Origin of the sequence: Pedobacter namyangjuensis (assembly GCF_003313325.1) — a bacterium.
GTDB lineage: Bacteria > Bacteroidota > Bacteroidia > Sphingobacteriales > Sphingobacteriaceae > Pedobacter > Pedobacter namyangjuensis.
Map to the genome: position 1 here is coordinate 288357 of NZ_QMHQ01000004.1, position 115343 is coordinate 403699.

General features: G+C 37.2%; 86 protein-coding genes (2 of these 86 cut by a window edge). 29 read left to right on the plus strand and 57 right to left on the minus strand.

What is annotated here, in order from left to right; all coding sequences use genetic code 11:
• The 3 genes from DUT69_RS17015 to DUT69_RS17025 form a co-directional block, all read left to right on the plus strand.
• On the plus strand, nt 1-1424 hold the 3' portion of the coding sequence (locus tag DUT69_RS17015; RefSeq protein WP_113654456.1) for a sigma 54-interacting transcriptional regulator. Its footprint begins 61 nt before the window's first position; only the last 1424 of its 1485 coding nucleotides appear in the window; the start codon falls outside the window, past its left edge; its stop codon occupies nt 1422-1424.
• Between the two features lie 54 nt (nt 1425-1478).
• The gene (locus tag DUT69_RS17020; protein ID WP_113654457.1) at nt 1479-2747 is read left to right on the plus strand and encodes a metallophosphoesterase; all 1269 of its coding nucleotides are present in this window, start codon (nt 1479-1481) and stop codon (nt 2745-2747) included.
• A 74-nt stretch (nt 2748-2821) separates the two neighbouring features.
• Complete coding sequence (locus DUT69_RS17025; protein ID WP_113654458.1) at nt 2822-3718, plus strand: UbiA prenyltransferase family protein; 897 nt, start codon at nt 2822-2824, stop codon at nt 3716-3718.
• 280 nt (nt 3719-3998) lie between these two features.
• Here DUT69_RS17025 and DUT69_RS17030 read toward each other — a convergent pair whose 3' ends face one another.
• From DUT69_RS17030 to DUT69_RS17045, 4 genes are all read right to left on the minus strand, one after another.
• Nucleotides 3999-6491 carry a glycoside hydrolase family 31 protein gene (locus DUT69_RS17030; RefSeq protein WP_113654459.1) on the minus strand — a complete coding sequence of 831 codons (2493 nt, stop codon included), beginning with the start codon at nt 6489-6491 and terminating at the stop codon, nt 3999-4001.
• A 56-nt stretch (nt 6492-6547) separates the two neighbouring features.
• Entirely contained in the window at nt 6548-7237 is a 690-nt protein-coding gene (locus tag DUT69_RS17035; RefSeq protein ID WP_113654460.1) for a response regulator transcription factor, read from the minus strand.
• An 80-nt stretch (nt 7238-7317) separates the two neighbouring features.
• Complete coding sequence (locus DUT69_RS17040) at nt 7318-8988, minus strand: sensor histidine kinase (protein ID WP_113654461.1); 1671 nt, start codon at nt 8986-8988, stop codon at nt 7318-7320.
• Between the two features lie 15 nt (nt 8989-9003).
• Nucleotides 9004-10890: a S9 family peptidase gene (locus tag DUT69_RS17045; RefSeq protein WP_113654462.1), complete on the minus strand. Its 1887-nt coding sequence runs from the start codon at nt 10888-10890 to the stop codon at nt 9004-9006.
• Between the two features lie 234 nt (nt 10891-11124).
• Between DUT69_RS17045 and DUT69_RS17050 the strand changes: the two genes are divergently transcribed.
• Both DUT69_RS17050 and DUT69_RS17055 read left to right on the plus strand, forming a co-directional pair.
• Complete coding sequence (locus tag DUT69_RS17050) at nt 11125-12933, plus strand: tetratricopeptide repeat protein (protein WP_113654463.1); 1809 nt, start codon at nt 11125-11127, stop codon at nt 12931-12933.
• A 15-nt stretch (nt 12934-12948) separates the two neighbouring features.
• Nucleotides 12949-13251 (plus strand): DUF4286 family protein, encoded by a 303-nt coding sequence (locus DUT69_RS17055; RefSeq protein WP_113654464.1) that lies wholly within the window; start codon nt 12949-12951, stop codon nt 13249-13251.
• A 243-nt stretch (nt 13252-13494) separates the two neighbouring features.
• Here the strand turns inward: DUT69_RS17055 and DUT69_RS17060 are convergent, their stop codons facing one another.
• The 26 genes from DUT69_RS17060 to DUT69_RS17185 form a co-directional block, all read right to left on the minus strand.
• Nucleotides 13495-14337, minus strand: coding sequence for an OmpA/MotB family protein (locus DUT69_RS17060; RefSeq protein ID WP_113654465.1), 843 nt, complete (start codon nt 14335-14337; stop codon nt 13495-13497).
• A 54-nt stretch (nt 14338-14391) separates the two neighbouring features.
• The gene (locus DUT69_RS17065) at nt 14392-15054 is read right to left on the minus strand and encodes a DUF2461 domain-containing protein (RefSeq protein WP_113654466.1); all 663 of its coding nucleotides are present in this window, start codon (nt 15052-15054) and stop codon (nt 14392-14394) included.
• Between the two features lie 18 nt (nt 15055-15072).
• Nucleotides 15073-15477, minus strand: coding sequence for a DUF983 domain-containing protein (locus DUT69_RS17070; protein ID WP_113654467.1), 405 nt, complete (start codon nt 15475-15477; stop codon nt 15073-15075).
• Between the two features lie 17 nt (nt 15478-15494).
• Nucleotides 15495-15758, minus strand: coding sequence for a hypothetical protein (locus DUT69_RS17075; protein ID WP_113654468.1), 264 nt, complete (start codon nt 15756-15758; stop codon nt 15495-15497).
• A gap of 105 nt (nt 15759-15863) precedes the next feature.
• On the minus strand, nt 15864-17213 hold the full coding sequence (locus DUT69_RS17080; RefSeq protein ID WP_113654469.1) for a DUF4302 domain-containing protein: 1350 nt from the start codon (nt 17211-17213) through the stop codon (nt 15864-15866).
• 18 nt (nt 17214-17231) lie between these two features.
• Nucleotides 17232-18662: a substrate import-associated zinc metallohydrolase lipoprotein gene (locus DUT69_RS17085; RefSeq protein WP_113654470.1), complete on the minus strand. Its 1431-nt coding sequence runs from the start codon at nt 18660-18662 to the stop codon at nt 17232-17234.
• A gap of 6 nt (nt 18663-18668) precedes the next feature.
• On the minus strand, nt 18669-20138 hold the full coding sequence (locus tag DUT69_RS17090) for a RagB/SusD family nutrient uptake outer membrane protein (protein WP_113654471.1): 1470 nt from the start codon (nt 20136-20138) through the stop codon (nt 18669-18671).
• A 10-nt stretch (nt 20139-20148) separates the two neighbouring features.
• Entirely contained in the window at nt 20149-23793 is a 3645-nt protein-coding gene (locus tag DUT69_RS17095; protein ID WP_113654472.1) for a SusC/RagA family TonB-linked outer membrane protein, read from the minus strand.
• A 56-nt stretch (nt 23794-23849) separates the two neighbouring features.
• A complete protein-coding gene (locus DUT69_RS17100) occupies nt 23850-24779 on the minus strand; it encodes a FecR family protein (RefSeq protein ID WP_162796349.1) in 930 nt (309 codons plus the stop codon).
• Between the two features lie 112 nt (nt 24780-24891).
• Nucleotides 24892-25488 carry an RNA polymerase sigma-70 factor gene (locus tag DUT69_RS17105; protein WP_113654474.1) on the minus strand — a complete coding sequence of 199 codons (597 nt, stop codon included), beginning with the start codon at nt 25486-25488 and terminating at the stop codon, nt 24892-24894.
• Nucleotides 25489-25560: 72 nt separating this feature from the next.
• Nucleotides 25561-26106 (minus strand): DUF420 domain-containing protein, encoded by a 546-nt coding sequence (locus tag DUT69_RS17110; protein ID WP_113654475.1) that lies wholly within the window; start codon nt 26104-26106, stop codon nt 25561-25563.
• 59 nt (nt 26107-26165) lie between these two features.
• Nucleotides 26166-26873, minus strand: a complete 708-nt coding sequence (locus DUT69_RS17115; RefSeq protein WP_113654476.1) for an SCO family protein — start codon at nt 26871-26873, stop codon at nt 26166-26168.
• Nucleotides 26873-27226, minus strand: a complete 354-nt coding sequence (locus tag DUT69_RS17120) for a cytochrome C oxidase subunit IV family protein (RefSeq protein WP_113654477.1) — start codon at nt 27224-27226, stop codon at nt 26873-26875. Before DUT69_RS17120 ends, DUT69_RS17115 begins: the two co-directional genes overlap by 1 nt.
• A 25-nt stretch (nt 27227-27251) precedes the next feature.
• The gene (locus DUT69_RS17125; protein WP_113654478.1) at nt 27252-27986 is read right to left on the minus strand and encodes a cytochrome c oxidase subunit 3; all 735 of its coding nucleotides are present in this window, start codon (nt 27984-27986) and stop codon (nt 27252-27254) included.
• A gap of 31 nt (nt 27987-28017) precedes the next feature.
• Nucleotides 28018-28608, minus strand: coding sequence for a cytochrome c oxidase subunit 3 (locus tag DUT69_RS17130; RefSeq protein WP_113654479.1), 591 nt, complete (start codon nt 28606-28608; stop codon nt 28018-28020).
• 10 nt (nt 28609-28618) lie between these two features.
• Nucleotides 28619-29524 (minus strand): heme o synthase, encoded by a 906-nt coding sequence (cyoE, locus tag DUT69_RS17135; RefSeq protein ID WP_113654480.1) that lies wholly within the window; start codon nt 29522-29524, stop codon nt 28619-28621.
• Nucleotides 29525-29534: 10 nt separating this feature from the next.
• A complete protein-coding gene (locus tag DUT69_RS17140; RefSeq protein WP_113654481.1) occupies nt 29535-30596 on the minus strand; it encodes a COX15/CtaA family protein in 1062 nt (353 codons plus the stop codon).
• Between the two features lie 94 nt (nt 30597-30690).
• A complete protein-coding gene (locus tag DUT69_RS17145; RefSeq protein ID WP_205314297.1) occupies nt 30691-32580 on the minus strand; it encodes a cytochrome c oxidase subunit I in 1890 nt (629 codons plus the stop codon).
• 21 nt (nt 32581-32601) lie between these two features.
• The gene (locus DUT69_RS17150) at nt 32602-33837 is read right to left on the minus strand and encodes a cytochrome c oxidase subunit II (RefSeq protein WP_113654483.1); all 1236 of its coding nucleotides are present in this window, start codon (nt 33835-33837) and stop codon (nt 32602-32604) included.
• Nucleotides 33838-33893: 56 nt separating this feature from the next.
• Nucleotides 33894-35117, minus strand: coding sequence for a quinol:cytochrome C oxidoreductase (locus tag DUT69_RS17155; protein WP_113654484.1), 1224 nt, complete (start codon nt 35115-35117; stop codon nt 33894-33896).
• A gap of 14 nt (nt 35118-35131) precedes the next feature.
• Nucleotides 35132-35740: a c-type cytochrome gene (locus DUT69_RS17160; protein WP_113654485.1), complete on the minus strand. Its 609-nt coding sequence runs from the start codon at nt 35738-35740 to the stop codon at nt 35132-35134.
• Nucleotides 35712-36248 carry a DUF3341 domain-containing protein gene (locus tag DUT69_RS17165; protein ID WP_113654486.1) on the minus strand — a complete coding sequence of 179 codons (537 nt, stop codon included), beginning with the start codon at nt 36246-36248 and terminating at the stop codon, nt 35712-35714. Before DUT69_RS17165 ends, DUT69_RS17160 begins: the two co-directional genes overlap by 29 nt.
• Before the next feature lie 2 nt (nt 36249-36250).
• Nucleotides 36251-37723 carry an NrfD/PsrC family molybdoenzyme membrane anchor subunit gene (gene nrfD / locus DUT69_RS17170; RefSeq protein WP_113654487.1) on the minus strand — a complete coding sequence of 491 codons (1473 nt, stop codon included), beginning with the start codon at nt 37721-37723 and terminating at the stop codon, nt 36251-36253.
• Nucleotides 37724-37746: 23 nt separating this feature from the next.
• A complete protein-coding gene (locus DUT69_RS17175) occupies nt 37747-40854 on the minus strand; it encodes a TAT-variant-translocated molybdopterin oxidoreductase (protein ID WP_113654488.1) in 3108 nt (1035 codons plus the stop codon).
• A gap of 49 nt (nt 40855-40903) precedes the next feature.
• Nucleotides 40904-42190, minus strand: a complete 1287-nt coding sequence (locus tag DUT69_RS17180) for a c-type cytochrome (protein ID WP_113654489.1) — start codon at nt 42188-42190, stop codon at nt 40904-40906.
• Between the two features lie 250 nt (nt 42191-42440).
• A complete protein-coding gene (locus tag DUT69_RS17185; RefSeq protein WP_113654490.1) occupies nt 42441-43421 on the minus strand; it encodes a deoxyhypusine synthase family protein in 981 nt (326 codons plus the stop codon).
• A 457-nt stretch (nt 43422-43878) separates the two neighbouring features.
• Here DUT69_RS17185 and DUT69_RS17190 point away from each other — a divergent pair, with 457 nt between their 5' ends.
• Both DUT69_RS17190 and DUT69_RS17195 read left to right on the plus strand, forming a co-directional pair.
• Nucleotides 43879-45012: a BamA/TamA family outer membrane protein gene (locus tag DUT69_RS17190; RefSeq protein WP_113654491.1), complete on the plus strand. Its 1134-nt coding sequence runs from the start codon at nt 43879-43881 to the stop codon at nt 45010-45012.
• Nucleotides 45013-45221: 209 nt separating this feature from the next.
• Nucleotides 45222-47396 carry a penicillin acylase family protein gene (locus DUT69_RS17195; protein WP_113654492.1) on the plus strand — a complete coding sequence of 725 codons (2175 nt, stop codon included), beginning with the start codon at nt 45222-45224 and terminating at the stop codon, nt 47394-47396.
• A gap of 142 nt (nt 47397-47538) precedes the next feature.
• Here the strand turns inward: DUT69_RS17195 and DUT69_RS17200 are convergent, their stop codons facing one another.
• The 3 genes from DUT69_RS17200 to DUT69_RS17210 all read right to left on the minus strand — a co-directional run bounded on the left by DUT69_RS17200 (nt 47539) and on the right by DUT69_RS17210 (nt 51614).
• The gene (locus tag DUT69_RS17200) at nt 47539-50103 is read right to left on the minus strand and encodes a M56 family metallopeptidase (RefSeq protein ID WP_113654493.1); all 2565 of its coding nucleotides are present in this window, start codon (nt 50101-50103) and stop codon (nt 47539-47541) included.
• Nucleotide 50104: 1 nt separating this feature from the next.
• A complete protein-coding gene (locus tag DUT69_RS17205) occupies nt 50105-50467 on the minus strand; it encodes a BlaI/MecI/CopY family transcriptional regulator (RefSeq protein WP_113654494.1) in 363 nt (120 codons plus the stop codon).
• Nucleotides 50468-50792: 325 nt separating this feature from the next.
• On the minus strand, nt 50793-51614 hold the full coding sequence (locus DUT69_RS17210; protein ID WP_240186750.1) for an O-methyltransferase: 822 nt from the start codon (nt 51612-51614) through the stop codon (nt 50793-50795).
• A gap of 4 nt (nt 51615-51618) precedes the next feature.
• Between DUT69_RS17210 and DUT69_RS17215 the strand changes: the two genes are divergently transcribed.
• Nucleotides 51619-52476 carry a transglutaminase-like domain-containing protein gene (locus DUT69_RS17215; RefSeq protein ID WP_113654495.1) on the plus strand — a complete coding sequence of 286 codons (858 nt, stop codon included), beginning with the start codon at nt 51619-51621 and terminating at the stop codon, nt 52474-52476.
• Between the two features lie 190 nt (nt 52477-52666).
• On the opposite strand, the gene DUT69_RS17220 is transcribed toward DUT69_RS17215, so the two are convergent.
• The 5 genes from DUT69_RS17220 to DUT69_RS17240 form a co-directional block, all read right to left on the minus strand.
• A complete protein-coding gene (locus DUT69_RS17220; protein ID WP_113654496.1) occupies nt 52667-53575 on the minus strand; it encodes an alpha/beta hydrolase in 909 nt (302 codons plus the stop codon).
• Nucleotides 53576-53615: 40 nt separating this feature from the next.
• Nucleotides 53616-54690, minus strand: a protein-coding gene (prfB, locus tag DUT69_RS17225; protein ID WP_113654497.1) for a peptide chain release factor 2 whose coding sequence is annotated in 2 segments (ribosomal slippage) — nt 53616-54629 and nt 54631-54690 — 1074 coding nt in all. Because the reading frame shifts where the segments join, the coding sequence is not laid out codon by codon here.
• 82 nt (nt 54691-54772) lie between these two features.
• Nucleotides 54773-55375, minus strand: coding sequence for a DUF5034 domain-containing protein (locus DUT69_RS17230; RefSeq protein ID WP_113654498.1), 603 nt, complete (start codon nt 55373-55375; stop codon nt 54773-54775).
• A 23-nt stretch (nt 55376-55398) separates the two neighbouring features.
• Nucleotides 55399-56703: an amidohydrolase gene (locus tag DUT69_RS17235; protein WP_113654499.1), complete on the minus strand. Its 1305-nt coding sequence runs from the start codon at nt 56701-56703 to the stop codon at nt 55399-55401.
• A gap of 89 nt (nt 56704-56792) precedes the next feature.
• A complete protein-coding gene (locus DUT69_RS17240) occupies nt 56793-57308 on the minus strand; it encodes a hypothetical protein (RefSeq protein WP_113654500.1) in 516 nt (171 codons plus the stop codon).
• 57 nt (nt 57309-57365) lie between these two features.
• Here DUT69_RS17240 and pgi point away from each other — a divergent pair, with 57 nt between their 5' ends.
• From pgi to DUT69_RS17255, 3 genes are all read left to right on the plus strand, one after another.
• Complete coding sequence (gene pgi, locus DUT69_RS17245) at nt 57366-59012, plus strand: glucose-6-phosphate isomerase (RefSeq protein WP_113654501.1); 1647 nt, start codon at nt 57366-57368, stop codon at nt 59010-59012.
• A 94-nt stretch (nt 59013-59106) separates the two neighbouring features.
• On the plus strand, nt 59107-59772 hold the full coding sequence (locus DUT69_RS17250) for a hypothetical protein (protein ID WP_113654502.1): 666 nt from the start codon (nt 59107-59109) through the stop codon (nt 59770-59772).
• A 101-nt stretch (nt 59773-59873) separates the two neighbouring features.
• Nucleotides 59874-60416 (plus strand): DUF4251 domain-containing protein, encoded by a 543-nt coding sequence (locus DUT69_RS17255; protein WP_113654503.1) that lies wholly within the window; start codon nt 59874-59876, stop codon nt 60414-60416.
• Nucleotides 60417-60418: 2 nt separating this feature from the next.
• Here DUT69_RS17255 and DUT69_RS17260 read toward each other — a convergent pair whose 3' ends face one another.
• The 10 genes from DUT69_RS17260 to DUT69_RS17305 form a co-directional block, all read right to left on the minus strand.
• Nucleotides 60419-61492 (minus strand): glutaminyl-peptide cyclotransferase, encoded by a 1074-nt coding sequence (locus DUT69_RS17260; RefSeq protein ID WP_113654504.1) that lies wholly within the window; start codon nt 61490-61492, stop codon nt 60419-60421.
• Entirely contained in the window at nt 61485-61850 is a 366-nt protein-coding gene (locus DUT69_RS17265) for a YraN family protein (protein WP_113654505.1), read from the minus strand. Before DUT69_RS17265 ends, DUT69_RS17260 begins: the two co-directional genes overlap by 8 nt.
• 52 nt (nt 61851-61902) lie before the next feature.
• Nucleotides 61903-63861, minus strand: coding sequence for a DNA primase (dnaG, locus tag DUT69_RS17270; RefSeq protein ID WP_113654506.1), 1959 nt, complete (start codon nt 63859-63861; stop codon nt 61903-61905).
• 75 nt (nt 63862-63936) lie between these two features.
• On the minus strand, nt 63937-64608 hold the full coding sequence (locus DUT69_RS17275; RefSeq protein WP_113654507.1) for an SGNH/GDSL hydrolase family protein: 672 nt from the start codon (nt 64606-64608) through the stop codon (nt 63937-63939).
• A 2-nt stretch (nt 64609-64610) separates the two neighbouring features.
• The gene (locus DUT69_RS17280; protein ID WP_113654508.1) at nt 64611-66182 is read right to left on the minus strand and encodes a serine hydrolase; all 1572 of its coding nucleotides are present in this window, start codon (nt 66180-66182) and stop codon (nt 64611-64613) included.
• A 79-nt stretch (nt 66183-66261) separates the two neighbouring features.
• Nucleotides 66262-67206: a hypothetical protein gene (locus DUT69_RS17285; RefSeq protein WP_113654509.1), complete on the minus strand. Its 945-nt coding sequence runs from the start codon at nt 67204-67206 to the stop codon at nt 66262-66264.
• Nucleotides 67207-67278: 72 nt separating this feature from the next.
• A complete protein-coding gene (locus DUT69_RS17290; protein WP_113654510.1) occupies nt 67279-68463 on the minus strand; it encodes a M20 metallopeptidase family protein in 1185 nt (394 codons plus the stop codon).
• A 69-nt stretch (nt 68464-68532) separates the two neighbouring features.
• Entirely contained in the window at nt 68533-68967 is a 435-nt protein-coding gene (locus DUT69_RS17295) for an SPOR domain-containing protein (protein ID WP_240186751.1), read from the minus strand.
• A 105-nt stretch (nt 68968-69072) separates the two neighbouring features.
• Nucleotides 69073-72375 carry a preprotein translocase subunit SecA gene (secA, locus tag DUT69_RS17300; RefSeq protein ID WP_113654512.1) on the minus strand — a complete coding sequence of 1101 codons (3303 nt, stop codon included), beginning with the start codon at nt 72373-72375 and terminating at the stop codon, nt 69073-69075.
• A 218-nt stretch (nt 72376-72593) separates the two neighbouring features.
• Complete coding sequence (locus DUT69_RS17305) at nt 72594-72932, minus strand: hypothetical protein (RefSeq protein WP_113654513.1); 339 nt, start codon at nt 72930-72932, stop codon at nt 72594-72596.
• Between the two features lie 161 nt (nt 72933-73093).
• Between DUT69_RS17305 and purD the strand changes: the two genes are divergently transcribed.
• The gene (gene purD / locus DUT69_RS17310) at nt 73094-74365 is read left to right on the plus strand and encodes a phosphoribosylamine--glycine ligase (protein WP_113654514.1); all 1272 of its coding nucleotides are present in this window, start codon (nt 73094-73096) and stop codon (nt 74363-74365) included.
• A 72-nt stretch (nt 74366-74437) separates the two neighbouring features.
• On the opposite strand, the gene DUT69_RS17315 is transcribed toward purD, so the two are convergent.
• A complete protein-coding gene (locus DUT69_RS17315) occupies nt 74438-75646 on the minus strand; it encodes an ROK family protein (protein WP_205314298.1) in 1209 nt (402 codons plus the stop codon).
• 335 nt (nt 75647-75981) lie between these two features.
• Here DUT69_RS17315 and DUT69_RS17320 point away from each other — a divergent pair, with 335 nt between their 5' ends.
• On the plus strand, nt 75982-79182 hold the full coding sequence (locus DUT69_RS17320; protein WP_113654516.1) for a SusC/RagA family TonB-linked outer membrane protein: 3201 nt from the start codon (nt 75982-75984) through the stop codon (nt 79180-79182).
• A gap of 10 nt (nt 79183-79192) precedes the next feature.
• Nucleotides 79193-81043 (plus strand): RagB/SusD family nutrient uptake outer membrane protein, encoded by a 1851-nt coding sequence (locus DUT69_RS17325; RefSeq protein WP_113654517.1) that lies wholly within the window; start codon nt 79193-79195, stop codon nt 81041-81043.
• A gap of 142 nt (nt 81044-81185) precedes the next feature.
• On the opposite strand, the gene DUT69_RS17330 is transcribed toward DUT69_RS17325, so the two are convergent.
• Entirely contained in the window at nt 81186-82367 is a 1182-nt protein-coding gene (locus tag DUT69_RS17330; protein ID WP_113654518.1) for a formimidoylglutamase, read from the minus strand.
• Nucleotides 82368-82440: 73 nt separating this feature from the next.
• Here DUT69_RS17330 and DUT69_RS17335 point away from each other — a divergent pair, with 73 nt between their 5' ends.
• The 4 genes from DUT69_RS17335 (at nt 82441) to DUT69_RS17350 (ending at nt 87016) form a co-directional block, all read left to right on the plus strand.
• A complete protein-coding gene (locus DUT69_RS17335; protein WP_113654519.1) occupies nt 82441-83409 on the plus strand; it encodes an NAD-dependent epimerase/dehydratase family protein in 969 nt (322 codons plus the stop codon).
• Nucleotides 83410-84708, plus strand: a complete 1299-nt coding sequence (locus DUT69_RS17340) for an HAD-IB family phosphatase (RefSeq protein WP_113654520.1) — start codon at nt 83410-83412, stop codon at nt 84706-84708.
• Between the two features lie 222 nt (nt 84709-84930).
• The gene (locus DUT69_RS17345) at nt 84931-85890 is read left to right on the plus strand and encodes a tryptophan 2,3-dioxygenase family protein (RefSeq protein WP_113654521.1); all 960 of its coding nucleotides are present in this window, start codon (nt 84931-84933) and stop codon (nt 85888-85890) included.
• A 61-nt stretch (nt 85891-85951) separates the two neighbouring features.
• On the plus strand, nt 85952-87016 hold the full coding sequence (locus tag DUT69_RS17350) for a branched-chain amino acid aminotransferase (protein WP_113654588.1): 1065 nt from the start codon (nt 85952-85954) through the stop codon (nt 87014-87016).
• A gap of 178 nt (nt 87017-87194) precedes the next feature.
• On the opposite strand, the gene DUT69_RS17355 is transcribed toward DUT69_RS17350, so the two are convergent.
• Together DUT69_RS17355 and DUT69_RS17360 are read right to left on the minus strand one after the other, a co-directional pair.
• Nucleotides 87195-88997, minus strand: a complete 1803-nt coding sequence (locus DUT69_RS17355) for a hypothetical protein (protein WP_113654522.1) — start codon at nt 88995-88997, stop codon at nt 87195-87197.
• 96 nt (nt 88998-89093) lie between these two features.
• The gene (locus DUT69_RS17360; RefSeq protein WP_113654523.1) at nt 89094-90857 is read right to left on the minus strand and encodes a hypothetical protein; all 1764 of its coding nucleotides are present in this window, start codon (nt 90855-90857) and stop codon (nt 89094-89096) included.
• Nucleotides 90858-90995: 138 nt separating this feature from the next.
• Here DUT69_RS17360 and DUT69_RS17365 point away from each other — a divergent pair, with 138 nt between their 5' ends.
• The 5 genes from DUT69_RS17365 to secG all read left to right on the plus strand — a co-directional run bounded on the left by DUT69_RS17365 (nt 90996) and on the right by secG (nt 95998).
• On the plus strand, nt 90996-92528 hold the full coding sequence (locus DUT69_RS17365; RefSeq protein WP_113654524.1) for a MiaB/RimO family radical SAM methylthiotransferase: 1533 nt from the start codon (nt 90996-90998) through the stop codon (nt 92526-92528).
• A gap of 93 nt (nt 92529-92621) precedes the next feature.
• Nucleotides 92622-93854 carry a sigma-54 interaction domain-containing protein gene (locus DUT69_RS17370; RefSeq protein ID WP_113654525.1) on the plus strand — a complete coding sequence of 411 codons (1233 nt, stop codon included), beginning with the start codon at nt 92622-92624 and terminating at the stop codon, nt 93852-93854.
• Between the two features lie 83 nt (nt 93855-93937).
• Nucleotides 93938-94450, plus strand: a complete 513-nt coding sequence (locus DUT69_RS17375) for an LptE family protein (protein WP_113654526.1) — start codon at nt 93938-93940, stop codon at nt 94448-94450.
• A 32-nt stretch (nt 94451-94482) separates the two neighbouring features.
• Nucleotides 94483-95631, plus strand: a complete 1149-nt coding sequence (locus DUT69_RS17380; RefSeq protein WP_113654527.1) for a hypothetical protein — start codon at nt 94483-94485, stop codon at nt 95629-95631.
• 13 nt (nt 95632-95644) lie between these two features.
• On the plus strand, nt 95645-95998 hold the full coding sequence (secG, locus tag DUT69_RS17385; RefSeq protein WP_113654528.1) for a preprotein translocase subunit SecG: 354 nt from the start codon (nt 95645-95647) through the stop codon (nt 95996-95998).
• Nucleotides 95999-96535: 537 nt separating this feature from the next.
• Here secG and DUT69_RS17390 read toward each other — a convergent pair.
• The gene (locus DUT69_RS17390) at nt 96536-98794 is read right to left on the minus strand and encodes a GH92 family glycosyl hydrolase (protein ID WP_113654529.1); all 2259 of its coding nucleotides are present in this window, start codon (nt 98792-98794) and stop codon (nt 96536-96538) included.
• 519 nt (nt 98795-99313) lie between these two features.
• Between DUT69_RS17390 and groES the strand changes: the two genes are divergently transcribed.
• From groES to DUT69_RS17415, 5 genes are all read left to right on the plus strand, one after another.
• Nucleotides 99314-99607, plus strand: coding sequence for a co-chaperone GroES (gene groES / locus DUT69_RS17395; RefSeq protein ID WP_113654530.1), 294 nt, complete (start codon nt 99314-99316; stop codon nt 99605-99607).
• A gap of 114 nt (nt 99608-99721) precedes the next feature.
• Nucleotides 99722-101359, plus strand: a complete 1638-nt coding sequence (gene groL, locus DUT69_RS17400; protein ID WP_113654531.1) for a chaperonin GroEL — start codon at nt 99722-99724, stop codon at nt 101357-101359.
• 197 nt (nt 101360-101556) lie between these two features.
• Nucleotides 101557-107487: a PKD domain-containing protein gene (locus DUT69_RS17405; protein ID WP_113654532.1), complete on the plus strand. Its 5931-nt coding sequence runs from the start codon at nt 101557-101559 to the stop codon at nt 107485-107487.
• A complete protein-coding gene (locus DUT69_RS17410) occupies nt 107484-108506 on the plus strand; it encodes a PorP/SprF family type IX secretion system membrane protein (RefSeq protein WP_113654533.1) in 1023 nt (340 codons plus the stop codon). Before DUT69_RS17405 ends, DUT69_RS17410 begins: the two co-directional genes overlap by 4 nt.
• Before the next feature lie 319 nt (nt 108507-108825).
• Nucleotides 108826-109482 (plus strand): MgtC/SapB family protein, encoded by a 657-nt coding sequence (locus tag DUT69_RS17415; protein ID WP_113654534.1) that lies wholly within the window; start codon nt 108826-108828, stop codon nt 109480-109482.
• On the opposite strand, the gene DUT69_RS17420 is transcribed toward DUT69_RS17415, so the two are convergent.
• Nucleotides 109483-110877 (minus strand): alpha-L-fucosidase, encoded by a 1395-nt coding sequence (locus DUT69_RS17420; protein WP_113654535.1) that lies wholly within the window; start codon nt 110875-110877, stop codon nt 109483-109485.
• Entirely contained in the window at nt 110874-111794 is a 921-nt protein-coding gene (locus DUT69_RS17425; RefSeq protein WP_162796350.1) for an energy transducer TonB, read from the minus strand. Before DUT69_RS17425 ends, DUT69_RS17420 begins: the two co-directional genes overlap by 4 nt.
• A gap of 197 nt (nt 111795-111991) precedes the next feature.
• Between DUT69_RS17425 and DUT69_RS17430 the strand changes: the two genes are divergently transcribed.
• Entirely contained in the window at nt 111992-113419 is a 1428-nt protein-coding gene (locus tag DUT69_RS17430; RefSeq protein WP_113654537.1) for an L-serine ammonia-lyase, read from the plus strand.
• Nucleotides 113420-113468: 49 nt separating this feature from the next.
• Here DUT69_RS17430 and DUT69_RS17435 read toward each other — a convergent pair whose 3' ends face one another.
• Nucleotides 113469-114383, minus strand: coding sequence for an AEC family transporter (locus DUT69_RS17435; protein WP_113654538.1), 915 nt, complete (start codon nt 114381-114383; stop codon nt 113469-113471).
• Between the two features lie 24 nt (nt 114384-114407).
• Nucleotides 114408-115343, minus strand: the 3' portion of a protein-coding gene (locus tag DUT69_RS17440; protein WP_113654539.1) for a DUF58 domain-containing protein. The gene runs 411 nt beyond the window's last position; only the last 936 of its 1347 coding nucleotides appear in the window; its start codon lies off the right edge, out of view; it ends in the stop codon at nt 114408-114410.

The window sequence follows — 115343 nt, forward strand, 5'->3', positions numbered from 1 at the left end:
AAGAACTTAGAAAAAACCTCATTAGCCAACTACAAAATAAAGAAGCTGGTTTTGAAGGTATTTTAGGTTACGATGAAACGGTAATTCCCGAACTCCAAAACGCTATACTTTCTCGCCATAATATTTTATTGTTGGGCTTACGCGGGCAAGCAAAAACAAAAATTGCCCGTTTGTTGGTTAACCTGCTAGATGAATACATTCCCTACGTTTCGGGAAGTGAGATTTTTGACGATCCGTTGAACCCAATTTCTTGGTACGCTAAAAATGAAATTGCAACGCATGGCGATGATACACCTATTTCTTGGCAACACCGCAGCGAGCGCTATACCGAGAAACTAGCTACTCCAGATGTTACTGTAGCCGACTTAATTGGAGATGTTGACCCAATTAAGGCCGCAACCTTAAAGTTAACCTACAATGATGAACGTGTTATACACTTCGGATTGATACCAAGGGCGCACCGTAGCATTTTTGTAATTAACGAATTGCCAGATTTACAAGCTCGTATCCAAGTTGCTTTGTTTAACATGTTGCAAGAAAAAGATATTCAAATACGTGGTTTTAAATTACGTTTGCCTTTGGATGTTCAATTTGTATTTACCGCCAACCCAGAAGATTACACCAATCGTGGTAGCATTGTAACACCGTTAAAAGATAGGATTGAAAGCCAAATTTTAACGCATTATCCTAAAACCATTGAAATCTCTAGAAAAATCACTTTCCAGGAGGCCAAACTAACGTCAGAACAACGCAGAGATATTGAAGCTGACGGCTTGGTAAAGGATTTAGTAGAGCAAATTGCTTTCGAAGCCCGTAAAAGCGAATTTATTGATCAAAAATCTGGTGTTTCTGCACGTTTAACTATTTCTGCATACGAGAATTTAATTAGTAACGCAGAGCGAAGAATGCTCATCAACAATGAAAAAAATACTTTTGTTCGTTTAGCAGATTTAAGTGGAATAATTCCGGCAGTAACCGGTAAAATAGAATTGGTTTACGAAGGTGAATTGGAAGGCCCGGCCAAAGTTGCACATACGCTGATAGGCAAAGCGGTTAAACATTTATTTGCAAGATATTTCCCAGATCCAGAGCGAGCTAAGAAAAGTAAAACGGCAAATCCGTATACCAAAATAACCGAATGGTTTACCGAAGGAAATACGATAGCAATTGCAGATGACCAAGATTTAACCAAATACACCAAAGAGCTTATGGCAGTTGACGGCCTACATGAGCTAGTTAAAAAATTCCATCCTAAATTAAGCGAAAACCAAACCTTGTTACTAATGGAGTTTGTTTTACATGGCTTGGCTGAATATTCTCAAGTAAGCAAAAACTACATAAACGGTGGTTTTGGCTTTGCCGATATGTTTGATAGCTTATTTAATGTAGATTTAGATGAAGAAGATGAGGACGATTTCCGCTAACATTGCAAACAATTTAAAACTTAGCTAATTTTCCAATTTCGGCCTATAAAATATATGAGACCCAATTTTCTACTTTTCCTTTGCGTTTTTGTTTTACTAATAGATTTTTATTGTTACAAAGCCATAATCGGCACTTTTAAAAAATGGTCGCCTAAAACCAAAAAGGTTTTTACCATTACCTGGTGGACAGTAAATGTGCTACTGATAGGTGGAGTTTTCGCAGCCATTTACCTAAACCTATTTCTATCGGCCAGGGCTGTAATTCTAGTTGCCTTTTTCTTGCTGTCGGTTGCCAAGTTTATGATGATACCATTCTTGTTAATAGATGATATTAGAAGAGGTCTTATTAAACTTTTCAAAACCGTTAAGAAGTCTAGTCCGGTAGTAAATAAAGAGGAAGAAGTTACAGAAGAAGCTCAGGTCGGCGAACCAATTTCTCGGTCTGCTTTTTTAGTTAAAGCAGGTTTAGTTGCGGCAGCAGTGCCGTTAAGCTCTTTGAGTTGGGGCATTATTTCTGGTGCCTACGATTATCAAATTAAACGTCGAACGTTGGTTTTGCCAAACCTTCCATCTGCTTTCGATGGTATTAAGTTGGCACAGATATCAGATATCCATTCGGGTAGTTTCTATAACAAAGTTGCGGTAAAAGGTGGCGTAGAAATGTTAATGGCCGAAAAGCCAGATTTCGTATTCTTTACTGGCGATTTAGTGAACAATCTCACTAGCGAGGTAAAAGATTATCAAGATATTTTCTCAAAGGTAACTGCACCGCTTGGGGTGTATTCGGTATTGGGCAACCATGATTACGGCGACTACCATTTTGGCAGAGAAAGCTCTCCTGCAAAAGTAAAAAACCTGCAAGATATGGTTAAAACCCACCAACTTATGGGATGGGATTTGCTGATGAACCAAAACAGACGCTTAAAGGTTGATGGGCAGGAAATTGGTATCTTAGGTATAGAAAACTGGGGCATGGGTCGTTTCCCTAAATATGGCAAAATGGAATTAGCTACCGCAAACACAGACGACCTTCCGGTTAAATTATTGCTTTCTCACGATCCCTCGCATTGGCGAAACGAAGTATTGCAAAAATACCCTCAAATAGATGCCATGTTTGCCGGCCACACCCACGGAATGCAGTTTGGCGTAAGGCTAAAAGAATTTCAGTGGAGCCCAGTGCAATACATTTACAAAGAATGGGCAGGCCTTTACGCAGAAAAACAGCAACAACTTTATGTAAACGTGGGCTACGGATTTTTGGGTTATCCCGGACGTGTTGGAATCTTACCGGAAATAACGATATTTGAGTTGAAGCGAGCGTAGTAAATACTGAATTATGGGATGAGCAAATTATTCAATCAGCCTATAATTCAAAACTCAATCATTACTTTTATTGTATGATTAAAAAGGCAGTACTTGCAATTGTAGATTTTTTACTTTTTAGCAATTTATTTATTGCAAGTTGCGCCGTTGCTCAAGGTTTAGTAACCTATTATTTGCTTCGTGTGCCGGCTGATAAATATGTATTAGCCTTTTTATTCTGCTCTACGCTTCTTATTTACAACCTTAGCATGTTGTTATCCAAGCCTAAAGAGCCCCAAAAATCACCTTTTAAACGTGTACGCTGGATTTTCTCACACCACAGGCTAACCATATCAATTACACTAATTGCCGCACTTTGTATCATTCCTTTGTCGCTTTGGTACTTGAGCATACAGTCTAAATTATTAATGGGTTTTGTAGGTGCTTTAGCGTTAGCTTACAATTTTCCATTTTTAAACTTTAACGATAAAAAAATAGGCCTTCGTAATTTGCCCGGCATTAAGCTTTTTTTAATTGGTTTTGTATGGTCGGTTAGTTGTGTGCTTTTACCAATTGTACAGATAGAAAGCACTTTTGGCATCATGATTTCATTAAGCGAAACACTCCTTTTGGTGGCGAAACGTTTTCTATTTATTTGTGCCATTACCATCCCTTTTGATATTAGGGATTTATATCAAGACAAGCTCTACGAACTAAAAACAATTCCGGTTATTTTAGGAGAGAAAAAAGCATGGATTTTCTGTCAAGCTTTACTTGTTGTTTACGTAATCATGTTGGTTTTGTTTACTAAAGAAATCAATCCGCAGGTAATTGGTTTGGTGCTTACCGTTGCACTTACCGGCTGGCTAATCTTTAAATCCAACATCAAAAAAAACGAGTACTTCTACTTCCTCTTTTTAGACGGAACCATGCTATTGCAATGGCTAATTGTTTACCTAACGCTTTTCATCGGCAGAGCGCCATTGTTTTAAGTCTATCGCATTATTTTTTTAAAAAGCTTTTTCCCTACAACTATTTAGGCTAGTCGGGCTGTACGCTGTATCTTTATTTTCTGGGTTTATCTTCGTTTAAAATAAGGTCGAAAAAGAAAATAAAGGATGCCGCTTCCATCCCGTTTAATTTGGCAAAACCTATTAAAAACACTAAAATATAACGCAAAAGTAACCGCATTCAATACCAGCTTTTACAACTTTCAAGCAATCAACTTAAAAAATTGTCTGGCTATCTTCCACTCAAGAAATTTCCAAACTATTATTGCAGCATCAAATTATTCAGCTTTATCGAAACTGGCTCTCCATCCCACTTGATATGGATTTTTAAAACCTTAGTTTTTGCATCGTAAAAATAAAAATTAGAGGAAGTTAACAACACCTGATCAGATATCGCCTTGCGTAATACCAATTTGCCATTTAACATGTTTGCAGGCACAGTTTTTACCCTCGGAATTTCGATAAAAACATCCCTCAATTTGGGTGCACCGTCAAAAGTTCCTTTTTTTGTTAGTGTTATTGTATGATTATTCGCAATATTACTTGCTTTGAAACTTAGCAGTTCAAACGCTCCATTTTTGTCGGCATCAGCAGTTTTTCCATCATCCAGATACATGGTAAAAGCACTGTTTTTCACCTCCTGATCTGCGTAATAAGTTAAAATTAAGGTAGTAGCATTATAGCCATCGGTATTAGGCATAGAATTGGCAGTAGGTATCAAGCTTCCACCTTTGGCAAAAACGGGTATAGAAGTAATTGGCGCCATAACTGTCGCTGAACCACTAAACTTTTTATGGTCTCTTATGTCAATCCAATTACCTGTCGGGAAAACCACTTTTCTGGATGTATCTCCACGTTTTGTTATAGGCGCCACTAACATGCCGGCGCCCCACAAGTATTCGTCGTCCACGTTTTTAAGCAATTTATTTGAGGTGTCGAAATAACCAACCGGCAAAACGAGTGGCCGACCAATTTGTGTATTAAGCCAACTCAAAGAATAATTGTAGGGCAGGTATTTATAGCGTAAGTTTAAATATTCCCTAACGATAGTTTTGGTGCTATCATCCCAAAAAACAGGTTCCGGATACGGAATTTTATCTTCAGCTTCCTTTTTAATACTGTTGCCTACCGCATTAGGATCTGAGGATGCCAGTTTTACATCTGCATGTGCTCTAATAATTGGCAAAAAACTCGCCATTTGCATCCAGCGTATATATAGTTCTGGTTCTTTATCTCCACCAGTAAAACCGCCAGCATCTGGGTGCATGTAACCAATGCCACTCATTCCCATTCCGGTAATGATTGGCATCTGAATTTTCAAGGCTTCCCATGTTCTAGATACATCACCACTCCAAGTAAAAGTACCATAACGTTGCATTCCGGCACCGCCAGAACGCGTTAGGTTAAAAACCCTTTCTTTAGGAAAATCTTTTCTATAATTGTCAAAAATAAGTTTGTTCCAGGTTAAGGGGTAAATATTATGTATTTCGCGTTCGCTACCTAATACAAATTGCATGCTGTCATTGTGCATTTCAGGCTCGCCCAAATCTGTCCAAAAACCAGCTACGCCTTCGTTAATCCGTGCTTTGTAGTTACTCCATAAGTATTGTTGTGTTTCTGGCTTAAACACATCCAACAGAGAAGCCGGACCGGCCCAAAACTTTTGCAAAACATATGGATATTGATTAATGCCTCCTGCAAAAAGTTTTGCTTTAGCAGAACTATTGTAATTGGTAGATTTTAGGGTAGCAAAAGTTTGCGTAATCGGAATGGTTTTAATACCCATTTTTCTTAAATCTGCCATCATCTTCGGCGCATCTGGAAACGTTTTTTTATGCCAATCCAAATTTCCGATTCCAGAAATATCTTCTCCATACCAATACAAATCCAGTATCATTGCATCTATCGGAAAACCTTCTGCTTTTGTTTTTTGTGCTACATCCATCATTTCTTGCTGACTTCTGTAGCCAAATCTCGACTGCATAAAACCTAAAATCCAACGCGGTGGTAAAGGTTGTTTACCCGTTAAATTGGTGTAATTATTTAAAATTTCATCGTAACTATTACCAGAAACCACAAAGTAAGATGCTACGCCAACATTTGTTTCGTAACTAACAACATCGCTTTTAGTCTTTCCTAAATCAAAATTTCCTGAACCATAATTATCGAAATAAATGCCATATTTTTTATCCGTAACAAAAAATGGAACCGAGATATTTAAGTTTTTTTCGCCAGCTGTATAACCGTAATGCGCTTGGTGGTAGTTTTCCAGCACTTCCCCTTTTCGGTTTGAAGCTAAGGCATGAGACCCTAAACCATAAATGCTTTGCGTACTGTCTATCTTAAAATGGAGATATTTTTTTCCATCGCTTTGCGTGGCATAACTGTGATTTTTAAGCAAAGGTGTTTTACCGTTTAGATAAAAGCTTAGCAACAAATTTTCCTTGTCGATTTTAAGCGCTAACGATGTTGAACTTAACCAAATTGATTTTTCATCTTCCTTTAAGGTAGTTTTTACACTGTCGGGCGAAGCCACTAAAGTATAAGGTGTATCATATTTAACTTCTTTGCCAAAGTAGGCAACACGAAAAACTTGCTTGGTATAGGGTGTGATTTCGATAATACCATGTGTACCGAATATCTGTAGGTTTTTACCGTTATACTCATGCTTTTGGTACTTACCAATTGTGGTTTGCTGCGCAAAAATTGGCGCTAGAAACGCAAAAAAAAGCACACAAAAAATCCTGAATTTCATAAGGTTAAATTTTGCGAAAACTACAAAATTCAATTCAGAAATTCAGGATTAAAATATTAGCCCGCGTTAAAGCGGTAACCTACGCCACGCACCGTTTGCAACAACTGCGGGTTATCTGGGTTTAATTCTATTTTTTTACGCAAACGAACAATGTGCATATCCAAGGTGCGTGTATTTACATCAGAGTTGTAGCCCCAAACCACCAACATTAATTCATCGCGGTTAATAACTTTGTTTGGATTACGCAAAAAGTAAAGTAATATTCTGTTCTCCAAAATAGTTAATTCTATTTTTTTGCCTTCTCTGTACAAGGTATGGATATTTGGATGATGCTCCATATTTCCAAAACGATGAATTTCAGAACGATCGCTATTTAAAAGGAATTTAGATTTGCTATCTAGCATCGCTACCAAAACATCCATGTTAAATGGTTTGGTTACATAATCTGAAGCGCCAAAATTATACGCATCGATTTTGTCGACATCCTGTGCCTTTGCAGTCATCATAATTACCAAACCCTCATAGCCAGCTTTACGAACTTCTTCGCAAACTTCAGCACCTTCCTTACCAGGCAACATCCAATCTAAAAGTACAATATCTGGTTTTTCGTTGGTAATGGTAGAGACCGCAGTTGCACCATCGCTATTTTCAATTACCTCATAACCTTCTGCTTGCAAACGATGAACAACCAAAAAGCGTAGATTTTCGTCGTCTTCTACTATAAGTATTTTTATTCCTTTAGACATATTTATTTGTTTTAAGGCTGTAAAATTTAAAAATTGAAAAGTTGAAAAACCTTACAACGTTAAACATTACAACATTTCAATTAATTATTATAAGGTAGTACTATTTTAAATTCCGTGCCTTTGTCCACCACACTTTTAACGCTAATTTCTCCGTTCATAAAGTTAACAAGTTCCTTACAGAAAGCCAAACCTAAGCCCACACTTCCGTTCTGGTTATACCTATTTTGTATGCGGTAAAACTTTTTAAAGATATTATTAATTTCTGACGATGGGATGCCGATGCCTTCGTCTCTAAATCTTAATACAACGCGGTCTTTAATCATTCTTGCGGTAATATGCAGTTTCTTGTTATTAACCGCCGAATATTTATAGGCGTTTTCCGCCAAATTATCGAACAAGCTGCCTAACAACACCGGATCTGTAATAAATGTTTTAAAGCCCGAAACTTCATAACTAACTTCAAAATCGGGATATTTCAACGCGTAGGCATCTAAACTGCTTTCAATAAAATCTTCTATCGTAACCGAATCCTTATTTAGCGTAATGGCTTTATTTTCTATCTGCGTAAATGCCAAAAGTTTGTTCATTAAGCCATTTAGCTTATCAGCCTCTTCATCTAATATTTTACCATAAAGTTTCTGCTCTTTCTCACTTAAACTCGTGGCGCTTTTAATGTTGTTGCCTGCTATTTTTATTACACTGACGGGGGTTTTAAACTCGTGGGTTAAGTTGGTAACAAAATCGTACTGAAGTTTAAACATTTTATGGTTGATGTTTAAGTTTCTATAGATTAAAAAAGCTACTAATACCAAAACGCCGTAAAAAAGTAAAAGCAAGGCTGCAATTGGCCAAAAGAAGCTGAAAATTTCTTTTTTAACGAAGTCTCTCGAAGACGTAAAATATAATTTATAATCTGAAAATGGACCGCCTAAGGTTATTTCTCCGGTAATGTACTCAGAAGTTGTATCAATCGGATCGTAAGTGATAGGCTCAATTCTTATGTTCTGATACAGTAATGGTCGCGTATTTTTTATTCTGATTTTATTTGGGTCCAACTCAAACGAAAGCATATCCTGCTGATAAACAGGTTCGGTTTCCAACTTTGTCGAAATCATACGCTTGTAAACCTTCAGAATTTCAAAACTCGGGATATTGAAATAATCAATTCTATTATGGCGGATATCTGTAAAGTTGCTAAACAGATCTTCTTGGGTAGGCACTTTGGTCGTATCCAGCTTTTGAATAAAATTTATCAGTTTTAAGGTAACTGGATTAAAATCCTCTAGGCCTGCTCCTTTTACAGCCTCATTTTGCCCAAACAACCTAACTGAATCTTTATGTACCGATTTACCGAATTGGTAAACGTTTTTCATACCGATGGCAAAATCGCCAAGGTTAATTCCATGATCCTCGTAGCGCTCGTTTTTAACCTCTGTATCGTAAAACGTAACACGAGACACGAAAGGGTATTGCATTAAGATGGTATCTGTAAACTTACTGGCGGATGCAGAATCCAAATAACCATTGTAAAAAGAAATTTCTGGCAATTTGTTCAAGAAAAAATCATTGTAGGGCTTAATGCTTTCCTCTAAAACGTTGGCTTTGGCCGATACGAAATCGTTCTCTATGTTTTTTTTACTGAAATTAAAAGCCAAAAAAAGCGATAGTATAAACACCACCGATATTAGACCGATAAAGGTGACGATTAACGAGAAATTTTTACGGTAGCCACTATCTTTTTGCGAAACCATTTTTGCTTTGCGAAACTATTTCTTTTTCAAATTTACGGCTAGAAACTCTTCTAACGCAGCATATACTTTTTGCCTACTTTCTTCACGATTGAAAGAACTATCGTCTTTTTCTAAATACGTAACCTGAACATTTCGTTTTTTAAGCTCTTTAACAAATCGAATTGCATCGCCAGAGTTACCTCTCGGATCTTTGATATTTTGTGTAATAAAGATAGGAATATTAACCTTATCTGCATGAAATACCGGTGAAACCTGACTTACATAGTCGACATCTGTATCTGGATTACCGAAAATTTCATAATACATTTTTAAACTAGATTTAAAAAACGGTGGTATAGATTTTAAGTAGGTTAATAGATTTAACACCCCTCCGTTAGATGCGGCACACTTGTATAACTTCGGATTTTTAATAGCGGCGCTCATCGCAATGTAACCACCAAAGCCGCTTCCGTAAATGGCAACTTTATTTGGATTAGCAATTTTCTCTGCTATTAGCCAATTCACACCGTCATCAACATCATCTTGTATTTTATTGCCCCATTGCTTAAAACCTGCTGCGTAAAAATTCTTTCCATAACCGGTAGAGCCACGATAGTTAACCTGTAACACCGCATAACCTCTGTTGGCGAAAAACTGTACCTCGGCATTATAACCCCAAGTATTTCTCTGCCCTGGCCCATTGTGTGGCACAACTATAACCGGTAAATTTTTACCTTCAACATTTAGAGGCAGGGTTAAATAGCCATTTATTTTCAACCCATCTCTAGAAGTATAGCTGATTGGTTTCATCGCACACATTTGCGCTTCGTTAATGGCCGAATTAATATCGCTTAGTTTTCTAATTTTGCCCGTACTGGCTACATAAAGATAATAAGACCCTGGATTTCTATCGGTAAACGTTCTAACTACAAATACATCTTCTTTCTTATCTCTGTCTGTAATTCTGGTTTCGGTATTTGGCAATAATTTATCTAGTTTTTGATTAAGTAATTTACTTTCCTCATCTAAATAATGTTTTTCCTTTTTCCAGGTTTCACAAACAACGTAAGCCATTTTCCCTTTTTGCCTTGAGTATTGCGCATCAACTACATTTAAAGTATCATTAGCAAAGAGCACACCTTTTTCTTTGCCGGTATTGCAATCTAATTCTACTAATGCACTTTTGTCTCTGTTGGCATCTGTAATTACATAAAGACTGTTTTGTTTGGTTTCAGAAAATGCTATTGGATATAAAGTTGTCTTAAAGTTGTTGGTTAAAATTGGTCTAAAAGCTTGGTTTTCAGTATTACGATACATTAGCGTTTCGTTTACGCCATCACTTGAAATTGCCATTCTTAAATGCCCTTTGCTATCCGTCATCCAGCTGGTATAATTACCAGGGTTTTTAGCCGCCATTTGCATTTTGCCATCTCTAACGTTTAATCGATAAACATCAGAAACTGTCGAATCTCGTTGATTTGATAGTACTAGAATGTACTTATTTTCAATTAACTGATCTTCTAACACCCTAATCCTGGCCTTAGTATTACTACTTAATTGCCTCTCATCTTTACCGTTTTTGTTAATGATAAAAAGATCTGATTGAAATCTATCTCCAGGTTTTTCTTTGTGATAAATAATTTCATTATCGCTTACCCATGAATAGAACGTAATATTTTTCTCTTTTAATTGCGTTAGCTGTAAAATACTTCCGCTGGCAATATCTTCTACAAAAAGGTTCTGCTTCTGACCCTGAAGTTTTAAATAAGCTAAACTTTTGCCATCTGGGGATACACGATAAGTTGCTTTATCTTGTGATTTGAAAAAATCATTAACCGGAATAACCGCTACCTTTCCTTCTTGCTTGCATGCAAAAAGAAAAGCCATCAGTATCAATAAAACAAAATCCTTAGCAACCTTCATATTTCAATTATCGTACAAAAATACACAACCCCATTGGGCAAAAGCAATCAACATTAACATTGTTACTTTTAAAAAAACAACCGGGGAACTCAATGTAGCAACATTGCTGGTAATCAGAATAATTTTGTCGGTAACAATTAGAATACGCTTATTTATTTTACGTTATTTTAAATCAGCAACACTTATTTGCCGTTAGAATTTTTAAATTTAAAGCGCTGGCAAATATCATCATCAATGAAAAAATTAATTGTGCTTTTATTTTTATGCTTTACGAGCATCGCTTTGCGGGCGCAAACCAACATTGACGAGGCGCTAGCTTACCAATATTACCAGCAGGCAGATTACGAAAAGGCTTCAGTTTTATTAGAAAAACTTTTTAATCAAACTAAAAACGACAATTATTTTGAGCTCTATTTTAATTCGTTGATTAAAATAAAAAAATATACAGAAGCAGAGGCAAATCTAAAAAAGCTCGTTAAACAGTATCCTCAAAAAACCAATTACGCGGTAGCACTGGGCAGGGTTTATCAAGAAAATGGTCGCGTAGCGGATGCAAACAAAGTTTTTCAGGACGCAATTAACAACACCACTAAAGACGAATTTAAGTTTAGAGAGTTGGCTAACAGCTTTTACCGGTTTGAAGCTTATGACATGGCTATTTCTGCATTTTTGCAGGGTCGAAAATTGTTTGGCGACGAGCAAATGTTTGTTTACGAGTTGCTAAGCATTTATCGCTACAAAAAAGACAAGGTAAATTTAGTAACTGAATATATTAACGTATTAGAGAGTACGCCACAATTACTTCCGCAAGCTCAATCGGTGTTGGCTTCTGTTTTTGAAGATAACAGCGACTATCAAATACTGCAATCAGCTTTGCTAAAAAAACTGCAGAAGAACCCCGATCAAGAGATTTTTAACGAGTTGTTGATTTGGCAATTTATACAAAAGCAAGAATATGAAATGGCTTTAAGGCAACTTATTGCGCAGGATAAAAGAACCAAAGGTAATGGCGCACTTCTATACAACACAGCAAACTTGTTTACAGCTAATAAGGCTTTTACCACTGCAATAAAAGCATACGAATATTTGTTAACCAAAGGTGAGGCAAGTGAATTTTATTTGCCCGCAAAGCTGGAGTTAATTAATGCAAAATACGAACTTGTGATTGACGGTAAATTTGAAAAATCTGCCATCCAGGCTTTAGCTAATGAATATGAGGAGCTATTAAATAAATATGGCAAAGTGGGGCAAACACTTTTTGCACTGAAAAAGCTGGCGCATTTACAGGCTTATTACCTTAACGACTTAAAAAAAGCGGAAGCAACACTGGAAACGGCAATATCAGTGGAGAAAATTTCGCCTATGGACATTGGCATTTTAAAAATGGATTTAGGCGATATTTATGTACTTACCAAACAACCTTGGGAGGCAATTTTAACTTACGAACAGGTTGCCAAACAATTTGAGAGCCAACCAGTAGGTAGCGAAGCTAGATATAGAACTGCTCGCCTTTCTTTTTATCAGGGCAATTTTCAGTATGCAAAATCTCAAGCGGATGTTTTAAAAGCCTCTACTTCTCAGTTAATTGCTAACGACGCCTTAAACTTAAGTCTGCTAATTTCAGACAATTTGCAAAGCAAAAACGACAGTTTAGCGCTAATAATGTACGCCGATGCAGAAATGCTGCAGTTTATGAATTTAAACGACCAAGCATTAAAGAAGTTGGATAGCATTGCATTAGCTTTTCCGAGTAATAGTTTAGCGGATGACGTATTAATGGCAAAATCTAAAATTTTTATCAAAGGCAATGATTTTTCTGGTGCAAGTGTTTTATTGAAAGAGCTTATAAATAATCATAATACAAGTATTTGGATAGATGATGCGCTTTTTACTTTAGCGGACTTGTACGAGAAAAAATTAGGGGATTTGGATGAGGCCAAAAAGCTCTATCAACAGTTGATGAACGACTACCCTGGCAGTATGTTTAACGCAGAAGCGAGAAAACGTTTTAGAAATATTCGTGGCGATAATTTAGGCACTTAACCTTATCTTTGTGGCATGTTATTATACAATGTAACCCTAATTTTAGAAGACTCTATAGCAAACGAGTGGCTAACTTGGATGCAAAAAGTACATATTCCGGCTGTTATGGCTACGGAAAAATTTGTTTCTTATCGTTTATTAAAAGTATTAGACTCGCCAAACGAAGGTGTTACCTATTGCGCACAATATGTAGCCGAAACGCAAAGCGATTATGAAGATTACAAAACTAATTTCGCCCCCGCGTTGCAACAGGAGTTGCAAACCAAATTCGACAATAAGTTTGTTGCTTTTAGAACCTTGATGGAGTTTTTGGGGTAAGGTCTTCTCTTATAATTTCTCGTCATGCTCAGCCAATCCTATCGTGTTGGCAAGTCTCTGTCGAATCAATAATAGGTAAGTTATTGCCAGCTTTACTGTCAATCGTAATGAGCCCTTAATATCAGCCTAGTATTAACTCTATCGCATCAAAGATACCGCTTTCGCGGGAATGGCGAAAATCGGACAAAATTCAAACAAAAAAGGCGGAAACTAATGCTCCGCCTTTTAAATATTTACTCGAGATTACTGTTTAATCAAATCGTACAATTCATCCAATTTTGGCGAAAGTACAATTTCAATCCTACGGTTTTTACTACGACTTTCGGCACTGGTATTTGGTCCTAAAGGCTGAAATTCTCCTTTTCCGGTGGCTGTCATTCTAACACTTTCTACTTTTTGCTCTTCGGTTAGGAATCGCACAACAGAAGTAGATCTTAATACACTTAAATCCCAGTTATCTTTAATCTGACCAAGATTATTTATTTTTTGCGAGTCGGTATGACCTTCAACAGCGATGTTAATATCACGTTGTTGTTTCAAAACTTCGGCTAACGATGTAAGTGCTTGTTTACCTTTTTCATCAATAATAATACTACCTGATGGGAATAATAATTTATCCGTTAGGGAAACATAAACTTTACCGTTTTTAATCTCTACCGTTAAGCCGTTTTTAGTAAAGCCTAGCAAAGCTTCTTGAAGTTTAGCTTTTAATTGGTTTGTAGCCTCGTCGCGTTTACGCAAAACTTCTTCAACTTCCTTTAAACGTTGTTCGCGTTTTTTTAAATCTGCGCTTAGCTTGTTAATTTCTGTAGAGCTGTTGCTACGCAGTTTGCTGTAATTAGCATCCATTGTTTCATACTTCGCCCTTAAATCAGCTAATTCTCCGTTTAAGTTTGCGGTATCAGCTTTTAAGCGAGCTAAACGGGTTTCTAAACTTTCGTTGTTAGATTGCGATGCAGACCAGCCAGAATTTAAAGAATCTTGTTTGGCCAATAATGCTTTGTATTTTTTAGGAGATAGAATTACGCATGCACTAAATGAGCATACCATTAAAGAGAGTGTAAATGCTAGAAAGATTTTTTTCATTAATGTGTGTTTTAGTTTATTGGTAAACGTACAATTTGCGTTGATATTTTAACATTAGGCATCAACTGCTTTTCTCAAAAATAAAACAAAGGGTTGGATATCACGGAAAGCAGTTATCAACTTATCCACGATATCAGCTTTTAAAAAAGCTTTATCTGGAATATTATAAACTGCAATAAAACTTTTAAGTTTCAGGTATTCTAATTGTGGATGATCAATCTCGTAACCTTTTGGCGCCTTTTTTAAAGAGTCGTCCGTACTTAACTTAAATGTGTCTGTAAATTTCTTATCGTTAACAACTTCTAAAAATTCGCTGGCGTTATAATCAATCTCTTCCCTAATCATTTTAAGAACCGGTGCCTCTGGCTGCCAAAAGCCCACGCCAAAAAAACATGCCCCAGGTTGCAAATGCAAATAATAACTTGGTGTTTTTGGCCCGTAGCCCTTAACATCAAAAGCAATTCCGTAATTAAGTTTATATGGATCTTTATTTTTGCTAAACCTAACATCTCTGTAAATTCTCATCAAGGCCTTTTTTGGCTCGGTGTCTGCGGCATATTGTGGGTCTATTGAAGCAAATTCTTTAATCAGCTTTGCTATAAAAGGAAATAGATCTTCCTTAGCCTCTTCATACAAGTGCTTATTTGTTGCAAACCATTCGCGGTTATTGTTGGTTGCAATTAAATTCAAAAAATCGAAGGTTTCTTTTTTTAACATAGTTCAATCATCTAGATTTTACTTAACAGCGGTATCGTAAGCTGGTTTATATTTTATTTTAGGCGAAAGCAGATGTAATAATATTATACGGGAATAACGATAATTAAACGGCGATAAAATTAGAGAACCTAAAATAATTACGCTAACGTATAACCAAATATCGTCAAAGTCTATCTTAGCACCAGAAAGATAATAAGTAGCAAAACCCATCCCTATCATCTCGGCCATATTCATTGCGTAACTAACGTACATAGCTGCGTAAAAATAGCCTGGTTCAATTTCAAACCTTAAACCACAATTTGCACAATTTTTATTCGTTTTTTGGATATTAAAGCCGAAGACACTTCCCGTAAAAATATCACCACGCCTACATTGCGGACATTTTCCATTTACAATAGCGTACAATTTAGACGTTCGCTGCATATTAAATGGATTTACTTTTAAGAATGATTGGAACTTGCCAGTGCTGTGCTCGTTTTTTTACGGTAGTTTCTATACCACAGCAAACCAATACCGGTAATTAGCAAATAAGGAATTGCTAAAAGATAAATGATGCCATTATTTAATCCTTTACCTTGTGTATTACCGTTTTTTGTGCCTTGTTCGGCATTGATGGTACACATACTGCACTGCGCTTTTACCGTTGGATTAACCGCAAAAGATGCAACTAGAATTAAAAGAAGAAAAATTATTCGCTTTAACATCGGCACAAATATAAACATAAATGCGAAAGCAAGTTTTAAAATTTATGTCATAAAAAAGCCCCCAGAAAATTCCGGAGGCCTTAATCAACTATTATTAACTTAAATTTATTGCAATACAAAGGTCATTACGATACCTGGGTTTTCAACGCTTGACATTTTTCCATACGTTACGGCTCCATCTGCATGGTAATCAAATTTTATGCTGTTATTTAAAAGGAAAGCATAAACTCTAGAGAGTGGATTGCTTACATAACCACCTGATGGCGCTGATTGTTGCGTAAACTTGTAAACACCATTCGCGTCAACGGTATAATTGTAGGCAGATGTAGTCGTCCAACCAGAACTACCACCGTTCTGACTGCTGAACCCATCTACTCTCAATCTTTTGTTTACGGTGTTCCAAACAAAGTTGATTCTACCATAGTCAAAGTTAAAACCACCCGTTACAGAAGCAATTAATCCGTTATGGAAATAATTCAAGATATCTGCACCCGCAGTAGAAGTACCCGGATAAATCGTTTTATACTGTGATAACATACCAGCGTATTTTGTTCCCCACAATAGATGAATTGGAACTAAAGGTGTTGGAGAATTTTTAACGACGTATTCTTTACCGGTAGAGTCGTAAACAGCTAAGGTGGTAGCGTCTTTCCAAACGAACTTAACAAATCGAATACCTTCGAAAACCAATCCATTATTTAACAAATCTATACCCGTTAAATTGTAGGCAAATTTGGTAGCGCTTGATTTTATTGTAACGCCATCTGCCAATACACCGGTAAAATCCACTCTTTTTGCAACGTTCATTACGTTAGAAAGATTATGAGACAATTCTACCTTAACCATTGATGCTCCCGTTCCAATCTCGATATAAGGGTATCTATTTGTAGTAAAATAAGTTTTATACTTATCAATTGCAGTTTTGTAAGCACCACTTTCATAACTTGCTTTTTGAGCTGTAGTAGCCTTAACCAATTTAAACTGTTGGCGATATTTTTTGCCAATAAAGAAAATTGTGTCAGCACTTACTTTATCATAAATAAAATCGATGTCGCTTTTAAAGCCTATTTTCGCTTCTCCACCATACACTGCGGCATCAGGATCATCTAACATAGAGATATAATTGTAGCTATCGAAAACTAACGAAGTACCAATATCCTGTTTAACTCTGTAGTATGATTTCCCAGTAACGGTAGCAGTCGCATCCGTCAAATCGGCCAACATGGTTACGTTTTGCTGATTATCGAAGTTCATATAAAAACCGAATCCACCACCAGATAAAGTGGTTAAACTACCTACCCATCCATTAGGTGAAGATGTTAAGGTACTAGATACCAAATTAATTTGATCAGCTGCTCTCTCTTGCGGTGTCTTATCAAATTTGGCAACATATGATGTCTTTTTGCAGCTTATCAGTATAGATAATACTGCCATACATGCTAATAATTTTTTCATTTTTTTAGTATTAAGAGACTAGTAAGCTAATGGACCATAAAAATAATTTGTTGGAGCATTTAAGACACTGAATCCAGCAAACTTCATATAATCATCTGCAGTGACAGTTACGGGTAACCAATCTGCGACAAACGTATTTCCTGTCAAATAATCTGATAATGGTTTTACTGCTGTAGCTAACGTTGATGCATTAGCTACCCACTCGCCGTCCGTTCCACCTGGGGTTCCAACAGTAAATTTAATCTGCCCCGTTGCCACAGTAATTGCCATATTGAAAGCATATTTTGCATTAAAAGTTGTCCCTGCCGAGTTAGTGTAGTTAACCACCATAGTTGTCGAAGTTGTAGACGGAAAATCAAATCGCACAAAATTTACCTTTCTACCTCCAGGCGCAATGGCTAGAACATTTGCAGTCATTGCGTCGTATACAGCTTTAAAAGAAGCAGATGAACCATATTTAAAGTAATAGTCGGCAGTCGGATTTAAGGTTAGTGATTTAAACGTTGGTACTGGAGCCGGGGCTGGGTTTGGCGCAGGAGTAATCAGAGGAGTACGTGATTTGTTAAGCCAATAAGCAAATTTCGACTCATTACGGCCTATACCAATCATGTATTTTTGAACCTCTCTTTGTAATTCTTTGAAATTAACTCCAAGGGTTGCAAAGTAATTTACAACATTACTTTGTTTTTGAATAAATCTCGACTTACCAGCGGTATTAGCGAAGTTCGCCCAGTCCTCATACCAAACTTGTCCGTTAATTAACAACCAGCTAATAGTTTCGGCATAATCTTCGGTTGATACACCACTTGCGTAACTACTTACAAAGCCATTTCTACGGGCCGAATCTGTAGGCGTACTAGTATAAGGTTGCTTATAAAAACCTCGTGATATCGCTTCAAAATCTGTTGGGATGTCAATAATCTGGTTTAAAATATGACCAAATTCATGGTGCATAATGCGATGACGATCCCAAGCATAGAATTGACCGGCAGGAAGTGGTTTGTAATCATTTACCCCATATAGTGTAATTCTTCTACCTGCAGCCGCTGTACCTGCAACACCTGGAGCATTTGCATCATCGTATTGGTAAGATCCGAATAATACCCACTCTTTAGGCATATACTTTTTAGTAAAAACTTCGCCCGCTACTTTACGATATGGATTGATAAAACCATCTAAGACAATTTGCATCGTCGGTTGAATATTCTCTAGTTTTGATGGAGTTACGTTGGCACTGTTGCCATGATAGTATCTATTATATCTGTAGATAACTTCAATGTTGTAAGCATCTAAAAAGTTTGTTCCTAACCATTGGTCTAATGGAGTATTGGTAGTTGGGTTGTCAGCATTAAATGTGCTGTAATCCACATTTAAAACCTCGGTTTTACGGCATGCACTTAATGTGGCAAGTAAAACAAAAATGGTTAATAATTTATTTAAATTTTTCATAATAGTTTATCTTGGATTTAGTGCAACACCTGATAATTTTACCTCTTCTGGTAACTGGAACAGTCTTCTAGGATCTTCCGGTTTTAATTCCGCAAACGTCTCTAGTCCAGTGATGTCATAATTATTGTGCACCACTGTTAATTTGCGACGAAGAATATCAAACCATCTTAAGCCTTCTTGTAAAAACTCTGCCTTTTTTGCGTCTAGTATGGTTTTTATTAATCCAGCTTTAGGGTCTGTGATGGTCGGATAAAAAGTTGCAATTCTAGCTGCGGTTACAGCGTCAGTATTTGGATTATAACCATTAATTCTCACACTATAAAAATCGTTAATATCCTTTAAGGCTAAAGAGCTATTTCCTAATTCTGCGTAAGCTTCCGCTCTGTTCATTAATGCCTCATCAACCGTAAATAAAGAGTAGCCTAAATAAGGAAATCCGATACCTGGCCCTGTATTAAAGAAAAACTCTTTATGCTTATAGGCAGTGTAGTGCGGAATGCCGTATGAGGGAGTTGTATTCGCTAATGCCTTACCAGTTACGTTATTACCTGCAGCAAACATTTTTACGGTATTTGATCCATAGCCATGTCTAGGAGAGGTCCACCGAGCAAATGTCGAATAATTGTTAACCAACAAAAGGTTGTATTTCTGACCACTACCCATAAAATTCGTTCTATGTTCTTCTAACGTTGATGTTCTCAAAGTCGTAGAAATAGGACGCATGTTATTTACAAAATCATTTCCTTGAACGGTTGCCGTTGCATGATCAATAACTTTTTGCCATTCTCCTTTAAACAGATAGAAACGGGCAGCGAAAGCATTAGCCGCCGCTGGTGTGAAATGATATTTTGGAACTTTATAAGCAGAAGCAGAAAGTAGCTTCATCCCTTCTAGCAAATCCTTCTCAATTAGATCGTAAGTAGATTGAACTGTTCCTCTTTCGTATTGTTTAATCACTTCAGTTTCAGGTTTAGTTACGTAAGGGATACCTGGCGACGAGTTATCTGTTCCTTTTTCGTAGGTTTTAGCATAAAGCGTTACCAGCATAAAGTGTGCATACGCTCTAGCAACCAAAGCTTCTCCTTTATAAGGAAGTGCTGCATTGCCGAAGTTCTGGTTTTCAACTGCTTCTAAAGCTTGGTTGGCTGTTGCAATAGCTTCATAACAACCATTCCAGTAATTTGTAGCCGAATTTGTTGAAGCGCCGATTACATCTTCCCATGCGTAAGGCAAATCAACCGCTTCATTTGTAGAGCCAATACCCACGCCTTTATCTTCAACATTATCCGAAGAAAATTCTGTAAATGTTAAATAGTCGTAAGTTGGATAAGCTGTACCCACTAACTGGGCCAATTTATCTACATTGTTAATTTCGGCCCTATTGTCGGGTGCCTTCTCTAAATATTTCTTACAAGATTGCAAACTTACCAAGATTGCAACCCCAGATATGATAAATGATATTTTATTTAATTTCATGATATGATGATTAGAATCCGAATTTTAGTGATAATGTATATTGTCTTGCTACTGGTAGAGATACACCTCCAGAAGCGTAAAATTCTGGATCTTGTCCATTTAAACGTTTGTCGGCATAAATTAACCAAATGTTGTTACCAACTAATGACAATGACGCATTAGACATTTTCAACTTTGAATAAAAGCTCTTTGGTAAACCATAGGTTATAGAAACCTGCCTTAATTTGATGTAATCGCCTTTTACAACTCGTTCTGTAGAGTAGTTGTACAAGTTATAAGGATATCTGATATCTACTGTACTACCATTTGCATTTACAATTTGCGCAGCTGATAAAGGATCCAATATTGCTGGTATAGAAGTAAATTTTTCGTCGCCAGGCATTATCCATCTGTTTAACACATCTCTACTCATCGCTGCCAAGTCATCGTATCCGCTAGCTACAGACGGTTTTAAACGTAGTACGTTACCAGATGAGAAACCTAATAATGCAGAGAAGCTAAATCCCTTGTAAGAAAACTGGTTATAAAAACCACCTGCAAATGTAGGATCAGTCGGGCCTTCGTATTTTAAAAAGCCTAATTCGTTGCTCTGTAAGCCGATTTGTGTGGTGGCTCTTCCATCAATGCCTGCATACATTGGATAGCCATAATCATGATTTAAGCCTGCAAAACGAACAGAGAACAAACTTCTCTGAGCATAACCGTCTACAGGTGCACCATTTGCAGATACTGATCTCCATACATTTGGAGCGATTCTTAAGTCAGTAACTTTATTGGTGTTATATCCAAAGTTAAAGTTGGTTCTCCATTTGAAATCTGTATTGTCAATTACCCTTCCTGCAATGGCAAATTCCAATCCGTTACCTTTCATTCTACCATAGTTAGCGGTTTTATTATACTCACCACCTATACCTGATGTAAGAATTGTACCGATCAAGTCGTAAATGTTTCTTCTGTAATAATCAAGCGTTAAGGTTACTCTGTCTTTTAAGAAAGCCATATCCAAACCAACATTAAAATCTTTGGTTTTTTCCCAAGTTAATTCACCATTTTCTAAACTGCTTAAATAAATTTGAGTTTCTTGATCACCCAGTCCTAATCTTCTTGACAATTGATTATAAAACACAGCCGAAGAGTTTGTCGCATTTCCTAAACTTGCAACTAAACCGTATGATGCTCTGATTTTTGCACCAGTAAAAATCTCATTCTTCGGGAAAAAGCTTTCCTCGTCGATATTCCAGCTACCGGAAACGTTCCAAGTTGGCAACCATCTTGCAACTGCACTTTTACCCATCAAGTTAGAACCATCGTATCGGCCTGATAATTTAATGGTATAACGTTCTTTATAGGTATATGAGGTATTAGCAAAATAAGCCATGTAACGATCATAACCATACCCCATACCGAAATATGGTTTACCGCTTTCCGTAGCTTGTTTAAAATATTTATAATAAGAACTTACAAGTCCTCCGTTATCAAATTGATAGCCAGCACCATCAAAAAACTCGTTCTGACGATCTGAGTAACGCATTTCCATACCACCAAACGCGGTAATGTTATGATCGGTATTAAATGTCTTACTGAAGTTTAAGTTCTGTCTGAAATAATAGTTTTTCAAGTTATCTGTAGTAACTTTATAAAAACCACCACTTGGCAAAACACTTATTGGCAAACTATTTGGAATATCTGGATCAGTGTAAAGATTCCCGTTTCCACTATTAAACGTAGCATCGTCTATTGTTCTGAAAGAAGTTGCCATGTTCGAATTCTCCAAAATCGAAATCTGTCTTTCTGTGTTTGTAAAACGGTAAGCACCGATTGCCGAATATTGTAAGCTTGGCAAAATTTGATAATTAACACCACCCTGAACTTTGAAATCAATCATATTTAATTTCAGGTAGTTAGATTCTAACTCATTTAATATGTTAAATGGCGCACTGTTTTGTCTAAAATACTCCAAGTTTCCGTTTTCATCGTAGGGAGTTATCATTCTACTTGTATTTAATGCGTATGTGTACGGATTGATGTCAAAACCTCTGTAATATGTTCCATAAACAGGATCAGACTGCAGCGATGTTGTACCTGGAGCGGTCTGATTACGTACCGAACCATTCGTTAATAATTCTGCACTTAACTTATTACCTAGTTTGAAGTTTGCCCTGTAGTTACCCGTAAACCTATTCACACTATTTCCCAAGGTTAACCCATTGTCTTGTAGAAATGATGTTGACGCATAGGACTGGAATTTTTCTGTTCCGGATGTAATACTTACCGAATGGTCTTGTTGTAACGAGTTTTTAAATAATACATCAAACCAATCTGTGTTTGCATTTGCATAACGAGAAAGGAATTGAATCTTACTTTGTCCGTCATTTCTTAAAGCCCAGGTATTGCTTGTTTCATCATAATCATAAAGTTGGTTATACATTTTATAGAATACACCGCCCGAAGAACCGCGTGATGCGCCTGGGATTTGATAGTAACCTTTATTTTGCATCTCAATGATTACCGCCATCTGATCTGCCGAGTTTAAAATATCAAATTCAGAATAACTAGGCTTAGAGTATGTAGTAAAGTTACCGCTGTAACTGATTCTTGCCGCACCTTCTGTCTGCTTACCTTTTTTGGTGGTAACCACAATTACCCCGTTCATTGCTCGTGCACCATACAAACCCGTGGCTGCTGCATCTTTCAAAATGTTAAAACTTTCAATATCATCTGGATTTAAGCCAGCTACCGATGAACCGATCAAGGTATTTGCATCACCCGTAGTTAATGCTTCATTTGAAATATTAACCACATCTTCCAAAATGATACCATCGATAACCCAAAGTGGCTTGTTATCGCCAGAAAATGAAGTAGCCCCACGAACACGAATTTTAGGTGCCGCCCCAAAGGTACCTGACACATTTTGCACCGTTACCCCAGCAACTTGTCCTTCTAACATACGACTAATATCGGGAACACCTGCACGTTCAGCATCTGATGCTTTAACCAATGTTGATGATCCGGTAAAAGTCTTTCTTTCCAAAGTCTGGTAACCAGTAGATACAATATTTACTTCCTTCAATTGAGATGCATCCTCCTCCATTGATACATCAACTCTAGCTTTACCTGCCACAGACATTTCTAAACTTTTGTAGCCTAGATATTTGAAAACAAGTACGGCATCTTCTTTAACTGAAATAGAGTATTCGCCTTTGTCATTTGTGGAAACCACATTTGTGGTGCCCTTTGCAAAAATGCTAACTCCTGGTATCGGCTTTCCATCGCTTTTATCTTTAACAACACCTCTGATTGTAACATCTTTTTTAACAGGTGCTAATGGTTCTTCCTGAACTTTAAGAATTACTTGGCTACCAACTTGTTTGTAGCTGATGTTTTTCTGTTTGAGTTGCTCTAATGATTCTTTCATTGAGTTCAGCTTCTCTGGCACTTCAAGCACCATCGATTTATTAATTTCAGCGGCGTCGTAAACAAAGCTTATTTTATAAGCTTGCTCGATCTTTTTAAGATAGTTTTCTAATCTTTCTGGCTTACCTTTTGCCTGCAGGGTTTCTGCATTAGCAAACAGCGACCAAAAGATTGCAAATGAGAATATCGCTAAATAGCGAAAACTCGACATCACATGTCTTTTGTAAAATTTTCTCTGCATAGTTTGTTTGGTTTAGGTTGTTGTGTTTTTTTGTTGATTAATAGTTGAAATTATGGTTAATTAGTTATTCGAAGTAAAACGTGGTTTTCGCTTTTTTCTATTTTAAGATTATAAGTTGCTTTAAGTAAACTTAAAACATCATTTAGTTCTTCACCTCTAAACGTTGCGTTAAATTTCTTTACAATCTTTTTAGTGTGTTCCAATTTTATTTCCTGATTATAATATTTTGTTAGTTGCTCGCAAACTTCTTCTAGTGGGGTATCAACAAAAATTAGTTCTTTAGTTAGCCAAGCATCTGAATTTTGAGAGTTTTTGGAAACAATTTGGCTCTTAGCTATATCATAAGATAAAGCTTGCCCAGCTGTTAAAACTAAAGTTGTACCTCCTTTATATGGAGAAAAAGAAACTTTCCCAGTTTTAACATCGAGATCTATTTTGTCTGAATGTGCCGATATATTAAATGATGTACCTAGAACAGATACTTTTGACTTATTTAAAATAACTGTAAAGGGTTTTTCTGAATTTTTTGCAACTTTGAAAAAGGCCTTTCCTCTTAAAAGCGATATTTCTCTAACCGAATCGTCAAATTTATCTGGATAAGTTAACGCCGAATTTTCAGCCATGATAACAATCGAACCATCAACTAAATTTACGGTATCGATTTCGTTAGCAATAGTAGTTTTATTTAACTGATTAATGTCCTCGGTTTTACTAGAAAAAATCCAATAGCTCAAAGTGGCAATTAGTAATGAAGCGGCAAGTCCTTTAAGCCATAGAGGCGTACTAAAACGTTTAACTGGAACATCAATAAAAAATTTATCTAAAAATTCTGTAGTCTTATTATCATCAATTTTACTGATTACTGCAGCCCGACTAGATAAACGCCAAATTTTTTCAATTTGCTGAAATATATCCTCATTTGATTTCGAGGAGTTTCTAAATTGATTTACTTGATTCTTCAGATTTTCGTCTGTAGGATTTTCCAAAAACTTCGTTATAAGAAGTAGCTCTTCAGAGGGTTGCGTCATGTAGATTAGTTTGGCTTACTTTACTATGACAAACAAATTATGAAAAACCCCTAAGAAATTTTCGAAAAAATTAAAAAAGATAAAAATTAAGTATAAATGTCAGTGAGTTAATATTTTTCAACTGATCCTTTTTAGCAAACAACTCTTTTCTAAGTTGTTTCAATGCATTGCCAATGTGGTTTTCAACCGTTTTTTCGGAGATGGATAACAAAGTTGCGATTTGTTTGTATTTAAGATGTTCGAAACGATTTAACTTAAAAACCTTTTTACACTGTTCAGGTAGCTTCTCTATTTCCCTATGCAATAACATAATCCACTCGTTTTCTTCATCTAGCTCTATCAGGTATTCTTCAGAATAATCAGAAGCAATCTTCTTATGATGAAGTTCGATGTTCTTCTGCCGATTTACATGGTTAACAGACGAATTGATAACCACTCTGTAGAAGTAAGACTTTAAAGATTGTATTTGGATTAAGCTATCGGGATTTTCCCAAACCTTTAAAAATACATCTTGTACAATTTCTTCGGCAACGTTTATATCTTTAACATATTTGTCGCTGGCAAGCAATAACGATTGAAAAAATTGCTTATAGAATTTAGCGAAGGCATCGGTCTGACTTGTACTTATAACATTAAATAAATCTTCACCTGTTAGTATTTTCACCACTTTATCAGTCTTGCTGATTCTAAGATAGTAATTAAAATATTACATGGAGACTTTTTTAAAAGATTGGCTAACCTACACGTAATACGGAGATATCATCAAATAAACGATAACACCTGTAACCGCGACATACAACCACATCGGGTAAGTGATGCGAGCTATTTTTTTATGCCTTTCGAAACTTAAAGCTAATGCTCTAACATATGTAATCAATACAAAAGGAATAATGATGATTGACAATAAAATATGCGTAATTAATATAAAATAATACACGTATTTAATAGCTCCTTCTCCACCAAACTTTGTAGAATCCGATGTCATATGATAAGCAACGTACATTCCTAAAAAAAGAACAGAAAGCGTTATAGCAAACTTCATTAAGTTTTCGTGCAGTTTACGTTTACCTCCTTTAATAGCCCAAACAGCAATAATTAAAACTATGGCAGTTATTCCGTTTATTGTTGCATAAATAGGAGGTAAAAAACTTAGTGGTTCAACATCATAACCAAGCTTTCTTAGGTTAACACCAAATAACAATGCAACCACCAGAGGAATAGCTATTGATAAAGTGATTATCCATTTATTATATTTTTGTTCTACCGAATTTTTTACTTCACTCATTTTTAAAATCACTAATTTTTTAGGCCTTATTTCAAACTTCCAGATTTCCCAACTCAGGATTATCTTCCGTCTCTCATGTTCCTCAACTCCTCGGCAATCAACACCTTAATCTCATCATCTAACTTAGACAAGGCTTCTTGATTAGTGGCTTCGTAATAACCTCTTATCCTTTTGTTGATATCAACCAAAACGAACATATTACTATAGTCGAATTTCGTTTGGCCGTTCGCTTGAGTTTTAAGCGCATCTAATAGTAACCCGTCTTTTATTAATTTCTTTACGGCTAAACTGTCTCCCGTAAGCAAATCCCATTTTCCCGCATTTGCGGAGATTGATTTAGCATAATCAGCTAATACGGCACCTTTATCCACCGTTGGATCTATACTTAGGCTAACAAAATTTACCATATGATTCTTTTCATAAACCTTTAGAAAACCCTCAATAGCTTTATTTGCATAATCTACGCCGTAGGAACTACCACTAGTGTAGAAAAGATTCAATAGCATGATTTTACCCTCGTACTGTTTCAAGCTAACTGAATCAGCATTTTGGTTAACTAATTTAAAATCTCCTACTTGATGATAAATGGTATCAGGAATTTGTTTGCCCCTAACAGAATGAAAGGTTTTTGCCACTACTTTCTCACCGTAAAAAGGTAGCGGTTTATATCGGTTTTTCCCTTTATCCTGTAGTAAATAATATAAAAATCCCGGTACCGCTAATATGGTTACCAGGATTAATACTTTTTTTATTTGATTTTGTTTCATTAAACTAGTGGCATGTGGGCATGCAAATAACCACCTTCGATTAGCATTAAAACAATAAAATAAATAATAAATACAAAGGAAACTGAAAGTGATAATTGCAACCCTAGTTTCTCGAATTTTAAGTGCATAAAGTAAGCAACAATGTAGTATGCCTTTAATAACGTTAATGCTATATAAACATAATTACCTACCGATTGAGACATATATCCTTTAGGAATTACCCACAGTGCGATGATGAACTCAATTACTGTAATCAATAATAAAATAAAGAATACAGACCATATTTTCTTTTTGCTCATTGAAGCATGCTCATCATGCGCATGTTCTTCTGTATGTATGTTGTGCTCTGACATAATATTTCTTTTTAAAGCGTAATAATTAAACTAAATAGAAGAATGTAAATACAAACACCCAAACTAAATCTACAAAGTGCCAGTATAAACCAACTTTCTCAACCATTAAATAGTGACCACGTTTTTCGAAAGTTCCATTAATTACCATTAACAAGATAATAATGTTGATGATAACGCCACTAAATACGTGGAAACCGTGGAAACCAGTGATAGTAAAGAACAAGTTAGAAAACTGTAATGCCGAAACATATGAAATTTGACCATCGAAAAATGGCTGTAATGCTTTAGTTATTGCACCCGGTTCTGTTAAACCTGTGGCCGGATTTGTTCCGAACCAGAAACCTTCGTGATGTAAGTGTGTCCACTCAATTGCCTGACAGCCTAAGAACATAAAACCACCAATAATTGTAGCAACCATCCACCATATAACTTCTTTCTTAGAACGACGGTGACCAGCCTCTACAGCAAGAACCATAGTTACAGAACTCATGATTAGGATAAAAGTCATGATACCCACAAAAACCAATGGATAACCATGATCTGCAAAACCAGGGATTGACTGGAAAACTAAATCTGGATCTGGCCAAGTGAATTTAGAAAAACGTTGCGCACCATAATAAACCAATAATGATGAAAAAGTGAAGGCATCTGATAATAAGAAAAACCACATCATTATTTTACCATATTCTACCGACCATGGCGAACGGCCACCGGCCCACGGAGTGGTTTTAACTTGGTCTAATTTCGATAATGAATCCATTTAGTAATAGTATAATAGTTTGTTAAAAAATCTAACTGTTCAAAAGTAAAAAAACATACAGATATATCCATAATATATCTATAAAATGCCAAAAAATAGAAGTAATTTCTTGACGATAAACCGCTTTCTCTTGGGATACTTGCTTATAAGAACTATAAACACTGCTCAATATAAAACAAAGGCCGCCAATTATGTGCAATAAGTGAAATCCAGAAAGGATATAAATCATTGAAATTGCTGCATTGTTATTAATTAAAGCTGCCCCCGTGGTATAAAGACTTGTCCAACCCTGAAACTGTAAATAACCGAATACAACACCCAGAGCAAGTGTTATCCATAAAAACATACGTTGCTGACTTCTATTCTCGTTTCTTAAAGCTTTAGAAGCTAAAAACAAGCAAACGCTACTTAATAGCAATACCACAGTACTGTACATAAAAGCGTCTGGCAAAACCAAACCGTGTCCTTTACCTTTAGAAGCGGCAAAAACGATGTAATAACTTGTCCACCCACCAAACATGATGGTTGATGAAACTACAAATAACCAAACCACAAATTTTTTGGGCTTGGCATCAAATTTCAAATCTTGTTTCAAATCTTCTTGTTGCATTGTATGCACCATATCAAAAATGTTAAACTATTAAATCAAATAATAAGACTAATTGTACCAGAGGGATATAAAAAAACGATGCGAACATCACTTTTCTAGCACTCGCCAGTTCCAAATCAACCATTAACTTATACGCGTACCAACTGAATATTAGTCCAGCTACGAGCGAGAAACCAGCAATGTAATATCCGCCAAAGCCTAAAAATGTTGGTAATAAACTTACGGGTATTAAGATAAGCGTACTTATAAATGTAATTACTGCACTTGTCTTATCTCTCTTTTTTGTAGGTAATAATCTAAATCCGGCTTTTTTATAATCATCATCCAAAACCCACGCAATTGACCAAAAATGAGGAAACTGCCAAACAAACTGGACTAAAAATAAAATAATAGCAATCTGATAATCAACCGGAACATAGCCTATCTCAGATTGACCTCCAATTGCAGCGATGTAACCAATTAGCGGTGGTAATGCACCGGGAATTGCACCAACAAAAACTGCAACGGGCGATTTTTGCTTTAAAGGCGTGTAAGCGAAAGCATAAAGCAATATAGAAAATACCGAGATCAACCCTGTTTCTAGATTTAGCTTGCCTAACAGCCAGGTACCAGCAATACCCATTACCAAACCTAAAACCAAACCTTGTCCAGTTGTCATTCTTCCGGCAGGCATTGGTCTGTCTTTCGTTCTAGACATTAACTTATCTAGATCAACCTCTATAATTTCGTTAAAACAATTTGCTGCACCTGTTACTAAGAACCCACCGACGATTAAAATCAACCAATTTGTCCAATTTATACCTTCAGCAATGCCCCTATCTATTTGTATTTTAGAGCCAATTAAGAAAGTTACAGATGCAGAAAAAACCACTAAAAATGTTAGTCTGAATTTGATTAATTTCGAGAAATCCGCAAAAAAAGCTTTCAATTGATAATGATTAATTTGGTTTATAAGTTGCAGTGCGATACACTAGTAAATACAAGTAATATTGCAAGCTAAATAACAAGCAAGAAAACAGAATATGGATGGCTTGAGCGTAAGGTGGAAGTGCTAAATATGACAGTAAGAAGCCCGAGGCTATCTGAACCAATAGCGTAATCATGATATAATTAGCTGTTGTTAACGGCCAAGCCTTTCCACTAAACCTATCTATCACCATCTTATAAACTACAAAATTACAAACGCCCACAAAAATAGCTAAATCTCTGTGGTAAGAGAACATATCGCCTACTTTACCAACCCAAGTTTCTCTATTATTAAATTCTAATGACTTAGCGATAGAATCTATTGCTTCTCTAACTTCTGTACCCAATACAATCTGTAAAATTGTAACAATAATCGTAAAGCCTAAAAATCCTTTCAGCCAAGCAATGCGATACATAATTACGCTTCTATCTTTATGCAGTTGTTTTGCATAATTGTAAGTATAGATTAGTATCGTCAAAATAACAAGTGCTAGCAACATGTGAACAGTAACCACCCATTGCGTTAAATTGGTAGAAACTACAATAGAACCTAACCAAGCTTGATAACCAACAACGAAAATGTTAAGTATGCTTAAGATGATAATTCGCTTTGCGGTTTTTTTAAAAGCAAATGAAAATACTACCGTGAGTAATAAAAAGATGCCTAAGATTGCACCCGCTAAACGATTAATATATTCTACCCAGGTTTTAGCAGGATTAAATTCTTCCGGAACGGTAATAGACTGATCTTTTCTAATCTTATCTGCCAATTCGGCTTTGCCCATACTTTCCAAGTATTTGGCAAACTTCTCGTTCTTTTTTAATCTGCCCTCTACATATTTCTCTTTGTAGTCGGCAGGCAATTGCGAAACATCCGTAGGTGGAATATACTGATCGAAACATTTAGGCCAATCAGGACAACCCATTCCAGAACCAGTGCTGCGAACAATACCACCAGCTAAAATAACCAGTAGCGTTACAACAATGGCAATGAAATTTATTCTAATAAATCTATTTTCAGATTTAGTATTCATGGATGATAGTCGCTTAAAAAAATAAGGTATCTGTTGAAAGTAAGTTAACTTCAGCAGACACCTTATTTCATATTCTTAAACAGAATAATATCTGCTATTCTGCGTCTTGAACAGGTTTGTTTTTAACATCCCATGCTTTTTGGATTTCTTCTGCTTCAGTGTTTCCTTCAAAGTCATGAGGTAAGTTAGAGCTCATCGTTTCAGAGAAAGGAACGGTTTGAGGAATGAAATCATGTTCAGCACCTGGTTTGCTATAATCATATGGCCAACGGTGAACTGTAGGAATTTCTCCTGGCCAGTTTCCGTGCAAATGCTCAACCGGAGTAGTCCACTCTAAAGTATTTGCTTCCCAAGGATTTTGAGGAGCTTTTTTACCTCTAAAAATTGAGTAGAAGAAGTTCCATAAGAATGCTACTTGCGCTAATGCGGCAATGATTGCAGCCCATGTTACAAATACGTTAACGGTTAACCATTTTTGCATAAACTCAAACTCGGTAAATGCATAGTAACGGCGAGGCACACCATCTAACCCTAAAAAGTGAAGAGGGAAGAATACTAAGTAGGCACAGATGAACGTAAGCCAAAAGTGCAAATATCCTAGTTTAGCACTCATCATTTTACCAAACATTTTAGGGAACCAGTGATAAACACCAGCCAACATACCAAAAATAGCTGCAGAACCCATTACCAAGTGGAAGTGGGCAACAACAAAATAAGTATCATGTAAGTTAATATCTAAAGATGCATTACCTAAGAAAATACCTGTTAAACCACCTGAGATAAAGAATGAAACCAAACCAATAGCAAATAACATTGCTGGTGTAAATCTGATATTACCTCTCCAAAGTGTAGCTAAATAGTTAAATGTTTTTACTGCTGATGGTACCGCAATAATTAAAGTAGTGATCATGAATACACCACCTAATAGCGGATTCATACCAGTTACAAACATATGGTGACCCCATACAATAAATGATAAAATTGTAATACCAATCAAAGAATAGATCATCGCATGGTAACCGAAAATTGGTTTTCTAGAGTTTACCGAAATAACCTCTGATGAAATACCTAAAGCTGGCATAATTACAATATATACCTCTGGGTGACCTAAGAACCAGAATAAGTGTTGCCATAAAATCGGAGAACCACCTTCATTAGGTAAAATCTCTGTTCCGATAACAATATCAGACAAATAAAAACTTGTACCTGCGCTACGGTCGAAAACCAAAAGTACCACACCAGCAACTAATACTGGGAATGATAAAATACCCAAAATTGCAGTTAAGAAGAATGCCCATATAGTTAAAGGCATTTTCCAAAGGTCCATACCTTTTGTACGCATGTTTAAAACTGTACTAACATAGTTGATACCACCCATTAATGATGAAGCAACAAAAAGCACCATACTTACCAACCACAACGTCATACCTAAACCCGAACCAGGAATAGCTTTTGGAATAGATGATAGCGGAGGATAAATTGTCCAACCAGCACTTGCAGGACCAGTTTGTACAAAGAATGAACCCATCATGATAACACATGCCGTAAAGAAGAACCAGTACGAAAGCATGTTTAAGAATGGCGATGCCATATCTCTAGCTCCAATTTGTAAAGGAATAAGTAAGTTACTAAAAGTACCACTTAAACCTGCTGTTAATACAAAGAATACCATTATAGTACCATGTATGGTAACTAGCGCTAGATAAAAATCGGGTCTTATTCTTCCGCCTTCAGCCCATTTACCTAAAAATGTTTCTAAAAGTGGGAAACTTTGATCAGGCCAAGCTAATTGTAACCTGAACAAAATTGATAGTACCATCGCAATAACTGCCATAATAATACCAGTTATTAAAAACTGCTTGGCAATCATTTTATGATCTTGACTAAAAATATACTTAGTTAAGAACGTCTCATGGTGATGACCATGTGAGTGATCGTCATGGTTATCGTGGTGGTGTGTATCTTGTAGTGATATAGTTGACATAATAAGGGTTTTCCAGTATTATTATTTTTTTAATGCTATTTGGTTAGTTTGTGCTACAGTATCTTTTGCAGTAGTATCAGCTACAGCGGGAGCTGCAGTGGTAGGTTCGGCAATTACAGGTAACTTAAACTCTTTTCTTAAATCGTTTGTTAAATAAGTAGTTTGTTTAGCTATCCACTCATCATATTCTGCTTGAGACACAACCCTAACTAGCTTCTGCATGTTATAGTGGTTAGTACCACAAATTTTAGCACATAGTAATAAATAGTTAAACTTCGGATCGTTAGTCTTCACCTTCATTTCCTCTGTGGTAATTGTTGGTGTAAACTCGAAGTAAGAAGTCATACCCGGTACGGTATTTAATTGCACTCTAAAGTGAGGCATATAAAAACTGTGCAAAATATCCTTACTTGTTAAAGTAAAACGAACTGGTTTGTTAACAGGCAACACAATTTCATCAGCTACCTGGTCATCTAAAGTATTTTTATCTGTAAAGTCGATACCTAAAGCATTGATAGAAGTAATCAATTTATAATTTTTCTTACCTACAACACCATCCGCTCCTGGATAACGAATATCCCATTGGAACTGAGAAGAAGTTACTTCTATACTGATAGGCTTGTTGTTAGGATCTTCAATTTTATAAAAAATAGATCTCCAAGTTAAAAAACCATAAAGTACTAAAACCGTTAAAACTAAAGCTGGAATTACAGTCCAAATACGCTCTAAAGCATTGTTGTGTGGATAATAGTATGCTTTTCTTTTACCATTACTTTTGTAGAAATAAGCAAAACACATTAAAACAATGTGCGTTACAATAAACACTATGGTAGTAAGTATCAACGTGATGTTAAACATCTGGTCAATTTTCTTACCATGCTCAGATGCAGCTTCTGGCAAAATCATCTCCCCATGAACTGTATATTCCCAGTAAACACCATATATACCTACAACCAAAAAGGCTGCGAATAATACACCGTTTACAGTATTCCAGTTAATGCCTTCAGGTTTACCCTCTGTTTCGCGTGTTAGCTCGTAAACCTTTAACGCTTTTCCAACTATTGCGATAAACAAACACAACAACAAGAACAACAATACATAGAATAAAGTCGTTTTGTAAATCGCACCCATATCTACAGGCTTAGCTGAAGCGGCAGCGGCTGCTTCTTGAGCAAACGCACTAGTATTTGCAAAAACAGTAAGAATTACTGCTAAAGCCGCCGTTGTTTTATTACTTATTAATTTTTTTAAACTCATTTTCTTAAAATAGTACGATGTACTTTTCTATTAATTTATATGTGTTAGAATCTATCCTACAAATGATGATTTAAACTTTCTTGTAAAAACGGGTGGTTTTTAGCAACCAAAGGTTTTTTACTTAGTGCGCTTAATACTGCAAAGGTAAACAAACCTACGAAACCTAATGCAGTACCTATTTCGATAATACCAAATCCGCTACCGCTTTTAGTGCCAAACTCAAAAATACCTGGCATAATCATTTGGTAGTAATCAACCCAATGGCCACACAATACTACTATTGATACGGTTAACAAAATAGTTTCACTTCTCTTGTTGTCTCTGTCCATTAACAATAATAATGGGGTAAGGAAGTTAAGTACTAAGTTCAAGTAGAACCAGAACTCGTAACCGTTAAAACGTTTGTAGAAATAAACAGTTTCCTCAGACATGTTAGCATAGTAGATTAGCAAAAATTGAGCGAACCATACATATGTCCAAAAGATAGAGAAACCGAATATAAACTGTCCAAGGTTATGTAAATGGCTATTGTTAACCCAGCTCATGTAACCAGCTCTTCTCAATAGAATAATGATCACAGCAATAGCCGCTAAACAACTTACCCACATTGCAGCAAAGTTATACCAACCAAACATAGTTGAGAACCAGTGTGCTTCTAACGACATAATTGTATCGAAAGCAAAAATTGGTGTAGTAAAGCCATAAATTACTAAGAATATACAAGCGTTTTTAAAGCTCTTACGATAGTAATTTAAACCACCTTGCAAATCTTCGTTATAAGACCATTGGCCAAATTTAACTGCGAAGAAGCTGTAAATACCTAAAAATACTACTTGGCGACCCATAAAAAATGGGATATTCAAGAATGCAGATTTACCTGCAATTAATTTATCATATTTTGGTCCGTTCTCTACCAATAACTCTGGATCAGCCCAATGGTGATATAAATTATGTGTAAATAAACCTAAACCGATTACAACCAATAAGATTACAACCGCAATTGGCAATACTCTGGCCATTGCTTGTGGTACACGTAAAATAGAAGCAGACCAACCTGCTTGTGCTACATATTGAACGGCTAAAAAGAAAGCCCCAGACATACATACACATGCGAAATAGTATGCCATTAGTAACAAGTTAGCAAAAGTACGCTCTTGAGCGCCACTAAAGAAACCGTAAGCAATTGCACCGATACCTAAAACGATACCTACAATACTTAAAGTTTTTGCCTTCCCTGTAAACTCAAATTGTTCACTTAAATTATAATGATGAGTTCCCATTTATATCTGTTTTCTTATTGTACTTTTTGTAATTGTTGAACATACATTACCACTTTCCATCTTTCGTCTGGCGTAAGTTGCGATGCGTGAGATCCCATTGCATTTAAACCGTACACAATTGTGTGATAAATTTTACCAGCAGGCATAGTTGCCATTGCACCACCTCTAGATGATACAGCATCTGCGCCGTGATAAGCTGGAACACCAGAGATACCTTTATCTAGTTTAACGATATGGCCTTGACCATCTCCTTTTTCGCCGTGGCAAGGTGCACAAAACACGGTGTAAAAGTGTTTACCTTCCACTAGGTTTTTCTCTGTTAACTGTAATGGGTTAACTAATGCTGCAGAAGCTTCGTAACCTTCTTTAGTGTTAGCATATTCGTATTTTACAAAACCAATCGGGTCTGTATTTGCTGGTGGAGTTTGTGCAGTTGCACCGTTCGCAAAATTTTTGTTTGGCTGATCTTGATTGTAAGCAATTGGATCATACATATTTCTTGCGTACTCTAAACCAGTACTTCTTTTGTCTCTACAAGCTGAAAGCATAACTACAGCTGTTAGCATTAAAAATGCTGCGTAAACTATAGATTTCTTATTCATAGCTAATATACTTCCTTTCATTATGCTTAACTTCTAAAGCGCCCGCACCTTTTAATAGTTCGTCAATTTTAGTGTGATCTGTATTTTCCTTCGCATCAACTGCAATGATAAAACGATCATCTGTAGCTCTAAGATCCATCACCCTTGGCGCTCTTCCTGGGAAAAGGTGGGTTGATGCGTAGTAAGATCCTACTAGACCAAAAGCACAAAACAAAATCGTTAACTCGAATGTAATTGGAATAAAATCTGGTAAAGCAAAGTGGGTTTTACCACCAATGTTTACTGGCCAGTCTACCGCAGTAGCTAAGTAAACACCTGTTAACATGGTAATTGTTCCGGTGATACCGAAAAAGAACGCTGCTATGTCTAACCTAGATCTTTTAACCCCTAATTTTGCTTCGATGCCGTGGATAGGCATAGGCGTATAAACATCATGTATTTTGATGTTGTTCTCCTGTAACTTTTCGATGCCATGCATCATTTCGTCAGGATCGCCAAAACTGCCTAAAATATATTTGATATTACTCATTGTTATATTTTTGCGTATTCTTCTTGTTTAACACTATCAAACTTTTCTAAAGACTCTACATATTCTGCAACTTGTTCTTTATCCAAGTGACCTTCTTTGATCAATTCTAATTTAGCTTGCTCACTAGCACCTTTCAATAATAATTTAACCTCTGCTATCGCGATTGATGGCAACACTCTTAAGAATAATAAGAATAAGGTAAAGAATACACCGATAGAGCCTACAAACACACCAACGTCAACCCATGATGGTGTAAACATTGTCCAACTTGATGGTAAATAATCGCGGTGTAACGAGGTAACGATAATTACGAAACGCTCAAACCACATACCGATGTTTACTACGATTGACAAAATCCAAGTGGCTGCAATGCTTGTACGAATTTTCTTAAACCATAACAGTTGAGGAGAAATTACGTTACAAGTCATCATCATCCAATATGCCCACCAGTAAGGTCCGGTAGCACGGTTAATGAAAGCATATTGCTCATATTCAGAACCCGAATACCAAGCGATGAAGAACTCAGTTAAATAAGCCACACCTACAATTGATCCTGTTAAGATAATAATCTTATTCATCGATTCGATGTGGAACATAGTGATGTAGTTTTCCAGACCCAATACCTTACGTACAACCAATAATAAGGTTAATACCATCGCGAAGCCTGAGAAAATTGCTCCAGCAACGAAGTACGGAGGAAAGATCGTGGTATGCCATCCCGGAATTACCGAAGTTGCAAAGTCCATTGATACAATGGTGTGTACAGAAAGTACAAGTGGTGTAGAGATACCTGCTAAAATTAATGATACCGCCTCGAAACGTTGCCAAGTTTTTACGTTACCGTTCCATCCGAAAGAAAGAACCGTATAAACTTTTTTACGCATACCTGCTGCTCTATCTCTAATTGTTGCAATATCTGGTAATAAACCTGTGTACCAAAATAATAATGATACAGAGAAATAAGTAGAGATTGCAAACATATCCCAAACTAATGGAGAGTTAAAGTTTACCCAAAGTGAACCAAATTGATTTGGTAGAGGTAATACCCAATAAGCTAACCAAGGACGCCCCATGTGAGAAACAACATACGTTGCTGCACAAATTACGGCGAAAATTGTCATCGCCTCTGCGGAACGGTTAATAGAGTTACGCCAATTCTGACGGAAGAGTAATAATACTGCCGAAATCAGTGTTCCAGCGTGACCAATACCTACCCACCATACGAAACCGGTGATATCCCAAGCCCATCCAACTGTTTTGTTTAAGCCCCAAGCTCCGATACCAAACCAGAACGTGTAACCTACAGAAACTATCCAAAGTGTAGCACCACAAAGTGCTACGATAAATCCGATCCACCAAGCTTTGTTTGGCTTGTTTTCTACCGGTAGTAAAATCTCATCCGTAATTTGCGCATACGTAATGTCTTTACCGGTAATTAATGGTTCTCTTAAAATTGATTCGTTATGTCCTGACATAATTTATATTGCTAAGTATGCGCTTACGCGTGTACTTCTTTAGTTTCTGAATCTATATTTCTAATTTTTGTCATGTAACCGATACCTGGTTCTACGTTGATTTCTTCTAAAACGTAGTAGGTACGCTCGCTACGCAATGCTTTTGAAACCTCCGAGTTTGGATCGTTTTTATCACCGAAGATGATTGCATTTGCAGAACAAGCTTGTTGACAAGCCATTTTAATATCGCCATCTTTTAATGGACGTTTCTCTAATTTGGCAGTTAATTTACCAGCTTGAATACGTTGGATACACATAGAACATTTCTCCATTACACCACGAGAACGTGTAGTAACATCAGGGTTTAGTACTAATTGAGTAAACTCGTTATTTAAGTAGTTATCGAAACGTGAATCATTCCAGTAGTTAAACCAGTTGAAACGACGAACTTTGTATGGACAGTTATTTGCACAGTAACGTGTACCAACGCAACGGTTGTAAGCCATGTGGTTTAAACCATCTGATGAGTGTACTGTTGCCAATACCGGACAAACTGTTTCACAAGGTGCGTGGTCACAGTGTTGACACATCATTGGTTGGTGAACTACAGATACATTGTTCATTTGGTTCTCTTCCAAGTGCGCAATTTCTTTCTCTTTAGTTACCGCGTTTATGCTACTAGCTTCGTGACCGCCATGGCCAGCCTCTGCATGTGCTCCTGGCTCTTGGTTGTAGCTATAGTAGCGATCGATACGTAACCAGTGCATTTCACGACGCTTTCTTACTTCGTCTTTACCTACTACCGGAATGTTATTTTCTACGTTACAAGCTACGATACAAGATCCACAACCAGTACAAGCATTCAAATCGATTGCCATTACCCAGTTGTTACCTACCATTTCATGCTTATCGGTAGTCCACAAATCATAAACTTTATGTTTATGGTGGTTACCAGAACCTGCAGCAGGATCTTTTAAGTAATCTTTTAAAGTTGTTTCGCGAATGATATTTCTACCTTCGAAAGAATAGTGAGTTTGCGTTTGTGCTAACTCTTCTCTACCACCAGTTGCCGAAACAGTAACTGTTGTAGCATATTTTAAAGTACCGTTGCTTACAGTTACAAAAGGGAACGCATTTTTACCTACGTTATCACCTGCTTTACCAACTTTCGTACGTCCATAACCTAAAGCGATAGATGCTGTACCCATTGCTTGACCTGGCTGAACCAAAATTGGCAACTCGATACTATAACCGTTCTCACCTTTTACCGTTAAGATATCAAACTCTTTCAAGCCTAAGTTACTAACTTGTTTTGGCGCAAGGGCGATGTAGTTATCCCAAGTCACTTTAGAAACTGGATCTGGTAACTCTTGTAAGAATGCGTTGTTTGCATGTTTACCATCACGCATCGGAATGCTTTCGTAAACTTGTAATTCTAGAGCATCTTTACCGTTAGCTTTCGCAAATGCTTTGCTACCATTGACAATAGCCGAAGCTACATCGCCTAAAGATAAACCGAAAGTATACGCACCTGCAGTTTTTGCTGTTGCAGTTACTACACCTAATTGCAATACTTCGTTCCAAGTTTTACCAACCGTTGGTAAAATGTTTTTCTCCCAGTTGTTACGCACGTACTGATAGTAATCTTGTACGGCATTATCAGACCAGATTAATAAACTTTGTTCTGCTTGACGAGAGTTGAAAACTGGATTGATGGTTGGCTGTACGATTGAATAATATCCTTCGTAAGTATTTGCATCACCCCAAGATTCTAAATAGTTTGGTGTAATTGCAACGGCATCACAGTTATCAGATGTTTCATCTACTCTATCAGAGAATGAAATTTTTGTTGGCACTTTAGCTAATGCTTCAGCAAATGCTTTACCATTAACCGAATCGTAAACAGGATTACTGTTTAAGAAGAAAATTGCACCAACTTCGTTTCTGTTAATTTCGTTAATTAATTCAGCAAACTCTTGATCGTTACCTTCGTAACGTTTGTTCGGGTTGTCTAAATCAATTGTAGTACCGTAACTACCGATGGCAACGTTTATAGCGTTTACTAAAGTTTGTGTAGCAACATCATTAGAACCTGCAACTACCAAGGCCTTACCTTTGTTCTGCAATAATTCTTTAGCTACTAATTTTAAAGCTTTAGCAGCAGTTGTGTTGTTACCCAAAGTACCACCTGGCAAATTGTTACCGGTAAGTTCGTTATATAAGGTAATTAAAGCCGGACCTTCTTCAGATAATTTTACCGTAATACGAGTATCTGCGTTAGTTCCAGTTAAGCTCATGCCAGCTTCAAATTGGAAGTGGCGAGACATTTTACCTTTTTCTAAAGATTTGTAGTTTCTATTAGATACATACTGAGATGTAAATTCCTCACCGCTAATCCAAGTTCCCAAGAAATCAGCCGCGAAACTTACAATTAAGTCTGCTTTATCAAAATTGTACTTAGGTACCACTGCTTTACCGAAACTATTTCCGTTAGCTTTAATAATACCAGTGTATGAAACTGCATCATACTGTACATTTTTGGTGGTTGGATATTTTGCTGTAAAATCTGCCACCACTGCTTTTGCAGAAGGGCTATTTAAACTAGACGATACAATGCGGATCTTTTTACCAGACGCTTGTACTTTATTTAATTCTCCTTTTACAAATGCATCTAACTCAGTCCAAGTTGTTTCTTCCTTTTTAAGTAAAGGAGATTTTAACTTAGAAACATCATAAAGATCTAAAACCGAAGCTTGTGCTTGAGCATCTGTACCATTGTTAAATACACCTGCATTTGGGTTAGCCTCAATTTTAATCGGGCGACCAACTACTGTTTTAACCAATACACTATTACCATTAAAGGTAGAAGTATAAAAGTTAGGGATACCTGGAACAACCTCTTCTGGACGAACTAAGTAAGGAATTGATTTGTGTACAGGTGCTTTCTGACAAGCGGCTAAAGTAACTGCTCCTAATCCAAAACCTAATGCCTTTAAAAAGTCACGGCGTGGGGTAACGGTACTTAAACCTGCTTCACTTAAAACATCTTCTATTGGAAGTGGCTCTGCAAATTCGTTTTTGTTGTTTTCAACAAAATCGGGAGTGCTGTTGTACTCCTCTAAGCCTTTCCAGTATTTTTTATTGCTTTCCATTTAAGCTATATTACTGTTTATCGAACGTTCTTTTACTAAACTCTATTAATTAATAATGGCACTTACCGCACTCTAAACCACCTAACATGGCTGGAGTAACTTTTTCGCCTTTTTTAATTTTCTCATGCGCTGCTATTACATTCGCATAGAAAGCATCATTTTTCTTGTCAGAAATATCTGCATCTCTATGGCAGTTAATACACCATTTCATGGTTAACGGAGAATATTGGTAAACTTCTTCCATTGTATTAACCGGACCGTGACATGCGAAACAAACTGGCTCTTCTGGTTTTAAACCTTTTTCTTTACGAATAGCCGCCTCGCCAACAACTACGTGCTGAGAGTGGTTAAAGTAAGCGAAATCTGGCAAGTTGTGTACACGTACCCACTCAACAGGTTTTTCTTTTGTTTTATCGTAAGTCTGCTTATCAACATCGTAACCCAAAGCGTTATAGATTTTTTGGATTTCTGGAGATACCTGACCATCTTCTGTTCTAGCTTGTACGTTTTTATGACAGTTCATACAAACGTTAAGCGAAGGAATAGTAGAGTTTTTAGATTTAAATGCTCCAGAGTGACAATACTGGCAATCGATTTGATTGATACCTGCGTGCAACTCGTGAGAGAATTTAATTGGCTGTACCGGCTGATAACCTGTGTGTACACCTGTATCCCACATACCCATCCAACCGAATGAACCAAGTACCACTACCATACATAGTACAGAGAAAAATACAAATTTCTTGTTTTTAAACAGACCTTTAACACCGCTAACAAGAGATACATTGTCTTCTTCTACAATCTCGATACCTTGTTTTTGCAGAATTAAGCGCTCTAACATTTTTACTGCACGGCCTAAAACAACCAATACAACAATAGATAGAATAATGATTGCGATAACACCGGCGATTGAAAGACTTGAAGTACCTTCATCTACTACAGCTGCTCCAACTTCTGCTGCTTTTTTAGGCTCCCCTTCTTTAGCATAAGCGATGATGCTTTTAATTTGCTCATCTGTTAAAGTTGGGAAAGCTGTCATTTCTGAAGCCGAAAATTTTGCAGCTTCAATTGCTTGCGCATTTCCTGATGCTCTTAACGCTACGTTGTTTTTTATCCACGCAACTAAATAAGTTTCATCAAGTGACATTTTTGGCGTTAATGCCGGACCAGTTGCATCATGATCAAGTGCGTGGCAAGAAGCACATTTACCTTTAAATAAAGTTCTGCCTTCTGCTACGTCTTGCGCTTGTGCCCCAGCTACCATTAAAAAAGATAAAGTGGCAATAACAAATGCCGACTTCCATGCTTTCTTAAAAATTAATGAGATATTCCTCATAATGAGTGTTTTATGCTTTTTATTGAAATAAATTTTTGTTCTTTCCGCCGATTAGGCCTTAGCCATGCTTTAAGAATGCAACAAAAGTAAAATTTATTAAGTTACCAATGACATATTAATGACAGTGAAATACAATTTATAATCATTCTAAATTATTGGTTTTTCAGCCCTAGAAGCAAAAAAAACCAACAATTTATAAAATTGTTGATTCTCTTGAACTTAATAGATTTAAAACAAATTTGTATGTTAATTACATTTTTAATATCCAAGCAAAAATCAATGGCGCAACAATGGTTGCATCAGATTCTACAATGAATTTTGGCGTATTAATATCTAATTTACCCCAGGTAATCTTCTCGTTTGGCACTGCGCCAGAGTAAGATCCGTAAGAGGTAGTCGAATCAGAAATTTGGCAGAAATAGCTCCAAAACGGAATGTTTTCCATTTCCATATCCTGATAAAGCATTGGTACAACACAGATTGGGAAATCGCCTGCAATACCTCCACCAATTTGAAAGAAACCAATTCCTTTACCTGCTGAATTGGCAATGTACCAATCCGCTAGCCAGCCCATATATTCGATACCGCTTTTCATAGTGGTAGCTTTTAATTCGCTTTTCATTACATAAGATGCAAAGATGTTACCCATTGTAGAATCTTCCCATCCCGGAACAACTATTGGCAAATTCTTTTCCGCAGCTGCTAACATCCAAGAGTTTTTCGGATCAATTTCATAATATTGCTCCAAATCGCCACTTAGCAACATTTTGTACATAAACTCATGCGGAAAATAACGTTCGCCTGCCGTATCTGCATCTTTCCAAATCTTATGGATATGTTTTTGTAAACGACGAAAAGCTTCCTCTTCCGGAATACATGTATCGGTAACGCGGTTATAGTGGTTTTCTAATAAATCCCACTCGTCCTGCGGACTTAAATCACGATAGTTAGGCACACGTTTATAATGAGAGTGCGCCACAAGATTCATAATATCCTCTTCTAAGTTTGCACCAGTACAAGAGATAATAGAAACTTTATCCTGTCTAATCATCTCAGCCAAAGAAATACCCAATTCGGCAGTACTCATAGCACCTGCAAGGGTAATCATCATTTTTCCACCTTCATCTAAATGGGTTTCGTAACCTTTTGCAGCATCCATCATAGCAGCCGCATTAAAATGAAGATAGTTAGTCTCCATAAATTTCGATATCGGTCCTCTTGTAGTACTCATTTCTATATTTTTAATGTTTGGCTGCAAAAGTACGTATTTCGAATGCAATCCGAAAGTTCATTGGTTCATTTGAATAATTAGTTCATAGTAGTTTATATCATACGTCGATTTTTAAAATAACAATTGGCAACCTTGAACCAATATTTTATAGAATTTGGGCGTTTTAACACGCTTTCCACTATATCCCCGAAGAAAAATCGGGGGATGCCGTTTCAATCGTTAACGCAAGAACCGCGAAATTGAAAAAGCGATAAGAATTTAACGGTACTGTCATAACCAACTCAATTGCGTTATAATAATGCTAAAAATCATTACATCTATTAACGTTTAACCCTCCATCTGTACGGCATTCAGTAGAATCTCACAATAATGGTAATCATACGCTCAAATAAGATTTTACAATTTTACAACCAACCACCGCTATTCAAGTCTCAGCTAATTTTGTTTACTTTGCAGCATGAAAAAAGCAGGCTTACTTATACTTATTTTAAGTGCAACTACGCTACAAAGCATGGCACAAATGAAATTAATTAAGCGAATGCTATCTAACGAGAAAGACACTACCAGAAAAGCGAGCTTTATGCCTGTTCCGGTTTTAGGTTACGCACAAGAAACAGGCTTTGAATTTGGCTTGGGGGCACTTTATTCGTTTTACATGGATAGAAAAGATACATTAAACAGGAGTTCAAATTTCTCTGGAACCGCTTCTTACTCTACCGAGAAAACTTATAATTTAACCCTAAAAGGCGATGCCTGGACTAAAGGAAACAAATATCATTTTATTGGCGAAGTTAGGTTTAGAAAAATGCCTTTTAACTTCTACGGCTTAGGAAATAATACCGCTCAATTAGATGCAGACCGATTAGTGCAACAGCAATTCAAAATGTTATTTGATGCGGAAAAAGCATTTGTAAAAAACGCTTACACTGGAGTTTCTTTAGGCTTTGAGCATTATCATTATACAGATAAAGTTGCAGGAGGTATTTACGAAACATCACCTAAAATTTTTGATAGAGGTGGTGGCCATACGGCTTTTGTGGGAGTTTCTCAAAGTTACGACACTAGAAACTCTAACAACTACCCTACTAAAGGTTTTTTTGGAAGAGTAACCTACCAATATGCGCCTAATATTTTTGGCGGAGATAATTTTACGGGTAGCCAAATTAAAGTGAACATTCGTAATTTCTGGCCAATTGCACCGAAAGTTGTTTTGGGGGTGCAAGGCTTATACCACACCGTACAGAGCACGCAAACACCGTTTTACCTTTTGCCGCAATTGGGTAATGATGAAATTATGCGTGGTTATTATACTGGGCGATACCGCGATGAAAATTTATTGGCTGCTCAGGCAGAAATCCGTTATCGCTTTATGAACAGATTTGGTATTGTCGCTTTTGCGGGTAGCGGGAAGGTTTTTGGCAACAGCAATTTTAATTTGCAGGACCTTAAACCAAACTACGGTGTAGGCGGAAGATACTTTTTTGATACCGCTAAAGGTTTAAGCGTACGCTTGGACTATGGAGTTGGGGAGAAAAAACCTAATGAAAAACGCCAAAATGGTGTCTACATTAGTTTGGCGGAGGCTTTCTAGCCTAAATGTTGTAATCCCGACTTTGGAGAATCTGGCAAAAAGGAACGCTAATGAATAGATTCTTCGTTGTACGCTGAGTTACAAAAGATTAAGAATTTATCACTTTACTGAATCACAAATCCTCAAAAAGATTTATTCGCTACTCTAAAAAATAATTCACAATTTAGTCATGTTGCCAATCCTTATTCAAATGACGGCATACATCGCTTATGAAAAACTTATTTCTTTTACTTCTTTTACCTGTTTCTGTTTTCGCTCAAAAATTTACTGCTACCGAAATAGCTTCATTTGAAAAACAGGCCAAACAGGTTAACATAATTAGAGATAAGTGGGGAATACCGCATGTTTACGGCAAAACGGATGCAGATGCTGTTTTCGGCTTGCTTTACGCACAATGCGAAGACGATTTTAAACGTGTTGAGCTAAATTACATTGAAAAGCTAGGTCGATTAGCCGAAATAAATGGCGAAAAGGATCTTTTTAATGATTTACAGATTAGATTGCTGATTGACACTGCCGAGGCAAAAGCCGATTATGCAAAACTGCAGCCATCGTTTAAAAAGTTGTTAGATGCCTATGCATCTGGCATAAACTATTACTTGTACAAAAATCCTCAGGTTAAACCTGCCCTACTTACTCGTTTTAAACCTTGGCATGCGCTTTTATGGACAGACGGAAGCATTGGCGCCATCAACACCGCAAACCTAACTATAGCAGAACTTAAAAATTTCTATACTGGCAACCATCAACCAACAGCCTACGTGCCGGTGTTAAAAGACCAGCAAAGTGGCTCAAATGGATTTGCTTTTGCGCCGAGCATTACAGAAAATGGGAATGCAATTTTATATATCAATCCGCACACAACCTTTTATTTCAGACCAGAAGTACAAATGCAAAGCGAAGAAGGATTAAATGCTTATGGGGCTGTAACTTGGGGGCAGTTTTTTGTTTATCAAGGCTTTAACGAACATTTAGGCTGGATGCATACTTCTAACAATGTTGATATAGCAGATATGTACGCCGAGAAAATTACCAAAACGGAAAAAGGTTTATTCTATGAGTACGACAAAAAGAAGTTTCCGGTAGTCGTAAAGAAAATGACGTTTAACTATCGTGATGGAGAAACGCTAAAAAGCAAAACCTTTACCACCTACTTTACCAATAAAGGTCCCATTATGGCTATCAGAGATGGTAAGTGGATTAGCCTAAAATCTAAAAATAGAAATACGCAAAGTTTAGTTCAAAGCTGGGTACGTACAAAAGCGAAAAGTTTTGATGAGTATAAAAAAGCGATGGATTTGCAGGCAAATGCTTCGAATAATACGGTTTATGCAGATGCCAAAGGTAACATTGCCTATTGGCACGGAAATTTTATACCAATTAGAGATACCAAATACAATTGGGCCGATGTTGTTGATGGTTCTTCTTCGGCAACCGCTTGGAAGGGTTTGCACAAAGTGGAAGATATGGTGCACTTATATAATCCTACAAACGGATGGCTACAAAACTGTAACTCTACCCCATTTAGTGTGGCTGGCAAAAACAGTCCGATCAAAGCTAATTATCCAAGCTACATGGCGCCAGACGGCGAGAACTTTAGAGGAATAGCAGCGAATAAATTATTAGCGCAACCAGCAAAATACAATTTGGATAAAGTGATTGCTACTGGCTATAACACTTATCTTCCTGCTTTCGAAGTTCTGATTCCTGCTTTGTTAAAAGCTTACGACCAAATTCCGCAAAGCGATCCATTAAAAGCTGAATTGAGAGTTCCTGTAAGTTTATTAAAATCGTGGGATTACCAAGGCAGTAGCACTTCGGAAGCTACCACTTTAGCATTAGAATGGGCGCCGAGACTCAACCCAATCATTCAGAAAGTATACATAGATCCAGGAGAAAAAGATCAGGTGGAAAATACGCTAGCTTTTGTGGCTAGCGCCCGACCCAATGATTTGTTAGAACCGTTAAAAGCAACGTTGGCGGACTTAACAAAGAGATTTGGAAAATGGCAAATTGCTTGGGGCGAAGTAAACCGCTTTCAACGTTTAACCGGTGCAATGACCGAAACTTATAACGATGAAACCGAAAGCTTGCCTGTTGCTTTCGGTTCTGCACTTTGGGGACAACTGCCTTCTTACCGAAGTAATCAATTTAAAACCAACAGACGTTATGGTTTTAGTGGAAATAGTTTTGTTTGTGCGGTAGAATTTGGGTCAAAAATTAAAGCAAAATCTATTTTAGCTGGCGGCAATAGTGGCGATCCAAAATCTAAGCACTTTAACGACCAAGCAGAAATGTATAGCAAGGGCGAATTTAAGGATGTATTGTTTTACAAGGAAGATGTATTAAAGAATGCTGAAAGAAGTTATCAGCCTGGGCAGTAAAATATTCGGTTGGTGAGACACCAACCGATAGAAAAAAAAATATCGTCATTGCGAGGAGAGTAACGACGTGACAATCTTTGTTAATGATAAAAGAAAATATATCCTTCTAAACAAAATTTGAAAGAAACCAAATTATTGTAAATCAATTGTATTGCTCGCCGGTCGCTTTAATAACTTTGTAATCTTTAGAAATCAAATCAAATTCTACAACATCTGCATTAACTTTAATGCCATTTTTAGTTACTAAAGAAGCCATATGAGCAGTTAGGACATTTGAGTTTTGATCAGCTTGAATAACTTTTGCTTTAACAAGGAAACCGTCTACATTTAATTTAACATTACCACTTAGCAGAAGCATTTTATCCATAAATCGGTTAACCTTAAGCGAATCGTTTTCTATTTTTAACTTCGATAACAATTGATAGGCAGCTGAATTAGTTTTAATATTACTTTCCGGCGTCTTATTTGTAACGTAACTATCTTTTTTCAAATCGTAAATAATATACTGCTCACTTACCGTTCTACCTTTTTCTAGCTTAAGTTTTCCATTTTTCGCTGTAATTTTCTCATTTTTTTTATCCCAAGCAATCTCGTCAGCCTCCAATTCGTTTGAAGCTATCTTCATTACGCCATTCTTAACATAAACAATATTCGATTTCGTATCAACTCTCACGTTAGTAGATGAGAGCAACTTAGGACTAATCGATTTTGCTGCCAAATTAATTTGTTCTTCATTTTTAGGTCTACTAAAGTTGTTTGAAGATAATTCTTTAACCTTCTGTTTTCCATCTTCGTAATAAAATCTATCGAATAAGGCTTTGTTCTTTAACTCATATTTCTTCGGCCAAGAGTAAAGTACAATCATTTTATCAGTTGAATAGGTGTTTTTTGCTATCAGTTTTTCACCAAAGAATTTAACAACAACAGAATCGCCTACTTTAAAGTCTTTGGTCTTAAATTTTTGGCTAGCCACATTCAAGTTAATGGTAAACCCTTTATCATTTAAAACTATACTCCTAAGCGTACCATCGTTATTTTTATCTAATGTTTTAATTTTAGACCAAGCGTAACGAGCTTTGTTTGCTTCGTAAAGAAAAGCATAGCTCGGTATTTCATATATAAGTTTCCCTTTTGTTCCTAATACTTTAGATGGGATATAAAAAGCTGTTACATTTTTGAAACGATTTGGATCCCCAATTGGAGCTGGCGGTGTACCACTACCTCCGATAGTTACTTCAATTTCATCACCGACTTTAACTTTTCCCTTAAAATTATATGCAGACAATGGTATGGTATTTTTTCCAACTTGAAAATTCAAAATTTCGAGCTTATCCGTTTTTTTAAAACCGATAACTATTCCTTTAAAGGTTTTTCCAATCAAGGTATCGGTTGTTTTAAAATTTTGTTTTTTAGCAACTTGTCCTCTAACAATTGATTCCGATTCCAGTTGCTGCGCTTTAAGTCCCGCTTCAGTATCAGTTTCGTAAATTAACTTCCCATCAAGCTTTGCTAATTTTGACATTCCGAAAACTGGTCTCTCAAGCTCCCTTATTATATTACCATTTGAATCCTTTACTTCTATCTTATCGACAGTTCCACTTATGACAACTTGTATTTCGTCCCCTGGTTTTACCTTACCTTTTGCCATATTAAAAACTTCTAAAGTATTTTCACCATACTTGAAATTTAGTACTTCACCTACCTCTGTTTGTAAAACACTTTTAACTTTACCTTTTAGGGTTTTGCCCCACAAATGCGAATTTAATTTCAACCTAGGTTCGATTACTGATGCTTCACTTTTAGGCTTAGAATTAACCTCAACCACATCAACAGTAAAACCCCATAGTAAGCATAGCCCAACTGGCAAAGCCAACAAGTACATTAATTTTTTCATATTCTTTGATTTTGAATTAAATAGCATTTTTATTCTCGCCTTAATTGGGCTTTTTACAAAGTTGTGTACCAAAGGCATTTCGCTTTTAGCAATAGCGAGTTTTAGCAATAAATTGGCGTACTGCGCAGTACCGAAGCTTTCTGAAGTTGCTTCGTCAGCTTCATACTCGTGGGCTTGTTCAAGAGCTTTGTCGTACAAGTAAATTATCGGGTTAAACCAGAGAATTGCCTTTGCCAACATCAAAAACATTTTATCTGCAGAATGCAATTGTTTTGCGTGTACAGCTTCATGCTTAAGCAATACTTGTAGCTCGGCATCGCTTATGTTTTTGTTGTCTATAAAAACATAGTTAAAAAAAGAGCAATTAGTAAATCCGCTTGATTTGGTTACAATCTTTAAACCGTTTATTTGGTTAAAATTCCTTTTTGTATGCCTAAATAATTGGAGCAATCGCCAAGTGGCAACACCTAGCAAACAAGCTACAATAGCAAGATAGAGATTTGGCAAGAGCGCATACCAATCAAAATTTTCCTCAATCTTCGGTGCAAGAGTTACCGCTTCCGAAATTATAGGTTGTTCAACTAAAGTTGGCTCTAAAAAAGTTTCGGTTGGTACATAAGCTATAGGACCTTCTGCAACTTCTCTTTCTATTGTAAAACTCAACGACGGGATTACAAAACTTAGTATCAGCGTGGCCAACAAATAAAACCGATTAGTTTTAAAGAAAGTTAGCTTTCTAAGCACCAAAAAGTAAAACGCATAGAACAGCGCTGTACAAGCACTAACTTTTAAGAGGTAGTTGAACAGTTCCATATCATTTGTTTTTGTTAATTAACGCCTGCAACTCTTCTATATCCTTTTTGCTCAACTTCTCTTCTTTTACCATAAATGATAGAAGACTAGCCGGCGAACTATCAAAATAGCCAGAAAAGATTTTCGAAAAAGTAAGTTTGGTGTATTCCTCTTTGCTTATAGCCGGAAAATACTCGTAGGTTTTACCATAAGCTTTATAGTTTACGTAACCTTTTTTCGCCAACAACCTTACTATAGATGAAATGGTATTATACGGCGGTTTTGGCTCATCGTCTAACTCATCTATAATATCTTTAACAAACGCAGTTTGTAATTTCCACAGAATCTGCATTATGCGTTCTTCGGCTTTGGTTAATTCTTCCATAACCTAAAGCTATAACTAAATTTTAAGTTTTACAACTGTTTTTTAAGTTATATAATTTAAAAAGCAGTTTTAAAAAGTTAAATAACTGACAATCAGTTAATTTATTTTAAAAATTGAAAAGAATTTTAATGTAGCAGAACTAGTTGATTTTTTTGCAAAAAGTGAATTTCTTAAACCTGATTGAAATGGAAATCCTTTAGCCAAAAGCCAATTTATTGGATTTTAGGGCTAAAGATTGAAATGTAAAGCAGGACTGATGCAAGCGACAAGCACTAACATTGTTTTACAAAAAACGAGCTAACTGTTGGTAAAAGAATGAGGAAAATTAAAACTTAATCTTGAAATGCTCTTTTGCTTGCCCTTTCTTAAAATAAACCAAGCCAATCCAAAATAAATCTACCGTAACACTAACCTCAGGATGATTTTTAATTTCCCGCCAAGCTTCTTTCATGCCATCGCTCCAGTAAATATCGTCGAATATTAATAGCGAGCCTTCGTGCAACTTTGGCAAGCACCAATTAAAATAATTTAAGGTTGCTTCTTTGGTGTGGTTCCCATCAACATAAACAAAATCCAATTGTTCGGCGGCATCTATGGCTTTCGGTAAAAGTTCGTTAAAATTACCTACTTGCAGTTCTGTATTCTGCAAACCTAAGTCCTTAAAATTCTGATACGCAACCGCAGCGGTTTCTGGGCAACCCTCTATGGTTAGTACATTGGCGTTGGGCACCGCTTTAGACAGATAGGCAGAAGTTATGCCTAAACAAGTACCCAATTCTATAATATTTTTAGGCTGTTGCGCCAAGGCAAGGCGATAAATTAGTTGTGCTAAAGACGGCTTTTTTAAGGCATTTTTTGCAATTTCCTTAACCTTTTTAGTTCTGTTTTTATTCAAATGAGAACCTGCCCCGAGGTCGGTAACGGTAATTAATTTATCGTCATTTAAAAGTTTTTTTCGTTGCGCTTCAATTGCTTCGTATTCTTTTTTAGCAGAAAAATCGTAAATTACCTCATCAGTAAGTTTATAAACAAATGGCGAATGTGTGCCATGTCTACTTTTTGCAGTAATGCGGTGCTTGAGATAATCAGCAATAAATTTAAAAACCATAGCTGCAAAAATAGGCAAACAGAAATTTGTAATTTGCATTTTAATGGAAAATCTTAAAGAAATTGGCGCTCTTGTTAAATTACTGGATGATCCTGATCAGGAAATCTACCAACATGTGCAAGAACGCCTGTTAGAATACGGAAACGAAGCAATTTCTGAACTCGAAAGTGCTTGGGAGCAATCTTTAGATACGGTTTTGCACGAGCGTATAGAAAACATTGTGCATACCATCCAATTTAATAATGTAAAAGAAGATTTAAACTTGTGGTACCAAAGTGGAGCATTTGATCTTTTACAAGGCGCTTTAATTATTAATCGCTACCAATACCCAGATTTGGATGAGCAGGCCATTATTTTCCAAATTGAAGAAATTAAGCGAGAAATTTGGGTAGGCTTGCAGTATGAGATGAGTTCCATCGAAAAAATAAAGCTCATTAACCATATTTTTTACAATCAATTTGGCTTTAACGGCAATACCAAAAACCACCACGACCCGCAAAACTCTTACTTAAACCAAGTTTTAGAAAGCAAAAAAGGCAACCAAATTTCGCTGGCAATAATTTACGCAACACTTGCCCAAAAGTTAGATATACCTGTTTATGGCGTAAACCTACCACAGCACTTTATTCTGGGTTACATAGATGAGAGCAACGCCGAAAAAGAATATGGCGTGCTATTTTACATAAATGCTTTTAACAAGGGCGCAATTTTTGGCAAGCACGACGTGGATCAGTTTTTACGACAGCTTAATTTAGAGCCACAACCTGGTTTTTACTCGCCTTGCAGCAATACAGAAATTATCCGTAGGGTTATTAGAAACCTGATTTCGGCTTACGAAAACCTGGGTGCTACCGAAAAAGTTGAAGAGCTGAAACAGCTACAGGATATATTAACAGTTTAATTCTAGTTGAAAAGCAGGGATAGTTCTATTTTTAAAGGCTAGTCCCGTTATGCGCTTTATTCGCTACTCTTCATGCTCGCTCCTACCGGGTTTAAGTAACCTAGGCCTGCGCACAAAAAGAACGAAGAAAAAACGGGAAGACTTACAAATCCACTGCATTGCTTATTGAAACTCGTAAGCCTCTAAAAATCTATAGCCAGCTATTAGCCGTCATCCAATTTTTTAAAGTCTGGAACCAATCTTCTTTGGTGGTTTTATTGTTAAGTCCAAAACCATGTCCTCCAGCTTGGTAAATATGCATTTCTGCTGGCACATTAGCGCCAACTAACTTTTCATTGTAGATTAAACTATTTCTAACCGGTACCGTAACATCATTATTTGCGTGCACCAAAAATGTTGGCGGGGTTTGTGCATTTACGTGATTTTGGTTAGAGAAATAATTTTTCTGGGCTTGTGTAGGTTCATTACCTAGTAATTTACTTACCGAACCAGCATGAGTGATGGTTCCGAAGCTAATAACCGGATAAATAAGGATAGAAAAATCTGGACGTAAACTGATATTTTCTGCATTTGCTATCTTCATATCATTGTAGTGCACGCTTAAGCTAGATGCCAAATGCCCACCGGCAGAAAAGCCCATAATACCAACTTTATTTGGGCTAATACCCCAAACGCTTGCATTTTTTCTAACTAGGTAAATAGCCTGTAACGCATCTTGTAAAGGCGCTAAAGATTTATCCACCATTACAGTATCATTTGGCAATCTGTATTTTAATACAAAAGCAGTTACTCCGGCTTCAGCAAACTTCTTCGCTACATCATATCCTTCTTTTTTAATTGCCAAAATGCTGTATCCTCCCCCTGGGCAAATAATAACAGCGGTACCATTTGGTTTAGGTGGCGAATAAACGGTTAATGTAGGTTCGAAAACCCTGCTAACCCTAGTTACCCCATCATTGCCTGTAATCGATGCTTCTTTAAAATCTGCTGGCGCTTTTTTCGATCCGGGTACGGTGCCGTTATACAAGGGTATAACTTGTTGCGCATTTAGTTGCATTGCCATAAAAAACAACAAGAGTAAAAAAGATAGCCTTTTCATTTATTTAATTTAAAGTAGTTAAATGTTGCTTAAAATAGGTTTAAAATTCCATTAAATAAGCTTTTAAAAAATCATTTATATCACCATCTAACACAGCGTTTGGGTTAGATGTTTGGAAATTTGTTCGGTGATCTTTTACCCTCCTATCGTCTAGCACATAACTTCTGATTTGCGAACCCCATTCAATTTTTTTCTTAGAACCTTCTATTGCTGCAGTAGCCTCGTCTCGTTTACGTTGTTCTATTTCAAAAAGCTGAGATTTTAGCAATCGCATAGCATTTTCTTTATTTTGCAATTGCGACCTTGACTCTTGGTTTTTAATGATGATTCCCGAAGGTTTATGGTGCAGCCTAACTGCAGTTTCTACCTTGTTAACGTTCTGACCGCCGGCACCACCAGCTCTAAAAGTTTCAAACTCTACATCGGCAGGGTTTATATCAATTTGAATAGTATCATCTACCAAAGGATAAACATATACCGAAGCAAAAGAAGTATGTCTACGTGCATTAGAATCGAAAGGCGATATTCTTACCAAGCGATGCACACCATTTTCGCCTTTTAAATATCCATAAGCAAATTCGCCTGCAATTTGTATGGTTACCGATTTTATGCCTGCAACCTCTCCTTCGTTATAATCTTGTTCAGTAACCTTATAACCATTTTTCTCTGCCCACATTAAATACATACGCAAAAGCATATATGCCCAGTCGCAACTTTCTGTACCACCCGCACCAGCTGTAATTTGCATTACCGCATTTAGTTGGTCTTCCTTGGTTTTGAGCATGTTTTTGAGCTCCAAGTCTTCTACAACTTTTAAAGCAATCTCATATTGCTCGTCAACTTCGGCCTCACTAGCATCTCCCGCCTGAAAAAAATCGTACAAAACAACCGTATCTTCTACAGCAGAAGAGGCTTGCTTAAAACCATCAGTCCATTTCTTTTTACTGCTGATATTAGCTAAAATACCTTCCGCTTTTTTCGGGTCATCCCAAAAATCAGGCGCCAGCGTTACTTTCTCTTCTTCTCTTATTTGATATACAAGCTCATCGACGTCAAAGATACCTCCCCAGCGACGCTACTCTGTCCCTTAAATCCTGCAATAATTCTTTAGTCATAATGGCAAATATACAAGGTTGAATGGTAAAAGGCGAATGGCCTAAAGCTCTGGATAAATAAACAATATTCGCAGAGTAGTTTTTACCGCAGTTCTACTTCGGTAGTTTCTGCTTCCAAAACTCTGCCGTCAGATAAGTTAATTTTAACTTTAAACTTATGTCTTTTACTTGCTGTTGGCGCTTGCTGTAAAAATATCCCTTGGTAAAAAGCTATAATGGCCGAATGCTTCAAATCTTTTAAAATTTTTAGATAATCGGCTATCGGCATGTCAGCATTATTCCATTTCGCTTTAAAATACAAACTGAGGTCGGTATTTTTTGGATGACTAGCATCAAAATCATTGTTTGAAAATATGGCTACAGATGAAATATCTTCTTTACCTATTATATTATCCTCCTCGCAACTGCAAGCCATAGCGGCTGATATTAAACCCCAATTTACGCTATGTTGCTTTAACGCAACCTGTTCAGTTACAAACTGCATCTGAATTCCAAATCTCGTACTAGCAAATACAGAGTCTTTTGTAAGCCGAGGCTCAGGTAAATTGGCGTCCAGATTTTTTAAAGACAATGCTTTTTTTGTGAAATAAATGTCTTTTACGGGGTCACAATTACAATCTACACAACCACTAATCAGTTGCAAACTCAGTGCAAGCCCAAAAATTACGAGTATCTTTTTTATCATTGTTAATACAAATTAGCGAAAATTTATTTTTTCTTCATCCCCATATAATCCAGCGTTAAATTTGCTAAGGCTTTTACTCCCAAGGTAAATCCACTTTCATCCAAATAAAAATCGGGTGTATGGTGCGATGGCGCTTTTAAAGGATCTTGCCCTTTTGGCATCCCTCCTAAAAAGAAAAACAAACCCGGAATTTTTTCTTGAAAAAACGAAAAATCTTCAGCGCCAGTTACTGGAGATTTTAATTTCACATTGTCTTTACCTGCGGAATATTGCAGAGTGGGCAACATCTTTTCGGTTAAAGCGATATCGTTAAAAGTAACCGGATAATGTGCACTGTAAGGGATCAGCACTTCTGCTTCCGCTCCCGAAGCCTCTGCTGTTTTAGTAGCAATGGTTTTAATACGCTGAATAAACATCGCCTCGTCTTCTTTAGTAAAATTGCGCACCGTACCTAACATCTCCACTTTTTCTGGAATAATGTTAGAGCGAACTCCACCGTGGATGGAACCAATAGTTACTACTCCAGGGTTTTCTGTTACATCCAAATTTCTACTTACAATGGTTTGCAGGTTATTTACAATTTGTGCAGCAACTACAATCGGATCGATACTGCTCCATGGGTAAGCACCATGAGCCTGTTTTCCAGTTACCGTAATCTTCATATCGTTAACTGCCGCCATTGTTCCACCTGGTTTGTAGGTAATTTGCCCGACAGGGGTTTGAGAATTGATATGCAAACCAAAAATTACATCAACCTTTGGATTTTGTAGCACGCCTTCTTTTACCATTAATTCGGCTCCTCCTTCTTGCCCTACCGGAACACCTTCTTCAGCAGGTTGAAAAATAAATTTTACTGTACCGGCCAAATCTTTTTTCATTCCTGCTAAAATCTCCGCAACGCCCATTAAAATGGCTATGTGGCTATCGTGGCCACAGGCATGCATTACACCAACTTCTTGATCGTTAAAGGTGGTTTTGACTTTGGATGCGAACGGAACATCTACTCTCTCGGTAACTGGCAAAGCATCCATGTCTGCACGCAAGGCTACAACTGGACCTGGCTTAGCCCCAACTAAAATACCGACAACACCAGTTTTGGCAATCCCGGTTTTAGTTTCAATTCCTAATGATTTTAAATGTTTTGCAATCACCTCGGCGGTTCGTAACTCTAAATTCCCAAGTTCTGGATGTTGATGAAAATCCCTTCGCCAGTTTACAACCTTTTGAGAAATTGCATCAGCCTTTTTTGAAACTTCGGGTTTTAAATCGTTTTGCGCAAAGATAAAAGAGGGGAAAATGAGTAATGCGGGGATGAAGAGTGATTTCATTTAAATTAATTTTCAACAAGTTAATCAAAAGCCAATAAAAAAGCCGAACTCAATTTAAGAATTCGGCTCACTCACCATAATTTATTTAGTTAGTTAAACAACCCTTTTAATTTATCTAGCACATTTCCTTCTGCGGGTTGGCCATTTGCTTGGTTTTGGTTGCCACCTTTGAACATTCCCATAACATCGTTAAGGTCAAATTTTCCATCTTCGCCACCGGCAAGTTTGCCTAACACATCTTGAATATTAAACGAACTATCGCTTGGATCGTTGGTTTTGTTTGCTAGCTTACCTAAAATAACTGGAATAATGGCAGCACCTATAGTTTTTGCAGTTTCTGCATTGATACCAAAAGCTGCTAATTTATCGGTTAAACCAGATGTTGCTTGTTGTACTACTGCATTACCTTCGCTAGCTTGTCCGCTGTTAAACATATTTGCTAACTCGGCTACATTTCCAGAAGCTAACTGGCTTTTTAGTGCATCAAAAATTGAACTTGATGCTGCCTGAATGGCATTATCATTCTGTTCGTTTGGCACTGCTGCGTTATTTACGATTGCATCTTGTGCATTTTCTCTTACTAATTGTTCTAAATTTTCTAACATGATAGGTAGTTTTAGTTTATTTTCTAATTCGTACTTTTACCGTATAAACAGTCAATTATGTTACCAAAAATAAATTTCACAAAAACAAATGCCTACAAATACTTGGCAGACCATTTTATAACGATTAACGAAAATAATCTTAAGGATTTATTTACACAAGATGGGGAACGTTTTAAAAAATTCTCGATTTTGTTCGAAGACATTCTTGTTGATTATTCGAAGAACAGAATTGATGATACTACCATCGCTTTGCTAATACAACTTGCAAAAGAATGTGAGTTAGATAAAGCTATTGAAGCAATGTACAGTGGCGATAAAATTAACCAAACGGAAGATAGGCCAGTTCTACACATCGCTTTGCGTAACCAAAGTAATAAGCCTGTTTTGGTTGATGGTAAAGATGTGATGCCAGATGTGAATGCTGTATTGGCTAAAATGGAGAAGTTTAGCAATGCGATTATCTCTGAGGAATGGAAAGGTTATACCGGAAAAGCGATTACCGACATTGTAAATATTGGTATCGGGGGCTCTGACTTAGGACCGGTAATGGTAACTGAAGCACTTAAATCTTACAAAACGAGGTTAAATCTTCATTTTGTTTCTAATATTGATGGTACACATTTAGCGGAGACGCTTAAAACCGTTAACCCAGAAACGACTTTGTTTTTAGTGGCTTCTAAAACATTTACCACACAAGAAACTATGACTAATGCGCATAGTGCAAGAGCTTGGTTTTTAGAGGCAGGTGCTAAACAAGAAGATATTGCTAAACACTTCGCCGCACTTTCTACCAATGCAAAAGACGTAGCAGCGTTTGGTATCGACACTGAAAATATGTTCGAATTTTGGGACTGGGTTGGGGGTAGATATTCTTTATGGAGCGCAATTGGTCTATCAATTTCTTTAGGTATTGGTTTTGATAATTTTAAAGAATTACTTGCTGGCGCACACGCTAGTGATGAACACTTTGAAAATACGCCGTTTGAAAAAAACATCCCAGTAATTTTAGCATTATTAGGCGTTTGGTACATTAACTTTTTTGATGCTGATACCCAGGCCATTTTACCTTACGATCAATATCTACATCGCTTTGCTGCTTATTTTCAACAAGGAGATATGGAAAGCAACGGTAAACATGTTGACAGAAACGGTGAGAATGTAGATTATGAAACCGGGCCTGTAATTTGGGGCGAGCCAGGAACTAATGGCCAGCATGCATTTTACCAGTTGATACACCAAGGAACCAAGCTAATTCCATGTGATTTTATTGCACCTGCGCAAAGCTTAAATCCTTTGGGAGATCACCATCCGATTTTACTTTCTAACTTTTTTGCGCAAACCGAAGCTTTAATGAACGGAAAAACCGAGGAAGAGGTAGAAAAAGAACTAAAAGCATCTGGGAAGTCGGACAGCGAGATAAAAAAGTTAGCACCTTTTAAAGTTTTTGATGGCAACAGACCAACTAATTCAATTTTATTGAAAAAAGTTACCCCGCGTAGTTTGGGTAGTTTGACTGCTATTTACGAGCACAAAATATTTGTTCAAGGTGTTATTTGGAATATATTTAGTTTCGACCAATGGGGTGTTGAATTAGGTAAACAATTGGCTCAAAAAATACAACCAGAGTTAAAAGGTGATGAGGAAGTGAATTCTCATGATTCTTCTACGAATGGATTGATTAATCAGTATAAAAGCTGGAGATAGAATAAGAACGAAAAAATTGTAACAATGCTGTGTTTTAGTTTGTTGTAATAATAAGTTATTTATATATTTAGTAACACACAAATCCAAATCTGTTATGAAAAAAATATTATTAATTTGCTTATTAGCATATTTAGCGCCAGCAGCTGCTCAGGAAAAAATCGATAAGTTATCGAAATCTATAGAGGATAAAAATTTTGCGTTTGTTGTAGATAACGTTAAAACAAAAGGTTCGAAAGCGGGATATATTTCTGTTACCGGTCCAAACTTATATACAGATGCAAATCCAAGTACTTTGTCTCCAGCGGCAAGCGAGAGGTTGACCAGCCAAACTAACATAAACCAGCTAGCTTTTACTTCTGAAAAACAGGAGTATTATAATCGAATTCTAGGCGATGGAAGTTATTTTCCGCCCGGCTATCTTAAATCCAATTTCAAATCGACTGATTCTACAAAATCTCAGGCAGTTTATTTAATTCAAGACGATCATGAGCTAAAAATTATTACCACGGAAAATCCTAAAAACGTTAAAGAAATTTATAAAAGTTCTTTTTTAGCTTTTTCTAATGATGCCTATAAGATAAAATCTTTTAAGAAAAAAAAGGATGGCTACGCAATTGTATATGTTCTAAAAACTGGGAACAACACAAGAAAATTGTACTTGAATATTGACAATAACGGTAAAGCTATACTACAAGGTGAACCAAATGGCCAAACCACTACGTATTTTTATGGTGAAATATTACCAATACTTAAAATTTAATTATTTTATGGAATTTAGCTGAAAAGCGAATCATAGATGGGTACAAGGTTTTAAAACTATGTACCCATTTTTTTGTTTAAATTTTAGTTAATCACATCGATATGAATGAGTTAAAAAGTTTATCAGCGGTAATTCTGTTAGCCATTTCTATAACCGCAAACGCCCAAACCGATAAGGCAACTACGAAGCGAATTGTTGATGACAAAAATTTTGTTTTTGTGGCTACATCGGCAATGCCTTTAAATGCCACCGACATTAGCAACGTTTTAAACCGAATGCCGGGAAATATGAATACTGGCGGTAATATTAACTTAACGGGAAGTAGTTATGATGTGCGAATAACGGCTGATAGTGTTGTTTCCTATTTACCTTACTATGGAAGATCGTTTTCTGCTCCGATTGGTAGAGATGAGAGTGGATTTAGATTTACCTCGAAAAAATTTTCTTACGCTAGTAAAGCAACAAAAAAAGGCGGCTGGAGCATCACTATAAATTCTAAAGACGTTAAAGATAACGTGAGGATGAATTTAAGTATTACGCAAAGCGGATATGCAACGTTGAATGTTATGAGCAATAATAAGCAAAGCATTAGTTACAACGGCTATATCAGCGAGCCTAAGGCGAAAGAAGAACCGTCTAAATAACATTATTTGGCCAAAGTTTGATCGATTTTTATCTCATAAAGCTTTGGCCATTTTTTTCCGGTTACAAAAAGACGATTGGTTTTCGAATCCCAAGCTATACCATTTAATACATTATTTTGCCTTTCGTCGTCGTCTTTGAAAAAACCTTTTGGCTCAAGCGCAGCTAAATCTATTTTAGCTTCTACCACACCAGAAACTGGATTTATAATTACAATGTTATTAGTTAGGTACACATTGGCGTAAATTTTACCATTTATATATTCCAATTCATTTAGCCTTTGCACCTCACCCAAATTATCATAAACTTCTATATAACTTTCAACTTCGTAGGTGCTTGCATTCATCGTCCAAATTTTGTTGCTACCGTCAGAACGTAATAATTTCTTACCATCAAAAGTTAAACCCCAACCCTCTCTACTACTTTGGTAAGGAAACGTACTTAGCAAATTTAATGTGCTTGCATCATAAACTAAACCAACATTTTCTTGCCACGTTAACACGATGATTTTATCGCCTACTTTAACCGAACCTTCTCCAAAATATTTAGGTTCTAACTTGGTACGTTGTATAGTTTTTCCGGTATTTAATTCAACGTACTTTAGTTCAGATTTACCGTAGCTACCTGTGCTTTCAAGCAACTTTCCATCTACATAGGTTAATCCTTGGGTATAAGCACTAGTATCGTGCGGAAAGGTATTTATTACTTTGTAATTTAAAGCCAGGGGAACATGATTGGTTTTTAAAACGATGTTTGTTATTATGGTATCTCTTTTATCGCCCTGTGCAACAACAGCGCTTAGCGTTCGGTAACCTAAAGACAAATTGCCAGTACCCAGCAACACAGAATCAGCGTTTGAAGTTTTAGCAACAACTTTATCATCAATAAGGTAAATAACAGAATCTATTTTTTCGCCCTCCGGAATATCTAGTTTTATGTTAACATCATCGCCAAGAAAAATATTATCGCCCTGCAACGGTTGACTAAAAGAAACTAAAGACTTATCTGTTTTACAAGACGATATGGTTAAAGCTACAATAAATATAAAAGCTAAGGATAATAATGTTTTGTTATTCATAAGGCCAAAATGCGTCTTCAATATGATTAATTCTATAGTTGTTCTGCTTATCAAAAAGCACCGAAATTATGTCAAAACGTATTTCGCCTTGATGATTCATGATCGCTATATATTCCGCAGCCGCAGTTTCTAGTAAATGTTGTTTTGCTATACTTACAAATTCTTCTGGTTGCCCGAAAATAACGGATGTTCTACTTTTTACTTCAACAAAAACAATCTGTTTGTTAATGTAAGCAATCAAATCTACTTCGGCTTTGCCATAACACCAATTTTCATCTAAAATTTCGTAACCTTTAGCAACCAAAAAAGCACTTGCTAGTTGCTCTCCTTGTTTACCTAAATCGTTGTGTTGTGCCATTTTGTTACATTTTTTTTCGAAAGATGGATTTATAACCTACAATATTTTCGCTCTATTTCACAATTACTGAACCTAAAAATTTGTTAATTTCTCGTTCTACGTTTTTTATGAAAGAGTATCGTTGCAGTAAAATATCTTGGTTGGTTGCGTCGGTTTCGGTTTTAATCTCTTGAAGCAAATCAAGTAAAATTCTGTCAACCTTGCGTTTTTTTAAGTGATACAAACCACCTAAAATAGTTGCTTTTAGGTTTACGGTTTCATCTCTTACGTAAATATTATGCTTATTGTACCAATTTTCGCTTAAACTGTATGGAGATGTACTTAACGTAATCGCCAAATCGGCAATATCTCTATCCTGACTTTTTATAAACTGGTTTGCAGTTGGCAATTGACCATTTTCTATTTCAATTCTATAGTGGTCGATAATTTTTTTGCAAAGCTTATTTTCGAATGTAACATCGGTTAAGTTCTGCATAATAAAAGAGCCAATGTACATGTTATCGATCTTGTCCCAGCTTACCAGCTCGTGGCCGAAAGCCAATAAAAGCCTAACAATTTCCTGTTCCTGCAAATCGTCGTTAGCAACCTTGCTTTCGGTAACTAAGGTTTCACCAGCTGGCGACGCCTGATCATCAAAAAGATTATCAGGTGGCATATCAGGATGATGCGATGGTTGGCTTCTGCTAGGCGTACTCGCTTTTTTCAGCTTTGCTGCACGCATGGTGTTTAGCTCGCTCAGCAAAACGCGTTCTTCTATCTGCAACAAGCTGCTGCACTCGCGAATAAAAACTGAAGCTTTTATATTATCTGGAATTTTAGCAATACTTTCTACAATATCTCTAATAATGCCAGCTCTTTTTAACGGGTCATTTCCAGCATCCGCCAGTAAAATATTTGCTTTATATAAAATAAAGTCTTTTCTGTTTTCCTCTACATAAGTTTTAAATGCGCCGGCACCAACTTTATGCATGTAAGAATCGGGATCATCGCCTTGCGGAAAAGAAACTACTTTTACATTAAGTCCTTCCTCCAAAATCATATCCAACCCACGCAACGAAGCTTTAATACCTGCAGCATCGCCATCATAAAGTATGGTTACATTTTGCGTAAAACGACCAATTAGTCGAATTTGTTCTATTGTTAAAGAAGTTCCAGACGAAGCAACAACATTCTCGATATTGGCTTGGTGCACCGAAAGTACATCGGCATAACCTTCTACCAAATAACAATTATCTAAATCGCGAATGGCTTTTTTGGCATGGAACAAACCATATAGAACATTAGATTTATGGTAAATATCGCTCTCTGGCGAGTTTACATACTTGGGTACGTTTTTATCGGTTTTTAACGTTCGGCCTCCAAAACCAATTACCCTACCCGTAAAGTTATGAATAGGAAACATTACCCTGCCACGAAACCTGTCGTACAGTTTGCCTTTATCATTTCTAATGGCTAAACCTGTTTTTTCCAGGTATTCTTCGGCATGCTTATTTTTTACGGCATCTAGCGTAAGTGCATCCCAAACATCGGGCGAGTAGCCCAAGTTAAATTTTTTGATGATGTCTTCCCTAAAGCCACGCTCTTTAAAATAGCTTAGGCCAATGGCTTTACCCTCGCTACTATTCCACAGTTGATCTTCGAAAAAATTTGCAGCAAATGCTGAAACGATATACAAACTTTCGCGAGCATTTTGTGCTTCAACGTCTTGTACACTTTCTACTGTTTCCTCAACCTCGATATTATACTTATTGGCTAAAAACTTAAGCGCTTCTGGATACGAATATTTCTCGTGATCCATAACAAAACGCACCGAGTCGCCACCTTTACCGCAACCAAAACACTTGTAAATGCCTTTGTTTACCGAAACGTGAAAAGAGGGTGTTTTTTCGCCATGAAACGGGCAGTTACCAATTAAACTTGTTCCCCGCTTTTTTAGGTGTACAAAATCGCCAACTACCTCCTCTATACGGGCAGTTTCCATTATTTTGTCTATCGTTTCGCGGTTTATCATACCCCTCAATCCCCTAAAGAGGACTTCAATTTTCTATGGTTAAACTAATTTAATTCTAATTCCCAATTCAGGAGGTTAGGGGGTTTTTATAAAAGGCAACATGGTATCGGCTACCAGTTTATTACCCACATCATTTAGGTGAACTCTATCGGTGGTTAAAATTCCTTTTTCCTTATCTTCCGGATTGTTTGTAGCAAGATAATCAACAAATGCTTTTCTTAAATCGCACAGCGGAAGATTGTTTTTTGCAGCTAACTCTCTTATACCTTTTGCGTAAAAGTTTAAGTCGCCATCAACTTCGTTGGTATTGTCTTTTTTCTCGCCAATTACCGTTGGCGTACACAATACAACTTTACTGCCGCCAGCTTGAATTTTGTTTATTAACGCTTGATAGAATTTAATGTATTTATCGTAATCGGTACCCGTTCTTGCACCTAATTTATGCCAAACGTCATTAATGCCAACATAAATAAAAACCAAGTCGGGCTTTTTGCTTAGCACATCATCTTCCATCCTTAAATAAAGATCGTAAACTTTGTTACCGCCAATTCCCGCTCCAGATAGTTGAAACTTTGAAGAATCTAATTGTTTTTTTAGCTGATTGATGTAGCCGTTTCCGTTTACACCAGCTTGGGTAATCGAGTCGCCAAAGAAAATTACTTTTTTTGGTTTAGGTTTCATCGCTATGCTTAAAATTAATACTGCCGAAACGGCAAGAAGAGTAATTGATTTGATATACGCGTTCATAACTATTTTTTTGGTTCAGTAATTTTAAAATCTAAATCTTGAAAATCGAAACTAAAATCTGTTAGTGGCGATACAGCTTCAATTTTAAAGCCATCGGCTTTGCCTTGGTTGTTTAATGTAAAGTTAACAAATGCATCAGCATCTAAACTTCTGTCGTACCATTTAACAATAAACGTATTGCCTTTATAAAAAGTCATATCGCCTTTAAGCTTAGGCGAGTTTTTTGCCTGAAAATGCATTTTACCATTTCTCTCACTAATGGTAACATCACCAAACCACGCATCCTTATAAGTTGCATAAAAGTTTTTAACGTCTGGCTTAACCGTGCTTGCTTTTTGAGTTGCTTCTATATCAGTCCAAACTTTTGCCACAATTTCATCTGCCTGCTTTTCGTTTTTTAACCGGTTATCGTTGTAGGTTTTAATCCTATCCATACCTGTTATACCTAAGTAACCATCTTTTATAGAATTGGTAATGGAATTAAAAGCTGCACCAGATTGTTGGTTAGTTAACACGATTATACCCAACTTTAGTTCGGGCAAAATAGTAACCTGTGTTACAATACCTGATAAACCACCAGTATGCGTAGCTTGGAACTTTCCGTTTACATTGCTTAAAAACCAACCTAAACCATAACTGCTAAAACTAGATGGATTACCGCCTGCAATAATGGTTTGCGGTGTCCAAAGCTCGCGGTGCACCGCCGGACTAAACAACTGCTTGTCTAACTTTTCTCCGTATTTTCCTGCGTTAATCATCGTAATTACCCACTTACTCATATCGGTAACGTTCGAATAAACACCACCTGCAGCGTTAGCAATTTCGCCAAAGCTTAAACCAACCGGCAACAATTTCCCTTGGTAAGGTGCATGTCCATCTATCACGTTAGTTTTATCTTTTAAACGATACCACGATGCTGCCGTTTTAGACATCGCCAATGGCTTAAATATTCTCGTTTCAATAAATTCGTCATAGGTAACACCAGATGCTCTCGCTACAACTTCGCCAGCAACGATGTAAAGCAGGTTGTCGTAATCGTACTTTGTACGGAAAGAGGAAACAGGTTTTAGAAATCTAAGGTTATGAATTAGTTGGCTTTTGGTTACAGTTGATGAATCTGGCCAAATCATTAAATCGCCAGCACCTAATCCTAAACCACTACGGTGCGTTAGTAAATCCCTAACGGTAAATTCACTTGTCACAAACGCATCGTACATTTTAAACTCCGGAATTACGTCAGTTACCTTCGTATCCCATGTAATCTTTTTCTCGTCAACCAACATACCCAAAGCGGCAGCCGTCATTGCTTTTGTATTAGATGCCACACCAAAAAGCGTATTTTCATCAACCTTTAAATTAGTTTTAATAGAGCGAACGCCGTAACCTTTGCTATGAATTACTTTGCCGTCTTTTACCACAGCTACCGCTATGCCGGGCACATTAAAGGTGCTTAACGTTTTTTCGGCAACGCTATCTATTTGTTTTGAAGATAATATTTGGGCGCTTAAACCAGTTGAGGCTAACAACAAGGCAATAAAGCCGAGCTTAGTTTTTAAGCTAGAGATTACATACATAGAATGAATTTTAAAGCTGTTAAAGATAAGAATCTTTTCAGTTTTACAAGTTTGATTTTGGCATTGCGAGAAAGCTGGCTTACTTACCTTTTGCTAGTTTATAATCTTTGTGTACTACGAGAAAACTTGCTCTTTCTTCTTTTTTAAGTGGATAATCCCAATTACCTTGATAAGTGATTTTAGTTGGCAATTTAACTTCGTTAAAATAGCTCATTTCTATATTCATCTGCACATCGAAATCGAACAGCATATTACTATACTTCATATCTACGTATCTACCTAAAATCTCGAAAGTGCGCATATCAAAAATCGTTACCAATTCCTTAATCATCAAACCATCTTTTGTCCATTTACTTAAATCCGGTTTTACCGAAACTTTAAAATGATAAACCGGAATGGAATCTAAATACGTTCCCTTGTAAAAGGTGTAATCGTAATTTTGGCGCATATTAGCGGTAAAAATCTGTGTTTTATTACCAATAAAAGGTAGCCCTTTGATGGGCCTTCCGGGATTAAAAATTAAGGTTTTTAACTTGTCTTTATAACTTTCGTTGCTACCGCCTTTACCGTCGCTACTTGGTGCATTAGGCACAAAATCGGTATTGTAGGCATTCATAAAGATATAGTCGAACATTTCTACAGTATAAAGCTGATATTTGCCATTCTTTTTGTAAACCTTGCCATTATCTTCTTTAACAAGATATTCCATTTTGTATGGCCCATCGTTGTTATGTTTTATTTTACGATAAACTTTTCCATCAACTTTGTTCTTTTTATCATAGGTATAAATTCTATTTTCGGCTATAAAGCTATATTTTTTCATATTCCGAAAAGCCTGATAAAAACTGGTATCATTTATTATGGCGTTGATAAAAGTCTCAATACCGAATTTCTGCGCTTTAATGTTCACCACAGAATCTAACTGAATGGTTTTTATGGTATCAGGATTAAAACGTATAGTTTCCTGACTATTAGCATTTAAGAACAGTGCTACAATAGATATAATTAGAATTAGTTTTTTCATTAATCTTTAGAAAGAGTTTAAAGTTTAGCGTTTAAAGTGGAAAATAAAACCTTTCTATTTTCTACTTACTACTTAATTCCCTAATTGTTTTAACGCGATGTAAGCCATCAAACCGGTCGAGGTTCTCAACGCATCTTCGTCAATATCAAAGTTTGGAGTATGTACAGAATAGGTTGTACCTTTTTCTGCGTTGCCGGTACCCAATCTGTAAAAACAGGCATCGGTAACTTGAGAGTAATACGCAAAATCTTCGGCTGCCATCCAAATATCTAAATCAATAACGTTTTCCTTACCTAAATAGTCTTCAGCAAAAAAACGGGCATTTGCTGTTAATTTTTCTTCGTTAATTAAAAAGGGGTAGCCATGGGCGATTTTAAAATCACAAGTTCCACCCATACTTTCGGCAATTCCTTCGGCCATTTTTTTCATTAAACGATGAGCTTCTTTTCGCCATTCTTCATTTAGTGTTCTAAAGGTACCTTCCAATTTTACCTCGTTAGGAATGATGTTGGTTGCTCCGTTTGCATTCATCTTACCGAATGATAAAACAGAGGGTAAACGCGGATCAGCATTTCTGCTTACAATTTGTTGCAAAGCGACGATAATATGAGCCGTTATTAAAACCGGATCTATGTTTTGGTGAGGTTGTGCACCATGACCACCTTTACCATGAACAGTTACATAAAGTTCGTCGGTAGAAGCCATGTAAATTCCCGATCTGAAACCAACTTTACCTGTTTCTATTAACGGCATTACATGCTGACCAATAATAGCCTGTGGTTTCGGATTTTCTAATACGCCTTCCTTAATCATGATACTTGCGCCCCCTGGCAATAATTCTTCTGCGGGCTGAAAAACCAATTTAACGGTTCCGGCAAACTCTTGCTTTAACTGATTTAAAATATAGGCGGTACCTAATAACGAAGAGCTATGCACATCATGACCGCAGGCGTGCATTACACCTTGGTTTTTAGATTTGTATGGTTTATCATTTGCTTCCAAAATTGGTAATGCATCCATATCGGCACGCAAAGCGATGATTTTATCAGAAGGAATGGCGCCCTTGATTAAACCAACCACACCCGTGTTAGCCATTTCGGTAAATTCAATACCCCATGCTGTAAGCTTTTCTTTTATAAAAGCTGATGTCTCAAACTCTTTAAATGAAAGTTCTGGGTTTGCGTGTATATGGTGTCGATAGCCAATTACATCATCGTAAATTTTAGCAGCTAGGTCTTGTATTTTATCTTTAATCATTTGTGTTGATGTGGGAAGGTTAATCGTTTAGTTTTTTCGGTTACGGTTTTGAAAACTGACAGCCGTTAACTATTTATATTCTTCTAATATTGGCGCATTTATTTTCTCCCTAAAAATAAAAAGCGTCGGGAAACTCGGTCTTAACTCGTTCATTAGGTTTTGAGCTTCAATGCGTGTCCTAAAATCGCCTACGCGTAAATAATAGTTTGGTTCCTTATAGGTGATATAAGTTCTTAACCTAGGGTAGGCAGTTTTAAATCGGTTTTGCTCGCTAAAGGCTTCCCGCCTATCTGCACCATAAAAAACCTGCACCCGGTAACCCATACTAGAAACGATAACGTTGCTAGCCGGATTTGTAGTGGTAGCTTTTTGTTTATTCAGTTCTATTCTCCTAGCAATTAAACTATCTATCAACGGATCTTTGATTTCGGTAACCTCGCCCTTGCTTTGCGCAAAACTTTGTTGTACACATAACATTACAAAAACCAGTAGATATTTTTTCATCATCATTATTTAACAGCTAAGCACAACATTTGTTGAGTATAAAGACACTCCAAAAAAAATGCCGAACTTTTTACAAAATTCGGCATTCTTATCTGGTATTACAAATTATGCATTTGCACCGTGGCAGTTTTTAAACTTTTTACCACTTCCACAAGGGCAAGGTTCATTTCTACCAACAGTTGCTTCTTTACGAATTGGCTGTTGTGCAACTTGTTCTCTTGTATCGCCAAACTCTGCACCTGGCTCTTCACTACCAAATTCTTGTTTAGTAGTTTGTAACTTTGGCTGAGGTTTTGGTGCCTGTGCTTCTCTAATATTTTCTGGTTCTGCTTGTACTGGAATACCACCTTTATACAAGAAACTAACCACTTCTTTATTTACCACATTTAACATACCTTTAAACAAGTTAAACGCTTCCATCTTATAAATGATTAATGGATCTTTTTGCTCGTAAACTGCATTCTGAACAGACTGTTTTAACTCATCCATTTCACGTAAATGCTCTTTCCAGCTATCATCTATCAAAGCAAGAATAATCGTTTTTTCGAATGCTTTAGTAACTTCTCTACCTTTATTCTCTATTGCTTTTTTAAGGTTTACAGGAACTTGAATATGGCGAATACCATCGGTAAACGGCACTACAACCTGTTCAATTTGCTCTCCTCGTTCTGCATAAACTTGCGATAAAACAGCCATGGACTGGTTAATTATTGCATCTGATTTACGAGCGTAGAACGTGGTAACTTCCTCAAACAAAATATCAGTTAATGAATTGATATTTTTGCTGTTGAATTCTTGCTCGGTAATAGCGGTATCAACAGAGAAATTTTTAATTACCTCTAATTTAAAACCTTCGTAATTTGATGAATCTTTATATTCGGTAACCACATCTTCGGCCACGTCAAATACCATATTATTCATATCTACATCTAAACGATCGCCAAATAAAGCATTTCTACGTTTAGCATAAATTACGGTACGTTGGCTGTTCATTACATCATCATACTCTAATAAACGCTTACGCACACCAAAGTTGTTCTCTTCTACTTTTTTCTGTGCACGCTCTATAGAATTGGTAATCATAGAATGCTGAATTACTTCGCCTTCTTCGATACCCATTTTAACCATGATGTTTGAGATACGCTCTGAACCGAACAAACGCATTAAATTATCTTCAAGCGATACGAAGAATTGTGAAGTTCCTGGATCTCCCTGACGACCAGCACGACCACGTAACTGCCTGTCTACACGACGAGACTCGTGACGCTCGGTACCTACAATTGCCAAACCTCCAGCTTCTTTTACGCCAGCTCCTAATTTAATATCGGTACCACGACCAGCCATGTTGGTTGCAATAGTAACCTGACCCGCTTGACCAGCTTCGGCAACAATATCTGCCTCTTTTTGGTGCATTTTAGCATTTAACACATTGTGCTTAATACCGCGAAGTTTAAGCATACGACTTAACAACTCAGAAATTTCAACTGAAGTTGTACCCACCAATACAGGGCGACCTGCTTGTGTTAAAGTAACAATTTCTTCTGCTACGGCATTGTATTTTTCGCGAATAGTGCGGTAAACGTAATCTTGATGATCTTTACGAGCCATCACACGATTAGTCGGAATTTCTACCACATCTAATTTATAGATAGACCAAAATTCGCCCGCTTCGGTAGTAGCTGTACCGGTCATACCGCAAAGTTTGTGGTACATACGGAAGAAATTTTGCAAAGTAACCGTTGCATAAGTTTGTGATGCATCTTCTACTTTAACATTTTCCTTAGCCTCTATCGCTTGGTGCAAACCATCAGAGTAACGACGGCCATCCATAATACGACCAGTTTGCTCATCAACGATTTTAATTTTTCCTTCGTCCACGATGTACTCAACGTCGTTTTCGAATAATGTATAAGCTTTTAATAATTGGTTAACAGAGTGAATACGTTCTGCTTTTACAGAATAATCACGCATTAAACTATCTTTATTAGCGATTTTTTCTTCGCTACTTAGACTAGATTTTTCAATTTCAGCAATTTCGGTACCTACATCGGGTAAAACGAAGAAACTTGCATCTTCTCCAGATTGGGTAATCAATTCGATACCTTTTTCTGTTAACTCTACCTGGTTATTTTTTTCGTCGATATAAAAGAACAATTCTGCATCTACCTTAGGCATATTTTTAGATTGTTCTGCCATGTAGTGATTCTCGGTTTTAAGCAAGGTCTGTCTAACACTTCCTTCACTTAAAAACTTAATCAACGCTTTACTTTTTGGCAAACCACGGTGCGCTCTCAATAAAGCTAATCCACCTTCGCCCTCTTCAGTTCCAGTATTACCAGCATTAATTAACTTTTTAGCTTCATTTAAAGCTTGCGCAACGTAGGTTTTTTGTGCATTAACCAAACGCTCGATACGCGGTTTAAGCTCATGAAACTCGTGCTGATCTCCAAATGGAACTGGACCAGAAATAATTAATGGTGTACGAGCATCATCAATTAAAACCGAATCGACCTCATCTACCATTGCAAAATGCAATTTACGTTGTACTAACTGATCTGGCGTTTGCGACATATTGTCACGCAAATAATCAAAACCAAACTCATTATTAGTACCATAAGTAATGTCTGCTAAATAAGCATTTCTACGTTCTTGAGAATTAGGCTCGTGTTTATCGATACAATCAACACGTAAGCCGTGGAACTCGAATAAAGGACCATTCCACTCGCTATCTCGACGAGCTAAGTAATCATTCACTGTTACAATGTGTACACCTTGACCAGCAAGTGCATTAAGATAAGCAGGCAATGTACTTACTAAGGTTTTACCCTCACCAGTAGCCATTTCGGCAATTTTACCGCTATTTAACACCATACCACCTATCAATTGCACATCGTAGTGCACCATGTTCCAAGAAACCTCTGTACCAGAAGCTGTCCATTTGTTAGCCCAAAGCGCTTTATCGCCAACAATTTTTACGTTTGATTTGCGAGCAGCGTAGTCTCTATCGTAATCAGTAGCCGTAACTTCCAATTGTTCGTTTTCGCTCAGACGGCGAGATGTTTCTTTAATAGTTGCAAAGGCTGCAGGCATAATTTGCAAAAGAACTTTTTCCAACTCTACATCACGTTCTTTTCCTAAAGCATCAACTTCATCATATAAAGCTGTTTTTTCTTGCAAAGACAATTCTGAATTTTCAGCGTCTTTTTTTAAGCCGGCAACTTTGCTATCTATTTCGGCCAGTGCATCTGCAATGGTTTGTTTAAATTCTACTGTTTTATTACGAATTTCATCGTTGCTTAACGACGAAAGTTTTGCGTATTCTTCATTAATTTGAGCTACTAAAGGCTGTAATGCTTTAATATCTCTTTCTGATTTGCTTCCAAATATCTTGGCTAAAAATCCTAACATGTTTTGTTATTGTTAATTGTTAAATGGTTGTATCTATAAAATTATTGAGCCCTATTAATATAAAGGCTATCACTCTACACTTGTTCCAACTTTGTAAATCGTAATTCGAGTTACAACAACCAAGCCACGGCTTATTGCTAAGTCAACTTGACAGTTAGATGTGTAAGCTTATGCTTTCTACCCAAAAGAATGTGGGTTTATATAAGAAAATATGATGCTTAGGGGCTATTGTTTTTTGCATTGCGCCTGGTGTTTAAATGCGCCACAAAGTGATTAGAAACTTTGTAAGTTGGCTCCTTTAAAGCAGGCAAAGTGCCAATTAGGGTAAGTTCGTTATACGACAGAAAAAACGGACTCGTGTGATCGTCTGTTTGAGCTGCACTTATATAAATATTCTCGTTAGTTACTTGTTGCCTGTTGCAATAACGCTCTGTTAACAAGCGTAAGCCATCTACTCTTTGCTCTGCTTTTGCGAGATGAGTAAGGCTAAAAAATACAAGCGATATAGTAACAATGTGCTTCATTACGGGCGCAAATCTAATTTTATTCTTCCACATACCGAAATTTGATTGCCTTATGCTAATCGAATTGCGTATTTAGCATGTTTAATATCAAAATCTGAACACTGTAACTGGTTTTAAAACCTATGTTTTTTACATTTCCTCGTGGCTTATAAGTATAAAGCAATATCTTTGCTGGCAAAGAAAACCCATTATTGATGAATATTTTACTACTTGGTTCTGGCGGAAGAGAATGTGCTTTTGCATGGAAAATCAGCCAATCGCCACTTTGCTCAAATTTGTTTATTGCCCCAGGAAATGCTGGTACTGGCGCTTACGGTAAAAATATAAACTTAAACCCTAACGATTTTGAAGCCGTAAAAGCTTTTGCTTTAAAGGAAGGCATTGAAATGTTGGTGGTTGGGCCAGAAGAACCTTTAGTAAATGGTATTCACGATTTTTTTGCTAACGATGAGGCTTTAGCCCACATTCCCGTTATAGGGCCCAAAAAGGAAGGTGCAATTTTAGAAGGAAGTAAAGATTTTTCTAAGCAGTTTATGGAACGCCATAACATCCCTACGGCAAAGTCTAAGTCTTTTACTAACGAAAACCTACAAGATGGTTTAGCTTATTTAGCGAACCACGCTACGCCAATTGTTTTAAAGGCAGATGGCTTAGCGGCCGGAAAAGGCGTTTTGATTTTAGATAATGTAGCAGAAGCGCAGGAAGAATTAAAACTAATGTTAGGTGGAAAATTCGGCAATGCCGGAAGTACCGTTGTGGTTGAAGAATTTTTAAGCGGGATTGAACTTTCTGTTTTCGTTTTAACGGACGGCGAAAACTACGTGATTCTGCCAGAGGCGAAGGACTACAAAAGGATTGGTCAGGGCGATACAGGTTTAAATACTGGCGGAATGGGTTCTGTTTCTCCAGTTCCATTTGCCAATGAAGCTTTTTTAGCAGAAATTAAAGAAACTATTATAGAGCCAACTGTAAAAGGATTAGCAAAAGACAATATAGATTATACGGGTTTTATCTTTTTTGGCTTGATTAAAGTTGGCGAAAAACCTTACGTAATAGAATACAACTGTCGTATGGGCGATCCGGAAACGGAAAGTGTAATACCGAGAATAGAAAGTGATTTAGTTGAACTTTTTAAAGCTGCAGCCGAAAAAAATCTTGGCAATTATAAATTAAAAATTAGCCCTAAAAACGCTGCTACTGTAATGCTTGTTGCCGGTGGTTATCCAGGCGACTACGATAAAGGGAAAGCTATTTCTGGCATCGAAAACATACGTCATTCTTATGCTTTCCATGCTGGCACAACTTTAGAGGGCGGTGTGGTAAAAACAAATGGTGGTAGAGTTTTGGCTGTTACTAGTTTACAAGACACACAATTTAATGCTTTGCAATGTGCAACAGCAGATGCTGGTCGCATCTATTTCGACGGAAAATATTTTAGAGAAGATATAGGTTTTGATTTAATTTAAAATAAGATCCCACACTTTGTGGAAATACCAAAGTTCTATTTTGCAAATTATAAATACATATTGATTATGTGTTTATAATTTGTTTTTTGATTCTTTTTCTATCTCTTTATCAATATAGTTTTCCAAAACAAAACTAGTAATACCTAAAATACCTGCATCAATACCAAGTTCTGAGGTAACTATTGTATTTTTTTCCCTTATTTGCGACATGCAGTAGGTATTTATAGCTTGTTGCATAGGAATTGTGATGTATTGTTTTGCCTCAGCCATCTTGCCACCAAGAATAATCATTTCTGGATTGAACAACTGTATCAGTGATGCGATAGATTTGCCCATTTGCCCACCAACATCTGCCAAGATTTTTATCGCATACTGATCTCCAAGATTTGCAGCATCTATAACCACATGAGGTTCAATTTCATTTATTTCCTTATCGGACAATTTGTTTAGCAAAGAATATGCTCCGGATTGAATTCCATCTTTTGCCTTCTGTGCCAATGCAATTCCAGAGGCTACCGTTTCTAAACAGCCACGCTTACCGCAATAACACAAAATGCCATCGTCAACAAACGGTATATGACCTAGCTCTCCAGAAAAACCAGAGGTTCCAGTTCTCAATTGGCCATCCATAATTATACCTAATCCAATACCCCAATCCATTAAAAGAACTAAAACATCATTTTTATCCTTAGCTAATCCAAATTTTTTCTCAGCAACAGTATAACTTTTAACATCGTTTTGTATATAAACTGGTTTTTTAAACGTATCCTCAAGAGCCTGTTGCAAGGAGCGCAGTTGATCTGTATGAATAATAAATGTATGATTATTACCCTGTTTAGCATCGACCAAACCAGGCATACTTATGCCAATTCCGGTAAGTTTGTCTATATCAAATTTTGCTTCACTAATTAATAACGACACCATTTTATGGAGTGCTGAGATTGGATCAGTTTCGTTAGAAATATTGAAATCGTAAGTTTTAGCAGATACCACATAATTATAACAGTTATCAAGTATTGCAATTTTTGTTTGGTATCGCTCCATTACAATACTCAAAACAAAGAAACTATTTTGCAAAATATTGTACAAATCCGGCCTTCTCCCTCCTACTGAGTTACCATGGCCTTCCTTGTGCAAAATTTTATCATCGATTAGGCTTGAAACTAAAGCTACGCAGGTTGGTGCGCTAATATTTACCAATGCGCATAAGTCAAATATGCTTTTGCTTCCGCTCAATAGCGCCTTAATTATTTTCAGTTTTACTAACTTTTTCTTAGCCAAGGGATATATTTTAATTTTCACATAGTTACAAAAATTACAATAGAAATCAATGAGATTTCCAACTTAAATAAAAATTTTATTTAAGTTTTAATAAATAAATAAAATTTACTTGTTTTTTTAATACAATATGATAAATTTGATTTTAATTAACCAATTTTTATGAACAAGATGTTACGTAACATTTAAATCATTTAATGCATTGAAAACTTGAAAAAGAGAAAGGAAAAAATGGGATAACAAAATTTACTACTATTTATCGGATCAATTTGGCATTTAATTCAATGGCATAAAATGTATCCAACACAATTCAATCAACCAAAATAAACCATTCATTTATGAAATTACTTAAACCCAAACCAAAAGACATAAATCGCATGAGGAGAAAATCAGATCATGCAAAAAATCAAATAGCATTCGCTATTTTATCATTTTTTTGTTTTAGCTTTTTTAACGTTTCATTTACAAAAGCCGCCGACAGTTATACTTACCATGTAAACTCAGTCATTAAAAGAGACATTACCATAAAAGGGACGGTGAAAGATGAGCTAGGCTCACCAATTCCCGGGGTTTCGATAAAGGAAAAAGGAACATCCAACACGGCAATTACAAATGACCAAGGAGAATTTACGATTAAGGCTACATCAGAACAAAGTATTCTAGTAATTTCTTATCTCGGATTTTCTACTCAAGAAATTAAAGCCACAAACAATATCAATATTGTTCTTAAAGAAGATGCTGCAGGTTTAGATGAAGTTGTGGTGGTAGGTTTTGGCCAACAAAAAAAGGCTAGTGTTGTTGGGGCGATTTCTACAATTTCGGCTAAAGATTTAAAAGTGCCAACAAGTACACTTAGCAATGCTTTTGCCGGCCGTGTGGCAGGTATTATTGCCGTACAACGAGGTGGGGAGCCAGGTGCAGATGGTTCAAATTTCTACATCAGGGGTATTTCAACATTTGCAGGTCCGGCTAGTGCGTTGATATTTATTGATGGAATTGAATCTACTACTGCAGACATGAATGCCCTACCATCAGAAGTAATTGATAACTTTTCTGTTCTTAAAGACGCATCTGCAACTGCACTTTATGGTGCACGTGGCGCTAATGGTGTACTGCTAATAACAACCAAACGAGGTGGAGATTTAAATAAAGCCATTATTAACGCAAGGATAGAAAATACATTTTCTACACCAACACAGTTAGTTAAAATGGCTAATGGCGTAGACTATATGAATGCGTTTAATTATGCTATTTTAAATCGTAACCCTACTGCTTCTCCTAGATTTTCTCAAGAAAAAATTAACGGCACAATGAATGGTCTTGATCCGATACTATATCCTAACGTAGATTGGCAAGATTATTTATTTAAAGAATATTCTGCAAACCAATATGCTAATCTAAATGTAAAGGGCGGTAGCCAAAAAGCAGATTATTTTGTGAGTGCTAATTTTAACAACAATAATGGTATGTTAAAAAAAGACCCATTAAACAAATTTAACAGCAACATTAGAGAAAAACAATACAACCTTTTAGCTAATGTGGGTGTAAACCTTACGTCACAAACTAAAATTGTACTTAGATTAAATTCAAGGTTAGAAGATTATGGTGGCACCAATACTTCAATACAAAATATTTACAACCAAATTTTTTATGCTCCACCTGCGCTTTTTGCACCTGTGTTGCCTAATCAAAATAACGAAGACTACATCTTGTTTGGAAACCTAAACGGCGGTCCAATACCTAGTGGTTCGGGAAGTAATATTTACCGCAACCCCTATGCAACAATGGTAAGCGGCTACAACAAAAGATTCTCATCTACAAATACTGCATCCATAGACGCCTCTCAAGATTTAAAATTCTTACTTCCTGGATTAACTTTAAAAGGTCTACTTTCTTTTAGAAACTACGCTAGAACAAACGTTTTAAGAAATTTCACACCTTATTACAACGAGGTATCTGGCTCAACAACCGATGCCCAAGGAAACACAAACTATATCTACAAAAGTGTTTCAAGAGGTAATTCAGCTTTAACTTCCACAACAAACAACGAAGGTAACAGGTTAATGAATGTTAATTTCGTTTTAGACTGGCTTAAATCATACGGCAATCATGACGTATCTGCAATGGTTACCTATTTATCAAGAGAGCAAAGCAATAACACACCAGGAACCGACGCTAATGCTTTTAGAAATAGTTTACCAGTGCGTAACCAAGGTTTTGCTGGTCGCTTAACTTACGGCTATAAGTCAAAATACTTTTTTGAGGGTAATTTTGGATACAACGGCTCTGAAAACTTTGCTAAAGGTGATAGATTCGGATTTTTCCCTTCGTTGGCCGCAGGATACTTAATTTCAAATGAAGAATTTTGGCAGCCACTATCTAAAGTTGTAAGTTCTTTAAAAATACGTGGCTCGTGGGGTATTGTAGGCAACGCCGCTGTTTATAGTAGCGATGGTTCCGCTATTAAATTCCCTTATCTTGACAATGTCTCTCTGACTGGCCTAGCTTATACCTTTGGAGACACCTGGCAAACAACGGCTTCGGGCGCTCAAATTACTACGTTGGGAGCAACAGGTGCCATTTGGGAAAGAGGCGAAAAAATGAACTTAGGTATAGATTTAAGTCTATTTAACAAATTAACGGTTAGTGCCGATGTTTACAAAGAAAATCGGGATGACATCTTTATGCAAAGAGAAGTTATACCGGCTGAAACCGGCATCATAACCATCAATCCTTATGCAAATTTAGGCAAGGTAAAAAACGAAGGCTTTGATGTTAACCTTAGTTATAACCAACAAGTAACTAAAAACTTTTTTATTAATTTGAGAGGAACTATCACGTACGCAAAAAACACATTAATTGCTCGAGACGAACCTCAGTTAGCTTATCCTTACTTATCCAAAATAGGACATCCGCTTAACCACCAGTTTGGGTTAATTGCAGATGGTTTATATAAAGATGCTGCGGATGTTACTAATAGCGCAAAATCGGCTTACAGCAATGTTATTCTGCCTGGAGATATCAAATACCGAGACTTAAACAATGACGGTATAATTAACGACAACGACAGAACAGTTATAGGAACACCTTATGTTCCACAATTGATCTACGGATTTGGACTTACCTCAAAATATAAAAACTTCGACTTTGGATTCTTTTTTCAAGGATCTGGAAAAAGTAGCATTATGATGAGCAGTATTCATCCCTTCAATTCAGATCAGTCGACGTTGTTTGATTTTATTGCCAAAGATTATTGGAGAGAAGATAATCCAAATGCAGCGTACCCAAGATTGATAAATAATATTAATAGCCATAACAACTTCCAACCCTCTACATTTTGGCTAAGAGATGTTTCTTTTTTAAGATTAAAAAATGTGGAAGTTGGTTACACTTATAAAAATTACAGGTTATTTTTCTCAGGGCAAAATTTATTAACCTTCTCTGATTTTAAACACTGGGACCCGGAAGTTGGATCTGCAAACGGATTAACCTATCCTAACCTAAAAGTATATTCTATTGCACTTCAGTTAAATTTTTAAACTTAATTATATGAAAAAGATATTAATTTATATAACATTAATATGCAGTTTGATGAGCTGCAATTATTTGGAAGTCGTTCCTGATGATGCACCTAAATTAGATGATGCGTTTAAAAACGAAACCAGCACCGAAGCATTCTTATTTGGATGTTACAGTTTTATTCCAAACTATAACCACGCACGTAATAATTTCTCGTGGTTAATGTCTAACGAAACTGTTGCTTCGTACCATTGGGGAACACAGTATTTTTCTTTCCTACAAATACAGCAAGGTATAAATACAGCATCAGCACCAACATTAGACATTTGGGGCAATGCATACTCTGGCATACGTCAATGTTATTTATTTTTGCAAAATGTAGAGAAAGCTAAGCCGTTAACTATCTCTCAGGCAGAGTTTGACATTAAAAAAGCCAAGTGGATCAGCGAAGCTAACTTCCTAATCGCCTATTACCACTACCTTTTACTTCAAAATTACGGACCAGTTGTTATAGTTGATAAATATATACCCGTTGATGCAACCGGAGATGAATTTTTCTTACCTAGAAGTTCTTATGACGAATGTGTAAACTATATCGCTTCTAAATTTGATGCAGCAATGGCAAATTTACCAGATAATGTACCTGCCTCAGAATTTGGAAAACCAACAAAATCAGTTGCTCAAGCGCTTAAATCAAGAATGTTTATTTTTGCCGCAAGTCCTTTGTTTAATGGCAATAGCGAGTATTACAGCAATTTTACCAACAAAGACGGCGCTAAGTTAATTTCGCAAACTTTCGACAAAGAAAAGTGGAAAAAGGCCATGGACGAGACTAAAAAAGCTATCGACATGTTTGAAGCGCAAGGGGGAAAGCTATATAACTATACAAAAGCGCCAGTTGCTGATCCATTTGAACAGGCTGTACTAAACACACGTTGGCAAATGGTAGACCCATGGAACGTTGAATTGATATGGGGCTACTCTGGTTATAAAGAAGTTGCAGGCGCAACAGAATCTTTCCAAACGTTGGCTATGCCAAGAGGATGGAAAACCGGAACGCCAAATGGAGGTATTGGAGCAACATTATCAGCGGTAGAAAAATTTTATACCAAAAATGGTATACCAGCAGAGAAAGACCCTTCATTTGATTGGGCCAACCGCTTTACAATAGCAACTGGAGACAATACAATAAAGCTACATAGAAACAGAGAGCCACGATTTTACGCATATATAGGTTTTGACAGAGGCGACTATGAGGTTGGCGGCATTAAAAGACAACTTCTTCTTAAAGCTGGAGAAACTAATGGTTTGCCTGTAAACGCACAAACCGAACCTCAGATAAATAACGACCATTTATACTCGGGGTACGCAATAAAAAAAGGAATTCACCCTGGGTCTAACGTAACCTCTACTTTATTTTCTGTTACAGCCTATCCCTACCCAATTATCCGTTTAGCAGAGTTGTATTTAAATTATGCAGAAGCTTGTGCGGAATATACAGGAGCACTAAACGCCGATGCAACCAAATACGTGAATGCGGTAAGGGCAAGAGCAGGTATACCTACATTAGTAGCCTCAAATGGTAACTTAACAGGCACTGCGTTAATTGACGCGCTACACAGAGAAAAGATGATAGAATTTATGTTTGAAGGACATTCTTTATACGATTTAAAGCGTTGGAAAATGGCGGAAGCTTACTATGCACCCGACAGAAATGGGATGAGGGGACTATATTCTCAAGGAAAAACTAATGCAACTTTCTACAGAGACTACACGCTTATTGGCAGGCCATTCATTTTTAATAGGCAAACCAACCTGTTTCCAATTAACCAAAAGTACATAGACAAAAACCATAAGTTAGTTCAAAATCCTGGTTGGTAGAATACGGCAAATTTTACGCTGAAAAAGGGGTTGTTTTCATTAAGAAAATAACCCCTTTTTATTTTAAACGTCCCACCGTATTAAAAAACCTATTTGTACCGATGCAACATACTATAACCAGGTGTTTCGTCTCAAAAATTCACTAAATTAATTTCTGGTAAGTTCTCCACCATAAATCTGGCATTTCGCCATTAACAGCGGTGTTGTAATCGTCATAACGGCAAGGCACTAAATGGTAGCGCTCGTTTTTTGAAATACCGGAAGGGTAAGGAACCTGCATCCACCATCTATCAGAACGTTTGCTTTTTACAAAATTCATCTCGCCAGAACCATCTTTTAAACTCGCTCTGTAAATAATGTATTGCGATTTTGGCGTAAGCGGAAAATCTTGTTTGCGGTTATAAAATCCATCTACAAAATACCAAACCATTTGCGCTAAAAGCATTGCCGTTTGTCCGTTTCTATCGTACGCCGGATTAAATTCGTAAAAACCTATCGATGTAAGTTTATCATTCATCCCCGCATATCTAGTAATTCTACAGGCATCTTCACCGTAAAAACCATTCGGACCAGCATTGATATTTGCACAAGCATCACTGGATCTAATCGCACCCAAATCAAAACTAACCATATTGGCGTTTCTAATTACTGGTTCAGTTAAACTAATATCTGGCAAAAACTCCCCTAACCTATGGGCATCAAAATAAAGCTTATCCATTACCTTTAAGCTATCTTGGTTTACAAAATAAGTTTGGTAACCAATGTTACTATAGTTGAACAAATAATTAGGCTGATGCAAGAAAATCTTACTCAAATATGAATTTGATGTGGTTTCCACACCCTCGCCCTCATCTTCATCCAAATCAAACTTACTGTCAACCACAACTAAATCTACCTTTTGCTCTAATTGCTCGTAGGCCATGTATTGGGCATAGGTAATGTCTTGTCCGCCACCAATAATTACAGGCAAGATGTTAAGCTTAACCAATTCCTGCACGGCAGTTTTAACTGCAAAATAAGTATCAGAAACTGCTCTGCCAGCAATAATATTACCCAAATCGATAATTTTGCTTGTAAAAGCACCTTCGTTAAGTTTATAAAATTGTTCGCGAAAATAATCCGCTGCCAGCGCACAACCATTGTTATTAACTGCTCCTCTGTCGTCGTTAACACCTATAATAGCTATATCAAAGCTTTTTTCTTCGAGTTCTGGAAACCGATCTGTATAAAATTGAGCTTTTAACCCTAGCTGACTAGTAAGAAAACCTTGCTTCGGACTAAATTTGTCGGGGTTAATTGGCGAAAAAAAATCTGATAAAGACATAAAAGCGATATAAATTTGCCCTCAAATATCTATTTTTGAGCGGACATATTAATGAAAACCTAAAAAAATTGCAATGATACTGGTAACCGGAGCCACTGGTTTTTTAGGCGCAGAGTTAATTAAACAACTTACCGACAAGCAGATTAAAGTACGTGCTATTAAAAGAAGCACTTCTAAAATTCCTGCATTAATTACCGGCAACCCACTAATAGAATGGGTTGTTGCAGATATTAACGAGCCAGAATCTTTGGCCGATGCCTTCGAAGATGTTACCCAAGTTTATCATTGTGCTGCATTTGTTTCTTTTGACCCGAAGGAGAAAGCCAAACTCCTAAAAATAAATATCGAAGGAACCGAAAATATTGTAACGCTATGTATAGAAAACAATGCTAGGTTATTACACGTAAGTTCCATTGCCGCTTTGGGTAACGCAAAAAAAGGCGAACAAATAACCGAAAAAGATTTCTGGGAGTATGATGCAAATGTACATTCGTACGCCATCTCCAAATATGAGGGAGAAATGCAGGTTTGGCGTGGCATAGCCGAAGGCTTAAATGCGGTAATTGTAAATCCGGCAGTTATTATTGGCAAAAATGCTGGTTTTGCTGGTAGTGGCGCAATTTTTAAATTAGTTAAAGACGGACTTAAGTTTTACACCGATGGTGCAACCGGAATTGTAGATGTAGAAGATGTGGCTAAAGCGATGATTTTATTGATGGATAGCGATATTACCGAAGAACGTTTTACCCTTTCTGCAGACAATTTGCATTACAAAGATTTTTTTGCAGCTATTGCAAACGGCTTTAGCATTAAGGCACCGGCAACAGCTGCCAAACCTTGGATGTTGGGCATTGCGTGGCGAGCAGCAAAATTTGCTTCGTGGTTTACCGGCAAAGCACCCGCTTTAACAAAAGACGCTGCAAAAAGTAGCTTTAACTTAAGTTATTACAGTAACAACAAAATAAAAAATACGCTAAATTTCGAATTTAAACCTTTACAACAAAGCATACTGGAAATTTGCCAAGCCTTGAAACAATCTTAAATGAAACCTCAAAACTTTTACATCATCGATTTCGATAGCACTTTTACGCAAGTAGAAGCGCTTGACGAGCTTGCCCGTATTTCTTTAAAAAATCATCCTGATAAAGAAGCGATTTTTCAGAAAATTGAAGACTATACCAATTTGGCTATGGAAGGTAAACTATCTTTTTCTGAAAGTTTGGCACAACGCGTTAAGCTATTGGAAGCCGATGAAAAGCATTTAAAACAACTTATTACCCGTTTAAAAAAGAAAGTGTCTAGTTCGTTTTCTCGCAACGCGGATTTTTTTAAAAAACATGCAGATGAAGTTCTGATTGTTTCTGGCGGATTTAAAGAATTCATCACTCCGGTAGTAAGCCAATATCACATTAAAAAAGAGAACATCTACGCCAACACTTTTGTAACCACAGGCGATGGAAAAATTATAGATTACGACCATGCAAACCCACTAAGCGAAGAAGGCGGAAAAGTAAAATTAATTGGCCAGATGAATTTGCAAGGCGATTTATTTGGCATTGGCGATGGATATTCTGATTATCAGCTTCGCGAAAGCGGGTTGATTAAGAAGTTTTACGCATTCACAGAAAACATCGCCAGAGAAAGTATTATTGCCAAAGCAGATCATATTACACCTAGCTTCGACGAGTTTTTGTACGTTAATAATTTGCCAAGGGCGATTTCCTATCCTAAAAACAGAATCTTGTGTTTGGTTGTTGGCGATGCACCCGAAGAAACCATCGCTCTGCTAAAAAAAGACGGATTTTCGGTAAGGCATAAAAGCTCTTTTGAAGAAAAATACGTTGCAGATGTTGGTTTATTGATTTTGGCTAATGGCGAAAAAATCGAAGAGGAAAAGCTGAACCGAGCAGTTAAACTAAAAACAATCGGTTATTTAGGAAATGCCAGGAATAAGTTCTCTTTGCAAACTTGCACAGAAATGGGCATTGTAGTATTCGACGACCAGAAAAGCAATCCTCGAAATGCCTCTTTCATTACCAAAAGAGTAATTGATTTTATGAACAAAGGCGCTACTTATTTAAGCACGAATTTTCCTAATCTGCAATTGCCGGCTATAGATAAATCGCATCGACTAATTCATATCCATAAAAATGTACCGGGCATTATGGCGCAGATAAATACGATTTTCGCTAAGCACAATATCAATATTGTAGGGCAGTTTTTAATGACAAATCCAAACATCGGCTATGCCATTACAGATATCAATGCCGAGTATGATAAAATTTTGTTTAAATCGCTTAAAAAGATTGAAAATACGATAAAATTTAGGGTACTTTACTAACAAACGATTTTTGCTAATTTGCATCAATAAAAATGATGAACAACCCATCCCTTATAACAACAAATATATCTGAGACTTGTAGCGCTTGGAAATGGGCTAGGATTATCAGTTTGGTAATTGCAAGACCAAGTTAGTTAGCATCTGTTTTCGGAAAATTCGATTTATAAAATCGAACGAGCAAACAGACTAGTTAACTGGCAATTTTGCCTTACCAATCATTACATGGAAATTACACCAGCAATACAAGAAAAAATAAATAAGCTTCAAGAAAAATATGAAGCAATGGGGCAAGATATGGCCTCTTACTTGGATGGCCTTTTATATGCCGACTTTTTAACCTATTGGGATTACATCCATCTTGATACCTTACTAAGTTTACAAAGCCCAAAAACCCCTTTTCCTGATGAAGAAATTTTCATCATGTACCACCAAATTACCGAACTTTATTTTAAACTTACTTTACACGAGTGCAAACAAATTGCCGAACATGAGCAGTTAACACCAAAGTTTTTTACCGACAGGGTTAAGCGAATTAATGCATATTTTAATGCACTTACCACCTCTTTCGAAGTGATGGTAAACGGTATGGAGAAAGAGCAATTTCTAAAATTTAGGATGTCTCTTTTACCTGCCAGCGGTTTTCAATCTGGCCAGTATAGGATGATTGAAATTGCTGCTACAAACTTTACGCAATTGGTAGACAAAAGCAAACGCGAGGAGCTTGCGAATGCAACTATCGACGAGAAATTTGAATACATCTATTGGAAATTTGGGGCAACCGAACTTGCATCGGGCAAACAGACGCTTACTTTAAAACAGTTTATTAAAAAATATGCGCACCAGTTTTTAGCCTTAGCTAAGGAAAGGGAATTTAGCAACTTCTCTGCTTTGTATTTTAGGCTAAAGGAAAGCGGTGAAGATGTAGCAGAATTGGCTGAAGAATTACGCAAATTAGACTTATATGTAAATGTAGAATGGCCCTTGGCGCATTACAAATCGGCGGTTAGGTATTTAGAAAAAGACCCAGTAGATGTGGCGGCCACAGGTGGCACAAATTGGCAGAAATACTTGCCTCCGCGTTTTCAAAAGAGAATTTTTTATCCGTTTTTATGGACCGAAGAGCAGATGAACGAATGGGGAAAAGGATGGGTGCTTAGTGTACTTCAAACACTTCGGAAATAAAAATAAATTGGGTTTTAAGCCCATTTTTGAGTACTTTTGCACAGCATTAAATCTTACAGCAGTGATAGATACCTTACAGATTAAAACTACAAAAACTAGCCACCCTAGGTTAGCGGAAACCGATTTTAACAACTTGCCGTTTGGTAAAATTTATACCGACCATATGTTTGTTGCAGATTTTGAAGATGGCGAATGGAAGAATTTTGAAATTATGCCTTATGGCGAAATTCAAATGAGTCCTGCTATTTCTGCTTTACATTATGGACAGGCAATTTTCGAAGGCATGAAAGCTTATCGTTTACCTAACGGTGAGATTAGTGTTTTTAGAGCGAATAAAAACTTGGAGCGTTTTAATATCTCTGCAGATAGAATGGCGATGCCAACCTTACCTGAAGAAATTTTTATGCAAGCGGTTTCTTCGCTAATTGCCCTGGATAAAGGTTGGGTACCGTCACAAGAAAACTACTCGCTTTATTTAAGACCAGTAATGTTTGCTACAGATACTTCTTTAGGTGTTAGAGCAAGTGATACCTATAAATTTGTTTTATTAGCTACACCAACTGGTCCGTACTATAACAAAGCATTAAAAGTAAAAATTGAAACTAAATATACTCGTGCAAACGAGGGTGGCGTAGGTTATGCAAAAACTGCAGGTAACTACGCACGTTCTTTATATCCATTTGCGCAAGCTCAAAAAGAAGGTTTCGACCAATTAATCTGGACAGATTCTGCTACACATAATTATGTGGAAGAATCTGGTGCCGCCAACTTAATGTTTGTTATAGATGGCAAAATTGTAACCGCAGCTGTGGGCGAAACTATTTTAAATGGCATTACTCGCGATACCTTAATTGCTCTTGCAAAAAACAAGGGTATTGAAGTTGAAGAACGTAAAGTAAGCGTTGCTGAAATTATTGAAGGCATTAAAAACGGTTCACTTACCGAAGCATTTGCTGTTGGTACCGCCGCAACTGTTACCCAAATTGGAGAAATTGGTTTTGAAGGCGAGCTTTACAAATTAAGTGATGTTAGCGAAAGAACAATTTCTACAAGCTTAGCAAAGGAATTAAATGATATCCGTTACGGATTAAAAGATGATGAGTTTGGTTGGAACTGGATAGTGTAAACATAAGATTAATATAAAAAAGCGCCTTGCAAGATTTTGCAAGGCGCTTTTTTATTTATCGCTCTAGCATAGTGCATTTAGAGCACACAAATAATGCGGACTTCAAATCCTGAAATATTGATCTTTCGAGATGTCATTCGGAACTTCTTAAACAGCATTTTTCTGAAAAGAAAAGCGCCTATCTCTGTTCGCGTTCCCGTTTTTCTATTCTAATCTGCCTTCGCCTTCTACGCTCATCTCTATCGTCTTTCATCTGCTCAAACTTATTTACTTGCGCTCTAATCTCGGCTTCTTTACTAGGAGAAACGCCAACACAATACTTCACCCCTTGAAATAAAGTCTTCCAGATGAAACTAAAGAACGAAGCAGTTGGTTGACGTTTGAAATTTATTTTCGCTGTTGTAAGTTTTCCTGCCGGACTAGGATTATCTGAATAAATTACCAAAGCATTTGCCAAAATAGACAGCAGGCCCTGCTTAACCAATCTGGTTTTGCCTTCTTCCTTTTTAAGTAATCCTACAGATAAATCGTTGTAAGTAAAACCCAGGTTACCTTTCGCAATGTCTTTGTCTGTTTTTATATCAAAATCAAGCTTTTTAATCATACCACGATTTACTTGAATCATGCCTAAAGGCTTGGTAATTTCGTTTAGTTTTCTGCCATCTAAATTGCTTAGCGAACCATTATAGTCAAATGCACCAGTTGGTGATGTTAAATTGAATTTAAAGTTTACCAACAACTTTCCCTGCCCCATTACATAACTCTCTAAGTTAGCCAGCATGATGGGATTTTTGTCTTTTATTTTTTTTGCATTTGTAGCATTAGAAATTACGCCCGATGTATTCTGGAAAGTTATTTTTCCGCGTTGTTTGCTATCTTTATCGAACTCCGCATAGCTAACGTCTATGTTGCTTAATCGTATTTTTTTTATGGTAATTTCTTCGTTTAGAAGTTGTAGTAACTGATGCGGAAATCTACCCGTTTTAACCTTCTCTTGTTTAGGATAATTGTTATCGTTAAAAACAGCAACCAGTCCGTCGGCAATATTCATTTCGCTAGCCAAAATTTCTCTTTTACGTAAATATGCCGGAAGGTTTAAGCCCTCTAATCCGATATTGTTTAACTGTATGCTAAAACGATCTCTGGCGTAGCCGTTAACTTTTGCAAAATCAGCTTCGCTATATCTTGGAACCAGCGCAAACTTTTTAATATTTGCCATCCCGCTTGATGCGGTAAAATCAAAATCGCTAGCATTAATATAGTACATGCTGTCTGGAGTGGCATAGCTGTAATTGTTCAAATTTACGTGTACATCTTTAAGCAAGTATAAACGGCTAGTGTCTGTTGCAGAAAGAGAGTCTATTAACCAGTCGGTTAATTTTATATTTAAATGGCTAACGGAATCTATTTCCGGAAAACTGCCGTTATTGTTAACGTACTTAAATCTCGCATTTTTAAAATCTATTGTTTCTACACGGAGTGATTTAAATAGCTTTTTAATATAATCGTATGGAGATTTTAGCGGTCTGGGAGGTAAATCTTCGTTAAACTCAAACTGCTTGTTTACCATTGTAATCTCTGGTTTGTCGAACAACAGCAACTTTACATCTACCTCTTTTTTAAAGAACACCTTAAATGGCCTAAAATTTTTAATGGCTACTTTTTTTAGCTTAATATAATAGAGGTTATTGGGCGCCTTCGAATCCAAAATCTGCGACTTATAGGCATTCGTATCCGGAGTAATGGTTACATCTAAAATAGTGGCCGAACCAGTTATTAAATTGGTATGGAGATCAGAAAAATCTACTTTATAAAGACCGTTGGTAGATTTAAGCACCATTTCCCTGAGCTCTTGCTTAATTAAGGGTTTAAGCCTTGCACTAATTGCCCAAGATATGCCAACAATAACCACAGCAAGAACAAGTACGGCAACTAAAATCCGCTTAAAAATCTTGTATTTCTTTGCACTGTGTTTTGCCATTCGTTTTCTAATTTAAACCCAATATAACACAAATCTTTTAGCACAAAGTGATGCCAGTAAGTTAAATTAGGTTAAAATTAAAATCAATTATAAATTTTAGTTCTTCTTTGCTTTCTCGGCTTTTCTTTCGGCTCGTTTTTTCTGGCGTTCTTCTTTCTTCGTCGTTTTCGGCTCTGGCATTTTTTTCATCGGCACAATGCCAATTCCAACAGTTTCTCTAATACCTACAAAAATGCTTTTCCACATTAGGTTAAAGAAAGACCCTTGAGGCTCTCTTTCAAAAGTAACGTTGGCTGTTCTAACGTCCTCCCCTTTTGTAGGGTTTTCATCCTTAATTAATATTTTGTTTGCCAAGAACGATAATAATCCTTTTGTCTCTTTTGTACCTTCCTCATTTTCGCCAAGCAAATTCACTTTTAAATTACTGTACTTAAAACGCACCATACCATTAGACCTAGAAACGTTGGCGTTAATGTTAAAATAAGCACTTTGTACATTGCCGCTCTCAATTTCGATTAAACCTAAAGGTTTGGAAAGTGGATTTAAAGCCACCATATTAAACGGCCCAATATTACCCGAATAACTAAATGCCGCATCTTTTGCAGTAAGGTTAAAGTCTATCTTAACAGCTAACTTACCCTTGCCCATTACGTAGGTACTCAAATTTGCGATTGCATGATTATCTTTTAAAAGCCTTACAGAATCATTGGTTAGATTTTTAACATCGCCCTGCAAACCAATTAGCTTAAGGGTACCACGTTCTTTAGTTTTTTCGCTAAACTCGGTATAGGAAACATCAACTTTGTTTAAACTTAAGGTTTCTACAATTGTTGGAATCGGCAATCTTTTTAATGCATTATGCGGATAGTTTCTGCCTTTATCAAAATTAGGCGGTGGCAATTCCCTATTCATAAAAACTGCAACTTTAGCCGGGCCAATCGCTATTTTTTTAACGTTCAGTTTTCCCTCGTCGTTTAAGCCGATAAAATCTACTCCTTCTAAATTTATTTCGTTAAAACTTAAATCGTATCTGTCCTTTTGCGTATCATATTTACGACTAAAAGCCAAATCGGCAAACATCGGAATCATCTTTAGTCCGTGTATGCTAACACTTCTATTAACTATCGAACCTTTAACCGTATCGATTTTTAGCGTGTACATTTTGTCTTTTGATAATGAACTGTAGCCACTCATGCTAAAAGCGATCTCCTTGCTATGAAAAACCCTGGTCGTATCAAATTGTGCTAAAGAATCTATTAAAATATCCTTTACATTTACAGATAGGTGTTTTACCGAATTAAGTTTAGTTAAGCCGTTATAGTAATCAAAATCTGCATCTATAACTTTTACGCCGTTAACATCTATAGATTTTAATGATTTCGAAATTTGCTGGTAAAGTGTTTTATTGTCCTTAACCGTATCCGTATTTTTTGGAACTTTATTGTACACCATGTCTATCGACGGATGATCCAAAATGATGGCTTCCACATTTACCTTCTTTTTAAAATACGCCGTAAGTATGCCAACTCCACCAATTTTTAAGTGTGCTAATTTTACTCTAAACAAGTGTGTTGGCGCTTTTTTTACCGCTTTCAATTGTGCAAACACAGCGCTATCTGGATAAAGCGAAATACTATCTAAAACTACCGAACCAGTTAAAATATTTAGATGGATATCCTGAAAATTAATTTTATATAACTTGTTAGAACCTTCGTAAACACCCTCTTTTATTTTGGTAGTTAACAAAGGTTTCCATTTTGCACTTAGATAAATTACTCCAGCGCCAATTATTAATATCAGCGCTAGCAAAATACCGCCAACCCATTTTGCAATTTTTTGATGCTTCTTGTTTTTAAACATGCTCCCCATTTAAGCATAAATACAAATTAGTGCTTGTATTTGTTTGATTATTGTAAGGACACAGAATTTAACGCTGACAATTTGTCATTTTATGATTATATTTTGTATTTTTGAAGCCCCAATAAAATAATAAAATTGATGATTGATTTACAGCTTCCAGATAAGAAACACGATGAGGCAAGACAAGGTGAGGCGTTAATTTTAGCTGAGCCAAAAGGCGATGGCAAAAAGCTTTATATTGAAAGTTACGGTTGCCAAATGAATTTTGCCGACAGCGAAATTGTGGCTTCTATTTTAGCAGAAACGGGTTTCGAAACTACTGGCGATTACCACCAAGCAGATGTAATTTTTATAAATACTTGCTCTATTCGCGAGAATGCAGAGACGCGTGTAAGAAATCGCTTATCGCAGTTTGGCGTAGAGAAAAGAAGAAATCCGAAATTAATTGTTGGCGTTTTAGGCTGCATGGCCGAGCGTTTAAAATCTAAATTTTTAGAGGAAGAAAAACTGGTTGACGTAGTTGTTGGACCAGATGCTTACCGTGATTTGCCAGGGTTAATTAGTCAGGTTGAGGAAGGACACAAAGCGGTAAACGTAATTTTATCTCGTGAAGAAACTTATGCTGATATTAGCCCAGTTCGTTTAAATAGCAATGGCATTACCGCTTTTGTAACCATTATGCGGGGCTGCGACAATATGTGTTCTTTCTGCGTAGTTCCTTTTACAAGAGGTAGAGAGCGTAGCAGAGATCCTTTTTCAATTGTTCAAGAATGCAAAGAACTTTTCGAAAATGGTTATAAGGAAGTTACTTTGTTAGGGCAAAACGTAGATTCTTACCTTTGGAAACAACCTAAAGCCGAAACCGTTAAAATAGACGATTTAACGGATGAAATGAACACCTTAACAGGTGATGCATTGCTAGAAGCTTTAAGCAATAAAAACGAACTGCCAGAAAAGCTAGTTAAAAAGGATGAAGAAGCTGGCTCCGTAAATTTTGCACAACTTTTAGAAATGGTAGCGGCAATTAGTCCAGATTTGCGTGTTCGTTTTTCTACATCGCATCCTAAAGATATTACCGATGAGGTTTTATACACTATAGCAAAACACGATAACATTTGTAACTATATTCACTTACCGGTACAATCTGGCAACAGCAGAATTTTGGCGCTGATGAACAGAACGTACACACGAGAATGGTACATGAACAGAATAGATGCTATTCGCCGTATTATTCCAGGTTGCGCCATCTCGGCTGATATTATTGCTGGTTTCTGTACGGAAACCGAAGAAGAGCACCAAGATACATTAAGTATTATGGATTATGCAAAATATAATTTTGCTTACACTTTCTCTTATTCAGAACGTCCGGGAACTTTGGCAGCCAGAAAATACAAGGATGATATTCCTGAAGATGTAAAGGCACGCAGATTAGCAGAAATTTTTAAAAAGCAACAAGAAGATTCTCTAGCCTGCTTAGAAGAATTTGTTGGCCAAACCGTTAGAATTTTAATCGAAGGTTTTTCTAAAAAATCCGACAAAGAATTTAGAGGCAGAAATGACCAAAATGCAATGGCTGTTTTTCCGGTAGTAGAAAATATTAAACCTGGAGACTATGTAAACGTTTATATAGAGCGTTGTACATCAGCTACGCTTATTGGTAAAATTGTTTAAGATTAAGGAGCAAGGAACAAAGAGTAAGGATAAAAGGCAAAACGCAAACATCTAAATACTTTGTACTAAATACTAAAAACCTTAAAATACTAAATGGATATTCAAGACATAAAAAATAGGTTTGGCATTATAGGTGGTTCGCCACTTTTAAACCGAGCTATAGATATAGCCAGACAAGTTTCTCCAACAGATATGTCTGTATTAATTACGGGGCAAAGTGGTAGTGGTAAAGAAGTGTTTTCTCATATCATACACCAAATGAGCACCCGTAAGCATGGCGCTTTCATTGCTGTAAACTGTGGTGCTATTCCAGAGGGCACAATCGACTCTGAATTATTCGGCCACGAAAAAGGATCTTTTACCGGCGCACACGAAGCTCGTAAAGGCTATTTTGAAGTTGCCAACGGCGGAACCATATTTTTAGATGAGGTTGCCGAATTGCCATTAGGCACACAGGCTCGTTTGCTACGTATTTTAGAAAGTGGCGAATATCTTCGCGTAGGTTCTTCTAAAGTTCAAAAAACCGATGTACGTATAATTGCAGCTACTAACGTAGATGTTTATGATAGAGTTAAATCTGGCAAATTTCGCGAAGATTTGTATTACAGGTTAAACACCGTTCCGCTACGCATACCTGCATTGCACGAACGTAAGGAAGATATTTATTTGCTTTTCCGTAAGTTTTCTGCTGATTTTAGCGACAAGTATCGTAGCCCAGGCATACAATTAGAACCAGAAGCAATTCAGATTTTAAGCAATTACAGCTGGCCGGGCAATGTTCGTCAGCTTAAAAATATTGCAGAGCAAATTTGCGTGTTAGAAAGCGATAGAAATGTTAGTGCGCAAGCCTTGCTTAACTATATTCCTAACGAGCAGGCTAGCAATTTGCCAATGGCCTTAAAGAGCAGTACCAAAGAAGATTTTTCTGAGAGAGATATTCTTTATAAAGTGTTGTTCGACATGAAAAAAGACATGGTAGAGCTTAAAAAACTGGTGGCAGAAATTATTCAGAATGGTGGCAACACAGCTCATATTATTGCCGATAATCCGCAATACATTAATCAGCTTTACCAAGATTTAGATTTACCTACTAACAATAGCGAACCAACATTAACAATAAAACATCCTAACCAAAATGCGCCAACAGATTACAATTATGCGCATGATGTAGAAGAAGTGGAAGAATCACTTTCTTTGGTTGATAAGGAATCTGATCTCATCAAAAAAGCTTTAAAGAAACACAAAGGCAAGCGTAAATTTGCGGCGCAAGAATTAGGCATTTCCGAGCGAACGTTGTACCGCAAAATTAAAGAGCTTAACTTGTAAATCATTTTATGTAAAGAAGAAAGCGCAAGGCGATAATAAAATAAAAGTTAGGCCGTTTCTTCACCATTAAATAAAAAACACAAATGAAAAAATTAATATACGTTCTGGTAGTTTTTGCCTTTTTATTAGGTTGTGGCTACAAGTTTAACGGTGCTTCCATTCCGCCTCAAATGAAAACTGTAAACGTTGAGTATTTTGAGAACAATGCGCCTTTGGTGGTACCTACGTTAAGTCAACAACTAACCGAAGACTTAAAAGAACGTATCAGAAACCAAAGTAAATTAAGTATTACACCAAACAATCCTGACGGTGTTTTTACCGGTAAAATCACCGGTTACGAGATTAAGCCAATTGCTATACAGGACAACCAAAACCCAATCGCTGGCGCCAACCGTTTAACCATTACGGTTATGGTTAAATATGCCAATAATGTTGATACTGCTGGTTCAAAGGCAAATTTTGAAGAATCATTCTCTGCTTTTGTAGATTTCTCTCTAGCCGGGCAAACACTACAATCGCAAGAGCAAAGCTTAATTAAACGAGTAAACACCCAACTTACAGAGAACATTTTTAACCGTGCTTTTGCACAATGGTAAGAAATTGAGTTTTCAATTATTAACTTAGCGGCATGGAGCTAGATTTACAAACTAAACAACAACTGGCAAATTTACTTTCGCAACCCGAATTGGTAGCGCAAGCAGATGCTAATATGTTGTCTTCTTTGGTTAAAACCTATCCATACTACCAACCTCTACATTTATTGTTAGCCAAAGCTAACGCTCAGCTGCATGGCGCTTTAGCAACAGCTGCATTATATAACAACGGCAGTTTACTTCATCAAGTAATTCATCAACCGCAGCAATTACCAAAAGTTGCCGTAAAAGTAGTTTCTTCTTCTTTCGCCATCAAGGCGGATGAAATAACAAAGCCTGAAGTTATTGTTGATGAACAGGAAACTTTCAACGAGATCGATGAATCTTACCTAGAAGTTGTTAAAAAGCAAACAGTTGATGAGCAAGAGGTATTTGATGAAATTGTAGAGATTAACACGAGCGAATTTGCGCCAACTTTGGCAGATGAGCCCGCAATAATAGCGCCCTTTGTTGAAACTGAAGAGACAAAACCGAGCATACCCGATGTTGTTGCTTTAGAAAACATTGTTTCTACCGATTTTTTTGAATTTGAAAAAAGCTTTAGTACCGAACAAATTATTGTGCAGGAACCTGCAAAATCGTCGATTCCTGTAGTAGAAGAATATAACCAGGAAGCAGAAGAACAAACCGTAAGCAAATATAACGACGATAAGCTACCTTATACGTTTTTGTGGTGGCTGGCAAAAACCAGAAAAGAGCACGAGCAGATTTTTCAGCCTTATGTAACGCCAAAAAAAAGTGCAGTTGTAGCTAACCCAAACGAATTGCAACAACAGTATGTTGAGCACATTTTCCATATCCAAACGCCTTTTAATGTTGGCGACGACACGAGTCTAGATAGGTCAAACGATTTTGTAAGCAGAGGAAATAACATTATAGATTCGTTTATTAAAAACGAGCCACAAATTGGTCCGCCGAAAGCAGAACAAATAAATACAGAGAACAAAGCCAAGAAAAGTGCCGAAGACCATAACGATTTGGTATCCGAAACTTTGGCATCCATTTATATCGAGCAAATGCTTTATCACAAGGCGATAGATACTTATGAAAAATTAAGTTTGAAGTTTCCAGAAAAAAGCCGTTACTTTGCCGACCTTATTCAATCTTTAGAAAAGAAAATTTAACAACATATTTTACATGGTAACGTCTTTAATCATTTTATTAATTATTTTATGTATTGCCTTAGGTTTATTTGTATTGGTACAAAACCCTAAAGGTGGTGGTTTAGCAACTGGCGGTTCTGGCAGCAACATGTTTGGCGTACAACGTACAGGCGATGTTTTAGAAAAAGGAACTTGGGTATTATTAACTTTAATCGTTGTAGTATCTTTAGCAATTACTACAATTGGTAAATCTGGCTCTGGTTCTTCTAGCACAGGCTCTAAAATTGACGATCAGATTAATAAAGCAGCTGTTCCATCTGTAATTGGTGGCAACAACCCTGCTGCAACTACTCCAGCTCCTAAAGCTGGCGACACAACAAAAAAATAATTCTTTAATTGAGATATTTAAAACGCTCTAGCTTATCGGCTAGGGCGTTTTTTTGTTTAGCGCTAACGTCATTCCCGTGAAAACGGGAATCGCAAAGCTATAGGGCTTATTAATTGCATTAAGATGCCCAATCTGGTTGGGCATGACGTAGAAAACTTTGCTACCGATATAAAATCGGTACAAGTTATAGGTGACAAAATCTGTTTTGAAAGACAAAACACCTAAAAAGCTCTGTCATTCCGACTTTGGAGGAATCTGCAAACTGTGTTTTAAATCACAAATAGATTCTTCGCTTTGCGCTGAAAGACAAACTCCTTTTTGAAAAACTAACACAATGGGGATTCCAAATCCGTCGAATCATTTTCTTCGCGATGCCTGTCAGAACATCTCGATTAGGAAATTTTTCGTCATGCTTAATTTATTTCAGCATCTGTTCTGCATGAAAACCTGGAATAAATTCAGGGTGACAATTCCTTAATAAAAAGGGCATTAAAGGAGTTTGAAAAAGATTGAATAATCGAAACCAGTTTAATAAAATCAATCCATTTTAAATGATGGCGGTATAGCGTCATTTCCGGCTCCCCAATTCTTATTCGGATTTTTGCCCATCGTCAATTCTAAAATCCCGCCTTTCATTAGCTCTTCGTGAGTAAACCACGACTTGCTCCAAACCTTTCCGTTTAATTTTGCACTTTGAATAAATTTGTTTTCTGGCGAATAATTAATGGCGCTAACCGTAAAAGTTCTACCATTTCCAATATCCAAAATTGATTTCTCAAAAACCGGACTTCCAATTACGTACATCGGCAAACCTGGTGTAACAGGATAAAAGCCAATCTGCGAGAATACCACAAATGAAGTCAAGCCTCCTCCATCTTCGTCGCCTGGGATACCCATTAAATCATTTCTAAACCATTGATCTAACAGCGTACGTACACGTTTCTGCGTTCTCCAAGGTTCTCCGGCATAATTGTATAAATAAGGAACGTGCATTGCCGGTTCGTTACCCATAGAAAACTGACCAACGTTACCGCTATGATCTGGATAAGTATGGTAAAAATCGTAGCGGCTTCTGCCCAATGGTTTGTTAAACATGTCTTCTAACGCGTTAACAAAATCCTTTTTACCGCCAATGAGTTCAACTAAGTCTGCCACATTGTGTGGCACGTCAAAGCGGTAAACATAGCCTGTATTTTCAGAATAAGCGTCTCTTGCGCCAACGCCCGGCGGAAAGCGGTAATCGAAATTCGGCCAAAACTGGCCCAAGGTATCTTTAGGATGGAAAAATTTGGTTGCTTGATTGAAAACCTTTCTATAGTTTTTGCTACGCTCTAAAAAATAGGCTGCTTCATCCTTTTCACCAATCGCGGTCGCAATTTTCGACAAACACCATTCATCGTAAACGGTGCCCAGCGAAACCGCAATGGGTTGTCGACGTTCCCAACTATGCACTTCTGGAACTGTTTCTTTCTCTCCTGGCGCTAAAGAAGGAAAATAGCCTTTGTCCTTATAAAACTGATCTAAAACTCCAGCCGGCTTTGATGACCAAGGCGCTAAAGTCTTTTCCGTTATTGCTGCCTTTGAAACCGTATAAGCTTGTTGCAAATTAAAATCCTTTAGTCCTTTCGCCTGCGCATCGGCAACCATTGCAACAGCATGGTTAGAGTTCATCCTTCTACTATCGCCTGTTACCTCCGGGAAATTTGGCATCCATGCTTTTGGCATTTGCTCGGTCATGGTGATGTAGGAATGAATCATATCATTTTCCATCTTCGGCTCTATAATGGTTCTTAAAGGATGCGTAGCCCTGTAGGTATCCCAAATCCAATCATCGGTATAAAAATTACGACCTCCATCGTTGTGTATCTCGCCATCGTAGGCGCTATAATATTTACCGTCTTCAGAAATGGAAATCATTCTCTCGTAGGTACGATACAGCGATGTATAAAATACCGTTTTCGCATTTTCATCTTTTCCAGAAACCTTTATCTTTCCTAATGTTTGGTTCCAAATGTCTTTTCCTTGCTTAGCAACGGCATCTAAATTGTAATTTTTAATCTCTCTTCTTAAGTTTTTCTCTGCTTGCGCTACGCTGATAAACGAGATGCCATAACGAAGTTTAATGCTTTTGGTATTTGCAGGGAACTGCATTACATAATAAACGTTGTTACCCTTTGTTGTATTTACATCTGTTTCCAATTTATCGCCCTTGTGGCTTCCAATAAGTTGTGGCTTTACATCCGTTTCTAAGTAGATGTAAACTTTGGTTTTATTGTCTAGTTGCTGAAAACCGCTGATACTTTTATCGGTTTTGATTAGTTCTCCCCTACGGGTATTAAGAATGAGGAAAGGTTGTTGTGTGGAGGCGAACTGTAGGTTATAAATACCCGATTGATGCGAAGGTGCATATTCCACTTTCACATCTATCTCGTCTAAATCTGTGCTATAATAATAAGGCTTAATAACTTCGTTATCGTAACTCAAAGGAATGACGTTTTTAATAGCCGCAATACTTCCTTGGTAAGGACTTAAATTAAAAGCAGAGCTACCGCGATGACTGGTAACCACCAATGGCAAACCATTCAATTGGTTACTGGTATAATTTTCTCGTTCTGGATAAACCCGCAACATGCTGTTTGGCAAATGTACCGTTGGGTAAGTTGGCACCAACAAATGACTGATGTTTCCGATGTATGGATTTACATAATCTACCGGGTTTTTAGTAGTTTGTGCAGTTACTTGTGATGAAGTAAAAATTAAAAAGGCTAGCAAAGCCCAAAGCTTATTTTGTTTCATACATTTCAAATGTAATCAACTTGAGGTTAAAAAAAATCGTTTTAGTAAATATTTTAATCGGATTTTATTAAGCCTTGAAAACTTTTTAGCCTGTTAGCGAACGAGAAAATTCGTGAAAGCTAATTTCTGTCCTTGATTATTTCAGCAGATTTCTTGGAACTGGAGACGACTAACAAAATTGCCAAAAGCTAAGCTATATACAACCCAAAATAAATGCGAACTGCCTTGCAAAATAGCCCCGACAGTAGCGAGCATGAAGCCGTAGGCGGAGTAAAGCGGATGGCGGGACTTTCTGCTAAAAAATGTTGTTGCAATTGCGCTTCAAAATATTTTCAAAATTATAAAAACTAAACAGGTCTGTCAGTCTGACACTTAATTTTAGCGCTTATTTTAAACTTACTGACAGCAAATGTAAATTTGACAAGGCAAATGCGGTTGGCACAAAAACTGATTGCTACTTAGCATCGTATAGAATTACGAGTTAACTCAAATTACAAAAACTAAAAATAAAAAGTATTTATGGCTTTGAACTTTAAACCTAACGGAGACAGAGTAGTTGTGGAAGCAGCTGCTGCGGAAGAAAAAACTGCTTCTGGTATCTACATTCCTGATACCGCAAAAGAAAAACCTCAACAAGGTGTTGTTGTTGCTGTTGGACCAGGCAGACATGCTGACCAAACTGGAACTTTGATTCCGCTTAACGTAAAAGTTGGCGACCAAGTTTTATACAGCAAATATGGTGGTACTGAAGTTACCATAGAAGGCAAGGAGTATTTGATTATGAGAGATTCTGATATTTTAGGAACTCTTTAATAACGTTGTAATGTTGCAACGTTTAAATGTTGTAATGTTAGAAATAAATAGTTAAGCTGTTGGAAAAGAAGATTTCAACTTTCCGACTTTAAAAACATTAAAACAATATTAATAATGGCAAAACAAGTAAAATATAACGTTGAAGCACGTGACGCCCTGAAAAGAGGTGTTGACATTTTAGCGAACGCAGTAAAAGTAACTTTAGGCCCAAAAGGTCGTAACGTAATCATTGATAAAAAATTCGGTTCTCCGGCAATTACTAAAGATGGTGTTACTGTTGCAAAAGAAATTGATTTAAAAGACCCGATTGAAAACATGGGTGCACAAATGGTTAAAGAAGTTGCTTCTAAAACTGCTGATATTGCGGGTGATGGAACTACAACTGCTACCGTTTTAGCTCAAGCAATTGTTACTGCCGGTATTAAAAACGTTGCTGCGGGTGCAAATCCGATGGATTTAAAACGTGGTATTGATAAAGCTGTTGCTGCTGTTGTTGCTAACTTAAAGGAGCAATCTCAAGCTGTTGGCGATGACAACAATAAAATTAAACAAGTTGGTTCGATCTCTGCAAACAATGACGATGTTATCGGTTCGTTAATTGCTGAGGCGATGAGCAAAGTTGGTAAAGATGGTGTTATTACTGTTGAAGAAGCAAAAGGTACTGAAACTGAAGTTAAAACTGTAGAAGGTATGCAGTTTGACAGAGGTTATTTATCTCCATACTTTGTAACGAATGCTGATAAAATGGAAGCGGAATTAGAAAGCCCATACATTTTAATCTACGACAAAAAAATCAGCAACATGAAAGAATTGTTGCCAGTTTTAGAAAAAACTGTTCAAACTGGTAAACCATTGGTTATTATTTCTGAAGATTTAGATGGCGAAGCTTTAGCTACGTTGGTAGTTAACAAAATTCGTGGCTCGTTGAAAGTTGTTGCTGTAAAAGCTCCAGGTTTTGGCGACAGAAGAAAAGCAATGTTAGAGGATATCGCAATTTTAACTGGCGGTATTGTTATTTCTGAAGAAAGAGGTTACAAATTAGAAAACGCTGATTTAACTTACTTAGGAAGTGCAGAAAAAGTTGTTGTTGATAAAGATAACACTACTGTAATTAACGGTGCTGGTCAGTCTGATGATATTAAAGCTCGTGTTGGTCAAATTAAGGCTCAAATTGAAACCACTACATCTGACTACGATAAGGAAAAACTACAAGAGCGTTTAGCTAAACTTTCTGGTGGTGTTGCAGTACTTTATGTTGGTGCGGCTTCTGAAGTAGAAATGAAAGAGAAAAAAGACCGTGTTGATGATGCTTTACATGCAACTCGTGCAGCTGTAGAAGAAGGTATTGTTGCTGGTGGTGGTGTTGCTTTCATCCGTGCGGTAGCTTCTTTAGCAGATCTTAAAGGAATTAACGAAGATGAAACTACAGGTATCGCGATTGTTAAGCGTGCTATTGAAGAGCCATTGCGTCAAATCTGCGAAAACGCAGGTATCGAAGGTTCTATCGTAGTTCAAAAAGTTAAGGAAGGAACTGCAGATTTCGGCTACAATGCTCGTACTGATGTTTACGAAAACTTAATCGGTGCTGGTGTTATCGACCCAACTAAAGTAAGTCGTGTGGCGTTGGAAAATGCAGCTTCAATTGCAGCGATGTTATTAACTACAGAAGTTGTTTTGGCTGATGAACCAGAAGAAGCTGGTGCTGCAGCACACCCTCCAATGGGTGGTGGCGGTATGGGCGGTATGATGTAATCTGCGCCCAAAATGCCTTAAACGTGATTTTAAAAACGTTGAACAAACAGTTAAACGAGAAAAATAAACGTTTAAACATATAACAAAAACCCCTTAAAAAGCTTTTTTAAGGGGTTTTTTCATTTTTTTTAGTTTCTTAAAACAATAAATATTTAATTATCATTTAAATATTATATTTACGCACCTATTGTTTTGTTGTGAAGCTAATCCGTTTGTTGGTCCTAAGCTTGTTGTGTGCTTTAACGGCGCCTACGTTTGCCCAATTAAGTTTGGGTAGTGTAGATGCTGGCCCGTATACGCCCGGAAGTTCCATTGCAGCAACTTTTACAATCGACCCTGCAGCTTGTTACACGCAAGGCAACATCTTTACGATGCAACTCTCTGACGCGACTGGAAATTTTGCGACACCAACCACAATTGGAACATATAATAGTTTTTATGCCACGTTTGTAAACGGAACGATACCAGCAAACACTCCAGTGGGCAATGGCTATAAAATTCGGATTATTTCCTCTGCGCCAGTTACAACCTCTGCAGAATCGGGAACGTTTTCGGTGGTTGCAGGCGATAAAGTTGAAGCAAAGCTAAATTCTAGCCACTATTATGGCGGTGTTGGCGATGCCTTCGGTTCCTGCGCTTCTAATAATTCTTTAACATTAACGCTCGGTAACGAGTCTACAGCTAATGGTACACTAAGTGCAACTATTACTGATGAGTTTACAAAAGCTGTTACTAACCATACCATTTCTGGTGCTATCACCTTTAGTCCAGAAAAAAAGCATTATACCATTTTCGCTAAAGTACTGATGCCAAATGGTACTGTTGCCACAAGAGCATATTTTATTATAAATAACGAGACTATAACAGCATTTTCTACTACAGGAAACAATGTTGTTTGTTTACCTGGCGGAAAACTAACTTACGGTATAAATATATCTGCTAACAATGGTATTGGACTGAATTTTCCGGGAAATATTTATAGTATTAGTTGGGGTGATGGACAAACAGATAAGTACACATTTTGTGATTTGAAAAATGGAACTGTGTCTCATGAGTATACTCGATCATCATGCGGACAGAACTTTGTTTCTGGTGGTTTAACAACATATAACGTATTTGGAATCAATATCCAAATGAGCAATCCATATTGCGGAAATATCGGAACTGCAATATCCACCACCGCAAGAGTTGTAAACCAAACCCAAAACAGATTTTCCGGACCCACAACGGCCTGTAGTAATAATGCCGTAACCTTTATAAATACCTCTGTGCTTGGCGATAGCCCAACAAGTAACTCTCCGGGTTGTGAACCCGATAACGTTACTTTCAACTGGTACATAGACGGAGTTTTAGCGGAAGCGAATAGACCGTTATCGTTCAGACTAACTCGAACTTTAAGCGCTGGTACGCACACTATAAGATTAGAATCTAATAGCAGTTCTGGCTGCCCGTCTATTCCTGCCACACAAACTATATGTATTGAAGACCCACCGGTTCCAAGTTTTACGCTACCTGCAATAGTCGGCTGTGCACCATACGATATTACGCCTACAAATACTTCGGTTGTAGATAACAGATGCGGTTCTGCAGTAACTTATACTTGGTCAGTATCACCATCTACCGGTGTAACGCAAAATTATTTAACATCGGCTACAGCAGCTCCGCCTACTTTCAAATTTACACTTCCAGGAAAATACAACATCGGTTTAACCATTACTACAGCAGGTTGTGGAGCATTTACAGCACCGCCACAAGAAATAGTAATAAACCTACCAAGAACGGTAACACTATCTCCAGACATCACTCTGTGTACGCCTGGCACTTTTAATTTCTCGACCGTAAATAGTCCAACTCGCACCGTTTATTCTGGTAACGATTCGCCTACTTTAGACGATACTTATACATGGACAGTAACTGCATCTAATGGAAAACCTTACTCTTTTGTCGGGCCTTCTAATGTAAAATATCCAACTATAAAGTTCGACGATTTTGATACCTACACTATTACTTCAACAGTAACCAATATTTGCGGCACTAATAGCGATTCGCAAGTGATCACGTTCTCCCCTTCTCCGGTTCCAAATGTCAGCTTTGCTAAAACAGCAATATGTTATGATGGAATAGCCGATGTAACAGGAACAATTACCGGAACCTATACAGATTTTAGCTGGGCTGGCGCAGGAACTTTTTCAGTTGGAAATGCCTTTACCAATGATGTATCAAAACTCAGTACAACCTATACGCCAACACTGGCCGAACGAAATGCAGGTTCGGCAACTATAAAACTTTTAGTTAATACCGGATTGAGTAATTGCGCTCGGGTTGAGAGAGAAGTAACGTTAAGTATACTACCGAGGAACCGCCAAACCAACCAAACCTTAATTATATGTACTGGCGATAAAGTTAGCTATACACCCTCGTCTACTGTTGTTGGCAGTACATTTTCATGGACAGCTGCTAACGCAGATGGTTTTGCGAGCGGATTTTCTGCAAGTGGCACAGGAGCAATTGACGAAACAATTACTAATAGCAATTTTAATACCGCTGCAGTTATTGTTTATACCATCACACCAGAAAGCAATGGCTGTATTGGCGAGCCTTTTACTCTTACTGCAACTATAAATCCGAGGCCTGATGTTACGGCAAACGTTGTAAAACCTGTTATTTGCAGTGGCGACTTAACCGACATAACCCTAACTTCTAATTTTAATGGAGCTAAGTACAATTGGACCAGTGTTGCAACCGCAGGCATAACAGGCAATACGAATAAAACTAATTTAAATGATGTTACTGGCATTAGCGACCGATTGATTAATACTGGAACAATATCTGGAACGGTTACGTACACCATTACCCCGCTATCTTCGGGAAGTTGCGGTGGTGCGCCAATAACTGTAAATGTTACAGTAGATCCGCAACCAACTACCCCAAATGCTGGAGTAGATGAAATTCTATGTAACGCAACTAATTTTACCCTTAAAGGAAATACTCCAACAGTTGGAGCGGGCGTATGGACAGAGGTTACCACATTTGGCGCAACATTTACTGACGCTACCTTGCCTAATGCAGAAGCTGGCAATCTACAACCTGGCAACACCTATATTTTTAGATGGACGATAACAGGTTCTTCCAATTGCGCCCCAAAAACCGATGAAGTAAGCATAAAAATTAATCCTGCAACAGTTGGCGGTACTACAGATGGTACGAATACCGTTTGCGCTGGCAATAGCAACGGACAAATAAATTTAACCGGACAGGTTGGAAATATCTTAAGATGGGAACGGTCTGCAGATGGAACCAATTGGCTTCCTATTGCTACAACCGCAAGCTCGATAAACTACACGAATTTAACTACTACCACACATTACAGAGCTGTTGTACAAAGCGGCAATTGCGCTATAGAATTTTCTACAGTTACCATTATTACCGTAAATATTGGTGCAGTAGGCGCTAATGCCGGTGCAGACCAAACAATTTGCAATGCTAGCTCTATCGCCCTGGCGGGAAATAATCCAGGTACCAACACTGGCGTATGGACTTTAACCTCTGGACAAGCTAGTGTAACTTTTGAAGATGCAACTCAGTTTAACACAAAGGTAAATGGATTAGTGGGTGGAGAAACCTATACCTTTTTATGGACTATTTCTGGTTTACCGCCATGCCCTGCAAGTAGCGATGCTGTAATCATTACAAATTTGGCCGAAATCGCCAATAATAATGTAACAGTCGCAAGCACTACGGTTTGTACCGGTCAAACCATTACAATTACTGGAAGCAATCCAACTGGAGGAAATGGAACATACAGTTATGTTTGGCAAAGTAGCATTGATGGAACTAACTGGACTACCATAAACGGTCAAACCGGTATAAATTTGAACGTAACTGTGGCAAGAAGTTTAAGCTACCGTCGAATTACAAATAGCGGAAATTGTTCTGCTACAAGTACAGCCCTAAATATTGTTGCACTTCCACCTATTGCTAATAATACGATTTCGGCCGACCAGACCATTTGTACTGGAAGTGCCGTTGCTTTAATAACAGGATCGCAGCCAACTGGCGGAGATGCTACAAATTATACCTATGGCTGGGAACAAAGTACTGACAACGGCACGACTTGGGTTTTCGTGGCCAATGCAACTGAGAAGGATTACCTTCCCCTAGGCGTTACGCAAACGACGCTTTTCCGCCGCCTAGTTAGCAGTGGCTCTTGCAGCGGAAGTTTGCAGCACGCCAGCAACAACGTTAAAGTAACCGTAAACCCTAACGCTAGAGCGGTAATAACTTATACCAACGACACTGGTTGTTTTCCATTCGTTTTAGATGCCACCAATGTAAAGGCAACAATATTTGCCGACAGAAATGCAACTTACACCTGGTATGCAGATAATGTTGCCATAGGAACCGGTACAAATTTTCCAGGTTATACTATCACCACAGCAAATACCAACGTAACTATTAAGCTGGTTACTACAAGCAGTTTCGGCTGTTTACCGGATGAGACCACCCATGTGTTTAGTACAAGACAAACCGTAATTCCTGCTTTTACACAAGACAAGATAAATGGTTGCGGACCGTTAGATGTGGCGTTCAGAAATACTTCTAATGTAACTAGTGGCATAACTTTTAGGTGGGATTTTGGCAACGGAACTACATCTAATGCTATTAACCCGGGTGTGATAAAGTTTTTACCAGATCCAACTGGCGAAGACAAAGAGTACACCATTACTTTAGAGGCTACATCGCCATGTGGCATACTAAGCTCTACATCAACCGTGTTGGTTAGGGCAAATCCACAAGCTGTATTTTCTCCAAATCGTACTGCTGGTTGTGCGCCATTTACAGTACAGTTTTCAAATACTTCGCCGGGAAATGATAATGTTTATTTTTATGATTTTGGCGACGGAACAACGTTAACAACCCGAGAAAAACGAACGGTTTCTCATACATACCAAACATTAGTTGTACAAGACTTTGTGGTTAAAATGATTGCCACCAACGAATGTAGTACCAGCGAATCTCAATATTCTTTAAGAGTTTCTCCAAACACTATTACGCCAGAACTTGTGGTTAATAGCAATCAACTTAGTGGTTGTGCACCATTTAGTGTAGACTTCTTTAACAACACAAAAGGCGCAAGCTCGTTTAAATACACCTTTGGCGATGGAAGTGTTGTTACATCGAATACAGTTATTCCAGAAAAACAGACCCACGTTTTTACCAAACCTGGAGTTTATACGGTAGAGATGTTAGCTACAAATGGTTGCTCGGTAGCCAGTACTACAGAAACCATAACGGTTTACGCACAACCTAAATTAGCTTTTAAGGGAAATGTTAATAGAGGTTGCGAAGGCTTAAGCGTTAAGTTTACAAATACAACTACAGACGCAGTAAGTTACTTGTGGGATTTCGGCGATGGAAAAACATCAACCCAATTTGAACCAACGCATGTTTATGATGCTCCACAAGGAAATTACACGGTTAAGTTAACGGCTTTTAATAGCCAAGGGTGCCCAACAACTAGCACGCTTACAGATTATATTCAAATTGTTGCACCACCTAAAGCAGCCTTTGCCATTTCGCCAGCCTCTGTTATTAGCATACCAGACTATACATTTAAGTTTACGAATGAAAGTACAAACCGTCCGCAAAATTACCAATGGAGTTTTGGTGACGGGCAAACTTCTACGCTTAAAGACCCGAGCCATAAGTATGCAGATACCGGCAGGTTTATGGTTACACTAAGAACATTTAACGAAGAAGGCTGCGTAGACAGCGTACAAAAATACGTTCACATTGTTGGTGTTCCAGGCTATGTTTATCTTCCTAACTCCTTTATTCCTGGCGGAAGCAGTTTAGCACTGCAAAAGTTTACTGCAATTGGGGCAGGAATTAAATCATGGCGAATGAGTGTGTTTAACAAATGGGGACAAGTACTTTGGGAAACGACACAGTTAGAAGACGGAAAACCTGTGGAGGGCTGGGATGGAACGTATAAAAATCAACCGCAGCCACAAGGCATTTATTTCTGGAAAATGGAGGTGCAATTGATAAATGGCACCGAATGGAAAGGTGTAAGCCTAGATAAAAAACCACCTAAGCGAACAGGAGAAATCTATTTGATACGATGATGAAAAGGATTATTGCGTGCATATTGTTTTGTAGTTTTTTCTTGGCCACTAAGGCTCAAGACCAATTGTATTCGCAGTTTTTTAATGCGCCTATTTACCTCAACCCGTCGTTAACGGGGCAGTTTGACGGGGATTTTAGGTTGAATATGATTTATAGGAACCAATGGAGCTCGCTTGGCGGAGATATGTCTTACATCAACGCTTCGGCAGATGTATACGTACCCAAATTAGCAGGCGGTGTAGGAATCTCGTTTAACCGAGGCACGGAGGGTGTAGCTTACTTAACAAAAAACAACATTGCAGCCACTTATTCTTATAGTGTTGGTGGCGATGAATTTTCTGCATCTTTCGGTTTACAGGCTGGTTTTACCAACAGAAGTGTAGATTGGAGCAAACTAGTATTTTCAGACCAGATAGATAGAAATACAGGCTACATTCCTGGCAGTATTTCTTCGGCAACTTTACCAGATGTAGCTAACAAATTTTACTTTGATCCTGCCGCAGGCGTTAATTTTATTTACCGAAACGCAATGCTAGGAGCTTCGCTTTACCATATTAACCGACCAGATGAATCTTTTAGCGGTACGCCAGCTCGCCTGCCAATGCGCATTGCCATAAACGCAAGTTTTAAAATGCCTTTAAGCCAAGGATTGGATTATTTAGATGATGATGGCTCATTTTTAATTCCTTCGGTTGTGGTGTACCGACAAGGAAATGTAAATTCTTTAAGCGCCGGTGCGCAATTTAAATACCGTGGCTTTAATTCTGGAATTTGGTACCGCACCAACCAAGCCGGTGGTTCTGATGCATTGGTTTTTTCTTTAATTTTTGATGTATTTTTAAACCGCAACGATAGCGAAAAAATCCGCGTGGGCTTAAGTCATGATGCTACAACCTCTCGTATAAATTATGCTAATACCAGCGGAAGTACAGAAGTTAGCGTTGGTTATGAAAAATATTGGGAAAACAGCTTGCGCTCAAAACGGTACAATGGTTTGAGGTGTAGTAGTTTTTATTAAGGTTAAGAATTTTGAAAGTGCTATTCCAGATTGTAATCTGGAATCTGTATGGATCTAATTCGTTTAAGCGAGCGTACTGCGAACTAACCGATTATGAGCAGGCTTAAATTATTTAAACCCGACAAAAGCGAAAATCCTTTTACCCCTCACTTTAGTGAATTTTAGGGTAAAAGATTGTAGCGGATGGCGGGACCAAAGTAGCGATGAAACACGATCAATGGTTTTCGAAAAAATATCTAATACGGTAAAAACCTTGCCCTAAAACCGGTGTTTGTTATTAAAATAATATTATCGAAATTAGTTTCGAGATCTACAAACTATGTCGAACATTTTAGAAGGCGCCCATTTAATTACGCAGGGCGAAGTAAACAAATTTTTATTGGCCACACTTTTATGCGGTTTAATTGGTGTTGAACGAGAATTTAGAAATAAACAAGCCGGCTTAAAAACCATGATTATGATTGGTTTGGGCGCTACGTTATTTACCATTCTGTCTGTTAAAATTGGGCATTCCAGTCAGGATAGGATTGCTTCGAACATTGTAACGGGCATTGGCTTTTTAGGTGCAGGTGTTATTTTTAAGGAAGACAACCAAGTTAAAGGCCTAACCACGGCCTGTGTTATTTGGATTGTGGCCGCTATTGGAATGGCCATTGGTGGAGGTTATTACGAACAAGCTATTGCCGTTACAGGCGTGGTTTTGCTGGCCTTGCTAATTTTTCCTTACGTAGAGAATTTTGTAGAGCGCAAGTTTACCAAGCGTACCTATCGCATTGTTAAAAAATACGAGAACGAAAGCCTCGACATTTACGAAGAATCAATTCGTACCTCGAGATTGAAGCTTCACAGAGGTAAGCAAGAATTGGCAAACGGCATTATTAGCGGCACTTGGACAGCGATTGGCAGCCCCAGAAACCACAAAAAGTTTGTAGACAAAATGCTTAGAGATACGAAAATTATTGCGTTTGACTTTTAATCAGTTGATTTTAAATACCAAAGCGTGTTGCAATTTTTTTGTAGAGGCTGATAAATGAATTGTTACATTATTATTCAGTTGCGTCCATTTGAGCTTTTCTTTTACGCCTAATAAATTTATGGTTTTAGCAGTTTTAGGTAACCCTTTTAAGTTTATTTTTAAAGGTAGAGAAGCATTTTCCTCCAATAAATAAATCGCGTAAACACTTCCATCCTTTGTAGTGGTGTAGCAAACATTATCTTGCTTGTAAGGAGCGATTGGTTTGCTGGCGTAAATGGCTTCTTTGTTAACGTCCATCCATTTTCCTATTCCGGCTAAACGATCAATAACGGCATCGGGAAAAGTGCCGTCTGGCTTAGGGCCAACATTTAAGAGGAAATTCCCGCCTTTGGCAACCACATCTACGAGTAAGTGCACCAGCTTATTTACAGTTTTGTATTTATCGTTTGGCACATACCCCCAGGCTTCGCCCATAGTCATACAGGTTTCCCAAGGATAATCCAATGGTTTTTCGGGCACTTTTTGTTCTGGCGTTTGATAATTTTCGTACTCGCCATGTACCGTTCTATCTACCATTATTAAACCGGGCTGCTTAGCTCTGGCCATCTTGGCAATACTCGGCATATCTATATCTTGATCCCAAGCTGGAATTGGGGCACCCCAAGAAAGCACTTCGGCATTTACGGTTGCTTTTGGCCTAACCCAACCACCGTCTAACCATAAAATATCTATGTTGCCATAGTCGGTCATTAGTTCTGCTAGCTGTTTATGGGTAAAATCTTTAAAATCTCTCCAGCGTTGCGGATGCAAACGGATATCGTAATTATTGTTACGATCTGGGGTAGCATAGCGTGGCCACCAATAATTTTCGTTATGCCAATCTGGTTTCGAAAAGTAGGCGCCAATCATAAAATCCTTTTTTCTAAAAGCCTCAAAAACTTCTTTAGTAATATTGGCTTTAGCGTTTGTTGAAAAGGGAACTTCTTTAGCCGTTATTTTATAATCAGATTGTTTGGTATCAAACATGGCAAATCCATCGTGGTGTTTAGTAGTAAAAACTACATATTGCATTCCTGCTTGTTTGGCATACGCCGCCCATTGATCAGGATTAAACTTAACCGGATTAAACTGTTTATTTAGATTAAAATACCATTTTTTGTATTCGTCGTAATTAACCGTGCTATCTCTAGGTATCCAATCTGCATCTTCAGAGTTAATGCTCCATGATTCTACAATTCCGGGTACGCTGTAAATCCCCCAGTGCATAAACAAGCCAAATTTTTTATCTCCCCATTGGGATAATTTTGCCCTTACCTTTTCATCCGCAGGTGCGGTATAAGTTTGGGCAATCGCAAAGTTGCATAACAATAAAAAAAGGATAGTTACTTTCCTCATCTACCTAAACTAAATTTAATTGGGAAATTATATTTTACACGCACTGGCAAACCTCTTTGAATACCCGGTTGCCATTTCGGAGAATCAATTAACACCCGCCTTGCCATATCGTCTAGCGACGGAAATAAAGGGTTTAATATCAATATATCCGTTAACTTGCCGTCTTTGTCAATTACAAAAGATAGTGCAACGCTTCCTGAAATTCGATTTGCAATTGCGTCCTTAGGATACCTTATTGATTTCCCCACGTATTTATAAAATTCGTTAACATCGGTCTTATATTTTGGCGGAGTAGATAAAGTTGTGTAAGGGTAGCTAACACTATCTTTAACACTCTTTCCAGACAAGAATTTACCCGCGTCGTAAGATTCTTCATAACTTGATTTCCCCGAACGGTAGCTGCCAAACCAAGTGCCGTTTTTAAGGCCATTCAAATAATCACCTTCTTCAACAAGTTCATCGTCGGCCTTACCAGAAATTTCTATAGCTCGTCCGTTTCCATCTTTAACCAAAACTTTCCCTAAAGAATCTGCAAAGAAGATCAACTTACCTTCAGGCTCATTTAAAGCTTGCATCGTATTTAAGCCTGATGGTTTTTTATCATCTTTATCGGTTAGTAAATAATCGAATTGCTTTTTCATTTTTCCGTTCCGGAAATAAAAATAAGCACTTCCAGATGGCCTCCCATTTTCATAATTAACGATACCTTCTCTTGAACCATTGTCGAAATAGGTAATTACTGCTCCTTCAAAAACTAAAAATGGTTCAAAAGCAGAAACTTTCCCGATTGTTTTTTTTTCGCCATTTTTATGATATTCATGCACTACAAAATTCGTTTCACCGGAATCAGGCTCTTGGATAACTCGGATAAAATCTGCATCATCCCGATGTGCAACTTGCCTATTATCGTTTTTCAAAAAATAAACATTTTGCTTTTTTTGCTGCGCTAGAGAAAATGAAACCGACAGTAGAAAGCAAACTGAGAACATCAATGATTTCATCACAAAAGGGATTGTTTTCGACGAATATAACCATTAATTAAATTATTTTAAGCTCAATGAAACGAATAATTTAAATACATAAATATCGCTAAAAGTATATAGCTTTGTTTATCATGCAAAAGGAACAGATTTCGGTTTTTGATATTTTTAAAATAGGTATTGGACCATCTAGCTCGCACACTTTAGGTCCGTGGAGAGCAGCACAACAGTTTACTAACTTGCTTAGTGCAGATGGTTTATTGGGCGATGTTGTACAAGTAAAAATACTTTTGTACGGCTCTTTGGCTAAAACAGGCAAAGGCCATGGAACAGATATTGCCATTTTATTGGGCTTAACTGGCGGCGACCCGGTAACTTTTGATGTGAACGCCATTGACAGCACCATTGCAGTAATAAAACAGAGTGAAAAACTAACACTTGGTGGCAGTCATGAAATCAACTTTTCTTATAATGATGATTTGATTTTCCTATTCATGGAAAGTCTTCCCTTTCACCCAAATGCAGTTACGTTTCAAGCATTTTTAAGTTCTGGCAAAGCATTTTCGGCCACTTATTACTCTATTGGTGGTGGCTTTGTAGTAAAAGAAGGAGAAAATGGAAGCGAAAAAGAACAAGTAGATCTTCCTTTTCCCGTAGAAAAGGCAAGTGAGCTTTTACACTGGTGTTTATCAACCGGCTTAAAAGTAAGCGAAGTGGTAATGGAAAACGAAGCTGCTTGGCGCAAGGAATCAGAAACTAAAAAAGGAATACTTCAACATTTCCAGGTTATTAAAGAGTGTATTTATAGAGGCTCGCACACCGGCGGTTTTTTACCTGGCGGATTGGATGTTGCCCGTAGAGCACAAAAACTAAATCAGCGCTTAATAAAAGGTCAAACTTATACCGATTATGATAGCTGGGTTTTGGCAATAAGAAATGGCGGAAATGGTTTCAACTATATTTTAGATTGGGTGAGCTGTTTCGCTTTAGCCGTTAATGAAGAAAATGCTGCTTTTGGTCGCGTAGTAACAGCACCTACCAATGGCGCAGCTGGTGTTATACCTGCTGTTTTGCAATACTTTATTACTTTTTGCGACGGTTATGACGAGGAGAAAATCATCCAGTTTATTGCATGCGCATCAGAAGTAGGCAGCATATTTAAAAAGGGCGCAACAATCTCGGCTGCAATGGGTGGTTGCCAAGCAGAAATTGGCGTATCATCTGCAATGGCAGCAGCCGCATTAACCGAGTGTTTAGGTGGTTCTCAGCGACAAGTATTAATGGCTGCGGAAATAGCTATGGAGCATCATTTAGGTTTAACCTGCGACCCGATTGGTGGTTTGGTGCAGATCCCTTGCATAGAGCGCAACACCATGGGCGCAATTAAAGCAATTACCGCTAGTCAGTTAGCATTGCAAAGCAACCCTGATAAGGCTAAAGTAAGTTTAGATGCGGTGGTAAACACCATGTGGGAAACTGCTTTAGATATGAATTCTAAGTACAAAGAAACATCAGATGGTGGCTTGGCAACAAATATACCGCTGAGTTTGCCTGAATGCTAGTGTAGTTGGTAAGGTTTTTAGTTTTTGATATGGTTAGTGGACTTACAACCTAAAATAACCCCGAATAATTTAAAACGGCAAACCAAATTGCAGTGGTTGCAAATGCCAAAACAATACCTACACCTATAACCAAATTTGCAAGTTTCGGATTTAGGTTATACTGATCGGCAATAATACCAGAGGTAAGTAATGTTGGCATTGCTGCTTCGAAAATGGCAATCTTCGGTATCATTCCTTTTAGGCTAAAGGCAACAGCAATTAACGTAATTATTAGAGGTGCTAAAAACAGTTTATAAAGTAGAGCAAAGCTGATATGTTTGATCTCGCTAAACCAACCACCAAACCTTAACTGCAAGCCTACAGAAAATAATGCTAAGGGACCGACTGTTGAGGCAAGCTTATCGAACAACGGGTCTAAAGCCGAAATATCTACAAATTTTGGCAAGGTTAATGCCAACACACAACCCCAGATTGGCGGAAAAGTAAGCACTTTTTTAAGTACCATTTTTGCTTCCAGCTTTTGGTTTTGAGACGAACGTATTGCAACTACAATCCCAATTGTTGCCAGCAACATAAATGTTATTTGATCGCAAATAATGGCAATGCCGATTTCCTTTTCGCTGAAATAGGCCATAATTAACGGAAAACCGATAAAAGATGTGTTGCTTAAGCTACTGGTAAGTTTTAATCCGCCCTGCGTTGCCTTACTTAATTTTTTATTGCTAAACGCGTAAAAGGTAATGTACAACCAACCACAACACCAAATAATGATAGGCGAAAGTGCTGGCAACAAAAGTTCGGAGGTAAATTGAATATGTGGCAAATACTTAAACGATACCGCTGGCAAGGCAATATTAATAATCCACGCATTAATGCCTTTGTGGGCATCTTTCGGTAGCTTACCGGATTTGCGAAAATAAATTCCGGCAAGAATACACAGCCCTATTAGAATAAAATTTGCCATATTTTGGGCAAAGATACCACAAGTTTAAATCTGTTGACGAGCTTTAATAGCCAAATATTTATTAACCACATTTACCGTTAAATTTTCTGGCGCAGTTAACAAACTTAATATGCCATGTTTCGCCAGTTCCTTTACCATCTGTTTTTTCTCAAAGGCAAATTTTTCGGCAATGGTTTTAATGTAAATTCCCTCAACATCTTTTGCCGGTTCTTCGCTAAGCGATTTGAGCGAGGTGTTTTCGAAAAAAACGACCAACAGCAAGTGATATTTTGCAATCCTCTTTAAAAATGGCAACTGTCTTTCTAAAGCACTCATACTTTCAAAGTTTGTAAAAAATACAATTAAACTCCGTTGTTTAATGGTTGCTCTTACACTTACAAAAAGAGCTTCCATATCTGTTTCCAGATAGCGGGTTTTCTCTTTGTAAAGCACTTCCATAATTTTGTTCAACTGCGTTGGTCGTCTATCGGCAGGCACCACTTTCCCAGTTTTCTCTGCTATTGTCATCAGCCCGGCTTTATCTTGTTTAACTAAGGCAACACTGCTTAAAATCAAACTTGCGTTTATTGCATAATCCAGTAAAGACAATCCATCGAAAGGCATTTTCATCGCCCTAGATTTATCTATAACACAATAAATATGTTGAGCTTTTTCATCGGTGTACGAGTTTACCATTAATTCGCTTCTTCGGGCAGTCGCTTTCCAGTTAACCGTTCGATAATCGTCACCAGGAACATAGGTTTTAACCTGATCGAACTCCATGCTATGCCCAATTCTACGCATCTTTTTTATGCCAATATCCGTTAGCCTATTAGATACTGCTAACAACTCGTACTGGCGCAACTTTAAAAAAGACGGATATACGGGTACCGTTTTTTGGTTGGCGACGTTTAAACGCCTGCTTAAAAAACCTAAAGGCGATTTCACATAAATCCTGGTAATGCCAAAATCGTATTCGCC

Bases quoted from the DNA above. Each gene is read 5' to 3' on its own strand.
- DUT69_RS17155 (WP_113654484.1), bottom strand. From the start codon at position 35,117: ATGGGAACTCATCATTATAATTTAAGTGAACAATTTGAGTTTACAGGG.
- DUT69_RS17240 (WP_113654500.1), bottom strand. From the start codon at position 57,308: ATGTTAGAAAATTTAGAACAATTAGTAAGAGAAAATGCACAAGATGCA.
- DUT69_RS17435 (WP_113654538.1), bottom strand. From the start codon at position 114,383: ATGGCAAATTTTATTCTAATAGGGCTGTGTATTCTTGCCGGAATTTAT.
- DUT69_RS17150 (WP_113654483.1), bottom strand. From the start codon at position 33,837: ATGAGTTTAAAAAAATTAATAAGTAATAAAACAACGGCGGCTTTAGCA.
- DUT69_RS17210 (WP_240186750.1), bottom strand. From the start codon at position 51,614: ATGCAAATTACAAATTTCTGTTTGCCTATTTTTGCAGCTATGGTTTTT.
- DUT69_RS17280 (WP_113654508.1), bottom strand. From the start codon at position 66,182: ATGTATGTAATCTCTAGCTTAAAAACTAAGCTCGGCTTTATTGCCTTG.
- DUT69_RS17095 (WP_113654472.1), bottom strand. From the start codon at position 23,793: ATGCAGAGAAAATTTTACAAAAGACATGTGATGTCGAGTTTTCGCTAT.
- DUT69_RS17175 (WP_113654488.1), bottom strand. From the start codon at position 40,854: ATGGAAAGCAATAAAAAATACTGGAAAGGCTTAGAGGAGTACAACAGC.
- DUT69_RS17265 (WP_113654505.1), bottom strand. From the start codon at position 61,850: ATGGCACAACACAACGATTTAGGTAAACAAGGAGAGCAACTAGCAAGT.
- DUT69_RS17295 (WP_240186751.1), bottom strand. From the start codon at position 68,967: ATGAAAAAATATCTACTGGTTTTTGTAATGTTATGTGTACAACAAAGT.
- DUT69_RS17340 (WP_113654520.1), top strand. From the start codon at position 83,410: ATGAAACCTCAAAACTTTTACATCATCGATTTCGATAGCACTTTTACG.
- DUT69_RS17360 (WP_113654523.1), bottom strand. From the start codon at position 90,857: ATGTTTAAAAACAAGAAGCATCAAAAAATTGCAAAATGGGTTGGCGGT.
- DUT69_RS17305 (WP_113654513.1), bottom strand. From the start codon at position 72,932: ATGTGGAAGAATAAAATTAGATTTGCGCCCGTAATGAAGCACATTGTT.
- DUT69_RS17390 (WP_113654529.1), bottom strand. From the start codon at position 98,794: ATGAAACAAAATAAGCTTTGGGCTTTGCTAGCCTTTTTAATTTTTACT.
- DUT69_RS17285 (WP_113654509.1), bottom strand. From the start codon at position 67,206: ATGAAAAAACTAATTCTAATTATATCTATTGTAGCACTGTTCTTAAAT.
- DUT69_RS17070 (WP_113654467.1), bottom strand. From the start codon at position 15,477: ATGCAGCGAACGTCTAAATTGTACGCTATTGTAAATGGAAAATGTCCG.
- secA (WP_113654512.1), bottom strand. From the start codon at position 72,375: ATGTTAGGATTTTTAGCCAAGATATTTGGAAGCAAATCAGAAAGAGAT.
- DUT69_RS17145 (WP_205314297.1), bottom strand. From the start codon at position 32,580: ATGTCAACTATATCACTACAAGATACACACCACCACGATAACCATGAC.
- DUT69_RS17355 (WP_113654522.1), bottom strand. From the start codon at position 88,997: ATGGCAAAACACAGTGCAAAGAAATACAAGATTTTTAAGCGGATTTTA.
- DUT69_RS17345 (WP_113654521.1), top strand. From the start codon at position 84,931: ATGGAAATTACACCAGCAATACAAGAAAAAATAAATAAGCTTCAAGAA.
- pgi (WP_113654501.1), top strand. From the start codon at position 57,366: ATGTTACCAAAAATAAATTTCACAAAAACAAATGCCTACAAATACTTG.
- DUT69_RS17205 (WP_113654494.1), bottom strand. From the start codon at position 50,467: ATGGAAGAATTAACCAAAGCCGAAGAACGCATAATGCAGATTCTGTGG.
- DUT69_RS17330 (WP_113654518.1), bottom strand. From the start codon at position 82,367: ATGTCTTTATCAGATTTTTTTTCGCCAATTAACCCCGACAAATTTAGT.
- secG (WP_113654528.1), top strand. From the start codon at position 95,645: ATGGTAACGTCTTTAATCATTTTATTAATTATTTTATGTATTGCCTTA.
- DUT69_RS17255 (WP_113654503.1), top strand. From the start codon at position 59,874: ATGAATGAGTTAAAAAGTTTATCAGCGGTAATTCTGTTAGCCATTTCT.
- DUT69_RS17025 (WP_113654458.1), top strand. From the start codon at position 2,822: ATGATTAAAAAGGCAGTACTTGCAATTGTAGATTTTTTACTTTTTAGC.
- DUT69_RS17125 (WP_113654478.1), bottom strand. From the start codon at position 27,986: ATGGATTCATTATCGAAATTAGACCAAGTTAAAACCACTCCGTGGGCC.
- DUT69_RS17420 (WP_113654535.1), bottom strand. From the start codon at position 110,877: ATGAGGAAAGTAACTATCCTTTTTTTATTGTTATGCAACTTTGCGATT.
- DUT69_RS17320 (WP_113654516.1), top strand. From the start codon at position 75,982: ATGAAATTACTTAAACCCAAACCAAAAGACATAAATCGCATGAGGAGA.
- dnaG (WP_113654506.1), bottom strand. From the start codon at position 63,861: ATGATAAACCGCGAAACGATAGACAAAATAATGGAAACTGCCCGTATA.
- DUT69_RS17410 (WP_113654533.1), top strand. From the start codon at position 107,484: ATGATGAAAAGGATTATTGCGTGCATATTGTTTTGTAGTTTTTTCTTG.
- DUT69_RS17185 (WP_113654490.1), bottom strand. From the start codon at position 43,421: ATGAGTACTACAAGAGGACCGATATCGAAATTTATGGAGACTAACTAT.
- DUT69_RS17085 (WP_113654470.1), bottom strand. From the start codon at position 18,662: ATGAAAAATTTAAATAAATTATTAACCATTTTTGTTTTACTTGCCACA.
- DUT69_RS17040 (WP_113654461.1), bottom strand. From the start codon at position 8,988: ATGGTTTCGCAAAAAGATAGTGGCTACCGTAAAAATTTCTCGTTAATC.
- DUT69_RS17180 (WP_113654489.1), bottom strand. From the start codon at position 42,190: ATGAGGAATATCTCATTAATTTTTAAGAAAGCATGGAAGTCGGCATTT.
- DUT69_RS17200 (WP_113654493.1), bottom strand. From the start codon at position 50,103: ATGGAACTGTTCAACTACCTCTTAAAAGTTAGTGCTTGTACAGCGCTG.
- purD (WP_113654514.1), top strand. From the start codon at position 73,094: ATGAATATTTTACTACTTGGTTCTGGCGGAAGAGAATGTGCTTTTGCA.
- DUT69_RS17090 (WP_113654471.1), bottom strand. From the start codon at position 20,138: ATGAAATTAAATAAAATATCATTTATCATATCTGGGGTTGCAATCTTG.
- DUT69_RS17260 (WP_113654504.1), bottom strand. From the start codon at position 61,492: ATGAATAACAAAACATTATTATCCTTAGCTTTTATATTTATTGTAGCT.
- DUT69_RS17275 (WP_113654507.1), bottom strand. From the start codon at position 64,608: ATGAACGCGTATATCAAATCAATTACTCTTCTTGCCGTTTCGGCAGTA.
- DUT69_RS17380 (WP_113654527.1), top strand. From the start codon at position 94,483: ATGGAGCTAGATTTACAAACTAAACAACAACTGGCAAATTTACTTTCG.
- DUT69_RS17290 (WP_113654510.1), bottom strand. From the start codon at position 68,463: ATGATTAAAGATAAAATACAAGACCTAGCTGCTAAAATTTACGATGAT.
- DUT69_RS17415 (WP_113654534.1), top strand. From the start codon at position 108,826: ATGTCGAACATTTTAGAAGGCGCCCATTTAATTACGCAGGGCGAAGTA.
- groL (WP_113654531.1), top strand. From the start codon at position 99,722: ATGGCAAAACAAGTAAAATATAACGTTGAAGCACGTGACGCCCTGAAA.
- groES (WP_113654530.1), top strand. From the start codon at position 99,314: ATGGCTTTGAACTTTAAACCTAACGGAGACAGAGTAGTTGTGGAAGCA.
- DUT69_RS17075 (WP_113654468.1), bottom strand. From the start codon at position 15,758: ATGTTAAAGCGAATAATTTTTCTTCTTTTAATTCTAGTTGCATCTTTT.
- DUT69_RS17250 (WP_113654502.1), top strand. From the start codon at position 59,107: ATGAAAAAAATATTATTAATTTGCTTATTAGCATATTTAGCGCCAGCA.
- DUT69_RS17235 (WP_113654499.1), bottom strand. From the start codon at position 56,703: ATGAAATCACTCTTCATCCCCGCATTACTCATTTTCCCCTCTTTTATC.
- DUT69_RS17370 (WP_113654525.1), top strand. From the start codon at position 92,622: ATGGATATTCAAGACATAAAAAATAGGTTTGGCATTATAGGTGGTTCG.
- DUT69_RS17375 (WP_113654526.1), top strand. From the start codon at position 93,938: ATGAAAAAATTAATATACGTTCTGGTAGTTTTTGCCTTTTTATTAGGT.
- DUT69_RS17080 (WP_113654469.1), bottom strand. From the start codon at position 17,213: ATGAAAAAATTATTAGCATGTATGGCAGTATTATCTATACTGATAAGC.
- DUT69_RS17430 (WP_113654537.1), top strand. From the start codon at position 111,992: ATGCAAAAGGAACAGATTTCGGTTTTTGATATTTTTAAAATAGGTATT.
- DUT69_RS17160 (WP_113654485.1), bottom strand. From the start codon at position 35,740: ATGAAAGGAAGTATATTAGCTATGAATAAGAAATCTATAGTTTACGCA.
- DUT69_RS17130 (WP_113654479.1), bottom strand. From the start codon at position 28,608: ATGGTGCATACAATGCAACAAGAAGATTTGAAACAAGATTTGAAATTT.
- DUT69_RS17045 (WP_113654462.1), bottom strand. From the start codon at position 10,890: ATGAAGGTTGCTAAGGATTTTGTTTTATTGATACTGATGGCTTTTCTT.
- DUT69_RS17020 (WP_113654457.1), top strand. From the start codon at position 1,479: ATGAGACCCAATTTTCTACTTTTCCTTTGCGTTTTTGTTTTACTAATA.
- DUT69_RS17050 (WP_113654463.1), top strand. From the start codon at position 11,125: ATGAAAAAATTAATTGTGCTTTTATTTTTATGCTTTACGAGCATCGCT.
- DUT69_RS17195 (WP_113654492.1), top strand. From the start codon at position 45,222: ATGAAAAACTTATTTCTTTTACTTCTTTTACCTGTTTCTGTTTTCGCT.
- DUT69_RS17325 (WP_113654517.1), top strand. From the start codon at position 79,193: ATGAAAAAGATATTAATTTATATAACATTAATATGCAGTTTGATGAGC.
- DUT69_RS17030 (WP_113654459.1), bottom strand. From the start codon at position 6,491: ATGAAATTCAGGATTTTTTGTGTGCTTTTTTTTGCGTTTCTAGCGCCA.
- DUT69_RS17055 (WP_113654464.1), top strand. From the start codon at position 12,949: ATGTTATTATACAATGTAACCCTAATTTTAGAAGACTCTATAGCAAAC.
- DUT69_RS17065 (WP_113654466.1), bottom strand. From the start codon at position 15,054: ATGTTAAAAAAAGAAACCTTCGATTTTTTGAATTTAATTGCAACCAAC.
- DUT69_RS17060 (WP_113654465.1), bottom strand. From the start codon at position 14,337: ATGAAAAAAATCTTTCTAGCATTTACACTCTCTTTAATGGTATGCTCA.
- DUT69_RS17035 (WP_113654460.1), bottom strand. From the start codon at position 7,237: ATGTCTAAAGGAATAAAAATACTTATAGTAGAAGACGACGAAAATCTA.
- DUT69_RS17230 (WP_113654498.1), bottom strand. From the start codon at position 55,375: ATGATAAAAAAGATACTCGTAATTTTTGGGCTTGCACTGAGTTTGCAA.
- DUT69_RS17190 (WP_113654491.1), top strand. From the start codon at position 43,879: ATGAAAAAAGCAGGCTTACTTATACTTATTTTAAGTGCAACTACGCTA.
- DUT69_RS17120 (WP_113654477.1), bottom strand. From the start codon at position 27,226: ATGTCAGAGCACAACATACATACAGAAGAACATGCGCATGATGAGCAT.
- DUT69_RS17115 (WP_113654476.1), bottom strand. From the start codon at position 26,873: ATGAAACAAAATCAAATAAAAAAAGTATTAATCCTGGTAACCATATTA.
- DUT69_RS17110 (WP_113654475.1), bottom strand. From the start codon at position 26,106: ATGAGTGAAGTAAAAAATTCGGTAGAACAAAAATATAATAAATGGATA.
- DUT69_RS17215 (WP_113654495.1), top strand. From the start codon at position 51,619: ATGGAAAATCTTAAAGAAATTGGCGCTCTTGTTAAATTACTGGATGAT.
- DUT69_RS17140 (WP_113654481.1), bottom strand. From the start codon at position 30,596: ATGAATACTAAATCTGAAAATAGATTTATTAGAATAAATTTCATTGCC.
- DUT69_RS17365 (WP_113654524.1), top strand. From the start codon at position 90,996: ATGATTGATTTACAGCTTCCAGATAAGAAACACGATGAGGCAAGACAA.
- DUT69_RS17165 (WP_113654486.1), bottom strand. From the start codon at position 36,248: ATGAGTAATATCAAATATATTTTAGGCAGTTTTGGCGATCCTGACGAA.
- DUT69_RS17335 (WP_113654519.1), top strand. From the start codon at position 82,441: ATGATACTGGTAACCGGAGCCACTGGTTTTTTAGGCGCAGAGTTAATT.
- nrfD (WP_113654487.1), bottom strand. From the start codon at position 37,723: ATGTCAGGACATAACGAATCAATTTTAAGAGAACCATTAATTACCGGT.
- DUT69_RS17220 (WP_113654496.1), bottom strand. From the start codon at position 53,575: ATGAAAAGGCTATCTTTTTTACTCTTGTTGTTTTTTATGGCAATGCAA.